The organism is Staphylococcus simiae, assembly GCF_017357005.1.
Classification (GTDB): domain Bacteria; phylum Bacillota; class Bacilli; order Staphylococcales; family Staphylococcaceae; genus Staphylococcus; species Staphylococcus simiae_A.
Genome location: NZ_CP071589.1, coordinates 2,537,544 through 2,621,864 on the forward strand (window position 1 = coordinate 2,537,544; position 84,321 = coordinate 2,621,864).

Annotated in this window: 72 protein-coding genes and 2 pseudogenes (1 of these 74 cut by a window edge); 26 read left to right on the forward strand and 48 right to left on the reverse strand. The window is 33.2% G+C overall.

Going from position 1 to position 84,321, the window contains the following annotated elements; all coding sequences use genetic code 11:
* From J3R86_RS11750 to isaB, 7 genes are all read right to left on the reverse strand, one after another.
* Positions 1-225: the beginning of a MarR family winged helix-turn-helix transcriptional regulator gene (locus J3R86_RS11750; RefSeq protein ID WP_207517453.1), read on the reverse strand. It extends 231 nt beyond the left edge of the window; the window shows 225 of its 456 coding nt (coding positions 1-225); it begins with the start codon at positions 223-225; its stop codon lies off the left edge, out of view.
* Positions 226-473: 248 nt separating this feature from the next.
* Entirely contained in the window at positions 474-1,235 is a 762-nt protein-coding gene (locus J3R86_RS11755) for an alpha/beta hydrolase (protein WP_207517454.1), read from the reverse strand.
* Positions 1,236-1,353: 118 nt separating this feature from the next.
* Entirely contained in the window at positions 1,354-4,350 is a 2,997-nt protein-coding gene (locus tag J3R86_RS11760) for a fibrinogen-binding adhesin SdrG C-terminal domain-containing protein (protein ID WP_207517455.1), read from the reverse strand.
* Between the two features lie 265 nt (positions 4,351-4,615).
* The gene (gene ltrA / locus J3R86_RS11765; RefSeq protein WP_207518488.1) at positions 4,616-5,902 is read right to left on the reverse strand and encodes a group II intron reverse transcriptase/maturase; all 1,287 of its coding nucleotides are present in this window, start codon (positions 5,900-5,902) and stop codon (positions 4,616-4,618) included.
* Positions 5,903-6,512: 610 nt separating this feature from the next.
* Positions 6,513-7,523 carry an ornithine carbamoyltransferase gene (gene argF / locus J3R86_RS11770; protein ID WP_207517456.1) on the reverse strand — a complete coding sequence of 337 codons (1,011 nt, stop codon included), beginning with the start codon at positions 7,521-7,523 and terminating at the stop codon, positions 6,513-6,515.
* A 412-nt stretch (positions 7,524-7,935) separates the two neighbouring features.
* On the reverse strand, positions 7,936-9,435 hold the full coding sequence (locus tag J3R86_RS11775) for a M4 family metallopeptidase (RefSeq protein WP_431607779.1): 1,500 nt from the start codon (positions 9,433-9,435) through the stop codon (positions 7,936-7,938).
* 281 nt (positions 9,436-9,716) lie between these two features.
* Positions 9,717-10,238 carry an immunodominant staphylococcal antigen IsaB family protein gene (gene isaB / locus J3R86_RS11780; protein ID WP_207517458.1) on the reverse strand — a complete coding sequence of 174 codons (522 nt, stop codon included), beginning with the start codon at positions 10,236-10,238 and terminating at the stop codon, positions 9,717-9,719.
* Positions 10,239-10,482: 244 nt separating this feature from the next.
* Here isaB and J3R86_RS11785 point away from each other — a divergent pair, with 244 nt between their 5' ends.
* Complete coding sequence (locus J3R86_RS11785) at positions 10,483-10,989, forward strand: hypothetical protein (protein ID WP_207517459.1); 507 nt, start codon at positions 10,483-10,485, stop codon at positions 10,987-10,989.
* 71 nt (positions 10,990-11,060) lie between these two features.
* Here the strand turns inward: J3R86_RS11785 and J3R86_RS11790 are convergent, their stop codons facing one another.
* Complete coding sequence (locus tag J3R86_RS11790; protein WP_207517460.1) at positions 11,061-11,657, reverse strand: TetR/AcrR family transcriptional regulator; 597 nt, start codon at positions 11,655-11,657, stop codon at positions 11,061-11,063.
* Between the two features lie 153 nt (positions 11,658-11,810).
* On the opposite strand from J3R86_RS11790, the gene J3R86_RS11795 reads away from it, so the two are divergent.
* A complete protein-coding gene (locus J3R86_RS11795; protein WP_207517461.1) occupies positions 11,811-13,505 on the forward strand; it encodes a CocE/NonD family hydrolase in 1,695 nt (564 codons plus the stop codon).
* Positions 13,506-13,654: 149 nt separating this feature from the next.
* Here the strand turns inward: J3R86_RS11795 and J3R86_RS11800 are convergent, their stop codons facing one another.
* Complete coding sequence (locus J3R86_RS11800) at positions 13,655-16,537, reverse strand: YhgE/Pip domain-containing protein (RefSeq protein ID WP_207517462.1); 2,883 nt, start codon at positions 16,535-16,537, stop codon at positions 13,655-13,657.
* Between the two features lie 205 nt (positions 16,538-16,742).
* On the opposite strand from J3R86_RS11800, the gene J3R86_RS11805 reads away from it, so the two are divergent.
* Positions 16,743-18,719 carry an amidase domain-containing protein gene (locus J3R86_RS11805; RefSeq protein ID WP_207517463.1) on the forward strand — a complete coding sequence of 659 codons (1,977 nt, stop codon included), beginning with the start codon at positions 16,743-16,745 and terminating at the stop codon, positions 18,717-18,719.
* Between the two features lie 214 nt (positions 18,720-18,933).
* Here J3R86_RS11805 and J3R86_RS11810 read toward each other — a convergent pair whose 3' ends face one another.
* Both J3R86_RS11810 and J3R86_RS11815 read right to left on the reverse strand, forming a co-directional pair.
* The gene (locus tag J3R86_RS11810) at positions 18,934-19,494 is read right to left on the reverse strand and encodes a cysteine hydrolase family protein (RefSeq protein ID WP_207517464.1); all 561 of its coding nucleotides are present in this window, start codon (positions 19,492-19,494) and stop codon (positions 18,934-18,936) included.
* A gap of 92 nt (positions 19,495-19,586) precedes the next feature.
* A complete protein-coding gene (locus J3R86_RS11815; RefSeq protein WP_207517465.1) occupies positions 19,587-21,572 on the reverse strand; it encodes an adhesin in 1,986 nt (661 codons plus the stop codon).
* 1,125 nt (positions 21,573-22,697) lie between these two features.
* Here J3R86_RS11815 and J3R86_RS11820 point away from each other — a divergent pair.
* Positions 22,698-23,750 carry an LLM class flavin-dependent oxidoreductase gene (locus tag J3R86_RS11820; protein WP_207517466.1) on the forward strand — a complete coding sequence of 351 codons (1,053 nt, stop codon included), beginning with the start codon at positions 22,698-22,700 and terminating at the stop codon, positions 23,748-23,750.
* A gap of 20 nt (positions 23,751-23,770) precedes the next feature.
* The gene (locus tag J3R86_RS11825; RefSeq protein ID WP_207517467.1) at positions 23,771-24,133 is read left to right on the forward strand and encodes a hypothetical protein; all 363 of its coding nucleotides are present in this window, start codon (positions 23,771-23,773) and stop codon (positions 24,131-24,133) included.
* A 95-nt stretch (positions 24,134-24,228) separates the two neighbouring features.
* Here the strand turns inward: J3R86_RS11825 and J3R86_RS11830 are convergent, their stop codons facing one another.
* The 5 genes from J3R86_RS11830 to J3R86_RS11850 form a co-directional block, all read right to left on the reverse strand.
* A complete protein-coding gene (locus J3R86_RS11830; RefSeq protein ID WP_207517468.1) occupies positions 24,229-24,840 on the reverse strand; it encodes a flavin reductase family protein in 612 nt (203 codons plus the stop codon).
* 24 nt (positions 24,841-24,864) lie between these two features.
* Positions 24,865-25,350: a peptide-methionine (S)-S-oxide reductase gene (locus J3R86_RS11835; protein WP_207517469.1), complete on the reverse strand. Its 486-nt coding sequence runs from the start codon at positions 25,348-25,350 to the stop codon at positions 24,865-24,867.
* Between the two features lie 99 nt (positions 25,351-25,449).
* A complete protein-coding gene (locus J3R86_RS11840) occupies positions 25,450-25,935 on the reverse strand; it encodes a GNAT family N-acetyltransferase (protein ID WP_207517470.1) in 486 nt (161 codons plus the stop codon).
* Positions 25,936-26,154: 219 nt separating this feature from the next.
* The gene (locus tag J3R86_RS11845; RefSeq protein ID WP_207517471.1) at positions 26,155-29,613 is read right to left on the reverse strand and encodes an Ig-like domain-containing protein; all 3,459 of its coding nucleotides are present in this window, start codon (positions 29,611-29,613) and stop codon (positions 26,155-26,157) included.
* 596 nt (positions 29,614-30,209) lie between these two features.
* A complete protein-coding gene (locus J3R86_RS11850) occupies positions 30,210-31,301 on the reverse strand; it encodes an aldo/keto reductase (protein WP_207517472.1) in 1,092 nt (363 codons plus the stop codon).
* Positions 31,302-31,470: 169 nt separating this feature from the next.
* Here J3R86_RS11850 and J3R86_RS11855 point away from each other — a divergent pair, with 169 nt between their 5' ends.
* Positions 31,471-31,851 carry an iron chaperone gene (locus tag J3R86_RS11855; protein ID WP_207517473.1) on the forward strand — a complete coding sequence of 127 codons (381 nt, stop codon included), beginning with the start codon at positions 31,471-31,473 and terminating at the stop codon, positions 31,849-31,851.
* 624 nt (positions 31,852-32,475) lie between these two features.
* Here the strand turns inward: J3R86_RS11855 and icaR are convergent.
* Positions 32,476-33,036, reverse strand: a complete 561-nt coding sequence (gene icaR / locus J3R86_RS11860; protein ID WP_207517474.1) for an ica operon transcriptional regulator IcaR — start codon at positions 33,034-33,036, stop codon at positions 32,476-32,478.
* A gap of 163 nt (positions 33,037-33,199) precedes the next feature.
* Between icaR and icaA the strand changes: the two genes are divergently transcribed.
* The 4 genes and pseudogenes from icaA to icaC all read left to right on the forward strand — a co-directional run bounded on the left by icaA (position 33,200) and on the right by icaC (position 36,626).
* The gene (icaA, locus tag J3R86_RS11865; RefSeq protein WP_207517475.1) at positions 33,200-34,444 is read left to right on the forward strand and encodes a poly-beta-1,6 N-acetyl-D-glucosamine synthase IcaA; all 1,245 of its coding nucleotides are present in this window, start codon (positions 33,200-33,202) and stop codon (positions 34,442-34,444) included.
* Positions 34,408-34,725, forward strand: coding sequence for an intracellular adhesion protein IcaD (gene icaD, locus J3R86_RS11870; protein WP_207517476.1), 318 nt, complete (start codon positions 34,408-34,410; stop codon positions 34,723-34,725). The genes icaA and icaD overlap by 37 nt, the downstream gene beginning before the upstream one ends.
* On the forward strand, positions 34,712-35,587 hold the full coding sequence (icaB, locus tag J3R86_RS11875) for an intercellular adhesin biosynthesis polysaccharide N-deacetylase (RefSeq protein ID WP_207517477.1): 876 nt from the start codon (positions 34,712-34,714) through the stop codon (positions 35,585-35,587). The genes icaD and icaB overlap by 14 nt, the downstream gene beginning before the upstream one ends.
* A pseudogene (icaC, locus tag J3R86_RS11880) lies at positions 35,574-36,626 on the forward strand (polysaccharide intercellular adhesin biosynthesis/export protein IcaC). Before icaB ends, icaC begins: the two are co-directional and overlap by 14 nt.
* 197 nt (positions 36,627-36,823) lie before the next feature.
* Here the strand turns inward: icaC and lip are convergent.
* The 14 genes and pseudogenes from lip to J3R86_RS11955 form a co-directional block, all read right to left on the reverse strand.
* Positions 36,824-38,911: a YSIRK-targeted triacylglycerol lipase gene (lip, locus tag J3R86_RS11885; RefSeq protein WP_207517478.1), complete on the reverse strand. Its 2,088-nt coding sequence runs from the start codon at positions 38,909-38,911 to the stop codon at positions 36,824-36,826.
* A 388-nt stretch (positions 38,912-39,299) separates the two neighbouring features.
* Positions 39,300-40,687 (reverse strand): annotated as a pseudogene (hisF, locus tag J3R86_RS12205) (imidazole glycerol phosphate synthase subunit HisF).
* Positions 40,684-41,388, reverse strand: a complete 705-nt coding sequence (hisA, locus tag J3R86_RS11900) for a 1-(5-phosphoribosyl)-5-((5-phosphoribosylamino)methylideneamino)imidazole-4-carboxamide isomerase (RefSeq protein WP_207517481.1) — start codon at positions 41,386-41,388, stop codon at positions 40,684-40,686. Before hisA ends, hisF begins: the two are co-directional and overlap by 4 nt.
* A complete protein-coding gene (hisH, locus tag J3R86_RS11905) occupies positions 41,363-41,959 on the reverse strand; it encodes an imidazole glycerol phosphate synthase subunit HisH (protein WP_207517482.1) in 597 nt (198 codons plus the stop codon). The genes hisA and hisH overlap by 26 nt, the downstream gene beginning before the upstream one ends.
* Complete coding sequence (gene hisB / locus J3R86_RS11910; protein WP_207517483.1) at positions 41,956-42,534, reverse strand: imidazoleglycerol-phosphate dehydratase HisB; 579 nt, start codon at positions 42,532-42,534, stop codon at positions 41,956-41,958. The genes hisH and hisB overlap by 4 nt, the downstream gene beginning before the upstream one ends.
* Positions 42,512-43,516, reverse strand: a complete 1,005-nt coding sequence (locus J3R86_RS11915; RefSeq protein WP_207517484.1) for a pyridoxal phosphate-dependent aminotransferase — start codon at positions 43,514-43,516, stop codon at positions 42,512-42,514. Before J3R86_RS11915 ends, hisB begins: the two co-directional genes overlap by 23 nt.
* Positions 43,517-43,531: 15 nt before the next feature.
* Positions 43,532-44,782, reverse strand: a complete 1,251-nt coding sequence (gene hisD, locus J3R86_RS11920; RefSeq protein ID WP_207517485.1) for a histidinol dehydrogenase — start codon at positions 44,780-44,782, stop codon at positions 43,532-43,534.
* Positions 44,775-45,389: an ATP phosphoribosyltransferase gene (gene hisG / locus J3R86_RS11925; protein WP_207517486.1), complete on the reverse strand. Its 615-nt coding sequence runs from the start codon at positions 45,387-45,389 to the stop codon at positions 44,775-44,777. The genes hisD and hisG overlap by 8 nt, the downstream gene beginning before the upstream one ends.
* Positions 45,390-45,403: 14 nt before the next feature.
* Complete coding sequence (locus J3R86_RS11930) at positions 45,404-46,219, reverse strand: ATP phosphoribosyltransferase regulatory subunit (protein WP_207517487.1); 816 nt, start codon at positions 46,217-46,219, stop codon at positions 45,404-45,406.
* A gap of 271 nt (positions 46,220-46,490) precedes the next feature.
* Positions 46,491-47,615 (reverse strand): polysaccharide deacetylase family protein, encoded by a 1,125-nt coding sequence (locus J3R86_RS11935; protein WP_207517488.1) that lies wholly within the window; start codon positions 47,613-47,615, stop codon positions 46,491-46,493.
* Positions 47,616-47,918: 303 nt separating this feature from the next.
* Entirely contained in the window at positions 47,919-48,749 is an 831-nt protein-coding gene (locus J3R86_RS11940) for an energy-coupling factor transporter transmembrane component T family protein (protein ID WP_207517489.1), read from the reverse strand.
* Positions 48,742-50,457: an ABC transporter ATP-binding protein gene (locus tag J3R86_RS11945; protein ID WP_207517490.1), complete on the reverse strand. Its 1,716-nt coding sequence runs from the start codon at positions 50,455-50,457 to the stop codon at positions 48,742-48,744. The genes J3R86_RS11940 and J3R86_RS11945 overlap by 8 nt, the downstream gene beginning before the upstream one ends.
* A 63-nt stretch (positions 50,458-50,520) precedes the next feature.
* Entirely contained in the window at positions 50,521-51,075 is a 555-nt protein-coding gene (locus J3R86_RS11950) for an ECF-type riboflavin transporter substrate-binding protein (RefSeq protein ID WP_002464496.1), read from the reverse strand.
* 24 nt (positions 51,076-51,099) lie between these two features.
* The gene (locus J3R86_RS11955) at positions 51,100-51,951 is read right to left on the reverse strand and encodes an SAM hydrolase/SAM-dependent halogenase family protein (protein ID WP_207517491.1); all 852 of its coding nucleotides are present in this window, start codon (positions 51,949-51,951) and stop codon (positions 51,100-51,102) included.
* Positions 51,952-52,213: 262 nt separating this feature from the next.
* On the opposite strand from J3R86_RS11955, the gene J3R86_RS11960 reads away from it, so the two are divergent.
* Positions 52,214-52,729, forward strand: a complete 516-nt coding sequence (locus J3R86_RS11960) for a YceI family protein (protein ID WP_207517492.1) — start codon at positions 52,214-52,216, stop codon at positions 52,727-52,729.
* Positions 52,730-52,963: 234 nt separating this feature from the next.
* Here the strand turns inward: J3R86_RS11960 and J3R86_RS11965 are convergent, their stop codons facing one another.
* A complete protein-coding gene (locus J3R86_RS11965; protein ID WP_207517493.1) occupies positions 52,964-53,935 on the reverse strand; it encodes an SMP-30/gluconolactonase/LRE family protein in 972 nt (323 codons plus the stop codon).
* Between the two features lie 243 nt (positions 53,936-54,178).
* On the opposite strand from J3R86_RS11965, the gene J3R86_RS11970 reads away from it, so the two are divergent.
* The 4 genes from J3R86_RS11970 (at position 54,179) to J3R86_RS11985 (ending at position 58,270) form a co-directional block, all read left to right on the forward strand.
* Positions 54,179-55,135, forward strand: a complete 957-nt coding sequence (locus J3R86_RS11970) for an oxygen-dependent tRNA uridine(34) hydroxylase TrhO (RefSeq protein WP_207517494.1) — start codon at positions 54,179-54,181, stop codon at positions 55,133-55,135.
* A gap of 279 nt (positions 55,136-55,414) precedes the next feature.
* Complete coding sequence (pcp, locus tag J3R86_RS11975; protein WP_207517495.1) at positions 55,415-56,053, forward strand: pyroglutamyl-peptidase I; 639 nt, start codon at positions 55,415-55,417, stop codon at positions 56,051-56,053.
* A 136-nt stretch (positions 56,054-56,189) separates the two neighbouring features.
* Positions 56,190-56,651: a DinB family protein gene (locus J3R86_RS11980; RefSeq protein WP_207517496.1), complete on the forward strand. Its 462-nt coding sequence runs from the start codon at positions 56,190-56,192 to the stop codon at positions 56,649-56,651.
* A 200-nt stretch (positions 56,652-56,851) separates the two neighbouring features.
* Positions 56,852-58,270, forward strand: coding sequence for an anion permease (locus J3R86_RS11985; protein ID WP_207517497.1), 1,419 nt, complete (start codon positions 56,852-56,854; stop codon positions 58,268-58,270).
* A gap of 262 nt (positions 58,271-58,532) precedes the next feature.
* Here J3R86_RS11985 and rarD read toward each other — a convergent pair whose 3' ends face one another.
* Positions 58,533-59,435 (reverse strand): EamA family transporter RarD, encoded by a 903-nt coding sequence (gene rarD, locus J3R86_RS11990; RefSeq protein WP_207517498.1) that lies wholly within the window; start codon positions 59,433-59,435, stop codon positions 58,533-58,535.
* A 201-nt stretch (positions 59,436-59,636) separates the two neighbouring features.
* Between rarD and J3R86_RS11995 the strand changes: the two genes are divergently transcribed.
* The 3 genes from J3R86_RS11995 (at position 59,637) to J3R86_RS12005 (ending at position 62,535) form a co-directional block, all read left to right on the forward strand.
* A complete protein-coding gene (locus tag J3R86_RS11995; protein WP_207517499.1) occupies positions 59,637-60,233 on the forward strand; it encodes a helix-hairpin-helix domain-containing protein in 597 nt (198 codons plus the stop codon).
* Between the two features lie 153 nt (positions 60,234-60,386).
* The gene (locus tag J3R86_RS12000; protein WP_431607778.1) at positions 60,387-61,397 is read left to right on the forward strand and encodes a HoxN/HupN/NixA family nickel/cobalt transporter; all 1,011 of its coding nucleotides are present in this window, start codon (positions 60,387-60,389) and stop codon (positions 61,395-61,397) included.
* Positions 61,398-61,671: 274 nt separating this feature from the next.
* Positions 61,672-62,535 carry an SDR family oxidoreductase gene (locus tag J3R86_RS12005; protein WP_207517501.1) on the forward strand — a complete coding sequence of 288 codons (864 nt, stop codon included), beginning with the start codon at positions 61,672-61,674 and terminating at the stop codon, positions 62,533-62,535.
* 200 nt (positions 62,536-62,735) lie between these two features.
* On the opposite strand, the gene J3R86_RS12010 is transcribed toward J3R86_RS12005, so the two are convergent.
* The gene (locus tag J3R86_RS12010; protein ID WP_207517502.1) at positions 62,736-63,107 is read right to left on the reverse strand and encodes a DoxX family protein; all 372 of its coding nucleotides are present in this window, start codon (positions 63,105-63,107) and stop codon (positions 62,736-62,738) included.
* Positions 63,108-63,131: 24 nt separating this feature from the next.
* Positions 63,132-64,529 carry a DHA2 family efflux MFS transporter permease subunit gene (locus tag J3R86_RS12015; RefSeq protein WP_207517503.1) on the reverse strand — a complete coding sequence of 466 codons (1,398 nt, stop codon included), beginning with the start codon at positions 64,527-64,529 and terminating at the stop codon, positions 63,132-63,134.
* Positions 64,530-64,662: 133 nt separating this feature from the next.
* Between J3R86_RS12015 and J3R86_RS12020 the strand changes: the two genes are divergently transcribed.
* Both J3R86_RS12020 and J3R86_RS12025 read left to right on the forward strand, forming a co-directional pair.
* Positions 64,663-65,463: an arylamine N-acetyltransferase gene (locus J3R86_RS12020; RefSeq protein ID WP_207517504.1), complete on the forward strand. Its 801-nt coding sequence runs from the start codon at positions 64,663-64,665 to the stop codon at positions 65,461-65,463.
* Positions 65,464-65,475: 12 nt separating this feature from the next.
* The gene (locus J3R86_RS12025) at positions 65,476-66,045 is read left to right on the forward strand and encodes a TetR/AcrR family transcriptional regulator (RefSeq protein WP_207517505.1); all 570 of its coding nucleotides are present in this window, start codon (positions 65,476-65,478) and stop codon (positions 66,043-66,045) included.
* Between the two features lie 114 nt (positions 66,046-66,159).
* Here the strand turns inward: J3R86_RS12025 and J3R86_RS12030 are convergent, their stop codons facing one another.
* Positions 66,160-66,672 carry an HdeD family acid-resistance protein gene (locus J3R86_RS12030; protein WP_207517506.1) on the reverse strand — a complete coding sequence of 171 codons (513 nt, stop codon included), beginning with the start codon at positions 66,670-66,672 and terminating at the stop codon, positions 66,160-66,162.
* Positions 66,673-67,045: 373 nt separating this feature from the next.
* Between J3R86_RS12030 and J3R86_RS12035 the strand changes: the two genes are divergently transcribed.
* The 4 genes from J3R86_RS12035 (at position 67,046) to J3R86_RS12050 (ending at position 70,647) form a co-directional block, all read left to right on the forward strand.
* On the forward strand, positions 67,046-67,804 hold the full coding sequence (locus J3R86_RS12035) for an ABC transporter ATP-binding protein (RefSeq protein WP_207517507.1): 759 nt from the start codon (positions 67,046-67,048) through the stop codon (positions 67,802-67,804).
* The gene (locus tag J3R86_RS12040; protein ID WP_207517508.1) at positions 67,794-69,683 is read left to right on the forward strand and encodes an ABC transporter permease; all 1,890 of its coding nucleotides are present in this window, start codon (positions 67,794-67,796) and stop codon (positions 69,681-69,683) included. The genes J3R86_RS12035 and J3R86_RS12040 overlap by 11 nt, the downstream gene beginning before the upstream one ends.
* Positions 69,684-69,796: 113 nt before the next feature.
* Positions 69,797-69,988 (forward strand): VraH family peptide resistance protein, encoded by a 192-nt coding sequence (locus J3R86_RS12045; protein WP_207518563.1) that lies wholly within the window; start codon positions 69,797-69,799, stop codon positions 69,986-69,988.
* A 458-nt stretch (positions 69,989-70,446) separates the two neighbouring features.
* A complete protein-coding gene (locus J3R86_RS12050) occupies positions 70,447-70,647 on the forward strand; it encodes a cold-shock protein (RefSeq protein WP_002463850.1) in 201 nt (66 codons plus the stop codon).
* Positions 70,648-70,871: 224 nt separating this feature from the next.
* On the opposite strand, the gene J3R86_RS12055 is transcribed toward J3R86_RS12050, so the two are convergent.
* From J3R86_RS12055 to J3R86_RS12065, 3 genes are read right to left on the reverse strand one after another with little or no spacing between them, the layout of a single operon-like run.
* Entirely contained in the window at positions 70,872-72,068 is a 1,197-nt protein-coding gene (locus J3R86_RS12055) for an ABC transporter permease (protein ID WP_207517509.1), read from the reverse strand.
* Entirely contained in the window at positions 72,061-72,747 is a 687-nt protein-coding gene (locus J3R86_RS12060) for an ABC transporter ATP-binding protein (protein WP_207517510.1), read from the reverse strand. The genes J3R86_RS12055 and J3R86_RS12060 overlap by 8 nt, the downstream gene beginning before the upstream one ends.
* Positions 72,744-73,880, reverse strand: coding sequence for an efflux RND transporter periplasmic adaptor subunit (locus tag J3R86_RS12065; RefSeq protein WP_207517511.1), 1,137 nt, complete (start codon positions 73,878-73,880; stop codon positions 72,744-72,746). Before J3R86_RS12065 ends, J3R86_RS12060 begins: the two co-directional genes overlap by 4 nt.
* A 208-nt stretch (positions 73,881-74,088) precedes the next feature.
* Between J3R86_RS12065 and J3R86_RS12070 the strand changes: the two genes are divergently transcribed.
* Both J3R86_RS12070 and J3R86_RS12075 read left to right on the forward strand, forming a co-directional pair.
* Positions 74,089-74,715, forward strand: coding sequence for a YIP1 family protein (locus J3R86_RS12070; protein ID WP_207517512.1), 627 nt, complete (start codon positions 74,089-74,091; stop codon positions 74,713-74,715).
* A 338-nt stretch (positions 74,716-75,053) separates the two neighbouring features.
* On the forward strand, positions 75,054-76,013 hold the full coding sequence (locus J3R86_RS12075) for an amidohydrolase family protein (protein WP_207517513.1): 960 nt from the start codon (positions 75,054-75,056) through the stop codon (positions 76,011-76,013).
* A gap of 139 nt (positions 76,014-76,152) precedes the next feature.
* On the opposite strand, the gene J3R86_RS12080 is transcribed toward J3R86_RS12075, so the two are convergent.
* From J3R86_RS12080 to rpmH, 9 genes are all read right to left on the reverse strand, one after another.
* Positions 76,153-76,695: a TetR/AcrR family transcriptional regulator gene (locus tag J3R86_RS12080; protein WP_207517514.1), complete on the reverse strand. Its 543-nt coding sequence runs from the start codon at positions 76,693-76,695 to the stop codon at positions 76,153-76,155.
* A complete protein-coding gene (locus tag J3R86_RS12085; RefSeq protein WP_207517515.1) occupies positions 76,658-77,056 on the reverse strand; it encodes a DUF3147 family protein in 399 nt (132 codons plus the stop codon). The genes J3R86_RS12080 and J3R86_RS12085 overlap by 38 nt, the downstream gene beginning before the upstream one ends.
* Positions 77,057-77,122: 66 nt before the next feature.
* Positions 77,123-77,476, reverse strand: coding sequence for a DUF3147 family protein (locus J3R86_RS12090; RefSeq protein ID WP_207517516.1), 354 nt, complete (start codon positions 77,474-77,476; stop codon positions 77,123-77,125).
* Positions 77,477-77,930: 454 nt separating this feature from the next.
* On the reverse strand, positions 77,931-78,770 hold the full coding sequence (gene noc, locus J3R86_RS12095) for a nucleoid occlusion protein (RefSeq protein WP_207517517.1): 840 nt from the start codon (positions 78,768-78,770) through the stop codon (positions 77,931-77,933).
* A 42-nt stretch (positions 78,771-78,812) separates the two neighbouring features.
* A complete protein-coding gene (rsmG, locus tag J3R86_RS12100; RefSeq protein WP_207517518.1) occupies positions 78,813-79,532 on the reverse strand; it encodes a 16S rRNA (guanine(527)-N(7))-methyltransferase RsmG in 720 nt (239 codons plus the stop codon).
* A complete protein-coding gene (mnmG, locus tag J3R86_RS12105) occupies positions 79,529-81,409 on the reverse strand; it encodes a tRNA uridine-5-carboxymethylaminomethyl(34) synthesis enzyme MnmG (RefSeq protein ID WP_207517519.1) in 1,881 nt (626 codons plus the stop codon). Before mnmG ends, rsmG begins: the two co-directional genes overlap by 4 nt.
* 57 nt (positions 81,410-81,466) lie before the next feature.
* A complete protein-coding gene (gene mnmE, locus J3R86_RS12110) occupies positions 81,467-82,846 on the reverse strand; it encodes a tRNA uridine-5-carboxymethylaminomethyl(34) synthesis GTPase MnmE (protein ID WP_207517520.1) in 1,380 nt (459 codons plus the stop codon).
* Between the two features lie 168 nt (positions 82,847-83,014).
* Positions 83,015-83,371: a ribonuclease P protein component gene (rnpA, locus tag J3R86_RS12115; protein ID WP_162096497.1), complete on the reverse strand. Its 357-nt coding sequence runs from the start codon at positions 83,369-83,371 to the stop codon at positions 83,015-83,017.
* A gap of 117 nt (positions 83,372-83,488) precedes the next feature.
* A complete protein-coding gene (gene rpmH, locus J3R86_RS12120; protein WP_000240855.1) occupies positions 83,489-83,626 on the reverse strand; it encodes a 50S ribosomal protein L34 in 138 nt (45 codons plus the stop codon).
* Positions 83,627-84,321 lie beyond the last annotated feature (695 nt).

The following is an 84,321-nucleotide window of genomic DNA, read 5'->3' on the forward strand; positions in this document are numbered from 1 at the left end:
TTCTTTTAATTTTTGTAAAGTTGCATGAGACCCTTGCTTTGATATTTCAAGAATTTCTAGTAATGACTTGATTGTAATACCGGGCAATTTATTAATAAAAAATAAAAAGCGATGATGTTGCCGACTCATTCCATATTGTTCAATAATTTCATCAGCTGCAGTAATAAATGTTTTATATGCGAAATAAAACAACATATGTTCATAATCATTTTTGTTTGTCGACATGATAACCGCTCCTTTCAATACAGTAAACATATTATAATAAAAATGGGCTAACAAGTTATACATATTTATTGTCAATACTTGTTGATGTTTCACGAGAAACAACTCATATCTTTATATATTAAATCTCGAAAATTATTTAATATAATACTTTGTTAATATCTATATGCTTGATACTATCCAATGGTTACAACATTGGTTCATCATAAAAATCTTTCTATAATACACGTTATGTATTTCTCAGGAAATTTTTATGATTCAACAAACCATTCAATGGCACGTTTAATAGCATGATCCCAATAAGCATAATCATGTTCCCCAGGTCCATCTTCAAATTGATATGCAATATTATAAGATTTTAAATGCTCAATAAAATCTAAATTATCTTGATATAAGAAATCTTCCTTACCACACATAATTAATAATCGAGGAATATCTATACCTTCACTAACTGCTTGTTGTAATAAATAGTATGGATCTAACTCCGTCCCTTTTATATTACTGTTATTACCAATAATAGCCTCTTTAGAAAAATCATTCCAATCGATATCCATCAGATTCTGTGCTTCAAATACTGCTGATAATGGTGCAGCTTTAGAAAATTTATCACTTTGTGTTAAAGCAAAACGTATCGTTCCATATCCTCCCATTGAATGTCCCGCAATAAAATTATCTTCTCTTTTAGTTGATAGCGGGAATATTTGGTGCACATAATCATAAATTTCTAAAATATAGTCATAGTAGCTATGTCCATAAACCATATTAGTATATGCACTATGATCTACATTAGGCATAATTATTGCTATTTGATGTTCATTAGCATATCTCTCTATACTCGTATAGCGCATATATGTTGTTTCATCACTTGATAATCCATGTAGTAACATCAGTGTTTTAAGTGGTTTAGCTTCTTGATTTGGGTCAAAAAAACTTTGATCCTCAGGTAATATCGCTGTTAAATTTTGATGCATTCCTATAGTAGGAGAGCTATAGTTCATTGAAATATAGGCCATATGATTTGAACCCCTTCCTTAAAATCTTACTTCATTACATTTTACCCTTAAATTCAAAGTTAATAAAATATTTGTATAACAAAGCCGGACATATTGAATGCCCGGCATGTTATTTGTCTTATTTAATTGAATCTTTATTGTTATTTTTTCGTCTTCTTAATAAGAATAATGAACCTAAAGCAGCAAGTAAGCCACCGAATAATGTTCCGTTATTAGAAGTATCATCGCTACCAGTTTCTGGTAATGCTTTAGCATCGTCATGTTTAGGTTCGCCATGTCCTTGTTGATGAGGTTGGTCAAGTGTACCATCGTGATGACCTGAATCGGAATCACTGTCTGAATCGGAGTCGCTGTCTGAGTCAGAATCGCTGTCTGAATCAGAGTCACTATCTGAGTCAGAATCGCTATCTGAATCTGAGTCACTGTCTAAATCTGAGTCGCTATCTGAGTCAGAGTCACTGTCTGAGTCAGAATCGCTATCTGAATCTGAGTCTGAATCGGAGTCGCTGTCTGAGTCAGAGTCACTGTCCGAATCGGAGTCACTGTCTGAGTCAGAATCGCTGTCAGAATCACTATCTGAGTCAGAGTCACTATCTGAATCGGAATCACTGTCGGAATCGGAATCGCTGTCGGAATCGGAGTCACTGTCTGAGTCGGAATCGCTATCCGAGTCTCTATCTGAGTCAGAATCACTGTCCGAATCTGAGTCACTGTCGGAATCTAAGTCGCCGTCTGAATCAGAATCGCTATCTGAATCTGAGTCACTATCTGAGTCAGAGTCACTATCTGAGTCAGAGTCACTATCTGAATCGGAATCGCTGTCAGAATCGGAGTCACTATCTGAGTCAGAATCGCTGTCGGAATCGGAGTCACTGTCTGAGTCAGAATCACTATCCGAATCTAAATCGCTATCTGAGTCGGAGTCACTGTCTGAATCAGAATCACTATCCGAATCTAAATCGCTATCTGAGTCGGAGTCAATGTCTGAATCAGAATCACTATCTGAATCTGAGTCGCTATCTGAGTCAGAGTTACTATCTGAATCGGAATCGCTATCTGAATCTGAGTCACTATCTGAGTCAGAGTCACTATCTGAATCGGAATCGCTGTCAGAATCGGAGTCACTATCTGAGTCAGAATCGCTGTCGGAATCGGAGTCACTGTCTGAGTCAGAATCACTATCCGAATCGGAGTCACTGTCTGAGTCAGAATCGCTGTCGGAATCAGAATCACTATCTGAATCTGAGTCGCTATCTGAGTCAGAGTTACTATCTGAATCGGAATCGCTATCTGAATCAGAATCACTATCCGAATCTGAGTCACTGTCTGAATCGGAATCACTGTCTGAGTCAGAGTCACTATCTGAGTCAGAATCGCTATCTGAATCGGAATCACTGTCTGAGTCAATATCCGGGTTAACTGGTGGCTCTGGATCTACAACTTCTTCTCCATCAGCTGTACCTCCACCATTTTTTACTACATTTTCATTATTCCAACCAAATGCACTAAATCCTTGTGGTGATGTTGGATCAGCATTTTCTTCTATCACTTGGGTCTTCAAATTTTTACCAGAATTATCATAATGTCCATCAACAACCACTACATAGGTTTTGTTAATATCACCAAAATGAATTGTCGCCATATTTTCAAGATTATATGAAATTTTATCTTGGAAATTATCAGTTACATCAACTAAATTACTATCATTCGGATTTACTGCGTAACTATCTGAAATTTTTGAAGCATCTTTTACTTCATAAATTTTTATTTTAGTGTTATCAGCATTTACCTTACCGCTGCTGTCCTCAATCTTATCTTGATATCCTTTAATATACACCCAAGTATTATCTAATGTATGTGCTTTAGGATTCACATATACAGTTTGATTGTAAGTATTTTGACCAGAAATCGTATCTATACCAATAATTTGAGATGTTATGTTAGCACCATTTTCTGCCTCTTCACCTTGAGCTGGACTACTGTATTGTATATTAATTTGATTGTTAAATACTTCTCCAGCAATATCAATATTGGCATCATATATACCTGCTTTAGGAGCATTTTGTCTATCTGTAAATAATGGCAGTCCTAAATTACCTTTAACATTTGTCTTATTGTTGACAAAATCCGTGAAGACAAATTTATAAGTCTTACTAACTGTGTCGTAGGTTGCTGTCGCAACAACATCTCCTGCAGCATTAGTAATATCTTTAATAGGCATCGTGTTATTGACATTAGAATAATCAACATCTCCATTACCAGTTAAACTACTTGGTAACTGCATTGTAAAATAGTCCCCAGCTTTTACTTCGCCATTAACATTAAAATCTGCATTCATAAACGTATTGCCACTTTGGTTTGGATCAAATGTATGAGTTGCTAAATTAAAATTACTAGCAGTCACTTGATCGTTAACATTTGTCCCAGCTACATCTGCTGCTAACACATTGAATCTTGGTGACACAGCCATACTACGCATCATTGTTCTCGGCTTGGTAGCTTTAATTGGTTCTCTAGTCACACTATTCATGGTTTGTGATTGATTACTTTCAATTGAAGGTGTATTCATTTCTGCTTTGGCAAGGTGAATATTGTTTATGCCATCTTGATTACTAGTGGCTAATGTATCTTGAGAGTTAGGTTGAGCTTGTTGATTGTTCGTTGTATCACTGTCTTGTGGGGTTACTTGCTGTGGTATGGATGCTACTTTAGGGTTTGTTTCTTCAGTTGTTGAAACACGAATGCTTGGTGCTTTATCTTCTATATCATTTATTAAAGTTGATGCATTATTATGTTGCTCATTAGGCGTTGAACGTTGTTCAACATTTGAATCATTTTTTAAATCTAAATCAAGCGCTTGTTGATTCACATTATTATCATTTGTTGTAGTTAATGTATTGTTGTCACGTTGACTTGTGCTTTTTTCAGAGTCTTTATTAGCATTGTCGCTGAATGACTCCGTCGTTGCATCGGTTGTCTCTGCGGCATTAGCTTGATGATTTCCTAGTCCAAATAGTATTGTTATTCCTACTATTACTGATGTTGTTCCTACTGTAAAGCGTCTAATCGAATACTTATTTTGCTTATTCGATAAAAAATCTATTCTTTTTTTCAAAAACATCACTCCATTTCAAAAATTAAATTAGACTATACTGTATAATATATTAACAAAATAATCAATTATTATATCAAAAAAGTTAAACTTAATTGTTTATTTTTTTGTAGTTGTAATTATTAAAACTTAATGATGTTTAATCAAAATGATAAATAATTATTTAAAAAATAGTTTAATATATATAAACAAATCGAGTAGGAGGATAACCATTATTTGATTATCCGTCCTCTCACACCACCGAGCGTACGGTTCCGTACTCGGCGGTTCAATATCTTGCGTAAGCCGTCTCTGCGAGTTGGGTTAATGGTTCTAACCCCCACTTGTAGAGACGTTTTGTTGTAAGTGCACGATGAACTTCATGCGTTGATGATAAGCGCCAGTATTTCTTTCTTGAATTGGCAATTTTCATTGCACTCTTATGGTCAAGTCCATACTTACGTAACATCTTATATTTGGTTTTTATTCTTTTCCATCTTTTGAGGATTAGTTGTCTAATGCGTCGGTTTAACCATGATTGTAACTTCGTTACAAAACCTGTAATAAATCCTTTACCAAAGTAATTTATCCACCCTCGTGTTACTTGATTAATTTCTGATATAATCTCTTTAAAGGTACCTGGTCTATTTCGTTTCGTTAGACGTCTTAAGGTGCGTTTTAAATTTCTTCTTGCTTCCATAGTCGGTCTGAAACGATAAGTGCCATTTACTTTGGTCATTAGACAACTCAAGAACTTTAAACGTGTGATAGAACCTACCTTGCTCTTTTCACTATTTACAATAAGTTTAAGGTCTTTTTCGATAAACTTTGTCACACTTTCCATGACACGTTGACCCGCTCGTTTTGTACGTACAAAGATGACGAAGTCATCTGCATAACGAACAAAGCGATGACCACGTTTCTCCAATTCATTATCTAATTCGTGAAGATAAATATTACAAAGTAACGGGGAAATAACACCACCTTGCGGTGCACCTATTTCTCTACTTCGATAATTACCATTGAGGTCGATTGCACCAACCTGTAGGCTTCTACGAATAAATTTAGAAATGGCTTTATCTTGAACATGTCGTTCAAATAGATACATTAATTTATCATGGTTCAACATATCAAAGCACTGTTTTAAATCACAATCAACTGCAACTAAGTAACCTTCTTCATAGTATGTTGCACATTCTTTAAGTGCAGTTCCTGTACTACGATTCGGTCTAAAGCCATGACTGTGTTTTGAGAAAGTACGGTCGATACTAGGTTCAATGACTTGTTTAATGGCTTGTTGGATAACTCTGTCTCTTGCGACAGGGATTCCAAGCACGCGCTTTTTCCCATTTGATTTAGGTATTTCAACCTTTCTTACTGCTTGTGGCTTATACGTGCCATCAAGCAGTTTTTGTTTAATTTGTGGAAAGTATTTTGCGAAATGTGATGTTAATTCACTTACTCGCATGCCATCGATGCCAGGTGCACCGTTGTTTTTCTTCACTTTCTTAATTGCTTTTTGTATATTATTCTCTCTTACAACAAGCTCCATCATAGATGGAGACTCACGATACATTTCTTTCATTTCACCTAAGATTTACTGTACGCACTCATATATCCTTTTTCGTTCCACTACTTATCTTTCTATGAGTTGCCAATCATTAATTGTATTCTGTACGTTGTAAATCTCTAACCTCCATTCTTTACTTTGTATGAATATTGTTCAGTCCTTCAGTATTTCTACCTACTATGACCTCTGCTGACTTCTCATCATTCGTTATTACTACGATTTTTTTTATCGCTGATGAGACCTCCCCGGGTAAGAGTAACCACTTTCCACTCATTCCACTGCATCATTTACTATATAGAACTCGGGTAGTATCGGACTTTATCTTGTATTGCAGATTCATCCATTCCACATAGCCTTGTATGATATTTCTGTTCGTCAGTGCGAGTGTTTGCGTCCGACTTCCTTCAGATTCCATTTCACAATGGACACCCTTGTCTTTCGCTAACAGTTCCTACTACCAAGCCTGTAACGGACTTTCACCGTCTAGTAATTACCCATGCCGGGCGCACAATAAAAAGTTTATCACTAAATTGAGTGATAAACTTTTTGTATTCGTAAATTTATTTAACATTACTAGATTAACTAAATTTTTAATTAATAAACTAAATTATATTATTTAATATGCTAGTGTAGCTGCCATAAGTGCTTTAATTGTATGCATACGATTTTCCGCTTGATCAAATACTTTAGAATATTTACTTCTAAAAATATCATCAGTAACTTCCATAGCATTAAGTCCATACTTCTCAAATATTTCTTGGCCATAAGTTGTTTTTGTATCATGAAAAGCTGGTAAACAATGTAAAAATATTGTTGATTCCTTACCTGTTTGATTAAACATTTGTTGATTTACTTGATAATCTTTCAGTAAGTTAATACGTTGTTCAAATTCTTCTTCTTCACCCATAGATACCCAGACATCTGTATAAATAACATCAGTATCTTTGACAGCCTCAGCGATATTATCAGTAATCATAATAGATCCAACATATTGTTGTGCTTTTTGTTGTGCAATTTCTACGTAAGCTTCTTTAGGATTCAATGATTTAGGTGTACAAATTCTAATATTAACGCCTAACATTGCGCCTGCAACTAATAATGAGTGTGCAATGTTATTTCTACCATCACCAACATAAGTGACATTAAGACCATCTATATAACCAAAATTCTCTTTCATAGTCATAAAATCCGCCAACATTTGCGTCGGATGCCAATCATTTGTTAAACCATTCCATACAGGCACACCAGAATAGGTTGCTAAGTCTTCCACTGTTTGTTGAGCATAGCCACGGAATTCAATACCATCAAAAATTCTACCTAACACTTTTGCTGTATCTTCTACAGATTCTTTGACACCTAGTTGCAAATCATTTTTCCCTAAAAATTCAGGATGTGCACCTAAATCAATGGCGGCAACTGTAAAAGCTGCTCTTGTTCTAGTCGAACTTTTCTCAAATAGTAAAGCAATATTTTTGCCTGCTAAGTATTGGTGTTTAATACCTTGTGACTTATACTCCTTTAACACCATAGCAAAGTCAATCAATCCCTCAAATTCTTCTTTAGTATAGTCACTTTCTTTTAATAAGGATTTCCCTTTTAAATTAAATGGTTGTTGAATTTGCATCATTATCGTCGCCTCTCATTTCTATAAGGTATTGAATAAAACTTTCGGTAGTATCATTCTTTCAATCGTTACAAAATCGTTACAAAATTGAACATCATAATGTTATGTAGCCAGTTGTCAAAATCGTCGCCTGTTAACTCTAACTTTTTGTTATATAATACATAATAACGTGTTTTTATACATAATTAAAGTGTTTTTAGTTATTTTTATACATAAAATATTCAAAAAACGCACCATGATCTTAGAGTACTTTCAGTCTTACTTCTCACAAACGGCAGACTTCCCTTTATATCATAAATAAAAAAAGACCTTATGCCATACAATATGTATGACATAGGTCATTTATAAGCTGGTTATTAAATTATATGATTTATTTTGTAAGTGATTAACATTACTTCTTGTTTTTAAAGATAAATTACACGCCTACTTGATTCCAAGATTCCCATACATCTTCAGCTGTTTGCTCACCATACAAGTCTAAAGCTGATTGATATATTGCTTCTTTGGCATCTGCAAATGTAGCATTCTCTGTTAAATATTCTGTCAAAGCTCTATAGTAAATATGTTGTGATTTATCTTTACCAATAGATTTTATAACATTATAAGCTGCTTTGTTGGGTATACCTGAATTGGTATGTACACCACCATTATCACTTTCAGTGTGTACATAGTCTCTCATATTAGCAGGTTGGCCATATTGTTCAGGGTCTGACATGCTTCTTAAAGCATCCCCCTTCTTATCAGGTGTGTATACATCTTCACCCATTAAAAAGTCCTCATCATCTACAAAGTAACCAAAAACATCTGAGAAACTTTCATTTAAAGCTCCTGATTGATCTTTATAGACTAAACCTGCAGTTTCTTGCGTGACACCATGCGTAATTTCATGTGCTACTACGTCATTTGCACCAGCTAGGCCAGTAAATTCTTTACCATCACCGTCACCATAGATCATTTTGTCACCAATCCAAGCTGCATTATTTCTATTATCTTGTCCATCAAAATAATTTACATGTGTTAAAGAAACTATAGGACTACCTTGGTCATCATATGATTCACGTCCAAAAGTATTTTTATAATAATTGTAAACATCTTTGGCATAATAATTAGCATCAACACCTGCACGTTGATTATCCTTCATAAAATTCTGATCTGGATTAGTGATTAAACTAACTTGTGAGGTTTGTTCATTAAAATTATATGCAGATAATTTCCCTTGATGTGTAAGATCTTCTAAGCTAAAGCCATTTTCTATACTATTGATATTAATATCTTTAGTATCTCCTAAAACACCTCTACCTTTACCTGTTGTTGCAGCTTCACTAATAAGGTTTGTTTTATCTACAATTCCACCTGTTTGAGCGTCTACTTTCACTTGCCAGTGTGAAATTTTAGGTGATACTGTAACGATTTCAATGTTGTAAACATATTTATTCTTATTGCCATCAATTTCCACTTTGTCTTTTTTAACAACATTATCTTTCATATTATGTGCTTTATTTTTATCAATATGAACAGCGTCAAACGCTTTATTAATAGCTGTCGTCTTGTCTAATGTTACTTTGTTAGTTGGTTTCACTTTTTTAGCATCAGTATCACCATTAACTAAGACAACATCGCCAGACTTATCTGCATGTACTTTTACTTCTTTATCTGGTGCATAAACACCATCTACTTCAGGTTGTAACGTAAAATGTTTAAATCCTTTACTATCCTGTTTAACATCAATAACTGCATAATCTTGATAGTTATTTTTTACGTTTTGTGACTTAGGTAGTTCTTTCAATGCTTTAACTGCATCACTCTTTTGAGTAACTTTCATATCTATTGTGTCATTCTTGTTGTTACTTATAGCAAAAGCTGATGGATTTACAGTAGCCAATATAGTCAATCCAATGATGCTTGAAAATGTCATTTTAGACCATTTTTTCAAAATATAGCCTCCTAAAAATTTTAAAAACCAGCTTATAAATAAAATTTTAATTTAATTTTTATAAAAAGTAAACAAAAATATTGATTTATTATCTGTATTTTTGTTTAAAGTTTTTAATTATTTAAAGATTGCTTTTTTAATATTAATAATTATTATTCCCTGACAAAGTTATATACGCTTAACTTTGTCATCAATTCATAAAAAAATGAGTCGTTAATAGTTTATAAACTATACTTAACGACTCATTTATTTAAAGTTAATACTTATTTACTTGTTGTATATGGTGCGTAACCCATAGCTACTTCAACAACTTTATTATGATTGACAACAAACCAAATGCCTAACTGATTTTTCTTAGGTTGATAATAAAAAATACCACTTTGTTTATCTGCACTTTGTGGCGTTTTGGATTTTAATTGTTGTCCATACGCTTTTTGCAAGCCACTTAAAGACACATCATCTTTAACTACAAATTGTAGTTGATTAGCCTTTTGTCCATCTGATGTAATACCGTTGAATTTTTGGTCATACTTTTCAATTGATGTTTTACTATTTGTCTTTGCTAATTTAACATCATTAAACTTAACATTTTGATGTTTTATAGCATTGACGAAATACTTATCTGTTAAAAATGATGCATCTTTTCCTATATAACCATGATAACTATAGTGTGGAACTGTTGCGGCGTGAGCTTCTTGTTGCACAGGCACAGTTGAAATACTAGCGCCTAACAAAGTGCTAAGTGACATAGTAGTAGCTAGAAGTACTTTGGTTGTTTTCTTCATAATATGACCTCTCTTTATATATTATTAAGGGCTTCAAGTTAATTATAACGCCCTCTATTTATTAAATACTATTAATTTCGTTTATCTATATATAACAATTTTGTTATACTTAATAAAAATCACATTCATTAAGTTTCTTATGTTTTTAATTCCTTTCATCATAAGATTCTACAAATACAATGTTTAATTTAAAATATTAGTTCTCGAAGTAATATTACTTCTTGACTGTACGGAGGATAATAATTTGAAGAAAATATTAGCAACAATCGTCGTCCTAATACTCATTTTAGCTCTTGGATTTGCAGTTTTTGCTGCAGTCACACACAATAGTCAACCTGATACTAAAAGCCATAAAACAGAAAAACATGATAAAAAAGATAAAAAATCTGATGACAGTAAGGTTGACACTAGTGATATTGAAGATAATAATGCTACTAACAATGATAACCATTACAATAATGAACAGGCTGAGCAGTCTTCTCAACAGAATGCAACACCAAATAATAACGCAACACAGTCTAAATCTTCATCGCATAATCAAGCACCAAATCAAGGTAATCACAAACAAACACAACCTAAGCCAGAAAAACCAACTACCCACTCTGGTGGTGGAACAAATAGTAATGATAGTAATAAACAACCTGCCACTAATGGCACACCACAAACACAACCTAATACATCGTCAAACCCGTCTTCTACGAACAGTGCGAAACCTACAAATTCAAATACACAACCAGGCAATAAAGATTAACATAGTACCCCCTCAAACTATTCACTATAGTCAGAGGGGGTTTTAAATTATTTACTATATCGTCTTTCCATTTATATCTTCTTATCTCTAATAATTTTTGCAGGACCTTGGCTAACAATAGTATAAAACGTTTGTACTAATGTTTCTCTATCTACACGATGTGGATCCTTAATCCAATGTTGTATCATTGATAGACCTGCACCGGAAACATAACTAATAAAATAGTCGAATGGAATTTTTTGGTCATCACTAACACTTTCATTTTTATAATGATTTAAATGATTATAGATTTGATTATAAAGCTTATCTACTAATTTAGATTCTTTACCAATATTTTCGATACTAATGCGATAAAAATCCATATGATCATCTATATGTTTAATTACTTTTTCCATGACATTTTTTATTAATTCCTCAGAAAAATCCGCTTCATAGTTTTTACTTTCAGATGTTGTGTATGAAGCAATCTCTGCAATACTTTCATCTTCCATTTTTTCAAGTAAATCATATTTATCTAAATAATGTGCATAAAATGTGCTTCTATTGACATCTGCTAATTGAGCGATTTGTTGAACGGATACTTGCTCAAAGGATGTTGATTCTAATAACTCTAAAAATGCATCTTGAATCGCTTGTTGTGATTTACGTATACGGCGATCTTGTGGCATTATAATCATCCTTTCAAAACATATTATTCCACAATTATATGTGAAATGTTGGTTAACCTACAAATCAAATGGTATCAATGATTGTTGAAAGTCTTAAATCCTACTAGGATATAAATATAAGCAATATACAGATTAAAAAAGGTGTGATGATTAATGACACAAAGTAAATTAGGAAATCCACAATTAACAGTGACTCCTGTTGAATACGTACAAGATGGTGTTAATCACATTGTTGTTGACAGTGTGCAATACGGAAATCAAGAAATGACAATGGAAAAAAATGTACCTGTGACGATGAAAGACGGTACAACATTGTATGTCAATATATTTAGACCCTTTGAAGAGGGACAATATCCTGTTGTTATTTCTGCAGATACTTATGGTAAAGATAATAAACCTAAAATTACAAATATGGGTGCTAACTGGCCAACATTAGGTTCTTTTAAAACTTCAAGTTTTACTCCAGAAGAATCACCAGACCCCGGATATTGGGTACCAAATGGTTATGTCGTTGTTAAAGTAGCTTTACGCGGTAGTGCTCAATCAGCTGGTCGTTTACTGCCTTGGGGACCTGAAGAAGCTCAAGATTACGCAGAAGTGATCGATTGGGCAGGTGAACAACCTTGGAGTAATGGAAATGTTGGAACGAATGGTGTTTCTTATTTAGCAGTAACACAATGGTGGGCTGCTTCATTAAATCCTAAACATTTAAAAGCTATGATTCCTTGGGAAGGTCTTAATGATATGTATCGTGAAGTAGCTTTCCACGGTGGCATTCCAGACACTGGCTTCTATCGTTTTTGGTATCAAGGTATTGTACAAAGATGGCCAAACAATGACCAAATAGAAGATTTAGTTGCCAATCAACAAAATCATCCTTTATTTGATAGCTATTGGCAACATAAGCAAGCACCGTTATCAAATATTCAAGTTCCTATGTTCGTTTGTGCTAGCTGGTCAACACAAGGCTTACACAACCGTGGTACATTTGAAGGTTTCAAACAAGCAAGCTCTAAGCAAAAATGGTTGTTTGTTCATGGTCGTAAAGAATGGGAAACATATTATGCTAGAGAATCTCTCGAAGCACAACGTCAATTCTTTGATTACTTCTTAAAAGGTATCGATAACGACTGGACAGAACGTCCACGTGTTATTTATGAAGTTCGTGATTCATTCTATAAAGGTGAACTGCGTAGCGCAAGTGATTGGCCAATTCCAAACACTGATTATGAAGCATTATATTTAAACGCTTTCAATCAACAATTATCTATGGAAGAACCAACTCAAATCAGTCAAATTTCATATGATAGTGAAGCCCTTGAGAGTGGTAACGATGAAGTTCATTTCAACTATACATTCAATCAAGATACTGAATTAACAGGTAACATGAAATTAAAACTATGGGTATCTACTGATCAATCTGATGATATGGATCTATTTGCTGGTATTAAAAAATTAGATCGTCGTGGCAATGAAGTTCACTTCCCAGACTTTAACCATATTGAAGATGGTCAAGTTGCAACTGGTTGGTTACGTGTATCACACCGTAAATTAGATACTGAAAAATCTACAATTGCACAACCTTGGCATTCACATGATGAACTTCAAAAATTACAACCTAACGAAATAGTACCTGTAGAAATTGAACTTCTACCTTCTGGTACACAATTTAACAAAGGCGAAAGTTTAGAAGTTGTTGTTAAGGCAAGTGAAGTTGTCAAAGGTAATAGTACACCAGGTTTAAGTACTAGATATGAACATAATGAACTATTAAATAAAGGCCAACATACTATTTATTCTGGTGGACAATATGATTCACACTTAATCATTCCAGTGATTAAGCATTAAATTAAACAACCATAGTTCTCTAAAAAATATACACTACGCATTTCGATATGCTATATAACAGTCTCAAAAATTGGTGAGCCAATATAACTAAAAAGATCCATACCTTTGGTAGACAAGCTATTTGTCGACCTTAGGTATGGATCTTTTGTTTACTCTGTTACATTACTTTCATCAACTTTTTCTGAAACTTTTTTCATCATTGGATCTGTAATAGGTTTAAGAATCAATCCTACTACAAAGAAACCTATGCCAAATAAAGTAAGTATGATTAACTTTGTAATTAATATTTCTGGAACAATACCACCTACTGTTTCGCGAAGTGAGTCAATTGCATACGTAAATGGTAAATATGGTGAAATATTTTGGAAAAATTGTGGTGTCGTTTGTATTGGGAATGTTCCGCCACCACCAGCAATCTGTAGCACTAATAAAATAATTGCAATTGCTTTACCTGGGTTACCAAGTAATGATACGCATGTATAAACAATAGCATTAAAAATTAGTGAACTAAATACTGTAATTGCGACGAATAGTACTGGCGATTCCACACTCGCTTTTAAAATGACTAAATCCCCTACTGACACAATAAATGCTTGAATGATACCTAGAGTAAAGAAGAATCCGGCTTTACCTAGGAAAATTTGGCGTGTCGTTAATATGTTTTGCAAACCTTTATGTTTGTTGTCTACTGATAATAAACTAACCATTAGTAATGCACCTACCCACACTGACAGTGCAGTATAGAATGGTGTCATACCAGAACCGTAATCTTTAACTGGAAAGACATCTGTTGTTTTCTTATTGATTGGGTTAGCAATAACATCGGCTTGTTTTTTTAAGTCATTTTTTAATGTATCAATTAATTTATCTACAGCATCATCTTTATCTAATTTCTTAAAGATTTTATTAGCTTTTTTCAAGTCTTTTTCAACATCTGGTAATTTATTTTCAGAGAAATCAGCTAGATTAGATAATGCTTTCTTAGCTTTAGGTTGATTTGTATCTAATAAATCAACAGCTTGATCATAACCGCTGAATAATGTTGGTAAGTTCTTATTAACACTTGCTGTAGCATTAGTAAGTTGTTGTTCTAATTTAGGTAAATCATTACGAACAAAACTAGCAGCTTTCGCTACATCTTTTTTAGCGGTTGGGAAGTAGGCTTTAGCTGTTGACATTGCAGTAATATAATCTCGCTCAATACTAGGTAAGACAGTTTGTAGCTTATTTATACGTTCTTGACCACTTTTTAAAATTGCTTGGCCAGACGTAATTACCTGGTTAATTGAGTTCAATTTAGATTGTATTGTTGATAATGACGCTTGTCCGTCTGCTAAACCTTTCATAATATCATTAGATACAGATAACAAGTTCTTATTAAGTTCATCTTTAATATAGTTTCTAAATGATGTTAATGATTGATCCAATTTCGGAAGATTATCTAGCACTTTTGCTGCTTCATTCGTACCTGAACCACCATTTGCTAAAGCATTACTAAGTTGATTTACCAATCTTAACTGTCGATTGATTTGATTGTTAGCATTTTTAATTTTCTTAATTTCTTTGGATAAGTCAACATCTTCATTGTTTTCTAATTGTTGTAAAATATCTATCATTTGTTGGTTATATTTCGTTGTATATTCTAAACGTGATTTAACATTGTCTAAAGGCTTAGCAAATTCATTAGGACGATTCGTCGCTAAAATACCATATGCAATATTCTTTAAATCTTTGTTATCTTGTTGTGTTGCTTTAGCTTGTGTATTCATATTATTAGATAATGCTAAGAGTGATTCTGTTAAGGCAATATCCATTGACTTGACATCTTTGTTTGACAGTGTGCCATTATTATTGGATTCAGTATCTGTCGTACTTACAGGCGTGGTCTTCAAATCACTATAACTACGACCTGCTGATTTAGCCTTAGCACTCTGTGTTGTTGTATTGGTTGCTTGTTGATTAGCATCAAGTGTATTGCTACTTTGATTTTGTTGTAAATCTTGCTGGACATTTTGATTATATTGTTGCGCACGTCCTACGGCATCTTTATAATCACCAGCACGATCATTGACTTGTGCCACAAATCCTTTGGCATCTTCTAACTGTCTATCAGCTACACTAATACCTTGACTTGCTAAATTAACACCTTGATTAATCTTTGGAAATGCATTTGGTACGTCATCAGCTGCAAAATTAAGCGCTTTTTCAATTTTTGGCATATAAGCATTCAACGCTAAGATTAATTTAGCTTTTTCGTTAAGCTCTGGTATCGCAGCATTCACATCATTTAATTTTTGTTGTGCAGATAAAATGTCACCTTTATAATTCCCTAAATTTCTAAAATCATTAGCATAACTATCTAAAGAATCTTGGTGTTTATTTAAATAAATAATTGTATCTGCAAACTTGTTAATTTTTGGCAAGGAATTATTGGCTGCATATACTGCATCTTTAATCTTATTTATCGTTGGTACATTATCTTCTATAGTTAAGCCAACTTTATTCGCTTCTTCTAATAACGCTTTAGTTACTGTTTTATTAAATTGCTCATTAGCTTTTTCAACTACCATCGATGAACCGGTATCAGTTAATTTTGATGCTACGGCATTAATTTTCTGGTTAACTTTAAAATCAACATCCGCTTTTTCAGGGTGCTTTCTTAATGTTCCTGTAATTTGATGCGAAAATTTAGAAGGTATGTAAATCCCAGCAAAATATTTACCCATCTTTATTTCATGATCAGCTTTTTCACGACTAACAAATTGCCAATCAAAACTGTCATTTTTCTTCAACGATTTCACCATAGTGTTACCGACGTTAATTTCTTTACCTTTAACTTTGTCACCTTTATCCTCATTAACAACAGCTACTTTAATATGCCCTGTATTGGAATAAGGATCCCACATAGCCCAAAGATTAAACCATGCATAAAATGATGGCAAAATAGCTAGCCCTGCCAAAATAACCCAAACAGCAGGTGTCTTAGCTACTTTCTTCAAGTCCATCTTAAATAATTTAAATGCGTTCTTCATTGTCACACTCCTATACCGCTTCAATTCTCCGATATATTTTTCTATTAAAACAATTTATTTTTTCGTCATTAGTTAGTATAATACCTTTATTGTGATGTTAATTTTAATTGATATCTATCAACTAATTCAAAGATATGATAAATTATAACAAATTATAATTCATTATCACACTTAAACATCATATTTTTCAAGGGAGAATGTTAATATGCCTAAAAATAAAATCTTAATATATTTACTATCTACAACACTTGTTTTACCAACTTTGGCTATCCCTACTGCGCACGCAGATGAAGTACCAAATGATAAGATATCACAGTCATCAACTGATACTAAAAGTAACACAGATGATGATAAAGAAACGGTAAAAGATAGCAATGATAAAGACAAAAATAAAAATACTTCAAAACATAAATCAACAACTCAAGCTAATAAAGCATCCAACGATAACCAACTGTCACAAGATGACGATGACAATACTAAAGATGATGTTACTAATGACCATAACAAAGATGATAACTTAATGGATCATATTATTAATGATGACATGTTGAAACAATCACACTTCACTCAATTATTTGAACCTGATAAATATGAGGATAGTATCACGTTGACTTCATTAATTCAAAATTTATTTAACTTAAACTCTGATATCTCAGACTATGAACAGCCAGAATCATCATCTCACAACAACGAGGCAGACAATACTTCTAAAGAATCATCACAAACACAAACTGAAGACAATAAAGATCAGCCTCATCAAGGCAATGAGCAACAAGATGATAATAACAAGTCGTCATCTTCAAAAAATGAGCATACTAAAGTTGATAAAGAAAATACTCAGTCATCAATTGATAACAATACGAATCAAGTAACAACTAATGATGACAAACAACAAACTGATGGTAGTCAAGATAACCAACAACACAACAATAAAACATCTAACCCTGAAGAAAGCGATAGTACAGTTACAGATTCAGCATTAGATTCAATATTAGATGAATATAGTGAAGATGCTAAAAAAACACAACAAGATTATGAATCTAAACATAAGCATCACAAGACAGGGACAGATAATAACATTTCAACATCTAAAAATGACAATCCACAATTACCTACAAAAAAGGAATTAGAGCATAAAGAAACACCTATACAATCATTTGAAGATCATGATAACATCCGTAAATCTGATATCAGATCGACAACACTCTTCGAGTCATTGCCAAACTTATCAGGTGGTAATGATAACAGCGAAAACTTTGATGTCGTAGATTCTAAAGATACTCGTAGTTTTATTAAATCTATCGCTAAAGATGCTCATGACGTTGGCCAAAATGATGATATTTATGCATCTGTGATGATTGCTCAGGCAATTTTAGAATCTGATTCTGGTCGTAGTGCACTGTCTAAATCACCAAACTACAATCTATTTGGCATTAAAGGTGCTTATCAAGGACAGTCTGTCTCTTTTAACACACTTGAAGCAGGCGGTAACGGTATGTATAGTATTAACGCTGGATTCAGAAAATACCCTGATACAAAAGCATCTTTACAAGATTATTCCAACTTAATTAAAAAAGGCATAGATGGTAATCCAACGATATATAAGCCAACATGGAAAAGTGATGCACCTAGTTATAAAGATGCCACTTCACATTTAGCCAAAACATATGCTACGGATCCAAATTATGCTAAAAAGTTGAATACTTTGATCAAACATTATAATTTGACTCAGTTTGATAAAAAAGAAATGCCTAATTTATCTAACTATACATCATCTATTAAAGATAGTGATGGTTCAAATCATAATTTCAAAGCATTCCAAGAAACAACTAGTAGTATGCCTTATCCACATGGTCAATGTACTTGGTATGTCTACAATCGTATGAAACAATTTGACTTATCCATTAGTGGTAGCCTAGGAGACGCACACCATTGGAATGATCGTGCTGCTCAAGATGGTTATCATGTAAGCCATACGCCAAAAGCACATACTGCCGTTGTCTTTGAAGCTGGTCAAAATGGTGCAGATGCTCAATATGGTCACGTTGCATTTGTTGAAAAAGTAAATCGTGATGGTTCAATTATTATTTCTGAATCTAATGTCAAAGGTTTAGGCGTGATTTCATATCGAATCATTAATGCAGATGATGCTGAAGCATTATCTTATATCTCTGGAAAATAACTATAATATATAATGACGTTTTACTTTTTATATCCACTAATTGAATGTCAATAACAGTATGAGTCAAAAAATACGGTTCTCTCCCAAATTGGACTGATACATAATTATTCATTTTTTATTTATCAGTCTGAAAAATAGAGAACCAAAAATACCCAAGAAACAGTCATGATTGTTTCTTGGGTATTTTTAATGTCACTATTTATTTAACGTCTTATTACAAGGTACCTTTCCATGATTCCACTGATTCAATATGACAAGAACGACTTAAAATTTGTTCAATAATAAAATCATGCTTGTCATCTGAGCGGTCTCCTACTGCATCTTCTAATACGGTAACTATATAATCTTTATCTACTGCTGCTAAAGCTGTACTCAATACAACACCACTTGTTGACACACCTGTAAGAATGAGATGGTCTATTTGGTTTGCACGTAATAAAACTTCTAATTCACTTCCAGCAAACGCACTAAATCGACGCTTAGCAATTTGTGGTTCACTATCTAATGGTGCTAATTCTTCAAGAATCGTTGTTGATTGATCTTGCTCTGTCATACCATAGCCTTGTGCTTTAAAATTTGAAAATACTTTATTATTCGGAGAAACATCCATAAACTGTTTATCTAAGACCAAACGAATGAAAAATACTGGCATATTATTATTTCTAGCTGCTACTATTGCTCTTTGATTGGCCTTAATAACATTATTAATTCTCGGCATACTTCTAGCTATACCTTCTTGCATATCCATAACTAGTAACGCACTTTTCTGAGACATTGTCATTCTCCTCTACTTATTTCAATAATAAGAGCTTATTGTATTATATTTTTCAGCATTTTTAAAATCGTTGAGCTAAACTATAGCATTTTTTAACTGTGTTTGCGTCTGTGATAACGATTCAATCCAATAATAGCAAGACCTGCTGACAATAAGATGACAGATAATGGTAACCAATGGTGTTTAATAGCTTCCCCAGTTTTAGGTAGAGAAATATTACCATCATCATCAAGTAATCCACTTAACAAACCATCACCTGAACCTAATGTTAATATATCTTCTGGCGTCGGTGTTGGTAAATCAGGAATGTCATCTAGGATACTGTGGCCACCTAACAATCCTGCACCATCATTTAATACATTAGACAATTGGCCTAGCTGATCAGAGCTATTTCTGTTATTCAATCTATCCAACAAACTAGGACGATTTGTGATAGGTGATAAAATATCATTAATATTTCGTTTCGTTTGATTCAAACGCTGTTGTAATTGTAATAAATCATCCGCTTTACCATTCAATGCCGCTTTAACTAAACTAAGCATCTTAGACTGATCTTGTTCTGCTTTAGTAATTAAATCTGCCAATAATTTAGCTTTGCCTTGTTCAATACGTGTCGCTAAAATCGTTTCGATCGCTTGTCTTTTATCTTTAGCATTATTAATTACTTCTTGTAAAATATCATCCGCAGTTGCCTTTCCAGATGATATAAAATGACGTTTGAGCTGATCAACAATTTGATTATTAGTCAATTTCTTATCTACAAATTGTTTCGCTAATGACTGTGCTTCTTGTGAACTTAATTTTGTTGATAATAATTGGCTAATTAATTGTTCTTTATCTTTAGATTGATCCAACATAGCTTTCAAGATATCGTCACTATTATTTAATGTTAAACCATCGATGTGATGAGCAATTTGATCTGCAATCTGCTGATCTGTTTGGTGTGTCGTTGTAATATTGTTTAATATTCGGTCCGCTTCATTTTTACTAAAGACACTGTTAACAATATTTTGTACAGCTTGATCTTTATTTTTAGTATTAGCTAATTGCTTCAAGATAATTTGTCTTTGTTTAGCGATACTTTGTTTAGTATTGATTACTTCTTTTTTCAAAGTTGCTTTATCAGAAGCAGATAAATCTGATTTATTAATTTGTTTATCCAAATTTTGTAAAGCGTTTAATTTACGTAATGTATATTGTTTTGCTGGTTGATGACTATCATGAGTGATTTTAGATGCTAAATTATAATTGATTTTATCACTACCTTGTAACTGTTGTGATATTTTATTAGCTTTATCTTCACTGTTATTTAATAGTACATCCTCTTTACTAAGATCTTTTATGGTATCTTGAGCTTCGTCTTTTGATACATCATTGTCGTTATTAGACGCTTCATCAGATGATTGTGCATTGTGACCTTGATCATTAATTTCACTAGTATTAGAAGTTTGATTTTCTTGTTTAGTCGCTTGATCTATCTTATCTAAATCACTTAATGCTTGATTCACTTTATCACTGACATCGTCACGTTTAGCATGGTCATCAGTTGCACCTTCTTCTTTAGTTGCATCTTTATGAGACGTTACCATCTTTTCTTCTGTCGAATCATTTTGTTGACTACTATCAACTTTATCGTCTAATTCATCTAAATCAGCTAAAAATTGATCAAGTTTCTCTTCAGTGTTATCGTTCTTAGCTTTTGTTGAATCTACTGAATTAGCAGAGTTATCGTTATCATCTTTAGTTGTATCTTGTTGCTTAGCTTTATTGTCGTCATTAGCCTGTTGAACGATATCATCAATGTCTGAAGATGATGTTACTTTTTCTAATTTTTTCTTAAATTGCGTTTTCTTGTTATCAGTCAAATGCGCCATTTTTGAAATGTCGTTCTTAGCATCATCAATATCTTGTTCTAATTGTTTATCTCGTGCTTGCTCATCAACTGCAGTACGTTGACTATCTTCTGCATGCGCCTCATGATTACTGATATTAACAGTCATTAAAGAACTACTCAAAATCATGGCTGAACATGTTAATTTCACATAAAACTTAAATGGGTGTGAATGCATTTTTGCCATCAACTTACTCCTTCCATACTTCTTCGAATAAATATTTAATTTCAATTATATACCAATTTACTGGAAAATTACATAAGTCAGCGTAGCTTTTATAAATCAAAGTTCTCACTAAATCCATATAAACTTCTTCAAAGTAATCTTCAAATATAATGTATTTCCCTTTATAATCTAATATTTTATAATAGAATTAAGTATGGGCGTAATCCCTCTTTTTCTATAGTTGTGGTGACTTAAATGATAGGGTATTGTGCCCTTTTTTCAAAATACGTCAATTCATAGTTCACTTTCGTTTTTTCGAAGCTGGCCAAAATAAAATCACAACCATAAAAAGTAAAAAATAAATAATAAACCAAAAATCTAAATGACTCTGATTTACCTGCTGATATATAAAAATCAGCATCAAGATAGACATAATTAATTGCACAGAAAATCGTAACCACATAAAAATCTAGCCCCTTTAACAAATTCTATTAATGATAATTTACTATATTAAGCATAAAGTAAAAAGTATTACTTTAATGATTTTTAAAATTATTAAAATAGTTTCTTAACTTTGATATCATTTATTTTCTTTTTATAAGGTTAAGAGCATTTTTAAATACCTACTAGCTCCTTGTTTTGATACATATTGCATATCGTTCGCACCTCTCCCACATTTTACTTCCGATTGATCTTAAACGTACTATCATTTTAAAACCACATCTAAATGGGAGTGGGACAGAAATAAATTTTATATAAAATTTATTTCGTAGATGCCCGTCTTGCACATTTAGAACTAGTTAGATTTACAATCTTTACTAGTTCTTGCCCAACCTTGCCCGTCTTGCACATTAAAGTAAAAATTTTAATTATAAAATTTTTCTATGACGGGTCCCTCCCACCCCGGCAAGACTGACTAGGTTTTCAAAATGGTGATTTATCAACGCTTTGAAAACCAGACAGTTACTGCCAAATGCTTAAATTTAAGTGTAAAATACATTTTGTCCCAGGCTCTATAACCATAATTATAAGCTTCATAAAAGTTATGCAATAAAAATCTCTAATTCGAAATATAATCATTGACAGAACTCTTATTGCGCATTACAATGAATCCAGTATAAAAAATATACCCAAAGAGGTGTACTAATGAAAATCGAACTTGGGTTAACTTCTTTTGCTGATAATGGACCTATTCATACACCTAATGGTATTGAAAAGGCTATCCCACAAGCACAAAGAATAAGAAATATTGTTGAAGAAATAGAACTAGCAGATCAATTGGGGTTAGATATTTATGGTTTAGGAGAGCATCATCGTCAAGATTACGCTGTATCTGATCCTGTAACTGTTCTGGCTGCTGCAGCAAGTAGAACGAAAAATATTAAGCTATCATCAGCTGTCACAGTATTATCATCAGATGACCCTGTACGTGTTTATGAACGATTCTCAACTTTAGATGCTGTGTCAAATGGTCGAGCTGAAATCATGGTTGGTAGAGGCTCATTTATCGAATCCTTTCCATTATTCGGCTTTAATTTAGACGATTATGAAACTTTATTTAATGAAAAATTGGAACTACTGTTACAAATCAACCAACATGAAGTCATCACTTGGGAGGGCTCACTTAGACCTAGTTTAAAACAAGCTGCTGTATACCCACGAACTGAACATGGTGATTTACCAATATGGATTGCTACTGGAGGCACTCCGGAGTCTTCTTTAAGAGCTGGCGCTTTAGGTTTACCTATTGTATATGCTATCATTGGTGGCAACCCTATGCGTTTTACACGTAATATCGAAGTATATAAACAAGTTGCTGAAGCCTATGGCCATAATAGTGAACAGTTACCTATCGCCGTACATTCTTGGGGCTACATTGCTGAAACTGATGAACAAGCCCGACATGAGTTCTTCCCTTCTTTGAAAGCACACCAAGACGTACTGGGAAAAGAGCGAGGTTGGCCACCTTATGATGAAAATTCATTTGAACGTGAAATTGGCAACCAAGGTGCACTTTACTTAGGTAGTCCTGAAACTGTAGCACAGAAAATCATTATGACGATAGAAGGTTTAGGTATTAACCGTTTTATGATGCACATACCTGTAGGGTCTATGCCACACGATAAAACAATGGAAGCTATTCGATTGTTTGGCGAAAGAGTAAAACCTATCGTTGATAAGCACTTTAATAATAATTAACTATTTGGAGGAAATGAATTATGATTTTACGTTATGTAACAAATTTAAAAATTGCTAAAGAACTATACGAAGCGAGTAAACCAAAATTAAAAGGTGACCAAGGTATGCAAGATACATTTTCAAATGTCTTTGGTTTACCATCAAGCATGGTTAAATATGTAGGCGCTGCTGAAGCTGCAACAGCTGCTTTATATTCAGTAAGTTTCTTAAACAAAAACGTTTCAAGACTTGCTTCTTTATCAACGATTGGTATTTTAAGTGTCGCTGCCTATAAACACTTCGAAGCTGGCCAAGGTAAAAAAGGTGCACAACATGCACTTGATTTAGTTGGACTTGCTACATTAAGCCTATTAGATACTATTGGTGGTAGCAAAAACAAATAATTAACTATTGAATTAACCCCCTGCAAATCATTAATTTACAGGGGGGATTTTTGTATAAATGCGCTCAAAATATTCATTGATACTCATGCCAATTTTTATTCTATTGGTCTATCTATAGTAAATATGTCACCTATATTAGCATAGTCATTACCCGCTAAACGTGATACTGCGTTTAAATGCGTAGCATCTATTTTATAATTCTCTTTATATACATCATCTTCTATATGATATGTCACAACTTCACCAATGATTAAATCCGCACCATTGTCTTCGGAACCTAAAACAATAATTTGATCTAAGCGGCACTCTAAACGAATACTCGCTTCTTTAATACCGGGCGTTTTAATATTGGTTGATGGTATTGTTGTAAAAGTGGTGCGATTCAACTCACTATCACTGTATGGCAAAGGTGCTGCCGTTTCATTAATATCAGCAACATTATTTTTATCAGTAATATGTACAACAAAGTCACCATTACTATCGATATTAACTGCTGTATCCTTACGTTTTCCGTTAGATCGTTGTACAGCTATCGCTATCATTGGCGGTTCATTGTTAACAATATTAAAGAAACTAAAAGGTGCTGCATTCATAGATTGATCTTGATTCATTGTAGTGACGAATGCTATAGGTCTAGGAATAATTGACCCTATCAATAGTTTATAATTATCTTTAGCAGACATGTCGTTGGCATTGAATGTTGGCATCATCATTCACACCTTTCTTTATTTTTAATTGTCATATCTATATTTATATAATAACTCTGGATGAATGTGACACATCGCGATATCTTCTGGATATTTTTTCAAATGTTGTTGATGTTCTTCACTACTTTTAACATAATTAGATAGAGGTAAGACTTCTACTGCAATACGCGCTCTATCTTGTCTCTGATTGATAAATTGTCGTGCTTCAATTAAATGTTGGTTCACTACGCTATAAATACCTGTACGATATTTACGACCAACATCATTACCTTGGCGATTGATGCTATATGGGTCTATAATTTCGAATAAATATGTCATAATGTCAAATACCGTTAATTTACATTGATCAAAATCTATTTTCACACATTCAACGTAGCCATCATAATCTCCTTGTAAATCTAAAGATGAACCATTTGCACGCCCTGCTTCTGTAGATATAATTCCAGGAATTGTTGAAAAAAATGCTTCAACACCCCATAAACATCCACCAGCTACATAAATCGTCTCCATTTCCGTCTCCTTATATATAAAAGTATAGATACGTTGCTTGCTAGTCTATCAGCTATTTTTTCATAATGATAGTACTTTTACTTCATTATCTATTGTCACTCAATAAACATCTTTTACTAAGTTATACCAGGTGATGCCACCATGAGAAGACTCAGAAACACCTTCATTAATATAACCATAATGTTCGTAGAGTGATACTAATTCATTTTTACAAGTTAATGTGACAGCTGTGCGTTGATGTTGTTGCGCCAGTTGTTCAAAATATTTTAACAAGCGTCCAGCAATACCTTGGTGCCTATATTCAGGTGCTACAGCAACACCTAAGATACTCAAATAACCGCCTTGCTCAGGATTATAATCAATATGCTCAAATAAGTCGTCGGTAATGTATCTTTGAGTTATGACTGGTCCATTAATATACCCCGCAATTGCTCCATTATCTTCTAAAACGATAAACGTATCATTGATACAATTAATTCTCTCTCTTAACGCTTCAGCTGACGCACGCTCTTCTTCTGAAAAGCCTATATTTTCAATTCTAATCAATTCATCTAAATCATTTAAAGTTGCATGCCTAAAATGCATATCATCACCCCTTCTAATACTATGACATATTATCATATAAAATCATCTTACAATCGACATATTTATTATGACAACTACATTGATTTTATAGTGTTATATTTTAATTCTTTATTGTTTTATGTAGTGACATTAGCAATATATAAAAACTCGCTCCATATCTCTATTAATACGGAGCGAGTTAATCTTCTTTAACAATTTTTTTATTTAGTTAAAATTTAATTATTTTTCTTCTTTTTTCTTACGTCTACCGAACATGAACAATGATCCTAACGCTGCAAGTAAACCACCAAATAATGTTCCATTATTAGCAGTATCATTGTTACCAGTTTCAGGTAATCCTTCATCATGACCGTGTTTTGGCTCTCCATGTCCATCATGATGATCATGTTCTGGTGTTCCTTCATGATGGTCTGAATCGCTGTCGGAATCTGAGTCTGAATCGCTGTCCGAATCTGAGTCGCTATCTGAGTCTGAGTCGCTATCGGAATCTGAATCGCTGTCTGAATCTGAATCACTGTCTGAATCGGAATCGCTATCTGAGTCTGAGTCGCTATCTGAGTCGGAATCACTGTCTGAATCTGAGTCACTGTCTGAGTCTGAGTCACTGTCTGAATCTGAGTCGCTATCTGAGTCGGAATCACTGTCTGAGTCGGAATCGCTATCGGAATCTGAATCACTGTCTGAGTCTGAGTCGCTATCGGAATCTGAATCACTATCGGAATCTGAATCGCTGTCTGAATCTGAGTCACTGTCGGAATCTGAATCACTGTCTGAATCTGAATCGCTATCTGAGTCGGAATCGCTGTCTGAGTCTGAATCGCTGTCAGAGTCGGAATCGCTATCTGAGTCTGAGTCGCTATCGGAATCTGAATCGCTATCGGAATCTGAATCACTGTCAGAGTCTGAGCCACTATCTGAGTCTGAGTCACTGTCGGAATCTGAATCGCTGTCGGAATCTGAGTCACTATCGGAATCTGAGTCACTGTCGGAATCTGAGTCACTATCGGAATCTGAGTCACTGTCGGAATCTGAGTCACTGTCTGAGTCTGAGTCGCTATCGGAATCTGAGTCGCTGTCTGAATCTGAATCGCTGTCTGAGTCTGAATCACTGTCTGAGTCTGAGTCGCTATCGGAATCGGAATCGCTGTCTGAATCTGAATCGCTATCTGAGTCTGAGTCACTATCTGAGTCTGAATCAGAATCACTGTCTGAATCTGAATCGCTGTCTGAATCTGAGTCACTGTCTGAATCGGAATCGCTGTCTGAATCTGAGTCACTGTCGGAATCTGAGTCGCTGTCTGAATCTGAATCGCTATCGGAATCGGAGTCACTGTCGGAATCTGAGTCGCTATCTGAATCGGAATCACTGTCTGAGTCACTATCTGAATCTGAGTCACTGTCTGAGTCTGAGTCGCTATCTGAATCGGAATCACTGTCTGAGTCGCTATCTGAGTCCGAGTCGCTATCTGAGTCTGAATCGCTATCTGAGTCTGAGTCGCTGTCGGAATCAGAATCACTGTCTGAATCTGAGTCACTATCGGAATCTGAGTCACTGTCGGAATCTGAATCGCTATCTGAGTCTGAATCGCTGTCCGAATCAGAATCACTATCTGAGTCTGAGTCGCTATCGGAATCTGAGTCGCTGTCTGAATCTGAGTCGGAATCGCTATCGGAATCTGAATCACTGTCTGAGTCTGAGTCGCTATCGGAATCTGAATCGCTGTCTGAGTCTGAATCACTATCAGGTATTTCACCGCTACTATCACTTGAGCCGTTTTGGAATTGATAGAAATTCGTTAGATTTGTTGCAACTCTATGGTTATTTATATCTTGTACTGTTACTTTCCAATCAAGTGAAGCTTGACCATATGTGAAATCATCATCTTCAAATGCTGTTTGTTGCACAATATATCTTTTACCATTCATTAAATTCGAACCAAAATCAATAGTTGCAGTTTTGTTATTGTTAGTATAATTGACTTTAAATTGACTCGTAACATCTTTCAATTTACTGTAGTCAGGATAGAAACTATCAACCATATCATTTGCGCTAACTTCATAAATTTTAAAATTACTTTTACTTGGATCAAAATGTAACTTACTTAAATTAGTTTCAAATTTTGTATTGTAATAATCTTTACCACTATTACCAGCTTCATTAATATAAGCCGCTACTGTTTTACTATGATTTACTGGATCAACATAGTTCGTAAATCCTTCAATAATTGACTTTTTATTATTATTGTAATTAACCACTACATTTTTATTAAATGTTTCACCAGCAAATGTGTAACTCATAGGGTAAACTTTATTATCTACAGTTGTTTTCTCTTGTCTATTAAAGGCTGTCATATTGACATAACCTTTGATATTATCATATTTATCAACAATATCAGTAAAGGTATAATTTATCGTATTCGTCGCCTTGTCATAAACACCATTTGCCAACACTTCGCTACCATTACCATAATAAATTTTGTAAGTATCTGATGGTAACGTCAATGTTCCCGGTCTTAAATAATCACCAAAAGTCATTTTAAAAGTGTCTCCGGCTTTAACACTATTATCGACTGTGAAATCAAATTTAGCTCTCATATAACCATTTGCTTTAGGTCTGAATTCTTCCACACCATTTTGTGAATAACCACTTGGATTAACATCTAAAGTCATATTAGTCGCTTTTACTAAATCACTAACATCTTGACCTGTTGCTGCCGCAGCCACGAATGCTGTTGGTTGTGCAGTTGTTGTACCTTGTGGATTTGTAACTGCTAATCTTCTAAAAGTTCTAGGTGCTGTAGCATAGGCACTATTAGCTTCTGCTTTTTGTGCATAATTTTTTAACAATTCTGCCTTAACATCTTTATTTGTTAAATTATTAAAATCAATATCCGTATCTTTTAAAGATGTTTTTACTTCTTCTGTTGACACATTAGTATTATTAGCGATGTAATTAGCTAAAGCTGTTTTCTTAGACTCTGTTGTTGGTTTGTTAACGATATTTTCAATAGCTGTATTTGACTGTTCATAATTTTTTTCTTGAGTGATTATTTCGGTATTAGTACTTGCTGTTGATTTTGCCATATCTTTATTAGATGCAAGTTCATTGTTAATAGCTGTTCGTGTTTCAACTTTACTATTGTCAATTTGAGGTTGTGGCGCAGATTCTGTTCTTGTGGCTGATGTTTCTGTAGTTTTCTTATTTTCTTTATCTTGTGTTGTCACAGTAGATGCTGTTTCTGTTGTAGAATCTACTGATTTATCTTCTTGTATTGTTTTTTCATCTTCAATTTCAGATGTTTTAACTGTCGAACTTTCGTCCTTAGTATTACTCATATTACTTTGAGGTTGCTCATCTTTTGATACAACATCAGTTTTACCCTGTCTTTCAGGTGTTACTTGTGATTCTTGATTATCAACATTTTTCATAGTTGTTGCTTCAGTTGGTGTTTCCGTTGCTCCTTCAGAATTAACTGAATTTGCTTCATTCGTTTGATTGTCATTCAAAGTTGCAGTATGTATCTCACTTGCTTCTGCTTCCTTATTTGCTCCAAAAAGTACTGCTGTTCCTACCAAAATAGATGCTGTTCCTACAGTAAATTTTCTGATTGAATACTTATTCAATTTGTTTGATTGGAAATCCACTCTCTTTTTAATAGGTCCAATTCTTTTTTTCATTTACATTCTCCTTCGTCCAACAATTTAAAACAATTTAATATCACATATTTTTAAAAATATGAATACATATAGTTTTATACTGTTGTATTTTACATAATTAACTATGTATCAATCATATTATTAGTTTATACTAATATCGTCAACTTTATATTTTTTATATTAAAATAAATTTTAATTGAATTGTTTATTTATTTCTAATTTTGATTAAATGAAAAGCATGATCAATACGGTCAAATATTCATTTTTGCTGCAAAAACAATTTAACAAAGTTATAATTTTTTACAGTTCTATCTAAATGAACTTCTTTTCATTGCTCTCTTTTTAGTATTTGATTCTTTTTAAAAATCAATTTTTTATATCACTCTTTTATCTTAAAAACAAAAATTTATTTCTATAATGTTAATTTTTTTATTAACTTTAAAAACAAAATCAAAATTTAATTTGTGTCTATCTCTTGAACTTTTTTATCTTGATTTGTAAATGGATTAATATAACTCACTAATTTTTGATATAAAATAACTCATTAAATATCTGAACAAAAAAAGACTGCCAACAAATGTTGTTGACAGCCTTTTAAATATAAATAAATTATTATATTAATATTTTTGAATGATATTTGGTTTTTTAGACATCAGTTGATTATATGCTGCTAGATATGATTTTTCTGCATTCGATGCTCTATCATAAGCGTTCATAGCACGATGCCATAATGGATAGATAGGTTCTGGTGTCGTTAATGTTGAAATCATATCAATTTCTTCAGAAGTTAATTGTAATTGATATGAGGCAATATTATCTTGTAACTGTTCTTTTGAACGTGCTGCTAAGACAATCGAATCAACATTAGGTCTTTGGCGTAACCACGCTAAAACAACTTGTGGTACTGATACACTATGGGTATGAGCAATCTGTGTCAATACATCAATCAAGTTATAAAATAGATCAGCATCCTTAATATACGGTTCAGCCCAACCATCACCTTGACGTGTACCTTTGTCACCTTGTCTATGTTGCTTGGTAATTTTTCCTGTTAACATACCTTCACCTAATGGAGACCAAATACTATTACCAATACCAAGTTCTTTACCAGCAGGCAATAATTCATATTCAGCTTCTCTAGACTCAGGTGTATAGTAAATTTGTTGAGCTATTGGTGGTGCTAAGTGGTTTTGTACAGCATAAGTATGCGTCTTAGCTAATGACCAACCACTATAATTTGACACACCCCAATAACGTATTTTCCCACCACGAATCAAATCGTTCATCGTTTGTACCGTTTCTTCAACAGGTACCTGACCATCCCATACGTGAACATAATATAAATCAACATAATCTGTACCTAAACGTTTAAGAGAATGATCAATTGAACGTTCAATGTTAAGTCGAGATGCTCCTATATTATTAGGGTTATTATCATATGGAAAACCTGTTTTGGTACTGATAACCATTTGCTCTCGTTTATTGCGAATAGATTTTCCTAAAGCTTTTTCAGCATCACCTTTAGCATACAAGTTCGCCGTATCAAATTGGTTGATGCCTTCATCTAACGCATAATCAATCATACGATCAATATCTTTTTTAGACATACCGCCAGCATTTTCAAAGCCATGTGTAGCAGCAAAAGGAATTGTACCTAAAGCATATTTTGAAACATTCAGTCCAGAGTTCCCTAGTAACGTATAATCCATAACTTTTCCTCCTAAAATTCTTCAATGAATACATCATGAGTGTTTATTATTTTTAGCTTAATACTAAGTTATTCCCTATTAACATAGTTGTTAGACAAAAGTTAAGCATATATCAAAAGATTTATGAATCATCGTGCTATGATAATGAAAACAATTAGGAAGTTTATTTGTGACTAAAGCGTACAAAGTATTCCTTTCAGATATGACTCAAGATAGCCATCGACATAAATTAAATGTTCTTTTTCAATGGATTGAACAACAGTTTCCAGAATTACAATGTACCATTAAATGGCATCAACCTATATTTACACATCACCAAACGTTTATTATTGGTTTTAGTATTGCTAAAAATCATGTCACTATATCACCAGAACCAGGCTGTTTAAAGTATGTCACTCAACGAATTCAAGATAACGGTTATAGTCACACTGAATTTATCTTTCGCATAAAATGGCATGACTCCATTGATTACGACTTGTTGAGTGACATAATTAAGTTAAATATAACTGAAAAAGCAAATGTCACTACATTCTGGCATACTTCAAAGTAAAATTGTTAAATACACATGCTTATTACTATACGCTTCCATGACTGACACAACTATAAATCTTTTGATAATATTGGTTATCAGAGTTCTAATTGCTTACCCTAGTTACCTCAATAACGTTAAAGTGACATATATCCCAAACAAAAAAATCGGACTGACGAAAAAATTAACAATCTTTTCATCAATCCGATTTATTAAAATACTAAAAATAGCACCTATCCTTGCGGTAGATACCGAATACTAAAGTAGTGTTCTTATATCGACTTTAGACGTGAGTATTCAGTATTTTATAGATAGAGACTCATATGATGCACTTTATTTATATTGGATGTTATCCAAATAAAGTCTCGGTGATTACGTTACTTTAGGGGATAATACTTATACCATTAGGGTTAAATCAATGTTACGCACTTACACGGTAATATTAGATGTCTTAAACAAGTTCCCAAAGAATAACCACAAATTATAATTGATATTTATTTTAATGTATTGTATTTTATTTATATATATTACCTATATTTAAGAATCTCAATTCTGAGGTGTGTTGTCAACTATACTAATTTTTTAAAATTAATATCATGTCTTTTATTACAGAGAGAAGTCTTTTATTACAAAAATATTACGTGTTTATTTTTTTAAAAATATATTCAAGAGTGAATAAACTTCATCTTTAAAGCGATTTTTACTCTCTTCAACTTCTCCAAATTTTTGAGAAAATGACGCTTTTAAATAGCAACTTTCTAAAAACAGCAATATCAAGTTTTTAAAATCTTCTTCAGACATTGTCATCTTCGTTTCATCGTAAAACCTTGATACTTCGTCGCTTAACTTACTATTTAAGCTTTGAATTTGATTATAAATATCTTCAGAAAACTCTTCAGGTGTATTAGACAATTGGACATACATTCTAATATACCTTTCTTCAACATCAAAAATAAATTCAAATAAAAACTGATATAGTGCATCAATAGAATAATTGGATTTATTTTGATTGATCAGAATAGTATTGGCCAGATAATCAAAGCAGCATTCTACACTTCGTTCATAAATATCCTTTTTCGAACCGAAATGATAGTAGACACTAGCTTTTCTTATATTCACACTTTTAGCTATATCATCAAGTGTTGTACCATCATACCCCTTCTCTGAAAATAAGGTTATTGCATTATCAATAATCTTATCCTTCAATTTTTCAAACCCCCTACGGAAAATTAATCACATAATGTTACAGGAAAATTAAGTTGCAATTACAAATATTTCCGTTTAATTATAACAACAATCTATTGCAAATTAAAATACTATCAATTACCATATGGCTTACAACCTAACTAACGAAAGGTAGGTAAACATCTTGCATTTTTTTAACTTTTTACTTTTTTATCCAGTTTTCATGTCTATTTATTGGATTGTAGGTTCAATTTATTACTTCTTTACTAAAGAAATTACACATAAAATGAACCGAAAATTAGACATTGATCCTGAAAAATTGGAAGGTATTTCATTTTTACTCGCGTGTTATAACGAAAGCGAGACAATCGAAGACACGTTGTCTAACGTATTGTCATTAAAATATGAGAAAAAAGAAATCATCATTATTAATGACGGTAGTTCTGACAACACAGCTGAACTTATCTACAAAATGAAAGAAGATCCAAATAATGACTTCATCTTTGTAGATTTGCAAGAAAACAGAGGTAAGGCAAATGCCCTTAACCAAGGTATTAAACATGCATCTTATGATTATGTTATGTGCTTAGATGCCGATACAATTGTGGCTGAAGATGCACCATATTACATGATCGAGAACTTTAAACATGATCCAAAACTTGGCGCGGTCACTGGCAATCCTAGAATACGTAATAAAAGTTCTATTTTAGGTAAAATCCAAACGATCGAATATGCTAGCTTAATTGGTTGTATTAAGCGTAGCCAAACACTTGCTGGTGCTGTTAATACGATTTCGGGTGTCTTCACATTATTCAAAAAAAGTGCAGTTGAAAATGTTGGTTACTGGGATACTGATATGATTACAGAAGATATTGCTGCATCTTGGAAACTTCATTTATCTGGTTATCATATCAAGTATGAACCACGCGCAATGTGTTGGATGCTTGTTCCAGAAACATTGGGAGGTTTATGGAAACAACGTGTTCGCTGGGCGCAAGGTGGTCACGAAGTATTACTTAGGGACTTTTTCACAACGATGAAAAAAAGAAAATTCCCACTATATATATTAATGTTTGAACAAATTATCTCAATTTTATGGGTATACATTGTTCTCTTATATTTAGGATATTTAATCATCACTGCTAATTTCTTAGATTACACATTTATGACATATAGTTTTTCTATTTTCTTGTTTTCATCATTTACTATGACATTTATAAACGTTGTTCAATTTACAGTCGCACTCTTTATCGATAGTCGCTACGAAAAGAAAAATATGGCCGGACTGATATTCGTCAGCTGGTACCCAACTGTTTATTGGATTATCAATGCCGCAGTTGTATTAGTCGCGTTTCCTAAGGCTTTAAAAAGAAAGAAAGGTGGTTACGCAACATGGTCAAGCCCAGACAGAGGGAATATCCAACGCTAAAATCATCCTTAAATATAGTTAGAGAAACATCACTAGTTGCGATTTCTTGTGTCTTTTGGATTTATTGTGTCGTTGTACTACTTGTTTATATTGGCACAATCTTTGATATCCAAGATGAAAGTATTATCACAATTCGTGTTGCTCTAAACATCGAAAATAAAGAAATATTCGAAATTTTCAAAACAATGGGGATCTTCTCAATTATCATCTTTGTCTTTTTTACAATTAGCTTGTTAATTCAAAGGTGGCAGAAAGGAAGACATCAGCGTGAAACCAAATAAATTTTTACTTATCGTAATGAGTATCATTCTCATCTTACCAATGATTACTCCAATTCACAATGTTGCATATGCAGATAGTGATGATGGTAAGCCTACAAAACTTAAATATCATAAAAATAGTGCCTTAGCACTTAACTACCATAGAGTAAGAAAAGCTGGATTTCTCAACAACTTCATCTATTTCTTCTCTAGTAGTAAAGAAATTAAGAACTATAGTGTTTCTAAATCTCAATTCGAGTCACAAATTAAGTGGTTGAAAAAACATGATGCTAAATTCTTAACATTAAAAGAGTTTCTTTATTACAAGGAGAAAGGCAAATTTCCTAAACGTAGTGTTTGGATAAATTTCGATGATATGGATGCTACAATTTATGAAAATGCCTATCCAATATTAAAGAAATATAAAGTTCCAGCAACTGGATTTGTCATTACGGGACATGTTGGTGAAAAGAATTTCCATAACTTAAATATGATTACTGAATCACAGTTAAAAGAGATGTATAGTTCAGGTTTATGGGAATTTGAAACGCATACTAACAATTTACATTCACTGTATAAAAATGACAAATCAAAAATGCTACAAACATCGAACAGTAAAATTACTGAAGATTTAGAAAAAAGCACCGATTATTTAACTAAACATTTTCATAAACCTCAAAAAACACTTGCCTATCCTTACGGTTTAATGAATGATGATAAATTGCCCGCTCTTAAAAAAGCAGGTATTAAATATGGTTTTTCATTAGAAGAAAAAGCAGTCACGCCAGACACCGACGACTACTTCATCCCAAGAATATTGATTAGTGATGATGCATTCGAGCATTTAATTAAGAGATGGGACGGATTTCATGAAGAAGATTAGACTTGAATTAGTATACTTACGAGCTTTAATTTGTACGATTATCATTATTACACACTTATTAACTCAAATTACCTTGGAACACGAAAATTTAGAAGGTGGTTCACTCGTATTACAATTTTACATTAGAAATATTGTTATCTTTGGTACACCTTGCTTTATTATCTTGTCTCAATTATTAACAACATTGAATTATCAAAAGGTTACATATAGATACCTTACTTCGCGTATCAAGTATATTTTAATTCCTTATCTTTTAATGGGGTTATTTTATAGCTATAGCGAATCATTATTAACAAATTCATCATTTAGTAAGCAGTTCCTTGAAAATGTATTACTTGGACAATGGTATGGTTATTTTATTGTTGTTATCATGCAGTTCTTTATTTTGAGTTATATTATCTTTAAAATAAATTACAATTTATTTAATAGTAAGATTCTGTTGTTACTATCATTTATCGTATAACAAGTATTCCTATACTATTTCTCTAACAATTCACAATTCCATGCTGCTGTACTACATTATTATCCTTTAAGTGAAAACACTATTATCTTTGGATGGATATTCTATTTCTTCCTAGGTGCTTATATTGGATATAATTATGATCGAGTTCTTAATTTCTTAGATCGCTTTTTAGTCATTATTCTAGTATTAGCAGTCGCATCATACTTTGTATTTATCGCTTTATCTAATGGTGATTATTGGAATGTCACAAGTTTTTCATATTCATTAACGCTTTATAATAGTGTTATGTTTATCGCTATATTAGGTATATGTACTCATTTTAAAACGATGTTATTCAACACCGTTCAAATGATTAGTGCATTCTCGTTCTTTATCTATTTGTTACATCCAATTATTTTAGATTCATTATTTGCTTACACAAACATTTTCGAAGACAATACTATTGTGTTCTTAGCAATATCATTGCTATTTATTATTGGACTATGTATTGGTGTCGGAATGATCTTGCGTGAATTCTATATTTTTAGATTTATTATAGGTAAACAACCATACAAACTTAATATTTTTGCTTACTAGTATGACCCACACAAAAACACTTGGTAGATGGAAAAATAGTTTCATCTACCAAGTGTTTTTTCATATTATGACACTTTATATTTGGCTAATTATTTAAATAATTGTCTGAGTACTCGGAAAAGTGAGCCGATAAGTTGGAAGAAGTCTGCCGTCATCATCAATACCCTCCCGTCATTTTATTCTTTAACATGCATATTTCAGCTTGTTTGTTGTTCTGCTTGCACTAAATCGTCTGCTAAACCATGCCAGAAATCTTGTAATTCTTCTCGAGTTCGTGCTGTATCAGTATTATCTTGACCTACAAAATCCACATGATCCCAATCATGACGTGTCGGTGTTACTTGCCAAATTCCTTTTTGCACTTGATCTGTAGCTTCTGTATATGCTTGGTTGAAAGGATGTTGAGAAGAAATCACAGATACTAAGCCATCGTTTTCTCTCCATTCTTTTTCAGTAGCTTTACCAATTAAATTACCTGTTAATACAAATGGTAAAAACATATTTAAATCTGCTTTTTGTCTATCGCCAATTAGAGCTTTATGTGTTGCTTCTCCTGTATATGTTTTATATACGATATTAGGATTTAATGACGTCTTACGGTTTAGCTCAGTCGCGCCATCTCTCGTTAAATCGTAAAAACCATTATCTTGTGATTTCCACAGTTTAGAATTTTTCACACGTTTAATATAATCAATATATGATTCATTAGGTTGTTGTTTTAAGCCCCATTGATCTAAACCAAAGTTAACGCGTGAATTTTTATTACCAAACATTTTACCTAAATCATAAACGACTTGGCGCACAATAGCTTCATTACCTGCTAAATCAGATGCATGTGTTCCATTATGCGGTGTTCCTAATGTGGTAATTGAAGATACCATATTGTCGTGATTTCCTTGGAATAAAGGTGAAATTTCGCCACCATGTTGTTGTTGATAGTCTATTTCTTCTTGGTTACCGTTACGTAGCAACTCTTCTAATTGACGAATCGTTTGACCACCCATACTATGACCAACTAAATGGACTTTTTGACCTGGTTGCCAATCTTTATAAACACCTTCATATGTTTTGCCATATCTTTCATGTCCATATTTTGCAGCGTGTGCAGCACCATAGTCTACACGGCCACCTTTAATATAGTAATATAACTCTACCGCACGATCATAGTTACTACCAAATGCACTAATGCTAGCTTCATGAGTTCGATAACCATTTTGTTCTAGGTCTTGACGAATATTCATTTTATCGCCACCCCAATAATGTGACAGTACTGATGGGTTAATATCATCTGTAAAACCATTGAAGCCATGTACTAAGATGATAGGGTCTTGGTTTTTATATTGTCCTTGTTTAGCAACTTTATTTGTTTGATCATCTTTAGTTTGTGACTCACGTTGAGATGAGGACTTATTTGGTGTTACTACTGCATTATTTTTCAAGACGTCTAAATCTCGCTGTTGTTTTTGATCTTTATCCTGACTGTTATCATCACTCTTAGTATTATCTAAGGTATCTAATACTGGCGTTGTCTTTTTAGATGTCGATGCTGTTACACGCTGTTCTTCTGGTTTAATGTCCTGTTGCTGAACTAGTTGTTGCTCAGCACCTTGTTGTTTAACTTTTTCTTCATTTTCAGAGACTTGTTGTGCATTGCCAGCACTTGTGGCTGTAGTGTCTTGATTTTTGTTATTGTCAACTGACCCTTCACTATCATCTCTGTTGACTTTAGATGCTGGGCTATTTGTATTGTCCTTTGTTAAATTAGTTGTTGTTTCTATTTGTTGCTCTTTAGCTTGTTGATTATCCTTCACTTCATCATTAGCATTTGTATTTTGTTGATGATTCTGTTGAGCATCGTCTTTTGTGTTCTGTTGTTCTTGTTTATCTGTCGTTATTGCTTCTTTGGTTGGCATTTGAGCTGCTAAACGACTATCTTTGGTTGATGCTCCTGTTGTGTCGTCTTGGTTATCATTTAACGCTTCATTCGTATCATGCTTATCTTGTTCGATGATACCTTTGTTACTATGTAAGTTTGTTGTATTTGCTTGATTTTCAGATTTCTGTAGTTTATCTGTCGTTGATGACTGTTCAGAATCTGCTTCCCTTGTTTGTTCTTCCCCAATAGATTGTGCTGTTACTGTACTCTGCTGTGAATTTCCCACATCCACATGCTTTTCAGCTGCTTGTGCATTTCCACCACCCATAAATAATAAAGTAGCAATGAGTATAGAAGATGTACCTACACTAAATTTACGAATACTGTATTTATTTTGTCTTGTTTTCATTGTCAGCACCTCTATTTGTATTGTATTTAAATGAATAAATTGATAATCACTCGAGGAATAAACCCAAATAACTTACTTAATAAAGCTTTCATATAACCATCCTTTCTTTTATACTTTTGAAAAAGTAAGCGTTTACATTAACATACAAAAAATATATTCTCTTTACGAGAATTAAATATGTTTCGCTAACCATTTCAAATAATTAATTAATATTTTAATGCAAAAGTTTTCTTACGTCAACAATTATGTACAATTTAATAAAACAAATTTCAATGTAATTTGTAACTATAATTCGAAAAAGCGTACGACAGAGATAATTTGTCATAGCATTATTTCTGTCGTCCTCACTTGCACATCAACATTTTTATGATGTCTTATAACTTCAATACTACCACTGCGATATTTCTTGTCGTTCACCTTTAAAATTATTAACCTGACGATGTCTATTAGCTAATACTTTTTCAACTGCAGAGAAATCAACTTCTAAAGCGTTTAAAAGAACAAATAAGTGATATAACTCGTCAGCGACTTCATTGACGACTTCAGTCTTATCCTCTTTCATTGCTGCAATGGCAATTTCAAATGCCTCTTCTCCAAACTTCTTAGTGATCTTCTCTATCCCCTCAGCTAATAAATACTTAGTATAGGAGTTCTGATTATCAGATATCGCACTTTTTGCAACTGTCGCCTCTAAATCTTGAACTTTAAATGGCACCGTTGTGTTAAAACAACTTTGATGTCCAGTATGGCAGGTTGGACCATGTGGTGTAACTTCAATCAAAATCGTATCTCTATCGCAATCTATATGAATATTTTCAACATGTTGTACATGTCCAGATGTTTCCCCTTTAACCCACAGACGCTGTTTTGAACGTGAATAGAAACATACAATTTGATCCCTAACTGTTTTGTTAAATGCCTCTTCATTCATATAACCTAACATTAAAACTTGTTTCGTTTGATTATCTTGAAGTATGGCAGGTATTAATCCTTTACTAAAATCAATATCGTAAGTTGTCATCTTACTTGTATACCTCCTTGGCGCATGGTGTCTTTCAATGATTGCACCGTAATTTCTCGATCGTGTAATATACTGGCAGCTAAACCTGCTGAAACATCAGTTTGTTGAAATAGTTCGACGAAATGTTGTGCATTCCCTCCACCACCAGATGCGATAATAGGTATGTTGACCAGCTGTTTAATAGCAGTTAAATGGTCGATATCAAATCCTTGTTTCATACCGTCATGACTCATACTTGTAACTAAGAGTTCACCAGCTCCTAACGCTTCAACTTGCTGTACCCAGTCATAAACTCTAACGTTAGTTAGTTTCTTCCCACCATGTGTACAACAATAATAGTCTTTGCTTGTTTGATCATAAAAGCTATCTATAGCAATGCAGATACATTGTCTGCCAAATTTATCACTTGCCTGTTTAATAAGGTCTGGGTTTTTCAATGCACTCGAATTCAATGATACTTTATCAGCACCATGATTTAATAGTAGTGTTATATCTTCTAAACTTTGAATACCGCCACCAACGGTTAAAGGGATAAACAACTTTTTAGCAGTACTCTCAATGACATCAAGCATTAAATGATGACCTTCTTCCGTCTTAGAGATGTCTAAAAAAACGACCTCATCAGCACCCGCTTCATTGTAATACATTGCTAAATCAATAGGATCACCAATATCTCGCAGCCCTTTAAATTGAACACCTTTAACAACACGACCATCTTTAACGTCCAAGCATGGAATGATACGTTTTTTGATCATTGTAACCCCTCCCAAAACGAAGGTTGGTGTGCTGCTTTGCCAACAATTGCTGCATGTACGTTTAATTGTGCCAATTGCTTAATATCTTGTTGATGTCTAATACCACCTGAGGCTATAACTGGTAACGATGTTGCTTGAACCAACTTACCCGTTAATTCAAAATTAGGCCCAGCCATCTTACCATCCTTGGCTATGTCAGTATAAATGATGCCACCTAAAGGTAGATGATTAATTTGTGATACATAGTCAAATAAATCAAGCGCTGTATCTTCTTCCCAACCATTAATTTTAATATTAGTACCATAAGCATCAATTGATACATAAAGTCGTTCAGGAAATAGATGTGACATGTCCGTTAGCCACTCAATGTCTTTAATGGCTTTTGTACCAACAATACAATAGTTAATACCTGCAGCTAAGTAATCCATAATTTGTTGTTTTGTACGAATCCCTCCACCAACTTCAATATCTTTATTTGTTAATTGTCTTAGTTTGTTAATATAAGTAAATTCACAAGCCTTTTGTTCTTTTGCACCTATCAGATCAACAATATGAATCCGTCTGACACATTGAAATTTATTATAAAATTGAATACTTTCTTCTGCTGAACGTGTCATTTTTTCTTCACTCGCATATTTTCCTTCTGTTAAGCGCACACTTGTAGAATTAATAAGGTCAATTGCCGGCCATATTTGAATCATTTATAAATCCCCCTTGCAAAGCTTGTTGCAAAATCTTTAAACCATAGTCCCCACTTTTCTCAGGGTGAAATTGAATACCAATGCAGTTATTATACTGAATAATTGCGGGTATGTGTGTACCATATGAAGCATAAGCAACGACATGTTGAGTCATAGGTGCTTGATATGAGTGGACAAAGTAGACATCTTTCTTTAAAAAGTCATTATTACTGATTAAGTTATTCCATCCTAAATGTGGTACTGGCAATATTGTATTGATTAATGTGATATTGCCAGGTACTAATCCTAAACCATCAACATTTCCTTCATCACTGTGTTCATACATTAATTGCATACCAAGGCATATTCCAACGATAGGTTTATCTTTAACATCTCTTAATATTTCATCTAGTTTTAACCGATGGATAGCTAACATAGCATCTTTAAAGTGACCAACCCCTGGCAAAATAACTGCTTGTGCTCTATTTATCATCGATGCCTCATGAGATATTGCGACATCGTAACCTAACCTCTCAACTGCTCTTGCTACATTACCAATATTACCTAATCCGTAATCTACAATAACTATCATTCAATCACGCCTTTCGACGATGGAATGACTTGTTCATTAGACGGAGTTAATGCTATTTTTAGCGCACGAGCAAACGACTTAAAAATAGCCTCAATTTCATGATGTGTATTACCACCTCGAAGCAAATCAATATGTGTCGTTAAACGCGCATTAATCACTAACGATCTAAAAAATTCTTCTACAAGTTCAGTATCAAAGGTACCAACTTTTTCTTTACTGAACTGTGCATTAAATGATAAATATGGACGACCACTGATATCGACAACCGAACGAGCTAACGTTTCATCCATAGGAATATACATTGAACCGTAACGTGTCATATATGGGTAATCTTTAATCATATCTTGTAGTAACTGACCAATAACAATGCCAATATCTTCAGTCACATGATGATCATCCACATCAATATCGCCTTGAGCCTCTATTGTTAGAGATAAACCACTATGAAATGTGAACAGCGTTAACATATGATTCAAAAAGCCAACACCAGTATCTATTTTAGAAGCTATTGGTTCCTTAGTCAGTGTAATATTAAGTTGTGTTTCTGCCGTGTTACGTTGTTTTTGATATGTCATATTGCGCTCTCCATTCTTTGACGATGTGTTCCAATTGCTGTAACTGCTCGACTGTTGCTATAGAATACCTCACTAAATCTTCCATACCTAATTCATCATAAAAACGAGGTTGAAAGCCTTTATTTAAAATATACTGACCTAAGTGTTGCGCTCGTTCTCCTTGAGTTAAGACAAAGTTTGTGTTGGATGGATATACGGTCATCACATCTGCTACATAGCTATCAAAAATGGTTCTTAATTGTTGTGCTAATGCTCTTTGAATAGCGATAAACTGCCCTGTTTCTTTATCATGTTCAAATATATAAGTGGCAATATTCAAAGTAAGTACATTCAACGGATACGGGTGCTCAATGCGCTCAATAAGTTGAATTGTTTCAGGTGTACTTATTAAAACACCTAAACGTAGTCCTGCAATACCAAAGGCTTTGGACAATGTTCTCATCCTTAATATATGTGACGACATAGTTATTTCATAAGCATCCCCGTAGTCTAAATATGCTTCATCGATAACGAAATAACCTCCAATGTCTTGCATTTTGTTAGCTATAGCTGTTAAGAAAGAAAGATCATATTGCTTTCCAGATGGATTGTGTGGATTACTCATAATAAAGAAAGATGGTTGTACTTCATCGATTCGCTGCAATATATCATTCAACTTGAAATCTAAAGTTTGTGTTGCTTGTACAAATTCAATAGGTCTTTGTACTTGCGCGGCATATGCTTGATACATAAAGAAATCTGGATTCAAAGTTAATACCGGTCCTTCTGGCATAATTAACATCAATTTTTGAATTAATTCATCCGAGCCATTTGCTGCAATCAGTTGTGCTGGTGATAGTTGATAAAATTGTGCATATGACTCTTTAAAATGTTGATACGCTTCATCTGGATATAAATTATAAGGTGTACTCGTTATAATCGACGTCATCGTCTCATTATCCAATGGTGTTATGGGACTTTCATTTTTATCTATATAAATCATGTGGTATAACACTCCTTATTGTTGACGAATTAGAATAGATTGTTGGTGGTTGTAAAGTGATTCAACTTGGGCAGTATGTTGTGCAGCATCAGCAATGTCTTCAAATGTTTGTTGTTTCAAATTAATAACAGCATGTCGCGTTAAAAAATCATTTACTGATAAGCCATTGGTAAATCTAGCAGTTTGATTTGTTGGTAATACATGACTCGGCCCAGCAACATAATCTCCAATGACCTCTGGAGAATAATGACCGATAAATAATGCACCTACGTATTTGATGTGTTCAATATATTCTTGTGGACGATTCGTTTGAATAGATGCATGCTCTGGCGCAATCGTATTCATTACTTTACATGCCTCATCCATGTCAGCAACGTGAATTAAATAATTATAATTTTTCATACTCGCTGCGACGATATCATATCGCTGGATGGTTGGAAGTATATTCTGAATTCTATGTTCTAAGTCTTCTAGTAGTTGATAGCTTTCACTAATGATATATGTACGTGCTAATTCATCATGTTCTGCTTGTGCAAATACATCGTAGACAATAGCATCGAGATTGGCAGTGTCATCAATAATGACAGCTAGTTCTGTTGGACCTGCAATTTGATCAATGCCCACTTGTCCAAATAAATATTTTTTAGCATACGCTACAAACTGATTACCTGGCCCTACAATTTTATCGACCTTTGGTATGGTCTCCGTACCATAGGTCAATGCTGCAATACTTTGTGCACCACCTACTTGAAATACTTGATCGACACCTGTGATATAACATGCAGCTAATACTTCTTGAGATAGACCTTTCGTTTGAGGAGGGGTCACGACAACAATATGATCAACACCAGCAACTTTAGCTAACGTGGCCGTCATCAATACTGTAGAAGGATAACTTGCCTTACCTCCAGGCACATAAATACCCACTTTTTCTATTGGATGATAGACTTCGAATGTTTCGCTAGTTGTAGGATTGTTATGATTGTCATACTTAATTTGTTGTTGATACGTTTTTATCCTGTCACAACTAAGTTCTAAAGCTTGTTTTGTCTTAGAATTTAATGTGTCATATGCCTCTTTAAGTTGATTTGCCGAAATTTCTAAATGCTCTGTTGCTGTATGGTCAAAGGTTAAATTGTATTGCTTCAAAGCTTTATCTCCATGAAGTTTTACATTGTGACAAATCTCTTTAATAAGTGGATATAAGGATTCATCTAACGGCTCTTGTTCTGAAAATTCTGATAAAAATTGTTGTGCGTTAATCATTCGCTACCGACACCTCCAATGATTGTATAAATTGTTCTATCTGTTGTGACTTTTTGAAATAAGCAGCTTTATTAGTAATTAATCTAGCCTCTATATCTTTAATATGTTGCTGTTCAACTAATCCATTCGCGGTTAACGTAGTACCTGTTTGAACGATATCAACGATGCCATCTACCATGTCTACTACACAAGCTAGTTCTACTGAACCATTGAGTTTAATAATATCTACATCAATGCCTTGCGCTTTGAAAAATGCTTCGGCAGTCGTTGTATAACTTGTTGCTATTTTATGAAAAGTTGTTATTTGTGGTTTAGCGGCAACTGCAAAGTGACAATGCCCAAATGGTAATGCTAGTAAATTATTAATATCATAAGGTTGTTCATCCAAAATGTCGCTACCTACTATACCTATATCGGCAATACCTTGTTCAACGTAGATAGGTACATCACTACCTTTAACTAAAATACATTCTAAATCATTAACTTTTAATAATAATTGCCGTTGTCTTTTTTTGAGCGTGTCTGATAGCATATTAAATTGAATTCGATCTAAATAATCGATGAGGCTATCCATCAACCGCCCCTTCGCTATCGCAATTCTTAGCATGCCTAGCCCTCCTTTTATAATGTCAATCCTAAACCGAAACCTTCTATAGCTCCTTCATAGTAACCACCTGTTAAGATACGGTCTCTATGAGTTAAGTGACACTGTATGAACAGTCCTTTGTAATAGGACCTTGGTGGCTGAGCAGTTAAATCTAAATGAATGTCATTATAACCTTGGGCTAATAGCCATTGCTGCCAAACCTTTAACTCTTGGAGCGCAGTGTGTTTTGGTGAGATATAATGATCTAATTGATTGAACTGCGTAATCGTATTGTGTTGTAACAGTTGTATCACCGGATGACTAGATGATAAATGTTGTGCTAAACCCGACAAATTACGTTCTTCAATCATTGCTAATACTTCATTCGTTTGAAGCTCTTTTTCTAAAAGTGCATCTAGCAATTGATAATGACCTAACACAACGAAATTAACTTGATCATTTAACTTTGTCATTATGAAATCAATAAACAATTGCAAACTATGCTGTACATTCGCTAATGTTGGCTGATAATGCTCTATGCCTACTTGAGTTGCTGTATCATTATTACGAATAATCATGCCTGTATACGCTACTTTTTCAGCATCAGTTGGATACATCGTATAGTAACGTAATAATTGGTCTGTAAAATCATTTCTCAAAGCATAAATTTGTCGATCGTGTTGCCAAAAACTTCGCTCCCCCATCTGTTGTAAGTCTTCGTAATTTAATTGTTGCCAATCAAGTTTCTCAATAACATTAAAATCAACCAGACGATAGTTTTGTTGATTAAAGTATGATAAGAATGCTGTTTCTGTTTCCTTTAATGCTATGATTTGCTTTGCTTCTTTCACTTAGTCACCTCTTTTAGTCATCATTATTCTAAAATACTTTATTACTCTACCATGATAAAGTGTAATATGCATACTAAATTATCATTTTTACTAGTTAAAGACAACCTTTTTCTGAAAATTCTTTATTTTTAGTAGTGAAAAGGGGAATGAGCTAGCAGTTTTATTTAAATGAATAGATTCTATAAATAACTCCTCAGCATATAGTCTTTAACATAATTATTAATAAAACCCTCCACTTTATATTGTTAGTAGAGGGTCAATGTAGGCTATATTATTTTTCGTAGTTCTTGTCACCTTTAAAATATTGGCGATCTACTTTACTATACACATCGATTGGGTTAAAAAATGGTTTAAGTTTTGATTTAAATTCAAATAAATTTAAACCATCAATTGCAACTCTATCTTGATAAACATTTGTAGGAGAGACCACAGTATAATTGTTTGGTCCAACACCTGCAATAAATTTAAAGCCAGCTTCTTTCACTAAATAATTATATGCTGGTGTATGTCTATCTTGAGCACCATGTGGGAAGACAAAAATATCTGTCTTGCCAACAATTGGTACCACTTCTTTCTCCCATTTAGTCGTATCTCTTTTTATGCCATCTATTGGTGTTTTAGCAAAATTAATATGTCCATATGAGTGACTAGCAAATGACCAACCATCTCTTTTCATAGCTCTAACAACTGCTTTGGCATCTTCTTTATCTTTATGATAATGCTTACTAGTTAATTCATTGGTACGGTACCCTAAGACCCCTTCATATCCTGTTAAAGCTATTACACCTTTTTGACCATTTAAGGAAAAATCAGGATGCTCTTTCACAAATTGATTAAGGATTGGCACAATGTCATTATTAGATGATTGCGTCGCATGTCCTTTATGATCTGTAGTCTCAGATACAACTTCTTTATTTTTATTTAGTACTAAGCGGTCTGCATAACCGTTATGTCTCATATATGTATAATAGTTCATATCATCAATTGAAATAATTAATGGCTTTTTACCTTTTGGTAATTTTAAATGTTTTATTTTAATTGGGTTGGACGATAAATCATATGCATCATGTGGATTAATAATCATAAAGTTATTTTTATATAATTCATTTAATGATTTTTTAAATTCACTTACTGTAATCATCCAATCATTGTTTCCTTTAGCCTGGTTTTTTTCACGTGTAAAAGCAATTTTAGGGTCTGTAATTAATGGATGATAGAAAACATGATAAATTTGACCGTGGTAATCTTGCCAACTGTCATCAACTTTTGATTTATATTTAGCAAAAGGGTGCGATGCCTGAGCTTCATTTTTATGATTGGGTAGTGATGGGGAACAACTACTTAATAGCACAACTGATATGATAATAAAAAACAGTGGTATATATCGTTTATGCATTAACTTACTCCTTTCGTAACTTTATGCACAATTATACCACTTTTTTAATAAATTAATTAATTTTTCGATAAAATTTTTATATTTTATGTGTATTAACCTTTCCTATTCATAAAGCCTAAATAATGCACAAATTTAATTGCCTTATGATTACAATAACGCTATCAAATCTTTCAATATTTAACGCACTTATATCTTTATCTATAGTAGGAATAGGGGAGCCTTTAGACATACGTCAGTCTGAGTTCACACAACCCGCAGCCTAACTTTATGCGTGATGAACGGCTATATTACAACCTACCCTACTTATTGCCATGGATTATAGAATCGTCCGCCATTTATGAAAAAGCATACGACTACTAATACAAGCAATATAATAGTAATGGCAATGACACCATAATCGATACTGTTAAACTTCTGACCCACATACCATGTTCTTTTTTTATAATGTCCAAATTGGCGTAATTCCATTGCAGTGCTAATAGTATCTATTCTATCTAAACTTGAAAAAATAAGTGGTACTACAATATGACTAATACCTTTAAGTCTCTTCAACAAAGATGCTTTTCTAGACATTTCAAATCCTCTAGCTTGTTGTGCTAATGAAATATTATGATACGTTTCTTGAATATCCGGAATATATCGCAGTGCTAAAGCAACTGCATAACTAATTTTATAATTAACACCAACTTTATTTAAACTGGCAGCAAAATGACTCGGATTAGTTGTCATTAAAAATACTAATGCTAATGGTACTGTACTGACATATTTAAGACATAAGTTACATAAATAAAAAAGTTCTTGTGACGTCACAGTGAATCGACCGATACCATCTAGTAAGACCGTGCGATGACCATATAATCTAACACCATATTCAGGGTCGAACAAGTATACTGCAATGATATTAATAACCGTAAAAAAGCCGATAAACTTAATGACAAAGCTCACTTGTCTCCATTTTAATTGAGACATTTTAAATAAGCCAATCGATATGATACTAATAATAATTAAATATCTTGTATCATAAGTTGTCATTGCAGCTATGGAGATACATAACAAAAAAATTAATTTTGCTGTGGCATTGATATGATGAATAACGCTATTCCCTTGATGATAACCTAATGTATTATCATTCATATCGCTTCACCTCTCTATCATACTCTATGAAATAACTAACGAATTGCTGTACGTTATTTATATTGAGTTGTTGTGCTAAAGCATACAGTGAAGTTTGACGTAAATTAGCTAATTCACATAATTCTGTACTATCTAACACAGCTATTGGTGTTGTATCTGCAATTAAACGTCCTTCAGCTATGACTAACGTGCGCTGTGTATACTCTACTAATAAATGCATATCATGAGTAATCATTATAATTATCTTGCCTTGTTGGTTTAACTGCTCTAAAAATAACATCATTTCAGTATAATGTCGGTAATCTTGACCAGCTGTTGGCTCGTCTAAAATAATAATTTGTGGATCTAGTACTAAAATTGAAGCAATAGTCACGCGCTTTTTTTGACCATAGCTCAAAGCTGCTATTGGCCAATTGCGATAAGTGTATAGTCCACAAATTGCTAGTACTTCCATGACACGTTGTTTAATATCTTCTTCAGCTATGTGTCTCAATCGCAGTCCTAGTGCTACTTCATCATAAATCATTTTTTCAGAAATCATATGGTTAGGATTTTGCATCACATAGCCCACTTCATTAGAACGTTCGCTAATGGACCAATGACTGAAATCTTTATTATTTAACTTCATATTTCCAGTAGCTGGTACAAAGCCACAAATTGCTTTAGCTAAAGTAGACTTACCTGCACCATTATGCCCTACGATACTGATCATCTCACCAGCATTAATAGTAAGATTGATATCATCTAAAACTTTTGAGCTATATGTTCCATACTGAAAATTTACATGCTCTAAGCTAAGAAGTGGCGTGTTATTGTCATTTGAATATGAACGATAATTTGCCGGTTTAAACCACTGCTGAATTGCTGTTTGAACTGCAGAATGATGCGCAGTAGCCTTCAAGTTTGCTAAATTTGGTATCTCTTGTAACGGTGCGTCAGCATATTTCAACACTCTGCTATATAAAGGTTCTCTAATACCCGCTTCAATTAATTGTGTGGATTTTAATAATTGTGATGGCGTAGTATCTGCAATGAGATGCCCTTCTTTAAATAACAACACTCTATCAAACGTGTCATCTAATGCTTCTTCTAAACGATGTTCAACAATTAGCATGGTTGTCTGTGTATCTTGATGTATTTGTTGTAACAACGACATGGTTTCAACACCCGTCCTTGGATCTAAATTAGCTAACGGTTCATCAAGAATGAGAATAGGTGCACGGTGAATCAAAATACCACCTAATGAAACACGTTGTTTCTGTCCACCTGATAAATCTTGCGGTCTATGATTTAAATGATGTTGGATGCCTACTTTGTCAGCCCAAAATGCAACTTCTTCTTGCATCTGATCTTGTGATTGTAGATTGTTTTCAAGTAAAAAAGCCATATCTTCAGCTGCTGTTAATCCAATAAATTGTCCATCCGTATCTTGTAAGACTGTTCCTACAATATTAGATCTTTCATGTAAATTGCCATCGACTGCATTTAAACCATTAATATATAATTCTCCTTTGATGTCACCTTTTATCTTGAAAGGAATAAGACCATTAATACAATTTAAAAATGTCGACTTACCACTACCTGACGCACCAATGACTAACACCTTTTCCCCAGGGAAGATATCAATATTAACATGATGTAACGTAGGTTCTGCTTGACTATGATACTGAAAACTAAAATCTTTAAACGATATAATGGGTTCAGTCATAACTACCTCTTACCTTTCTACCTTCAAAGTTAATACGCTTCAATTGTGTTCTCAATACGAACATTATTCTTTATGTAAACTACCTTTTTTAATTTGTGTAGCTGCATATGCTTTAATTAATAATGTCCCTATAATACCTACAGAAATGATATTTAACACTGCTGAAATCATACCTTGTGTGAAAACTTTATTTGCTGGTTCACTATATATTAAAATATCTAAAAATGGCGCAATAATTGCCCAACAAACAATGTTAGCTACAACTTGTGCGACATTAAAATAAACCATAGCTTTTTTAGAAAATTGTCCTGAAGATAAATTAATCTTCAAGCCAATCCAACCATATAAGAAACCAATAATTCCTGAACATATTACCCAACTCCACCAAGCACTACCATATGTAGTGAAATCTTTTACAGCATGACCAATTAAACCAATCATTAAGCCAGCAAACGGACCAAATATAACTGAAATAAGTGATAAAAATGCATAAGAAGTCTCTATATTCGTATTTGGAAACCCTGTTGGAATGACTACAAAACGACCTAAAATAACGAACACTGCTGCGCCAATACCTATTGCGACAATTGTCTTAACTGAAATACCTTGTTTATTCATTAACAACTCTCCCTACATTCATACTTATTCTATACTTGGTGCTTTTGATAATTGAATTGTCCACTCGTTGCCAGTACCAATGTGATACAAATCAGAAAATGAATCCTGATTAACTGCCACACCAATATTGACTAACGAATTAACATATACTAATGGTTCTCCAACATTTACATCTGCAAATGAACGCGCGAACTTGATAATATTTTGATATACCTTGTTATTATGATGTAAGATAGTCACCACTAAATCATCACCATGTGCTACATTAAGATCTTTTAAATAGGAAAGAGGGATATTGGTCCATAACGATCCAAACCTAATATCAAGGACATCAATGCTGCCTGATAATACCCCATCATTAAGCTGTGCTTCTATAATTTCAAGTTCTTCTATAGAATTTAACGCTATTTCGCGACCTAGTTGCTCAAAATCAATCTCCTCTGCCGCCAATCGTGCACCATTATATGCATAAACATCTCTCCCATGAAATGTATGACTTTCTTCAGAGTGTGGTAATCGACTTGTCACTTCATTGATTTCAATCACCTTGTCAAGACCATCGTAATGCTTAATATGACTTAAAGAACCATTATCAGGTGTAATAATATAATGTCCAGTCGATGTTAAACATGCGATACTGCGACGATCACTACCTACACCAGGGTCAACGACAGATACAAACACTGTCCCTTTAGACCAGTATTTAACAGTTTGATATAAACGATATGATGCTACCCAAATATCGTATGGTGGTATTTCATGTGTCAGATTATTTACTTTAATATCATCACTGACAGTATGTGCTACACCATACATCGCACTCACCGCACCATCACCTAAGCCAAAATCTGATTGTAATACTAAATATTTCCCCATAAGTAACCTCCCCAATAAATTATTGCTCAATATATTATTTGAATTTTCAGAATTATATTAAAATATTACGAGTTGTAACTAGTAAAGTCAACAGTATTTATAAGTATTACGATAATTTTCCTCAGATTTTGAAAAATTGCCAAAATATAACATTATTTCGAATTCTAAATAAAATACTTGCATATTTCATACATAGGTGATATGGTATTTATATTAAGTATAAAAAATATATTTATATAAACATAACTGGAGGATTTTTATTATGACTAACTTTACTTTTGACGGTGTACACAGCAGTATTGAATTTCAAATCAAACATTTAATGGTATCTAAGGTTAAAGGAACTTTTGAACAATTTGACGTAGCGCTTACAGGTGACATTAATGATTTAAGCTCATTACAAGCAACTGCTACAATTATTCCAAGTTCAATCGATACTAAAAATGCAGATCGTGACAATCACTTACGTACTGGTGATTTCTTTGCAACTGATGAATTTGATAAAATTACATTTGTAACTACATCTGTTACTGACAATACAGTAACTGGTAACTTAACAATTAAAGGTGTTACTCACGAAGAAACATTTGATGTTGAATTCAATGGTGTAAGTAAAAACCCTATGGACGGTTCACAAGTAACTGGCTTTATCGTAACTGGTAAAATCAACCGTGAATCTTATGACATGAGCTTTAACCAAGCTTTAGAAACAGGTGGCGTTATGTTAGGTAAAGACGTAAAATTCGAAGCTTCTGTAGAATTCGCAATTTCAGAGTAATATATTAATAGCAAAGAGAATCGCCGAGGCGATTCTCTTTTTTTATTTCTATTTAGTAAGTTGCAGCCTTTAACGTATGTAGCAAAAAGGATGCTGTACTTAATATGAAGCGAACAGCAGTAAGTAGCTGAATAATATGGTGGTCATAAAGCAATGTTTTACACCTCGGTCAGTCTACCCCGATTGAGATGACGACATGATATTGACAAAAATGAGGTTCATCTCACTCCGATTTTAATGAAATTGGAAGCTATGATGTCCTTTCGCAAAGCCATTTACAGTATATAACATCGAACCGCCACCCATTTCAATATCATTTGAACAAATAATAAGTTGGTTCGTTCCAGGAATAAATTGTGGATGTGTCGAACGTAGCATATGTCCCTCATCACGTCCTGGTATTAAAATTTGTCCAATTGGATAACCTCGTTTGTTAAATACTAATACCCTTCCTTGACCATACATAGCAACATATAAGTTATCATCACTATCAATACAGCATGAATCAGGCCCTTCATGACCTGTAAAATAATAAGGAATCGTTGCACCAAAAGGTTGAATTGTTACGCCATCATCTTCTAAGGCAATTCTATGTAAACGATTGGCTGTTGTTTCTGTAACCCATAAGACTTTTTCGTCTGTGCTTAAAGCAATACCATTAGCGACACTAATGTTTTGAATGACAGGTGTAACAGTTTTAAAATCTGGTGATACGTAATATACGCCACCCTCTGGTTTTGTCGAATAACCTCTGAAATCTGTAAAGTAGAAACCACCTTTACTATCAAAGACCATATCGTCAATACAATATTCGGTTGCAATATCATTAATAATATCTTGTTGATGTTGACCGTCTGGCGTTACTGCAAACATACCACCAGTAGACTTGAAATCTCCTAAATAACAAATAAACAGACGACCATCTTTATGTATTTTAATTGCAGCTGGATGGTCTTTATTTGCTGTAAATTGACGTGTCACTTCTTTTGTTGCAGGGTCCACTTTAAAAATATTACCTTCAAAAACATCTAATAAATACAATTGCCCCTGTTTATCAAAATTGAGACCTTCTAACTGTAACCCTTGGTCTGATATCTTAACCCAAGGTTCTGCAGTTATCGTTTGTAATTCACTTTCTGTAACAATAGGTACGGCACTATTAGATTTCCCTGAATATACCAATGTAGGTAATTGCTGAGCTGTCATAATGTTATGTTCCTCCTTTGTCATGCTATTTAAATTTTAACAGAACTTCATTTCTTTATTTATGTTATCGCTTTCATATTTATATTTTATCAGTCTTATGGAGGATTTATAAGCTCATTCATTGAAACATTAAATTACTTTGTTAAAATAATATAATGGTAAAAGTATGAAATCTGAATGTTTTTGCATTACGTAAATACACAAGGTTAATATTTATCGTCATAGTAAGAAGGAGAATGAGATATGGACTATAGAGTTCTTTTATATTATAAATACACAACAATTGAGGACCCCGAAACATTCGCAGCTGATCATTTAGCATTCTGTAAAGCGCATAATTTAAAGGGTAGAATCTTAGTATCAACAGAAGGTATTAATGGTACACTGTCTGGTACAAAAGAAGAAACTGATCAATATATCGAGCATATGCATGCTGATGAACGTTTTAAAGATATGGTTTTTAAAATTGATGAAGCAGACGGCCATGCCTTTAAAAAAATGCATGTTAGACCTCGTAAGGAAATTGTCGCTTTAGACTTAGAGGAAGATGTCGACCCACGTCAAACAACTGGTAAATATTTATCACCTAGTGAGTTTAAAGAGGCACTTGAAGACGATGATACCGTGATTATTGATGCTCGTAATGACTATGAATTTGATTTAGGTCATTTTCGTGGTGCAATTCGTCCAGATATTACACGTTTTAGAGACTTACCAGACTGGATTAAAGATCACGAAGATATGCTTGAAGGTAAGAAGATTGTCACATATTGTACTGGTGGTATTCGTTGCGAAAAATTCTCTGGCTGGTTAGTCAAAGAAGGCTTCGAGGATGTGGCACAACTTCATGGTGGTATTGCAACATATGGTAAAGATCCTGAAACGAGAGGCCAATATTGGGACGGTAAAATGTATGTCTTTGACGAACGCATCAGCGTAGATGTCAACCATGTAGATCGTACTGTTATCGGTAAAGAATGGTTTGATGGCACACCATGTGAACGTTATATCAACTGTTCAAACCCTGAATGTAATAAACAAATTCTTGTATCTGAAGAAAATGAAGCTAAATATTTAGGTGCTTGCTCTTATGATTGTGCTAAACATGAACGTAATCGTTATGTTGCTAAACATCATATTAGTAACGAAGAGTGGCAACGTCGTCTAGAAAACTTTGATCAAGAACATCAACACGCTTAATAAACGTATACTCAGTGAGTAAAACGTAAAATTTTAACAGACAATTTCTATTGAACATTGATAGAAATTGTCTGTTTTTTATATGTCCGCTTCAAGTTATCAATTAGCATTGTAGTGTCTTAGTTGGTTCTCTCACAAATTGAACTGATACATAATGATTCACCTTTTTATTTATTAGTCTAAAAAATTGAGAACTTCAATGTTTGGCTTTGTCGTTTTTATGATGGCTTCTTGCTATACTGACACTATCTTACAATAATAAAATTCGAGGTGTTAAACATGCATATACTAGTAACGGGCTTTGAACCTTTTGAACAAAATGAAATCAATCCATCATGGGAAGCAGTCAAATTATTAGATGATACACTTGGTTCACATACTATTACTAAACGACAACTTCCTACATCATTTGTTGAATCAGAAAAAGTACTTGATCATCTAATTGAAACTGAACATTATGATGCGATTGTTGCAATTGGCCAAGCAGGTGGAAGGGATGCGATTACTCCTGAACGTATTGGTATTAATTTAGATGATGCTAGAATTCCAGATAATAGTGGTGATCAACCTAGCGATAAAACGATAAAATTAGACGGTGCGAATGCTTATTTTTCAAATTTACCAGTCAAAGCTATGACACAGGCAATAAAAGCTGCTGGCTTGCCTAGTCAATTATCCAATAGTGCTGGCACTTTTGTATGTAATCACGTCTTATATTATCTCGGCTACTTACAAGCAACTAAGTATCCGTGGCTTCGTTTTGGCTTTATTCATGTCCCTTACTTATCACAACAAATCATCGACAAACCCGACACACCAGCGATGTCACTAGATGATATCGTCAAAGGTTTGACAGCTGCACTGCAAGTTATACATCACGATGAGCATCATCATTTAGCATTGGGGACCACTGAATAATGATTGCTATGTTTATTACTGATATTAAAAATAACGCTCTTTTAAATTAATGATACTTTAGCATTGTCATTGTCTAATATACTAATAAAACGGGTATATGCATTAAATAATACTTTATAAACAAGGAGTAATGATGATGACTACAAAAACAGTATTTGATGTTATTAATACCGGAGTTGGTTACATTACCAACGTCTATGATAATTGGAATATCGCTGAAGTGTTAGATCAACAACATAATGTTTTTCCAAATACATTACATTGGCAATTTGGGCATGTGCTAACTATTTTTGAATCAGCATTATCTGTTGCTGGCAAGCAAAACATTGATGTCGATCACTATAAACAACTTTTCGGTTATGGTTCTAAACCTGCTGATTGGGGAGAAGATGTTCCTACAATCGACGACATATTAGCGGCCATTAAAACATTACCGGAACGTGCACAGCAGCTTACAGCTGAAGACTTAGCCATTGAATTACCTCAACCAGTTGCTGGTTGTAACAATTTGGAAGAATTATTAGTATTGAATGCTATTCATATACCTTTACACGCTGGCAAAATTGAAGAAATGTCTCGCGTATTAAGAAATGAATAACAGCTTAATGACTCACCGTTAAATTACTAGCGGTGAGTTTTTGTATGTTAATGATTAACTCAATGTAAGGTTATAGTAATTTATATTTTTGTAATTATATAATTTTACAAAATAATCTAAATAACTACTGTACATATATTGAGATTAATATTATTCTGAGTTTAAATAAGTATTTAAAATAGAAAGAAGGACCACACTTTATGAAAAATACAGTAAAATATCGTAAATTTATACTCCCTATCATTATCGGTTTACTTATTTTTGCATTAACCCCTGTAAAACCTGAAGCTGTGGATACTCAAGCATGGTATATGTTTGCTATTTTTGTAGCTACAATCATTGCTTGTATTACACAACCTATGCCAATTGGTGCAGTATCAATGATCGGCTTTACCGTTATGGTACTTATAGGTATTATCGATATGAAGACTGCTGTACTTGGTTTTGGTAACAATAGCATTTGGCTTATTGCAATGGCATTTTTCATTTCTAGAGGTTTTGTTAAAACAGGTCTCGGTCGACGTATCGCTTTACAATTTGTGCGTCTCTTCGGTAAAAAAACATTAGGTCTTGCTTATTCATTAGTAGGCGTTGATTTAATATTAGCACCTGCAACACCAAGTAATACTGCACGTGCCGGTGGTATTATGTTTCCTATTATTAAATCATTGTCAGAGTCATTTGGTTCAAACCCTAAAGATGGTACTGAGCGTAAAATGGGAGCATTTTTAATATTTACAGAGTTTCAAGGTAACTTAATTACTGCAGCAATGTTTTTAACTGCTATGGCTGGAAACCCGTTAGCTCAAAATTTGGCATCTAGTACAGCCAACATTCATATTACATGGATGAATTGGTTTTTAGCAGCTTTAGTACCTGGACTAGTGTCTTTAATCGTTGTACCTTTTATTATTTATAAAATGTATCCTCCCACTGTTAAAGAAACGCCTAACGCTAAAAGTTGGGCTGAAAATGAGCTTGCGACTATGGGTAAAATATCTTTAGCTGAAAAATTTATGATTGGTATTTTTATCATTTCTTTAGGATTATGGATTGTTGGCAGCTTTATTAATGTTGATGCCACGTTGACAGCATTTATCGCTTTAGCTTTATTGCTATTGACAGGTGTCTTATCATGGCAAGATATCTTAAACGAAACAGGCGCTTGGAATACGTTAGTATGGTTCTCTGTACTTGTCTTAATGGCAGATCAATTAAATAAATTAGGATTTATTCCTTGGCTTAGTAAAAGTATCGCCACAAGTTTAGGTGGTTTAAGTTGGCCAATCGTGATCATTATTTTAATTATATTTTACTTCTATTCTCATTATTTATTTGCAAGTTCCACAGCACACGTCAGTGCTATGTATGCAGCCTTGCTAGGTGTTGCTATAGCAGCTGGAGCACCGCCATTATTTAGTGCATTAATCCTAGGTTTCTTTGGTAATTTAATGGCATCTACAACACATTATAGTAGTGGTCCAGCACCTATTCTTTTTTCTTCAGGCTACGTGACGCAAAAACGTTGGTGGACAATGAACTTTGTTCTAGGTTTGGTTTACTTTATTATTTGGATTGGTCTAGGCTCCCTATGGATGAAGATGTTAGGTATTTTCTAGTGTGAATCTCATTTTATTAAAATATAAATCAATAACGAAACACTTTGATGCTTGCGTATAAACCATGCGCAAGCATTTGTTATCATAATAATGTAATTAAATGTGTGTACCTCCATTTAAGCATCGTAGTATATGGTGGATACTAGCTATATAGTTAGTTACAACTCTGATAGAGGTACGTCTAAGGACACTCTAAAATGATGGCGATTGTCATATTAAAAGCGACTTTTCAACACCTGAAAAGTCGCTTTTAATATATGATCTATTTCGTTACCGGATTATTCTTAATTTTAATGTATTGGGACAGACTGTATAAGATAATACCAATCCAAATAAATATAAATGTAATTAATTGATGAACATCAAATGGTTCTTTAAAAACAAATACCCCTAGAACAAACATAATGGTTGGACCTACATATTGAATAAAACCTGTTAACGATAATGGAATACGTTTTGCTCCTGCAGAAAATAGTATCAATGGTATGGCAGTGATCGCACCTGAAAATAATAACCAAAAAGATGAGACATTCATGCCAAATGACATATCGTGATGTTGCCATAAATAAATAACATAAATTAATCCAGCTGGTGCTGTCACAATACATTCTATCGTAATACTACTAATTGCATCGATATGTACTACTTTCTTCAATAATCCATAGACACCAAATGTTAAAGCTAACATGATTGAGACAATCGGAAACTCTCCAATTTCAATTGTCATATATAGTACACCAATAAAGGCAAATAGTATGGCTAGCCATTCAAATTTATTAAATCTTTCTTTTAAGAAAATTAATGCCAGTAAAATGCTAACAAGTGGATTAATATAATAGCCTAAACTAGATTGTAGGACGTGACCATTAGTCACTGCCCAAATAAAAGTTCCCCAATTTAATGTGATAATATATCCTGCAATGATAATAGTGATGAGTTGTATTGGATGCGTGAATAATTGATGCACATCTCTTTGAAACGCATGACGTTGCTTCTTCCCTGCAACAATAATCAACAACATGAATATCATAGAAAATATAATACGAAATGCTAAAATTTCAAAGGCACCAATGCCACTAATTAAATCCCAATATATTGGTAAGATACCCCACAGTACATATGCACTTAAAGCAAATAATATACCATTTCTATATTCTGTATTCATAAGATCCCCCCCTTAATATCAAATTATTGCTATTCTTAAAATTTTAACATTTATTGCAATAGTATGGTATTTTGATTTTATTAATAATTATTAATTCTAAATATTTTAAAATTATTCTGAACGCTACTACATTGACGATATTTTATAATTTAAACCTGTTAAAACGGGTATATTTCAACAAAGACTGGAGGATGACATAGAATGACAAATTTACCCAAAATTGGGCAACCCGCTTCTAGAGCACTACAACGTGAAGATATTACCTGTTTAGAAGATGTCACACATTTTTCAAAGGCTTATCTTCTTAGTTTACATGGTGTTGGACCTAAAGCCATTGCTTTAATTGAAGCGTCATTACGTAAGTACAATCTGCATTTTAATGGTGTAAGGCCAACACAACCTATCTCGTTAACCATACAACATACATATACCCATACTGCTAAAACTCAAAAAATGTTTGATTTCGTAGTAGCTACAGCTTCTTTAGATATTGATGTGTTACGTCGCATCGTTACTGATCATTTTATTTGGAAGATACCAGGCACTATAGAAATCCACGGTGTACAAATCTTGCTGCAACAATTATCATCACAACCAAAAGTCACTAGCATTGATATTATATCTATCTTAACAGATGGAAATTTAGGATCTTTGCAAGGTGTGCAAACATTAGAGAATGATGCTCAAGTTTATTTTGCAACTTTCTTTGAATTTGACAATGATTCAGATAATGCCAATATCACTAAAGCAACAACCTACGAACATGTTACTGAATCACTAGCACACAATTCAATTTAACTTAATTACAACAGTCAAACTTTACACACAATCATTAATTTTTTTAATTAATTTGTCTAACATTTTTGTCATACTCAATTATTATTATAGAATACGCTAACAACATGGTATATGATTAGTCATTATAAATGGAAAGAAGGCTTTTATTTAATAATGTTTAATAATCAACGTTTATCTTGGCTACCATATATTATCGTTGTGGTGATTTTACATATGATAGGTTTTAGTTTCTTATGGATTGCTGGTCGAGACCATCACATCTTAATTGGCATGGGTATTCTAGCTTATACTTTAGGTTTAAGACATGCATTTGATGCCGATCATATTGCAGCAATTGATAACACTGTCCGTAAATTGTTACAACAACGCAGAGATCCTGTCGGTGTAGGCTTTTATTTTTCTATTGGGCACTCTTCAGTAGTCTTTTTAATGGCTGTGTTTTTAGGTGTTTCTGTAAAATGGGCACAACATGAACTACCTCATTTTCAAGATATTGGTGGCACGATTGGCACCCTAGTTTCTGGTTTCTTTTTAGTATTAATTGGTGTACTTAATCTTATTATTTTAGTATCTCTGATTAAACTTTTCGCTAAATTACGACGCGAACATATCGAAGATGAAGAAGTAGACCAACTTCTTGAAGCACGAGGCTTTGTCAGCCGTTTTGTAGGGCCATATTTTAAAGTTATTAGTCGTAGTTGGCACGTCTTGCCACTTGGCTTCTTATTTGGTTTAGGATTTGATACTGCCAGTGAAATTGCTTTATTAGCACTGTCTTCAGGTGCATCACAACAAGCTATTTCACTTATTGGTATTCTATCATTACCGATTTTGTTTGCTTCGGGTATGAGTTTATTAGATACATTAGACGGTATCGTTATGAAGTCAGCTTATAATTGGGCTTTCTTTAATCCAATACGTAAAATTTATTACAATATAACGATAACAGCTATTTCAGTTATTGCTGCTTTAGTGATAGGTATGATTGAATTATTACAAATTTTAGCGGACAAACTGAATTTACATGGCTCATTTTGGACATTTATTCAAAGTATTCAATTTGATTATTTAGGTTACATCTTAGTTGCGTTATTCTTAATTACGTGGTTAATTTCAAGCTTAATTTGGAAATTCGGTAACATTGAACATCGCTGGGCAAAATAATATTGAGCATCCTGATGATTAACATCATTCATCAGGATGTTTTTTGTGTTTAAAATGATGATAAATCAACGTTTTATAATACAAACAGTTACTGCCAATCGTAAAAATTTATTATAGAATTTTTTGACTCATACGCTTTGAATGTAAAATGAGCATTTATATTGGGCAAATAAGAGGCTTATAACAAATTGCAGAATCCATATAATCTCTAATTAATTGACTTTAATATACTAAAGGCTATACTTAACAGACATTATATTAAAGGAGTTATGTTATGAATAATAAAGTTGTACTAATTACAGGGTCATCTACAGGTTTAGGGTTTGAGACTGCCCTAACACTTGCTCAAAATGGATATAACGTGTACGCCACAATGCGGGATTTAACAAAACAACAACCATTACTTGATAAAGCCGATGAATTAAATATCAATTTGACAGTTAAACAACTAGATGTCACAGATACTAATAGCATTACACAAACAGTAAATGACATCGTTGAAGCTGAGGGACGTCTTGATATATTAATTAATAATGCTGGGGCAGGATTTGTTAAAACGACGGAACTTGCTTCAGATGATGAATTAATGTGGCAAATGAATGTTAATTTGATGAGTGTCATGCGTATGACTAAAGCCGTCTTACCAACGATGCGTTCACAAAGAGACGGTCATATAATTAATATCTCATCTGTTGGTGGACTCGTAGGACAACCATTTAACGAAGTGTATTGTGCTGCAAAATTTGGTGTTGAAGGTTATACAGAATCACTTGCTAGCTATGTTCAACCTGCTTTTAACGTTAAGTTTACAGTTGTAGAGCCAGGCGGTATTAAAACTGAATTTACTAATAATGTCTTGTCACAACTTGAAACTACAGGTGGTATTAATGATGCGGATTATACAGCACTATTAAATTCTTATTTAGGTGGGTTAAAAGAAAATTATGGTTTAGATGCTTCTCAAAGTGGTGCAGAAGTAGCACGAGTCATTTTAAACGTCATTGAAGATGCTAATCCACCTATTCGCATACGTACTTCTGATTGGGCCGAAAGATTCACAGCGATTAAGACTAAAGCTGATCCAACAGGGAAAAAGTTACAACAACAAGTGACACGTTTATTAGGTGACCAATTTTAATTAGTATTAATCATGTTATCTAGATATATGGTCAAATATGTAATAGTAACTAAGTGTCGGGCATTGATACATTGCTCCTAGATTACCTTAGTTTCACATTCATGTCTGCCAATGAGCTTAGATCATAAAACAAGCAGTGAAGGGACTATCAACTAAGATAGTTGTTCACTGCTTGTTTTTATGCACGGCAATCAATTACATTATTTTCTATTATTAATTAACAATACTTCTACAATGCTAAGCACATTAATACCAAAGAATTTAGAAGCTGCTTTAGCACCTTTAAAACCATGCCCAGCTTTAAAATGATGATAAATCGCTGTTCCCATAACGATATTAATCATAATTGCACCAATCGCCGCTAATTTTTGTCCTACTTTCCCAAACACTGAGGCAAATAAGAATATTGAACCAACGAATTCAAATATACCTGCTAATTTCATGGAATTTCTTGATAAATTAAATCCTTCTTTAAATTGTTGAGCCATACCTTCATCGTTTTTAATTTTTGGTAGACTACTTTGCATAATATTATATCCTACAAACCCATTCACTAAGTGTCTTAATAACATCTTTCATTCCTCCAATTATTCTTTTTAATTATTATTAGGTTGTATTAGTAACGCTAATAATGATCCTATTAAAGCGATGATTGCCGTCACATAAAATGTTAAATCTAAGCCTTGGATGGCACCTTGGATACCTCCAACATGTGATTTTGCACCTAATGTCGTCATTAAAGTCACTAATAGTCCTGTCCCGATTGCTGCTGACAGCTGTCTCACTGTATTATTCATAGCTGTTCCATGAGCAATTAATGTTCTCGGTAAAGCGTTCAATGCTTGTGTTGTCATAGGTGTCATGATCATCGCGTTACCTAACATCGTAATTGAAAAGGCAATAACAACGTATAGACGACTACTATCACTACTGATTTGTGCTAAACATAATGCGCCAGCTGTAATAGTCAACATACCTATAAAACTGAGCCAACGTCCACCGACTTTGTCATACAGTTGACCAGTTACAGGAGATAGTAAACCCATAACAAGTCCTCCAGGCAATAAGATGAGTCCTGATTCTAACGGTGTCCAATGCATCATTGTTTGCATAAATATTGGTAAAATTGTCAAGTTACCAATAAACAACATAAACATCAGTGATACAATGACCATCGATACAGAAAATTGTTGATATTTAAATACTCTAAATTCTAACAACGGTGACTCTAACTTGAATTGTCTTAAGACAAACGTACAAATTGAAATGATAGCCACGATTAATGTTAAGTATATTGCAGGATGTGACCATCCTAAATTGCCTACTGAACTGAAACCATATAATAGAGCACCGAAACCTACTGTTGATAAGACAACAGATAACATATCTAACTTAGGATAACTTTGCGTTGTCATATTTCTTAATGCAATGTACCCATAAATAAAGTCAATAACAGCTATGATTAACACAATCGTAAATAACTGTCTCCAATCAAATATATTTACAAACCATCCTGCTAGCGTTGGTCCGATAGCTGGTGCAAAGCCAATCACTAAACCAAACATTCCCATGGCCATACCACGTTTTTCGGGTGGAAATAGTATAAAGAGAATTGTTTGTGTTAATGGCATTAGAATACCTGCTCCCATAGCTTGTATTGCCCTACCAAGTAAGACCATTTCAAAATTAAATCCTAATAGACATAGTAATGATCCAAAGATTAAGAAGCCAACAGCAGCGAAGAATAACTTTCTCATTGTATATTTTTCTATTAAAAATGCTGAAATAGGAATCATAATACCATTAACTAACATAAATACAGTTGTTAACCACTGAGCTGTGCTACTAGTTACATCAAAGTCCACCATTACTTTCGGCAATATTGTAGCCAAAATGGTTTGATTTAATACACCTAAAAATGCTCCAATCACAACAATCGCAATGACATTCATTCTTTGAGATGCTTGCTGATGATTGGTTAAGTCATTTGTCATTTTATAAAACACCTCCTTATTCTAAAAGCGGAATTAACTATCACTTATAATAAATGGAATGCGTTCCGTTTGTCAAATATGTTTTTTATGTTTATTATTTAGCTATGATATAAATACTAAGGAGAGAGTAATTATGAATGTTGAACAATTAGAAAATTATTTACACATAGATCGTTCAAAATTTAACCAACCTACTTTAGAAGCATTAAATTATTATGCACAGCGTTATATGTTGACTGTTCCTTTTGAAAATATTGATGTTCAAAATGGAGTGAGAATTTCTGTTGCAGTTGAGGATGTTTTTAATAAAGTAGTCAATCATCATAGAGGTGGCTTCTGTTACGAGATGAATACCTTATTTAAAGCTTATTTATTAGAGAAAGGATTTAAACCCGAATTGATGTCAGCAACGATACATACACCTGGTGGCGGTAGAAGCTTACCTGGTTCACATGTATCACTCGCAGTACCTCTTAATGACATGTATTATGTCGCAGATGTAGGTTTTGGTGACCTACCATTACAAGTGATTCCAATCACTCTACCCGATGAACCACAACCAGTTGAAGATGTGACTGGTACATTCAGAGCTATTTTTGATAGTGAGGCTAAACAAATTTACTACGTTCAAAAATATGAAAATGATAGTTGGAATACCAAGTATGAAGCTAAGTTTGAAGCTAAATTGATTCATGATTTTGATTATAATATTGAATATAATCAAACGAGTCCGCATTCAACTTTCGTCAAAAGATTATTAATTACCATGCCTAAAGAATACGGTAGAGCAACGATGTCTCAAGATTATCTAACGTTAACAAGCCAACATCAAAAGGAAAAATTTGATATTACGAAAGATAATTATCAACAATTCCTAGCAAAACATTTTGGATTAAATGTTAAAATTAATAGGATTGAACAAAAAGATTCGTAGGAGAGACCGCTTATGCTTGATGAAAATAAAAAAATACGTAGTGATGCTAAACACAATAAATTAATTATTCTAGAGACAATTATCCAACTATCACAACAAGGTATCAATATCTCTGAGATGAATATGGCAGACATTGCGCGCAAAGCTGGCGTTGGTGTTGGTACACTCTATCGACATTTTAATAATAAGGCATCACTATGTACGACGATGATGGATGAACAAGTTGAAGCTATGTTTGATAGTATTGAGCAATTTTTAGACGCCCATCAGAGTGACACTTTATATGATAAGCTTTATGGCATACTATCTATTTATGTCAATTTAAAAGACAAAAATTTAGAGACCCTCTCTTTTATTGAAAAGTCCGGTCAAAAATCTAACTCAATGATTAACATTCCATTTTTCGAACGCTTAAAGTTAGTATTACATCAACAGTTTGAAGGAACAGATTATACTGATGTCGACTTTAAATTAAATGTATTATTAAACTCATTTTCTAGTGATTTTTATCAATATATGACTAAGCGTCAAGGATACAATAAAGCACAATTTTTGCAGCATCTGATTACAACCATTTTATAATTTAATCACTAAATGAAAAAGGTCGAGACAACAACTCATGTCTCGACCCTTTTATTATATTATTATCATTTAATGTACGACGTTCTAACTTATCATTATGATTGTAGCGCAATGTTAAGCAAGTGCATCTGTAATATAAATCACACCTACGAAAATAAATGTAATTGCAATCATTGTTGATACAAATACAATACCCATTAACGGATTAAATAATAAAATAATACCGAATAGCACGCCTAATATGTTGAATAAAATAGACACTATTCTTAAGCTACCGCTGCCGTTAAACGTAAATAGTGCTGTAATAGAGCTAAAGATAAACCAAAATGCAAACATATAAATAAAGAATGCTGAACTTGCACCAACATTAAAGATAACTAATAGTCCAAAGATAATATCAATAATACCCATAAAGATTATCAGACCTTGACTACCTCCTGCTAACACTTTCGCTGCACGACGATAAACAATTTGAATGATCCCATTAATTAACACTAATAATCCTATCAACCATGTAATAGCATAAAAGTTTTCAACTGGAAAGCTAAAAATAAGGACTGCAACGATTAATAAAATGACACCCATAATTAAACTGGACCATTTAATACTGTTATTTGATTTTGCCATACTTATCATTCCTTTCATAAATAAACATTTTCTATTTTACTTATATTTTAATTTACAATTATTAAATTCCCTTAATACATATTATACAAACATTTTTCTAAAAGTATATTTATTTTATTAATTAAAAATGTCACATCCTCTTTATTTAAGATTATTCATTGTAAGCGTTGTTATATCAGTGTTCCCAAGTAATAACAGCGTTCTCTCTATTACTCATTCAAGTCACACAACTGTCACAACCAGCAAGAAAATTTCTCCTAACTACTCCAACTTACAACTATGTAAGATTCGCTCGTTATTTTGTAAGTTTAGATAAAGGTACTTTATTTTTAATAACTTTACAATAACAGTAAGGACAGAAAGGAGTGACATCATGGCATTATTAACAGTTCAGCATCTTTACAAAACATATAATGGTAAACAGCCATTTGATGCCTTGAAAGATATTAATTTTTCAATTGAAGCGGGGGAATTTGTAGCAATCATGGGACCATCTGGGTCAGGAAAGACTACATTATTAAATGTCTTAAGCTCTATTGATAATATTTCCAAAGGAGAGGTCATTATTAACAGTGAAAATTTATCTAAGCTTAATCAAAAAGCACTAGCTAAATTTCGCAAAGAATCTTTAGGCTTTATCTTTCAAGACTATAGTGTCTTGCCAACGTTAACAGTAAAAGAAAATATTATGTTACCTTTGTCTATTCATAAATTATCTGCAAGTAAAATGGAAGACAATTACCATAAGGTCACTACAGCATTAGGTATTAATGACCTGGGAAATAAATATCCTAGCGAATTGTCTGGTGGTCAACAACAACGTACTGCAGCAGCACGTGCTTTTGTTCACCAACCTAAACTTATCTTTGCTGATGAACCAACTGGAGCACTAGATTCCAAAAGTGCATCCGATTTATTACTGAGATTAGAAGATATGAATCAACATTTTAATACAACCATTATTATGGTAACTCATGATCCAGTAGCTGCAAGTTATGCTCACCGTGTCATTATGTTAAAAGATGGACAAATACATTCAGAATTACACCAAGACGAACGTACGAAACAAACGTTTTATGAAGATATCGTTCAATTACAAACTACCCTAGGTGGTGTGGTCAATGACGTTTAATCAACTTGTATTGAAAAACTTAGTGCGTAATTTAAAACACTATGCTTTATATTTATTTTCAGTGTTTTTTAGTATTGTCTTGTACTTTAGTTTTTCAACTTTACAGTTCACCCATGATATTAATAATGATAATGCGATTACAATTATTAGAAAGGGTTCATTAGTTGGTTCCGTATTTTTATTTATGATCATTATTATCTTTTTAATGTACGCAAACTATTTATTTATCAAACGACGTACACAAGAATTTGCCTTGTTTCAACTGACTGGATTGACTCGTCATCATCTATTGAAAATGTTGAGCCTCGAACAAATTGTGTTTTTCATTGTAACAGGCATTATCGGTGTCGTAAGCGGCCTTGCCTTTTCAAAGCTCTTATTAACGATTGTCACTAAAGTGATGAAGATAACAACACATTTAACTATTCATTTCGAACCTATGGCCCTACTACTTACGTTTGTCATGCTTATCATTGCTTACCTATTAATTATGATACAAAGTGCTTTATTTTTAAAAAGACGTACTATTTTAACACTGTTAAAGGATCAGATGAATAGAGATGCGGTAAATCCTAAAGTAGGTATCTTAGAAGCTCTTTCAGGTGTTATAGGTGTCGTAATGCTTATATTGGGTTATTATATGGCAGTTGAAATGTTTGGTACCTTCAAAGCACTCACATTATCCATGACATCACCATTTATTATTTTGTTCTTAACTGTAGTTGGAACGTATTTATTTTTTAGAAGTTCTGTGTCGCTCATTTTTAAGACGCTTAAAAATTTTAAAAAAGGACGAATCAATATTACCGATGTCGTTTTCACATCATCTATGATGTATCGTATGAAGAAAAATGCGATGTCACTGACGATTATAGCAACAATTTCAGCGGTAACGATGAGTGTGCTATGCTTTGCTACTTTATCACAGGCAAATGCTAAACAAACGATGGCATCTTATGCACCTAATGATTTTAATACATCATCTAGACAGCAAGCGCAACAACTTGAGCAACGTTTGAACAAAGCGCATATTGCTTATCACAAGCATTACACTGAAACACTAACAATTGATAATGTTAAAGATAATGTAGTGACACTTGAAAATGGTAGTGATGCTGGTCGTACTAGTAGTATTGTAAGTTCTAATAAACAAGTCCACGGTAATCAAGCTGTTGTTACCAATATCAAAGCATTACCAAATGTGATGCGCATCAACACTAATGCGTCTTTAACACTTAAAGGACAGCATAATCTAACTGTAAAGGCCATACACAAAGATAACACCAAAGTTTACCCTATCAATGTGACAATGAATTCACCAGTCATTGAAATTAGTCCTCATCATTATCAACATTTAAAGGCGCAACTTAACAATCAAGATAAGGTGAATACTTTTTATGGCTTTAATATCGTTCATGCATCTCAGATGTCAAAAGCATCACAACTCGCTCAACAAATAACTGGGATTAATTCTGCACAAAAATTTAAACAGCAGATAGCAGCAACGAATGGTATGTTAATTTTTGTTACTTCCTTTTTAGGATTGGCATTCTTAATTGCAGCAGGTTGTATCATTTATATTAAGCAAATAGATGAAACAGAAGATGAATTAGATAATTTCAAGATACTACAGCGTCTTGGTTTTAGTCACTCAGACATGTTCGTTGGTCTACTATTAAAAGTTACCTTTAACTTTGGTCTGCCACTAATCATTGCGCTACTACATTCTATTTTTGCAGCTATTGCTTTTATGAAATTAATGGGACAAATTTCATTTGCGTCTGTGATTATTGTTATAATTAGTTATACAGTCGTTTATATGTTATTTGCCATCATTGCATTTTTACATTCAAATAGAGTAATTAAGCGCGTAGGATGATGTTATAGCGCTGGTTATGAATATGCTATTTGTTAGTCATTTACAGCACAAAGATTCAATGATTACTTTCACATTTGAACAACTATAAAGAGATTTAAAGGAGAGATTTTATGATGAAAATTAAAGAATTCATTGCACAATCATATGATGATTTAAAAAACTTAACAATCAATTGGTTTAACATTTTAATGCTAGCTATTTTTGTTATTTTATTAAGTAGCTTTACAACACCTATTATTGGTGTACCTGCTGGACTATTAGGTGGCGCTTATTATTTAAAACGTCGCGAAGAAAAAGATCAATAACTTTTTAACTATCTTAAGCTAGGCAACTAATATTCTATCTTTTAATTTTATACATGTGGCAGTCACTGACATGGGTTGCAAAATGTTAGTAAAGTAACGTTTATCATTCGTGTTAGCTTTGCCGAGGTGGGATGAGATTATAAATTTTGAGACAATTTATATTTCTCCCACCTCATTTTTTAAATTATTTATGGTTTAGTAACATATAGATGAATAAATTTAAAAATTATTTTTCACTGTTTAAAGGCGCTACGACAGCCTATTGTCATTTTTGAAGCATTACAAAAAAATTATTTTTCACAAATAGCTGTACATTATCGTCAATGACGTGTATAGTTGGACTTACGTAATAAAAGCTCGTGAATTTAATTGTAGTGTATTTGTTTAGAATATCCTCTTTTTAAGTTATGAATTTGTTACAAAATATTAAGTGCAAAAGCACACGGAGGTAATTCTATATGAATAACGGTACAGTAAAATGGTTTAACGCAGAAAAAGGTTTTGGTTTCATCGAAAGAGAAGAAGGCGGAGACGTATTCGTACATTTCACTGGTATTGCTAGCGATGGCTACAAAACTTTAGAAGAAGGTCAAAAAGTGACTTTCGAAATTACTGAAGGTCAACGTGGAGACCAAGCAGTTAACGTACAAACTGTTTAATCCTATATATGATAAAAGCCAGCTCAAATGAGCTGGCTTTTTTTATTATATTAATTTTTAAGTCAACCAAATCTGAGTCATTGTCAAATTCGGTTGATGTATAAATTTTGAATCGAATTTTATCAATTTAGGTCAACCTTGTTTGTCGCAAGATATGATACGACGGACATTAAGGATAGAAAGACAGCGTACACCTTCTAACCTTACTATCCGCTTCATATCACCTATTTAATAATATCTATTAATTCTTTTTTCGATGCTGAACGTGCTGGAATCCAACCAAAGATGACACCAATTAACGTAGATACACCTACTGCTAGAAGTACTGAAGATAGACTGACAGCACTCTTAACCATGTCAGGCGTAGCAAGATCTACTAACCACGCAATAATGATTCCTAGAATTAAGCCTATAATACCTCCAATAATACATAGCACGACGCTCTCCACTAAAAATTGAATTTCGATATCTCGACCTTTGGCACCAAAAGCACGTCGAATAGCAATTTCTTCTGTTCGTTCGGCAACAGAAATATACATCACATTCATCACACCTATACCGGCAATAAATAATGATATACCAGCAACTGCTGCTACAAAGTATGTAATTGTATCCAATACTTTGCCAATAGATTTCATCATTTCTTCATTATCAAGAAACTCATACTTACCTTCAGAAATACCCGATGCTTTCTTATTCAACTCTTTTTGAACTTTTTTTGCTACATCTTTTTTATTGTAGCCATCTGCAACGGTCACTTTAAGTTGTGGTGTTCCCTGAGATAAATCACTCATATAAACATCAAATGTCTTTGATGGTACTTGTGCTACCGTTTTTAAAGGCATACCAGTTTCATCAGTACCACTAGCATCACCAACACCTACAACTTTAAATCCTTCTCCATTAATATAAATGGTTTTGTTGATAGCATCATTATTGAACACTCTTTTAGCGAGTTTGCTATCAATAACTGCGACTTTCTGTTGTAATTCATTGTCATCTTTTGAAAAACCATGTCCTTTATCAACAGCAGTCACTTGTGATTTTTTTTGAACATTGACATCACCACTACCATGAACATTTGTTGTTTTCGTAGCATATGAACTATCCTTGTTTTCTTTTATATTAGCGCTTTTTACACCTTTAACTTGTTCAGCAATACTAATATCCTCCTTATTGAAAGGATTGTTTTTAGGTGGTTTTAAATTTTCAGTATTAAAATTGATGGTTGCCTGATTCTTACCAGCACCTGCATCATTAAATTGTTCACTCGTCGTTTTCTTAAAACCATTACCTAATGACATAATAGTAATAACAGCTGCAATACCTATAATAATACCAATCATTGTAAAGATGTTACGTCTTTTATTTTTTAAAATTGAACGAAATGCCACAGCAATGACATTAGAAAAATTACTCATGTGTCAGCACCTCTTCCCTTTGAACGCGACCATCCAGAATATGAATGATACGATCCGCGCGCGCTGCTACTTTAGGATCATGCGTCACCATAATCATTGTTGTACCTTTTTCTTTATTCAATTTAACAAAGAGTTCCATAATATCCTTTGACGTTTTAGAATCTAACGCACCTGTGGGCTCATCAGCAATAATAAATTTAGGTTCATTGACAATGGCACGTGCAATAGCGACACGTTGTTGTTGTCCACCAGACAATTTATTAGGTAAGACATTCTCCTTATCTTTAAGACCGACATCATGCAGTCTGTCTAATACTTTTTGTTTTCGTTCTTTACCACTCATACCATTGTAAATAAGCGGTATGCTAACATTTTCTAAAATCGTATTATTTTGGATCAGTTTAAAATTTTGAAAGACAAAGCCCACTGTTTTATTTCTTATTTCAGCAAGTTTATTATCAGAGCTTTCTTTGTAATTATTACCGTCAAAAAGATAGTCACCCTCATACCCACGATCAATGAAACCTAAAATATTAATTAAAGTACTCTTACCTGAACCTGAAGGTCCCATAATAGCTATAAACTCGCCTTCAGCTACGTTGATATTAATATCTTTTAAAATGTGGTTCGTTTCATTACCATTTTTGAAGTATCGATTGACGTCTTTTAGTTCAATCATGATGACACCTCAACTTTTTCTCCATCATTTAGATTTCCTTTGGGATTTTTAAGTACTTTGTCGCCTGATTTTAGACCTTTTTTAACAATAATTTGTCCGTTATTTCTATCAATTTTAATTTCTCTTTTATGAACTTTATTGTTTTTATCAACAACAAAAACTTGATTATCTTTTGTTAAGACATCGTTAGGTAATTTCATTGTTTTTAATGGTATTTTGGCATCTAAAGATAGTCCTGGTCTAACTGGAATATCAAGATCACCGATAACTACAGTATATTTAGATGGTTCTCCTGCTTTACCACCTGAAGGAACATTAACCGTTGGATTAGAGGCCTGTGCTGCTGATGCTTGTCCTTCATCACCTTGTTCTCCGCCTGCACTGCTGGCAGCACCACTTGCACTTGCGCCACTGCTAGCACTATCTTCAAAGCTTGTTGGTAATTGGTTAATTTTAATAATTTTACCTTCACCTTTTTTACCGTTACTATTAATCGCAACATTGACTTTATCTCCAACCTTAATCTTATCTATATCAAATTCAGAAACCGTTGTTTTAATTTCAGGTTGATTAGAAATTAATTGCAAAATAGGTTGACCATCGCCAACATTTGACTCATTTTGAATATTAATTGTACCGTCGAATGCAGCATACATACTGTCATTAAGTTGTCTGTCATGTTGAGATAATTGTTGTTGTGCATCATTCAAAGCACTTTGATCTTGTGTTAACTTTGTTTGAAATTGTTGGTTATTAGGACTTTTATTAATCTCTTCGTAATCTTTATTGACTTGTTGTTGTGCTTGATCAACTTTATTAGCAAGATCTGTTCTTTTACTTGCATTCGTATTGTAACTAATGAGTTGAGTTCCTTGCTTCACTTTTTGACCGTCTTCAACAGCAGCACTTAAAAAAGTCCCAATTTGACTATTATTATTATATATTTTAACAGATTGAGGTGATGCTTTACCTTCAATACTAATAGGTGTTTCTTCTTTTACTGTATATGTATCATACCCATTACTGCTTTTATCACCCGAGTGATTCACTTGTTTAATAATAAAAGCGATAGCTAGTAGTAATACAACAATAACTATAGCTATGATCGTCCAAATGATTGTTTTTTTCTTCATATGTATAGTGACTCCTTATCAAAATTTTTATACTTGAATGATAACATATAAATTATATTTATCATATTTAATGTAAAACTTTATAATTAAAAGTAGTTTATTTAAATTAAATAATTGAAATCATCAATAAAAATAACAATAAGGTGTTTTATTAATTTAATTATAATGTTATGCTTACGATAACTTATGAGAAGGAGATGCTTAAAACATGGAAGAGTCAAAATTACCTTTTGTCGAACATTTTTACAAATTACGTACGCAACCAAAATGGTTAATTAAACTAATCTCGCTATTCATTATTGGTATTATTTCTGGTTTTGTGGCATATAAAAATATTCCTATGGATAGCATTACAAAAATAGAAGGCGTTTCTAGTGATCAACAACAATCAATATATATGATGTCGACGATTGTTGGTGGTGCCTTTGGTACTGTTCTTAGTGCCATTGTTGTCTTTGTTATTTTCTTAATAATGTCAAAAATTCTAAAATCTGATGTTGGTGCACTAAGTTTATTCTCTGCGGCGTTTTCATACTCCATCATTATTGCTATTTATGGTTTAATTGTTAATTTGATTACTTTAATTGCAGGTATTAATCCACTTGACACTAGAATTGATAGCTTAAATATTTTCAGTAAAGGCAATGTATTGTTATCAACTATCAATCTAGAAGTGATATTGAAAGCATTGTTAACAGGTATTGTATACTTTGCAACGAGTCGTTTATCTAAACGCACATCTATCATTTTAGCCATTGTTGCTTTAATTTTATTAATTATTACAGGAATGACAGGTTCTTCTATGTCACAAGGTATGCAAGGTATGGCTAACTAATTATTGTAGCCACTTTGAATATATAGACAGTAATGATTAAGTCGTTTGATTTAATGATAGTTTATTGTATCTATCATAACGACTCGATGATTGCTGTCTTTTTCATTTATGAAAGAAAGTAAGATGTTATGAGTGTACTATTCAATAGGTCTTAGCACCTATACTTTATCGTGTAGTTTATTAATTCCTTTAAGACACCCTCTAGACATCCTACACCCACTTCTAATTACAAACAAATTTGAATCTAATAAAGATTTATTTCGATGTGATTGTAATTTTAATATTTTGGGTAATTAAATATTACATAACTTTTTTAATCGAAGGAGTGTAATTTAATAATGGCTAAAATAATCGATACACATGCACATTTATGGAACGAAGACTATCTAGATAAGCTAGGTAAATTGGGAAGTAAAGGGACTGAAGTCGCTAAAGGAATTAACCAGTCTGGGTCTAAAGAAGATTTAAACAAACGTTTTAAAGATATGGATGATAGTGGCGTTGATATGCAAATTCTTTCAGCTACACCGCAATCACCACAATGGGGTACGAAAGAGGAAGCACATCAGTGTGCTAATGAGATTAATGATTTATATCGTTCTTTAGTACAACAATATCCAGACCGCTTCTTAGCATACGGTGCTGTATCTTTACCATATGTAGATCAAGCTATTGAAGAGGCTAAGACATTATTACAACAAGAAGAATTTGTAGGCATTGCTATTCCAACTATCGTTAAAGATAAAGTATCTATCGCTGATAAACAATTCGAACCATTCTTTGAAGCTATCAATGACTTACACGGCACATTATATATACATCCAACTGGCTGTGGTGCACAAAGCCCACTTGTTAATGATTATACTTTAGAATGGGTAATTGGTGCGCCTTTAGAATCAACATTTATCACTTTGCACCTTTTAAAAAATAATATTCCTCAGCAATATCCAAATATTAAATTCCATATTTCACATCTTGGAGGTGCTTTACCATTCTTTATGACTCGTATTGAGGATAATTATGAAGATTGGAATGCCTTTGACAGTGATCCATGGGAAATTTTAAACAAGCAATTTGTTTATGATACAGCAAATTTCCACGAACCATCATTAATCAATTCTGTAGAAACATTTGGTGCAGATAAATTTATGATGGGGTCAGACTTCCCTTATTTCCAAGATGAAAAATATAAACGCAGCGTTGACTACATTAAAAATAGTCGTCTAGATCAAGCTGATATTGATGGCATACTTAGCGGTAATGCTATTAAGTTTTTCAATATTAATCACAAGCACTAGTTGTTATGTCGAAGTGGGAGTAGGACAGCGTTTAAATATCTGTCTCTAATCATTAGACAAAGACGTTTCTATCATAACAAAGTAATATAAAAGGCTATATGACTCAGTATATAAACGTTACTGCAGTCGTATAGCCTTTTTAAATCATATCAAATGCTGTCATAACTTTCGTTAAAATTTTACGAATATATTGTTCATCGAGTACGTGAGGTTTAATCAAAATATTAAAGTAAATTGGTGAGAATATTAAATCTATAAACATGTCTTGTTCTTCAACTATCACATATGGACTTATAATTTCTTTGATTTTTTGTCTATTAATTTCAAAGTATTGTTGTAAGAAAAGCGTCTTAGCATCAGTCTGTCGTTCGCTAATTAATATTTCTAGTACTGCTCTTCCCAAATGTGTTTTATAAATTGACATTACTTTAATAATAAAGCTATACAAATCATCAAATACATAGTCATGTTTTGGATCAATTAACTCAAGTTGATCCACAAACATGCTCATAATAATAGCGTATTTATCTGACCATCGTCGATATATTGTCGCCTTAGAAACACCCGTATTGTCAGCTATTTCATCAATGGTCATTGCTGATAATGGCTTCGTATTTAATAATCTGTCTATTTCTAAATATATTTTATGATTTACTGTTGGATCTTTCGGTCTTCCAGCCATTCTTCTCAGCCCTTTTATGTGTAATAAACTCAACAATTTCAAATATAATCACTGCACTTACAAACCATGATATAAATCCAACAACGATACTTATTAACCACATGTGGGTTACATTTAACATTAACCATGTTATCAAAATACTGATTAGTACACCAGTCATACCAAATACCGCACCGCGACTCACATGCATTGCTATTTTATCTCCATATTGCATACCAGTAATAAACATAGAAACTAAAAATACTGCAGGAAATGTTGCGAATATACCACCAAATTCTTTCCATGGTAGTACTACGGATACAATGTAACTTAATAATACTGCAAATCCACCCACTAAAAATTTAATTGCCACTAATTTCATTTTATAAATCCTCCAATTATTTATATGTTTCATATTTTTGTCATCTATGAAGCTATGATGTTTAAGTTATAAATGGCGTACAGTAAATATAACGATAGAAACAATGAACCAACACACTAAAGTAAATACTGTTCCACGCTTATAACCCTTATGTTTAATATAAATGGAAGTTAAAAATACTGTGACAATACATGATATGATGCCAACTATGGCACCAATACTTAGGCTCATCGACATATTTATGAGCTCTGACCCTCTATGATCAATAGCTAATGCAATGACAGCAGCTAAGAAGACTGCAGGCATCGTTGCAATAATACCGCCTAATTTACCTCCAACCTTGTCTGCCATAATTGATGCTAATGCAACTGCAAAACCACCAATAATAAAATGAAGTATTGCACTTGAAATTGAAAACATATTAATCTGACCTTCTTTATTTAATTACTAAACGAAACGTTTCGTTTAATAATAGTGTAAAACTTATTTTGGGTTATGTAAAGATACTCATACGATTAGAAATGAATCATTATCTAACTCTTTCTATGCTGCTACATGTTTCACGTAAAACAACATACTTAAAAAAGTATGATTGAAGAATCAATTATTAGGTTAATGACGCCTTTCAACTAGTCATTTAACAGTGATTGATTGAAATAATTGAAGTAACACTGTTAGTCTAAGAGAATTTTTACTATAACTAGTTAACTGCAGCAGTAACGCGGATATTTAATTATCAATGAGTTAACATTTAAATCTTAAGCCCAAAGATGTTAATCATCTGCTTAGCCAACAATATATCAATGCGCAATATGCACTTGCTACCTAAAAAAAGTGATATAGAAGCATGTTAATCTTCCATATCACTTTATTATTAGCGTTTATAAATACGTATTTTAATTTCATAGTAATCTTCGTGATCTTTATCTTTATGTTCAACATGTAAACCTGATTGTTGAATAGCTTCTATACTTTTTCCAACTTCGTCTCTTGCTTGAGTAACATCTTGTGCAAATTGTAAGTTTTGAGCTTTAACTTTCTCAGGTCCTGTTTTTTGACGGACTCTATCTTCAGTTTGTTTAACATTTAACTTTTGAGCAATCACTTGTTCAATTAATGTTTCTTGTTCTTCTTCAGGTAAAGAAAGAACAGCTCTGGCATGTCGTTCTGTTATTTTACCTTCACGTAATCGTAATAAGACATTAGGTGCCAATTTTAGTAAACGTAATTTATTAGCGATAAAACTTTGGCTTTTGCCTAAACTTTTAGCTAACTCGCTTTGTGTAGTATCCCCAATTTCTAATAATTTTTTATAAGCTTCCGCTTCTTCAACTACTGATAAGTTTTCTCTTTGAATATTTTCGATTAAAGCAACTACAGCTGTTTCTTCATCATCCATATCACGAATAATAACATCAGCTTGAGGTAAGTTTAATGATTGCATTGCTCTAAAACGACGTTCTCCAGCAATAATTTCATACATACCCTCTTCTATTGGCCTTACAACTATGGGTTGTAACAATCCATGTTCATGTATAGATTCAGCAAGTTCTTTTATTTTATTCGGTTCAAATACTTGTCTTGGTTGATAACGATTGGGAACGATACGCTCAATTTGAATGGATTCAACATTGCTGCTGCGATCTTCTTCTATTTGTCCAATGATGTCATCTTTGTTTTTTAAACCAAATAATTTTGAAAAAGGTTTTTTCATTATCCATTCGCTCCTTTTAAATTAGTTGTAAAGGATTATGTGTTATTTTTCAAGTAAAGGAGTTTTATTTGGCGTACCTGGTTTTCTTGGATACTTTTTAGGTGTTTGTCTTTGTTTATTAATAACAAACATTTGTCTTTCTCCAGCATCCTCTGGCAATTCAAAGGTATACGTTTCCTCTACATTTCCACCTAAAACATTAATTGCAAACTGAGCTTCTTCGAGTTCTTCTTCACCTTTTGATGATTTTAAAGCAATAAATTGCCCACCCTTTTTGACAAGTGGTATACATAATTCGCTTAACACTGATAAACGAGCAACAGCTCTGGCAGTCACAACATCATAAGACTCCCTGTAGACTCCCTTACCAAAAGTTTCAGCTCGATCATGTATAAAACTAACATTTTGCAGACCCAATTCAGCTGCTAAATAATTTAAAAATTGAATACGCTTATTTAATGAATCTACAATAGTTACTTTAAGCTGAGGGAAAATGATTTTTAATGGAATGCTAGGAAATCCTGCGCCAGCACCAATATCACAAACTGTTATGTCTCGATTGAAATCATAGTAAAAACTTGGTGTGATTGAATCATAAAAATGCTTCAAGTACACATCATGTTCGTCTGTAATACTAGTTAAGTTCATTTTGTCATTCCATTCAACAAGTAACGTATAGTAAGTTTGAAATTGCTCTTTTTGAGTTGCTGTTAATTCAATACCATGATTTTTTAACTTTTCAGCTAGCCATTCTACTGTCATTGGTCAGTCACCCTTTGAAGTTTACCTTGTTCTAAGTAAACAAGTAATATTGAGATATCAGCTGGATTAACACCTGAAATTCTTGATGCTTGTGCTATATTTAATGGTTTTACTTCTGCTAATTTTTCACGTGCTTCTGTTGCTAAGCTATCGACTTTGCTATAATCCAAGTCCTCTGGAATTTTCTTTTCTTCCATACGCTTAACTTTTTCAACTTGTTGTAAAGATTTATTAATGTAACCTTCATATTTGGTTTGAATTTCTACTTGTTCTTCTACGTCAGCTGATAATTGATGTTCTTCTTCAAGAATTTTTAAAATGATATCATATGTCATTTCTGGTCTACGTAATAAATCTATTGCTAAAATACCATCTTTCAAACGTGAGCCACCATGTTGTTCAATAATGGACTGTGTATGTTCATTTGGTTTGATACGAATCTCTGATAAACGTTGTATTTCAGCATCTATTTGACGACGTTTGTCATTAAATTTTGCATATCTTTCTTCAGAAATCATACCTAATTCATAACCAATGTCTGTTAATCTTAAGTCTGCATTATCATGACGTAATAATAAACGATATTCTGCACGAGATGTTAATAAGCGATATGGTTCATTAGTACCTTTTGTTACTAAATCATCAATTAACACACCAATATATGCATCAGAACGACTTAAAATTTTCTCGCCAGTTCCTAATACTTTACCAGCTGCATTAATTCCAGCCATAATACCTTGTCCAGCTGCTTCTTCATAACCGGATGTACCATTAATTTGACCAGCAGTATATAGATTTTTAATAGCTTTAGTTTCTAACGTTGGCCATAACTGCGTCGGAACGATTGCATCATATTCAATAGCATAGCCAGCTCTCATCATATCTGCTTTCTCAAGACCAGGTATCGTTTCTAACATTTGACGTTGTACATGTTCAGGTAAACTTGTTGACAGACCTTGCACATACACTTCGTTCGTACTACGACCTTCTGGTTCTAAGAATAATTGATGTCTAGGTTTATCATTAAAACGAACAAATTTATCTTCTATGGAAGGACAATATCTTGGGCCTGTTCCTTTAATCATTCCTGAATACATAGCTGATAAATGTAAATTGTCATCAATAACTTTATGTGTATCACCATTTGTATAAGTTAACCAACATGGTAATTGATCTAAAATATATTCTGTCGTTTCAAAACTAAATGCACGACCAACATCATCGCCTGGTTGGATTTCTGTTTTAGAATAATCAATCGTCTTAGCATTAACACGTGGAGGTGTACCAGTTTTAAAGCGAACGATATCAAAGCCAAGTTCTCTTAAGTTGTCAGATAATGTAATTGACGGTAATTGATGATTGGGACCACTAGAATATTTCAAGTTTCCTAAAATGATTTCACCGCGTAAAAAAGTACCTGTTGTTATAATGACGGCTTTAGCACGATATTCCGTACCAATATTTGTACGAACACCTTTCACTTCATTATCTTCAATAATTAATTCATCTACCATACCTTGCATGATATGTAAGTTTTCTTCATCTTCTAATACACGTTTCATTTCTTGCTGATACAGTACTTTATCTGCTTGAGCACGTAAAGCACGTACTGCTGGTCCTTTACCTGTATTTAACATACGCATTTGAATGTGTGTTTTATCAATTGTCTTAGCCATTTGCCCGCCTAATGCATCAATTTCACGTACTACAATACCTTTAGCTGGTCCACCAACAGATGGATTACATGGCATAAACGCAATATTATCTAAATTAATTGTTAACATTAACGTTTTTGCTCCACGTCTTGCTGAAGCTAAGCCAGCTTCTACACCAGCATGACCTGCCCCTATTACAACTACATCATATTCTTGTGTCACAATTTAAGCCTCCTTGATTATTATCTTCATTTTAGACTGCTATCCGTCTTACTTCATCTATTTTCCTAGGCAGAATTGGCTAAATAATTGGTCTATCAACTCATCGCTAGCTGTTTCACCTATAATTTCTCCTAAAATTTCCCATGTTCTTGTAAGATCTATTTGAACCATATCCATAGGGATTCCTGCTTCTGCAGCATCTATCGCATCCTGAATTGTTTGTCTCGCTTGCTTTAATAATGAAATATGTCTTGAATTAGATACATAAGTCATATCTTGATTTTGAACATCTCCACCAAAGAATAAATCTCTAATTTGAAGTTCTAATTCATCAATTCCTTCTTGCTTTAGCATTGATGTCTGAATTAATGGTGTATCACCAATCATTTCTTTAACTTCATCAATATTAATATGCTGTTCTAAATCAGTCTTATTAACAATAACAATGGCATCTTCATTCTTAATCACTTCGTATAAAGTACGATCTTCTGCAGTTAATGCTTCATTATTGTTTAACACAAAAAGAATTAAATCAGCTTGGCTTAATGCTTTTCTAGAGCGTTCTACACCAATTTTTTCAACAATATCTTCTGTATCTCGAATACCAGCAGTATCAACCAACCTTAACGGCACACCTCTAACATTAACGTATTCTTCTAAGACATCTCTCGTCGTACCCGCAACTTCAGTTACAATAGCTTTATTATCTTGAATTAAATTATTTAACATAGAAGATTTACCAACATTAGGTTTACCAACGATTACAGTAGATAGCCCTTCTCGCATAATCTTACCTTGAGCACCTGTATCTAATAAGCGATTAATTTGTTCTTTAATTGCTTTGGACTGTTCTAATAAAAATTCAGTTGTCGCATCTTCAACATCATCGTATTCTGGATAATCAATATTCACTTCTACTTGAGCGAGTATTTGTAATATAGATTGACGTTGCGCTTTGATTAAATCACTTAAACGTCCTTCAATTTGATTCATAGCTACTTTAGATGCGCGGTCTGTTTTGGAACGTATAAAATCCATAACAGCTTCAGCTTGAGACAAATCGATTCGACCATTTAAAAAGGCACGTTTAGTAAATTCACCTGGCTCAGCCATTCTTGCACCATGAGTCATTGTTAACTCTAATACACGATTAATCGTCAAAATTCCACCATGACAATTAATTTCTATAATATCTTCTCTAGTAAATGTTTTAGGTGCCCTTAAAACAGAAACCATCACTTCTTCAACCGTTTCATTAGTATCAGGATCAATAATATGTCCATAATTAATTGTATGTGATGGCACCTCTTCTAATGGTACCTTACCTTTATATAATTTATCTGCAATAGTCACAGCCTGTGGACCAGATAAACGAACAATGCCAATTGCACCTTCACCCATAGGTGTTGAAATACTTGTTATTGTATCAAATTCCATACCAAATCTCGCCTCCTTTAAAGACGTAAAATATCATTATAATATTGTAATTTGTTTACTTATAAATTGCTAATATCTTGATTTTTTGGGTAGCAAACATTTCTGAGTTAGTCTTACGTTTGTCTGATGTAATACTAACGACAGTCTTAATTAACTGTCTCCCCTACCCTATTTACTAATCTTTTTGTTAAATACTTTAGCAATTTTTAAAACATGCTCTAAACTACTTTGTATTTGTAACGTTGTCATATCTTTAGCCGGTTGTCTTGCTATCACAATGATATCTTTAGCAATGATGTCTTGTTTATGTATCTTAAAGTTTTCTCTGATTGCTCTTTTAATTTTATTTCTAAGCACGGCATTTCCTAATTTTTTCGAAACACTTATACCTAACCTAAAATGTTCAATATCTTTATTATTATAGGTATAAATTACAAATTGTCTATTAGCTACAGAATTACCACTTTTATAAATTCGTTGAAAGTCTGAGTTCTTCTTTATTCGATATTGTTTTTCCATAACTATCACTCACTTATATCATTATCATTTTACAAATTTCATTTATATAGTATCTCGAGCTAATCTTTTATATAAATTATTCTTTTTTAAGCGAAAAAAAAGACCACTGATGAGTCAGTGATCTTATGCAGATAAAACTTTACGGCCTTTACGACGACGGCGCGCTAAAACTTTACGGCCATTTTTAGTGCTCATGCGTTTTCTGAAACCATGAACTTTACTATGTTTACGTTTATTTGGTTGATAAGTACGTTTTACCATGCAAAACACCTCCATCTTTATACAATTATCTAATACACCAGATGATGTAGCCTCTGATCACTTTACATAGATAAGATTTTGCGTTTCTTAGATTAAAATTCTCGATTTAGCTCATTTATTATCTAGTCATAATTCAAGCAACTACTACAATATAACAAAATACGTTTTATAACGCAAGTTCATTTTAAAATGCTTTATATTTTTTTATTCATCTTTAGTGTATTGCCATTAAATTAACTGCAAAGTCTATCAAAATCGATCCTAGCCTTTTTTATCATTTTCCTTCTATACATAACTTATACAATCTTTATAAATTATTTCCCGAGCTGTTTTAACACACTTTAAAATATCTAAAGAAAGTTATCCACTTATACACAGACTTGTTTATCTAATGTGTGGATAATATTAATATACTCACAGAGTTATCCCATTTAAAGCAACATATTCACAGGTATTTGACATATAGAGAAGTGAAAAAGTATAATTGTGTGGATAAGTCATCCAACTCATGATTGTACAAGGATTTATTTATTGATTTTTACATAAAAACACTGTGAATACTTTTAAAAATAAATATAGTTATCCACCGATTGTTATTAACTTGTGGATAATTGTCAACATGATGTTATTAAAAGTTATCCACGTTTGTTGTTTTTGTGTATAACCTAAAAATTATAGAAAGATGGAGTTAATTT

Coding starts and splice junctions, on each gene's coding strand:
- J3R86_RS11970 (WP_207517494.1), top strand. CDS start 54,179: ATGGACTATAGAGTTCTTTTATATTATAAATACACAACAATTGAGGAC.
- J3R86_RS11985 (WP_207517497.1), top strand. CDS start 56,852: ATGAAAAATACAGTAAAATATCGTAAATTTATACTCCCTATCATTATC.
- J3R86_RS12045 (WP_207518563.1), top strand. CDS start 69,797: ATGAAAATTAAAGAATTCATTGCACAATCATATGATGATTTAAAAAAC.
- J3R86_RS11845 (WP_207517471.1), bottom strand. CDS start 29,613: ATGAAAAAAAGAATTGGACCTATTAAAAAGAGAGTGGATTTCCAATCA.
- J3R86_RS11830 (WP_207517468.1), bottom strand. CDS start 24,840: ATGCCAACATTCAATGCCAACGACATGTCTGCTAAAGATAATTATAAA.
- argF (WP_207517456.1), bottom strand. CDS start 7,523: ATGATGCAAATTCAACAACCATTTAATTTAAAAGGGAAATCCTTATTA.
- ltrA (WP_207518488.1), bottom strand. CDS start 5,902: ATGTATCGTGAGTCTCCATCTATGATGGAGCTTGTTGTAAGAGAGAAT.
- J3R86_RS11805 (WP_207517463.1), top strand. CDS start 16,743: ATGCCTAAAAATAAAATCTTAATATATTTACTATCTACAACACTTGTT.
- J3R86_RS12025 (WP_207517505.1), top strand. CDS start 65,476: ATGCTTGATGAAAATAAAAAAATACGTAGTGATGCTAAACACAATAAA.
- icaD (WP_207517476.1), top strand. CDS start 34,408: ATGGTCAAGCCCAGACAGAGGGAATATCCAACGCTAAAATCATCCTTA.
- J3R86_RS11790 (WP_207517460.1), bottom strand. CDS start 11,657: ATGCCACAAGATCGCCGTATACGTAAATCACAACAAGCGATTCAAGAT.
- hisG (WP_207517486.1), bottom strand. CDS start 45,389: ATGCTAAGAATTGCGATAGCGAAGGGGCGGTTGATGGATAGCCTCATC.
- rarD (WP_207517498.1), bottom strand. CDS start 59,435: ATGAATACAGAATATAGAAATGGTATATTATTTGCTTTAAGTGCATAT.
- rsmG (WP_207517518.1), bottom strand. CDS start 79,532: ATGACAGTAGAATGGCTAGCTGAAAAGTTAAAAAATCATGGTATTGAA.
- J3R86_RS12075 (WP_207517513.1), top strand. CDS start 75,054: ATGGCTAAAATAATCGATACACATGCACATTTATGGAACGAAGACTAT.
- J3R86_RS12050 (WP_002463850.1), top strand. CDS start 70,447: ATGAATAACGGTACAGTAAAATGGTTTAACGCAGAAAAAGGTTTTGGT.
- J3R86_RS12005 (WP_207517501.1), top strand. CDS start 61,672: ATGAATAATAAAGTTGTACTAATTACAGGGTCATCTACAGGTTTAGGG.
- J3R86_RS11800 (WP_207517462.1), bottom strand. CDS start 16,537: ATGAAGAACGCATTTAAATTATTTAAGATGGACTTGAAGAAAGTAGCT.
- J3R86_RS11935 (WP_207517488.1), bottom strand. CDS start 47,615: ATGCATAAACGATATATACCACTGTTTTTTATTATCATATCAGTTGTG.
- J3R86_RS11815 (WP_207517465.1), bottom strand. CDS start 21,572: ATGGCAAAAATGCATTCACACCCATTTAAGTTTTATGTGAAATTAACA.
- pcp (WP_207517495.1), top strand. CDS start 55,415: ATGCATATACTAGTAACGGGCTTTGAACCTTTTGAACAAAATGAAATC.
- J3R86_RS11960 (WP_207517492.1), top strand. CDS start 52,214: ATGACTAACTTTACTTTTGACGGTGTACACAGCAGTATTGAATTTCAA.
- J3R86_RS11850 (WP_207517472.1), bottom strand. CDS start 31,301: ATGGATTATACGTTACTAGGGAACTCTGGACTGAATGTTTCAAAATAT.
- hisA (WP_207517481.1), bottom strand. CDS start 41,388: ATGATTCAAATATGGCCGGCAATTGACCTTATTAATTCTACAAGTGTG.
- J3R86_RS11945 (WP_207517490.1), bottom strand. CDS start 50,457: ATGACTGAACCCATTATATCGTTTAAAGATTTTAGTTTTCAGTATCAT.
- J3R86_RS11950 (WP_002464496.1), bottom strand. CDS start 51,075: ATGAATAAACAAGGTATTTCAGTTAAGACAATTGTCGCAATAGGTATT.
- J3R86_RS12090 (WP_207517516.1), bottom strand. CDS start 77,476: ATGTTTTCAATTTCAAGTGCAATACTTCATTTTATTATTGGTGGTTTT.
- rpmH (WP_000240855.1), bottom strand. CDS start 83,626: ATGGTAAAACGTACTTATCAACCAAATAAACGTAAACATAGTAAAGTT.
- J3R86_RS11795 (WP_207517461.1), top strand. CDS start 11,811: ATGACACAAAGTAAATTAGGAAATCCACAATTAACAGTGACTCCTGTT.
- J3R86_RS12070 (WP_207517512.1), top strand. CDS start 74,089: ATGGAAGAGTCAAAATTACCTTTTGTCGAACATTTTTACAAATTACGT.
- J3R86_RS12030 (WP_207517506.1), bottom strand. CDS start 66,672: ATGGCAAAATCAAATAACAGTATTAAATGGTCCAGTTTAATTATGGGT.
- J3R86_RS11810 (WP_207517464.1), bottom strand. CDS start 19,494: ATGTCTCAGAAAAGTGCGTTACTAGTTATGGATATGCAAGAAGGTATA.
- J3R86_RS11775 (WP_431607779.1), bottom strand. CDS start 9,435: ATGACATTTTCAAGCATCATTGGATTGACTATATTGGCTACTGTAAAT.
- J3R86_RS12065 (WP_207517511.1), bottom strand. CDS start 73,880: ATGAAGAAAAAAACAATCATTTGGACGATCATAGCTATAGTTATTGTT.
- J3R86_RS12085 (WP_207517515.1), bottom strand. CDS start 77,056: ATGAAATTAGTGGCAATTAAATTTTTAGTGGGTGGATTTGCAGTATTA.
- J3R86_RS11755 (WP_207517454.1), bottom strand. CDS start 1,235: ATGGCCTATATTTCAATGAACTATAGCTCTCCTACTATAGGAATGCAT.
- J3R86_RS11820 (WP_207517466.1), top strand. CDS start 22,698: ATGAAAATCGAACTTGGGTTAACTTCTTTTGCTGATAATGGACCTATT.
- J3R86_RS11980 (WP_207517496.1), top strand. CDS start 56,190: ATGACTACAAAAACAGTATTTGATGTTATTAATACCGGAGTTGGTTAC.
- J3R86_RS11955 (WP_207517491.1), bottom strand. CDS start 51,951: ATGGGGAAATATTTAGTATTACAATCAGATTTTGGCTTAGGTGATGGT.
- J3R86_RS12035 (WP_207517507.1), top strand. CDS start 67,046: ATGGCATTATTAACAGTTCAGCATCTTTACAAAACATATAATGGTAAA.
- J3R86_RS12080 (WP_207517514.1), bottom strand. CDS start 76,695: ATGGCTGGAAGACCGAAAGATCCAACAGTAAATCATAAAATATATTTA.
- hisB (WP_207517483.1), bottom strand. CDS start 42,534: ATGACATATCAAAAACAACGTAACACGGCAGAAACACAACTTAATATT.
- J3R86_RS11965 (WP_207517493.1), bottom strand. CDS start 53,935: ATGACAGCTCAGCAATTACCTACATTGGTATATTCAGGGAAATCTAAT.
- J3R86_RS11940 (WP_207517489.1), bottom strand. CDS start 48,749: ATGAATGATAATACATTAGGTTATCATCAAGGGAATAGCGTTATTCAT.
- J3R86_RS11835 (WP_207517469.1), bottom strand. CDS start 25,350: ATGGAGACGATTTATGTAGCTGGTGGATGTTTATGGGGTGTTGAAGCA.
- J3R86_RS12000 (WP_431607778.1), top strand. CDS start 60,387: ATGTTTAATAATCAACGTTTATCTTGGCTACCATATATTATCGTTGTG.
- mnmE (WP_207517520.1), bottom strand. CDS start 82,846: ATGGAATTTGATACAATAACAAGTATTTCAACACCTATGGGTGAAGGT.
- J3R86_RS11995 (WP_207517499.1), top strand. CDS start 59,637: ATGACAAATTTACCCAAAATTGGGCAACCCGCTTCTAGAGCACTACAA.
- J3R86_RS12015 (WP_207517503.1), bottom strand. CDS start 64,529: ATGACAAATGACTTAACCAATCATCAGCAAGCATCTCAAAGAATGAAT.
- J3R86_RS11915 (WP_207517484.1), bottom strand. CDS start 43,516: ATGATTTATATAGATAAAAATGAAAGTCCCATAACACCATTGGATAAT.
- J3R86_RS11840 (WP_207517470.1), bottom strand. CDS start 25,935: ATGCATTTTAGGCATGCAACTTTAAATGATTTAGATGAATTGATTAGA.
- noc (WP_207517517.1), bottom strand. CDS start 78,770: ATGAAAAAACCTTTTTCAAAATTATTTGGTTTAAAAAACAAAGATGAC.
- J3R86_RS12040 (WP_207517508.1), top strand. CDS start 67,794: ATGACGTTTAATCAACTTGTATTGAAAAACTTAGTGCGTAATTTAAAA.
- hisD (WP_207517485.1), bottom strand. CDS start 44,782: ATGATTAACGCACAACAATTTTTATCAGAATTTTCAGAACAAGAGCCG.
- J3R86_RS12060 (WP_207517510.1), bottom strand. CDS start 72,747: ATGATTGAACTAAAAGACGTCAATCGATACTTCAAAAATGGTAATGAA.
- hisH (WP_207517482.1), bottom strand. CDS start 41,959: ATGATAGTTATTGTAGATTACGGATTAGGTAATATTGGTAATGTAGCA.
- J3R86_RS11825 (WP_207517467.1), top strand. CDS start 23,771: ATGATTTTACGTTATGTAACAAATTTAAAAATTGCTAAAGAACTATAC.
- J3R86_RS12020 (WP_207517504.1), top strand. CDS start 64,663: ATGAATGTTGAACAATTAGAAAATTATTTACACATAGATCGTTCAAAA.
- lip (WP_207517478.1), bottom strand. CDS start 38,911: ATGAAAACAAGACAAAATAAATACAGTATTCGTAAATTTAGTGTAGGT.
- J3R86_RS12010 (WP_207517502.1), bottom strand. CDS start 63,107: ATGTTATTAAGACACTTAGTGAATGGGTTTGTAGGATATAATATTATG.
- J3R86_RS12055 (WP_207517509.1), bottom strand. CDS start 72,068: ATGAGTAATTTTTCTAATGTCATTGCTGTGGCATTTCGTTCAATTTTA.
- isaB (WP_207517458.1), bottom strand. CDS start 10,238: ATGAAGAAAACAACCAAAGTACTTCTAGCTACTACTATGTCACTTAGC.